A 112662-nucleotide genomic window follows, 5' to 3' on the forward strand; every position below is an offset into this window, starting at 1 on the left:
CGCCGGGACCGCGGGCGCGGCCGTGAGCAAGGGCTTCCTCGCCACCGCCGCCGGCAAGGGCGCGCTGGCCGCCGCCGGCGCCGCCGTGGTCGCCGCGACGGCGGGCGGCGTCGTCTACGCGGTGCGGGACGAGAAGCCCCCGCCGACGCCCGCGCCCGCGCCCGCCGCCGTCGTGGCGCTGGTCGCCGACAACCAGCGGCTCGCGAACCCGGCGATCGTGGTTCAGAACGCGCAGTACCCGAAGGTCACCGGCCTGAAGGACCCTGCGCTCGAACGCCGGGTCAACACCGAGCTCCGCGGGCCGCTGGACCGGCTCATCGCGGCGTCCAAGAAGCAGGCCGCCTCGATCGACTGCAAGGGCAAGCCCGTGAAGCTGGGCACCGAGACGAGGCTCGGGATGCGCGGTCCCCGCCTGGTCTCCGTCCGCTACTTCATGCTGTCGGACAACTGCCAGCAGGCGGACGGCTCCCCGGGCGGCGAGGTCGTCACCGTCGACCTGCGCACCGGCCGCCGGCTCACCGCCGCCGACGTCTTCCAGCCCTCGACGCTCACCGCCGGCGGGGTACGGCGTCTCCAGGGGCTCGTCCGGCAGAAGCCGGGCTCCACGGAGCGCCGATGGGAGGACTGCAGCACCGCGGACGGCGCGTTCAAGGTCGCCGACTTCTCGCCGCAGACGCTCCCGGGCTCGACGAGCGGCGAGCCCGACCCGCCGGCCCTGAGCGCGTTCTTCACCCCCGCCGGGTTCGAGCTCTCCTACCTCCACGGCGGCAGCGACGGCTGCGGCAACCTCAACTTCGCCGCCCCCTACGCGAGCGTCCGCGGCCTGCTGAAGCCCGGGATCGCCGCGCTGCTGCCCGGTGGCCCCTCCCCGTCGAAGTCCTGAGCCGGACCGGGCGCCACCTGGCGACACTCGGGAGGAGAACGGGAGGGTAGGGTCTGGTAAAGGGGCGACGCGGTCCCGGAGAACGGTGGTCCGCCCGCGGGGCGGCGGAGTGCACCGTTCCGAACATCCGAGACGCAGGGCGGCGAACCGATGCTGACAGAGCTGCTGGCGGCCAGCCATCTGATGTCGATGGAGCAGCTGCCGGGCGCGGTGGCCCGGCACGCCGCCGACCACGGCCTCCACGACGCGCGCATCTACGTCGTGGACCTCCAGCAGACGGTGCTGCGCCTGCTCACCGGCAAGGGCCCGGACGCCGGGCAGGACCCCGGCTCCGAGGCCCCGGAGTTGAGGGTCGACGGCACGGTCGCGGGCCGGGCCTTCCAGACGATGGAGCCGGCGGCCGGGCAGGGCCTCGACGACGGCCGCCAGCAGTACTGGGTGCCGATCCTGGACGGGGCCGAGCGGCTCGGCGTGCTGCGCGTGACCGTCCGCCGTGACGACGCCCGGGCCCAGGAGGAGGCCGAGTCCCTGGCCGGCCTGGTCGCGCTGATCATCGTCAGCAAGGGCCCGTACAGCGACTCCTACTCCCGGCTGGTGCGGACCAGGGACATGACGGTGTCGGCGGAGATGCAGTGGCGGCTGCTGCCCCCGATGACCTTCGCCAACGACCAGGTCGTCATCGGCGCCGCGCTGGAGCCGGCCTACATGCTGGGCGGCGACACCTTCGACTACGCGCTCGCGGGCGACACCGTCCATGTCCTGATCTTCGACGCCATGGGCCACGACACCGCGGCCGGGCTGACCTCCAACCTCGCCGTCGCGGCCTGCCGCAACAGCCGCATCCAGGGGGCCGGGCTCGTCGCGACGGGCGAGGCGATCGAGACGGCGCTGCACGAGCAGGACCCGACCGGGCGCTTCGTCACCGGCGTGCTCGCCGAGCTCGACCTGCCGTCGGGACAGCTGTCGTGGGTCTCGTACGGGCACCCCGCGCCCGTCGTCATCCGCGGGTCGCGGTGGGTCACCACGCTGGAGTGCCCGCCCGGCGCCCCGCTCGGCACCGGCCTCGGCGTGCGCCCGGAGGTGTGCACCGAGCAGCTGGAACCGGGCGACCGGATCCTCTTCTACAGCGACGGAATCGTGGAGGCCCGCGACCCCGAGAAGCACGAATTCGGGCTCGACCGCTTCGTCGACTTCATCATCCGGCGAGAGGCCGACGGGCTGTCGGTCCCCGAGACGCTCCGGCGCCTCGTCCACAACATCCTGGAGCACCATGCGGGGCGCCTGGACGACGACGCCACCGTCCTGCTCCTCGAATGGCACGGGCCGCTCGGCGTGGAGGACGCCGCTGAGCGGCTCAAGAGCGGCTGAGCCCGGCGCAGGGGGCGAGCCCCAGGGCGTCCATGAGCATCGGGTACGCCTCGTGCAGGTCGCGCTGCCAGTACGGCCAGTCGTGCTGCCCGTCGAAGAAGCGGGCGGTGACCGGGATGCCGAGGCCGTGCAGCCGGTCCACGAACGAGTGCGCGTGGTCGTTCGCGGAGGCCTCCACCGGATCGGTGAACGGCAGCCCGCCGAGGGAGCCGGCCTTTCCGTTGCCGCTCGCCACCCAGAGCCGGACGCCGCGCAGCCGCCCCGCGAGGTCGGCCGGGTTGTGGGCGTGCCAGATAGCGGCCTGGTCGTCGGGATCGCCCCACACCCGCCGCCAGTCGGTTCCGGGGCAGGCCAGGGCCGGCCCCCAGCCGGTCGTGTCGTCCCCGGGCTCGTGGCCGTACAGGGTGTCCAGGTAGCCGCTGAACGCCGCCGCGGCCTCGAACATCCCGGGGAACCGGGCCGCGTACAGCATGGCGCCGAGACCGCCCATGGAATTGCCGGCGATCACGCGCCGCGGCCCGGCGCGGTAGTCCCGTTCGAGAATCCCCCGGAGTTCGGTCATGTGGAACGTCTCCCAGCGCGGCGGGCCGCCCTTCCCGTAGTTCCACCAGTCGGAGTAATTGCCGCAGCGGCCACCGTTCGGCATCACGACGATGACCCCGGTCCGGGCGGTGAGTTCCGCGACGTCGGTGTCGCGCGTCCAGGCGGTGTAGTCGTCGACGCCGCCGTGCAGCAGCCACAGCGCGGGCCAGGTGCGCTCCGCGTGCCGCGACCAGCCGGGCGGGAGCAGGAGCCGCGCCTTCTGGCGGCCGTCCATGGCGGGGGAGGCAATGGTCAGGTCGAGGGTGCGGGGCGCGACGGCCGTCTCGGCGACGACCTCGGCGCGTTCCGGCGCGGCCGCGACGGACCGATCCGCGAACACCGGGGACAGGAGGAGGACGAGGGCCCCCAGCCATGCGGCGGGGGCGGGGCGACGGAGCAACGCGGGGCCTTCCGGAAACGCCGGCCGCGGGTTGTGCCGGCCTTTGCAAAAGGAGAGATCTTTTGTGTGGGGCTTTTCTCTCCCGGGTCTCCAGGATTCCCTTGCCCCGGCCTGCCGAAGCGCAATGGGAAAAGCTTATAAAATGCATTCGCCTGGAAACGCGGAACGCGCCGGGCGCCACTCTGGCGGCGCCCGGCGCGTTCGCGGCCGGGCCTCTCAGGTCCCGGACACGGTCTTGGCGACCGGCGCGTTCACGTACCGGACGAGCCACCGCACCAGCCCGCGGGCGAAGCCGTACAGGATGAACGCCAGACCGATCAGCGGCAGGACCAGCAGGATGATCTGAAACCCCGACGTGACCAGCGTGAACGGGTCAGCCCCGCCCGCGGCGGACGACGCGAGCCTGCGCATCATCCCCCAGTCCTTGGCCACCAGGTTCGGCACCTGGGTGAGGATCAGGCCGATCTGGACCGCCAGCATGGGGATCACCGTCAGCACCCAGACCGTGACGAAGACCTGGGGCCAGCGCTTGAGGTCGTTGAGCCGGGAATCGGCCGGGCGTCGCAGCAGCGTCCGGCGCAGGATCGGCCCGATGTACCGGAACAGGTCGGGGATGCCGATGAGGTCCGACATGATGTAGTACCCGTCGAACCGCAGCGTCGGCAGCAGTTGCTGCACCATCTCCAGGTTGACGTACACGATGGCGACGAGCAGCGGCGCGAACCCCGTCTGCAGGTAGACCAGCGCCAACCCGACGACGAAGATGCCGTTGAAGTAGACGCCGGCGAGGTCGGCGCGGAGCCGTCCCGCCCTGCCGAGCCGGTACGACTCGGTGATGTCGGTGTAGAACGCGGGCCACACCAGGTAGATGCCGCAGCCCATCGCGCCGGGGCGGACGCCGCCGTACCGGCACGCGGAGGCGTGCCCGACCTCGTGGAACGCGCACGAGGCGATGCCGAGGGCCATGACGAGCAGGATGCTGACCGGGTTGAGGATCGCGAACGACAGGGCGTCGGCGATCGACCGGGACGTGAGCACCCAGACCTCACCGGCCACGAACGCGCAGAGCATGAGCGCCATGACCACGGGGCGGAAGAGCCAGGCGAACAGTCCGCCGACGAACCAGGTGACCGACTCGGGGAAGACCGCGATCTTGAAGCGGAGCGCCAGGAACGGGTCGGCCCGGACGACCGGCGGCTCGGTGCCGTCGCTGTAGGTGGTGACGCCGAGCGGCGCGAGCTTGTGGTCGGTGAGGTAGACGACCTGCTCGCCGGTGAGCCGCGCTCCGGCCGCGTCGGAGACCGTCTCGGCGACCCGGCCGAGCGCCGCCTCGGCGTCGGTGGCGCCGGCGAGGTCGCGGTGCCGGTGCAGTGCCTCCGCGACCAGGTACAGCAGCGGCGGCAGCCGGACGAGTTGCCCGTTCGGCAACCGGACGAGCTGGGGCGTGTCGCGGTAGCCGGAGTTCTTGAACTCGCCGATGAGCTCGGCGCCGTCCGCGAGTGCGGGCAGGACGAGGCTCCCCGCCGAGCCCGTAGCGCTACCGCCCGTCGCCCTGCCGCCCGCCGCGCCACCGTCCGCTGTCGCCGGGCCGCTCATTTGCCGTCAGTGAATTGGATGGGCACACAGGTCTTCGCCGTGTGCTCGGGCTGGGCGAGCAGGCCGGTGCCGAGAAGGCCGGCCGTTCCGAGGTAGTGCTCGTGCCGGCAGGCCTCCATGGTCTTGGTACCGGATCGGCCGCCGACGGTCGACAGCAGGATCCGTTCCGGCAGGAGTTCGCCCGACAACCGGTCGAGGTCGGTGTAGCGGACGGTGGGCGGGTTCGTCTGAGGCATTGGTGTGGCTTTCGCGTCGGTTCTGGAAGGGAGGAAGGGCTGGCGTGGTGCATGCCAGCCCTTCCCGTGCGGGCGTGGCCCGCGTTCACGTTCGCTCGGCTCAGTGGCCCGAGACCACGGCGGCGCCGGCGCAGGTGAAGGTCGACTGGGTGTTGGCGCCGAGCAGACCCGCCAGGCCCTCGTGGGTGCTCGCGGTGCCCTGGCACAGCGGGCTGATGGCGGTGGTGCCGCCGTGGCCGCCGCCGTGGTTGACGTTGAGGTTGCCGTTCTCGTTGCCGTTGCCGTGGCCACCGGCGAGAAGGGTGGACAGCACGGCGCGCTCCGGCAGGACCTCGCCGGTGAGCTTGTCGAGGTCGCTGTAGCTGAAGGACTTCATCTGGTTCTTTCTCCCTGTTGCGCCCGGATCTCTCAGGTGGAGACCGGATGTCCCTTCCGCACTCCCGATCGAAGTGAGGTGACTCTACGTATAGCACACGTGACTTTGAGTCGCCAAACAGGTGTTGACCGGCGGATTCTTTGTGTCGTGGGGGCGTGCGGTTCGAGATGTCCTCGGCCGGTTCTGGAAGGGAGGAAGGGCCGGCGGTGTCCGCCGGCCCTTCCCGTGCGGGCGTGGCCCGCGTTCACGTTCGCTCGGCTCAGTGGCCCGAGACCACGGCGGCGCCGGCGCAGGTGAAGGTCGACTGGGTGTTGGCGCCGAGCAGCCCCAGCAGGCCCTCGTGGGTGCTCGCGGTGCCCTGGCACAGCGGGACGATGGCGGTGCCGCCGTGGCCGCCGCCGTGGCCGCCGTTGAAGTTGAAGTTGCCGTTCTCGTTCATGTTGCCGTGGCCGTGGCCGTGGCCGCCGCCCGCGAGAAGGGTGGACAGCACGGCGCGCTCCGGCAGGACCTCGCCGGTGAGCTTGTCGAGGTCGCTGTAGCTGAAGGACTTCATCTGGTTCTTCTCCCTGTTGCGCCCGGATCTCAAGGTGGATACCGGATGTCCCTTCCTCAACCCCGGTCGGAGTGAGGTAACTCTACGTATAGCACATGTGACGATCTGTATCCAAAGGGGCTCTGACCGGTGGATTCGTCGGGCTGTGGCGGGTGGCCCGAGACGCTTCCGCGGGGATCCCGAAAAGGGGGAAGGGCCGGCGGTGTCCGCCGGCCCTTCCCGTGCGGGCGTGGCCCGCGTTCACGTTCGCTCGGCTCAGTGGCCCGAGACCACGGCGGCGCCGGCGCAGGTGAAGGTCGACTGGGTGTTGGCGCCGAGCAGACCCGCCAGGCCCTCGTGGGTGCTCGCGGTGCCCTGGCACAGCGGGCTGATGGCCGTGGTGCCGTCGTGGCCGCCGCCGAGGTTGAAGTTGGCGTTCTCGTTGCCGTTGCTGTTGCCGCCGCCGGCGAGAAGGGTGGACAGCACGGCGCGCTCCGGCAGGACCTCGCCGGTGAGCTTGTCGAGGTCGCTGTAGCTGAAGGACTTCATGTGGTTCTTTCTCCTTGTTGCGCCCGGATCTCAAGGTGGAGACCGGATGTCTCTTCCCCCCGCTCCGGATCGGAGCGATGTAGCTCTACGTGTATCACCGGTGACGTTAAGTGTCCAACGTGCACGCCGGTCAGCGGGGAGCCGTGCGTGTCGCAGGCATGAGCGGCGCCTGCTGGGTAGGGGAGCCCAGGTCCGCGCTGATCGGGAGGGGTACATGGCCGAGAGCAGTTTCAGCATCGACGTTGCGGCGATCCGCGAACGCGCCCGCGCCAAGATGGCCGACGGTCCGGTGACCGAGGGGTACGGCCGCAGCGCCGGGGAGGTCATCGGCGTCCTCAACGACGTCCTCGCCACCGAGATGGTCTGCTGGATGCGCTACGCGCAGCACGCGATCAGCGCGACGGGGATCGACCGGGCGCAGGTGTCGGCGGAGTTCAGCGAGCACGCCGACGAGGAGCGCGGGCACGCCATGCGCGCCGCGGAGCGCATCAGCCAGCTCGGCGGTCAGCCGGACTTCGACCCCAAGACCCTGGCCGAGCGCTCCCACACGACCTACGAGACGTTCGACGAGAACGACCTGAAGAGCATGCTCCAGGAGAACCTCGTCGCCGAGCGGATCGTCATCGAGTCCTACCAGGAGATCATCCGCTGGCTCGGCGACGGCGACGTGACCACCCGGAGGCTGATGGAGGACATCCTCGCCGAGGAAGAGGAACACGCCGACGACCTCACGGACCTGCTGGGGATGTGACATGGAATTCGGATACACGCTGCTCTGCGAGCAGACACCGGCCAAGCAGCTCGTCACCGACCTCGTGGAGGCCGAGGAGGCGGGCTTCGGCTACTCGGTCATCTCCGACCACTACTTCCCGTGGCTGGAGAGCCAGGGCCACTCCGCCTACGCCTGGTCGGTGCTCGGCGCGCTGGCCCAGGCCACCGACCGCATCCCGCTGATGACGTTCGTGACCTGCCCGATCATGCGCTACCACCCGGCCGTGGTGGCGCAGAAGGCCGCCACGATGGGCGTCCTGTCGGACGGCCGGTTCTCGCTCGGCCTCGGCGCGGGGGAGAACCTCAACGAGCACGTCGTCGGGCGCGGCTGGCCGTCGGTGGACGTGCGGCACGAGATGTTCGCCGAGGCCGTCGAGATCATCCGGGCGCTGTTCAGCGGCGACTACGTCAACTACCGGGGCCGGCACTTCAGCGTCGACTCCGCGAAGATCTACGACCTGCCCGACGAGCCCGTCCGGATCGGCATGGCGGCCTTCGGGCGGCGCGCGGGGCGGCTCGCCGCCGAGCACGCGGACCTGCTCATCTCCGACCAGCCCGTCCCGGAGGTCGTCGAGTTCTTCCACAACGAGGGCGGCGCGGGCAAGCCCGTCTACGGGCAGATCCCGGTGGCCTTCGGGTCCGACTACGAGGAGTGCAAGGAGCGCGCCCACCGGACGTGGAAGTTCTCCGCGCCGGGGTGGAAGGTGATGGCGGAACTGCCGGGGCCGGTGAACTTCGAGGCCGCCACGAAGACCGTCCGCCCGGAGGACGTGGTCGAGTCCGTTCCCTGCGGCGACAACGTCGACGACTACGTGGAGGCCGTCCAGCAGTGGGCGGACGCGGGCTTCACCCACATCTCGTTCTGCCAGTCCGGGCCCGAGCACCAGAAGGACTTCCGGACGTGGGCGGAGGCAGACCTCCTGCCGGCCCTCCGCGAACGGTTCGGCTGACGCGCCGGCCCGGTCCGTTGCGGGCCGCACCGGACCGGCGCGGCCGTCACGAGGCGCAGTACTGGCCCTGCTTGCCGATCGCCCGGTACGGGCAGTCCGCGTAGTCGGTCAGCCGCAGCAGCGCCTCGCGGCTGCGCTGGACCTCGCCGGCGATGGCGGACGGCGCCGGGTAGAAGCTTCCGCCGCCCAGTTCGAACGTGAACGAGAAGATGCGCTGGTTGCCCCAGGTCCAGTCGTCCGTCGTGCCGTCGGTGATGTAGAGGTCACTCGACTGCTCGGGGGTGAAGCCGTTCGTCGAGGCCAGTTCCCGCCCGATGGTGCGGTGGGCGGCCTCCTCGTCGGCGGACATCGCCCCGGGGACGGTGTTGCTGTAGGTGTACCCGAACGGCCACAGCACGAGTTCCGCTTCCGAGTGGACGTCCAGGAACATCCCGATCTGCTGCTTGCCGCCCACGACCCGGCTCCGCACGAAGTCGGCGATGACCTTCGTCTCGGGGGCCGACTCCGCACCCGTGCCCCGGTAGGTCTCGCTGCCGCCGTTGCCGGACGACCCGCCGCAGCAGCCCCACTTGTAGGCGAAGTTGCGGTTCAGGTCCGTGCCCGTGGACGTCGGGTTGGGCTGGCGGTTCTTGCGCCACCACCGCCCCGGCTGGGTGTCGCTGGTCATGTCGTAGACCTGGCCGTCAGGGTTGACCATGGGCATGACGTAGATCTCGCGCGTGTTCACCAGGTTCGTGATCCGACTGTTCGACCCGTAGCCGGTGGTGAGCTGCCCGATGTAGTCGAGCGCCTGCTCGGCGGTGAGGCGCTCCCGGGCGTGGATGTTGGCGATGATCAGCACTTCGGGCTCGTTCTCGTCGGTCGCCACGTTGTCGCTGATCTTCACGCCGACGATGTCGCGGCCCTGGTAGGACTTGCCGGCGACGAACTGGCGGGCGATCTGCGGGTGGGCGGCGACGACGGAGTCGACCTCCTGCCGCATCTCGGCGAACGTGTGGTACGAGGTCGCCGCCGTGCTCGGCGCCGCGCTCGGGTTCGCGGTCTGGACGGGAGCGGGCTTCACGGCGAAGCCGAGCCGCCGGATGGCCCGGACCTCCGAGGGGATGGCGCTGACCTCCACGGTGCCGGCCTTGATGTCGTTGATCGCCGCCCCGGTGCGGGCGACCTGGCTGCGCTGCTGGGCGGTCCGCGGACCGGTGACGACGTACTGCCCGGCGGTCTCGGAGCCCGGCGGGGACGCGGCGGCGGGCGCCGCGAGCCCGGCCAGGGCCAGGGCGAGCACCGACGGAGCGGTGAGCAGGGAACGGAGTCGGCGGGGTCTTCTCATGACGGGGTACCTGCCGTTCGGCTCTGCGCGCCCGCTCGCCGCGCCGCGAGGGTCTCCCGCGTACGCTCACGGACGCTGGGGGTCCCGTCACAATGGACCGGGAGCGCACGCCTGACAACGGCGGGCCGGGAGACCAGCCGGCCGTTCCCGGCGCCCGGAGCCCGGCGCGAAACTCCAGATCAGAGCTGCCGGGGCGGCGACGCGCGACCGGGTTTTCAATGACGATCAGAACGAATGTGAAATTTCACAACCGTCCCGAATTTCCCTCGTGCGCTCGGTGCCGCACTGCGCTCTGTAACGGGTTCTCGCTGACTTTGGCCTCCCTCTCTCCGTCCCCCGCGGAAGGAAGTAGAGGAGCGGTCGGGCGAGGGAAGCCGCTGTCCAATATGTCTGCATCCTGCATGGGTATGGACTTACGGACACGCGAAACACCATTTTATGAACCGGGTCATCTTCAGATAAGGACAGAGTGTCGTTCCGGGTGTTGACCACTCAACGACCCTTGTCTATGTTCTCTGTTAGAACGCGTTCTACTCCGGTCGGAGCCCGTGTCGAGGGTGACACGGCGGTTCCCCGGCCCGGTCCCTGATTCGCGGCGGCTTCCCCCACCGGCCATGGGCGGAGCCGCGCACGGGTCAGCGGACCTCCCACCCCACCCTTCGGGTGCAGGCGCGACGCCCGCAGTTCGAAATGAGGACCCCCCCTTGTCTCGCACCACGAAGACCGCCGCGGTCGCCTCCGCCGCGGCCGCAGCCACCCTCGCCCTCGGCCTGACGGCCGCCCCCGCCCTGGCCGTGACGCCCGGGACGTTCACCGCCAACCTCAACGGCACCATGACGATCAACGCGGGGGTCTCGGCCACCTGCACCAGCTCGACGCTGAAGGGCAGCGTCGCCGCGGACGGCACCACCGCGTCCTACACCTCCGCCAGCGCCGGCGGCTGCGGCGTCACCGTCACCCCCGGAGCCCTGCCCTGGAGCGGCAGCTTCAGCGGCGGCGTCGCCAAGATCAACGGCTTCTCGATGAGCGCGGTCGGCTGCACCTACGGCGGGAACCTGACCGGCACCTACACGGGCACGAACTTCCCGCTCACCGTCACGTTCGCGAACCAGACCGTCAACAAGACGAGCGGCCTCTTCTGCCCCTCCTCGGCCACCGTCACCGCCAAGTACGACTACACCCAGCCGTGACCCGGTGGGGCGGGCCCCGGTCCTGACGTCAACTGAACCCGCCCCCCGCACCGTGACCCCGGCCCTCCCGCCGGGGTCACGGCGCTGGTCACACCGCCCGTCAGTGCAGCTCGTAGGCGCGGATCGTCTCCTGCGTGATCGTGTTGCCCCGGCCGTCCTCGGCCTTGACCCGCAGGGACACCATCCCTGTCCCGTGGAGGCCGGCGACGCCGTTCCGCAGCGGAACGTCCGTCCACGTGGCGCCGTCGTCGAACGACGTCTGGAGGGACAGGCGTCGCAGCGGCGCGGACGAGCCGTCCTGGTGCGCGACCGTCAGCCTCAGCGTCCTGGAGCGGGTCCTGTTCCGTGTGTCGAGCGCCGCGTCGTAACCCACCTGGAGCAGCGGAAGGACGGTGAGGTCGGCCGTTCGCGCGGAACGGAATGTCCATGACGTCCTGGCTTGCGTGGACGACCGGGCCCAAGGGGCGCCGTTGGCGAAGTCGAATTCGACGCGGTATTCGGCGTCCTCGGGGGTCGTCGCCAGTGTGCCGTTCGCCTTGTGGGCGGTCTGCGCGATCAGTTCGCCGTCCCGGTAGACGCGGAAATCGGTGGTGAAGCCGTTCGGGAAGGAACTGGAGTAGACGTCGGCGAAATTCCGCGCCGCGTCCGCCAGGCCGACGCGGAGCCGGATCAGGTCGCCGGCGCGGACGATCGGCGACTGCGCGCTGATCCCGCCGGTGAGCGGACCCTTGTTCCAGCTGTGCGCGTCGCGCTGCCCCGCCCTGTACGAGGACCATTTCGTCTCATTGAGCACGACGTGCGGTGTCTCCGGGCGGGGGAAGGCGTAGTTGTAAGGCTGCTCCGGAGTGACGGCCATTGCGGACCATCGCGTATCCGGATCGGCTGAGACGTACTCCACGCGCGTTCGCGGAGTGCCGGTCACCGGGTAGGCGTAGGCGAGAGCGAAGTCCTCCCACGGGCGCTTGCTGTAGCGCGCGGCGGTCATGGCGCCGCCGCCGTGGTAGGCGCTGTCGATCCGCGCCAGCCCACTCGTGCGAGCGACGTAGTCCAGGTTCTTGGAGATCCGCCCCTTCTCGGGGAACACGAGGTCGTACTGGTAGGGACTGTCAACGATGCCCTTGGCCGCGACCGTCGCCCGCTCCCGCAGGAGGGCCCGTCCTTCCTCATGGGACAGGCGGACGGTGGGGACCTTCAGCAGCCTCCCGTAGTCGCCCGGGTCGTCGTTCACGCCGGGGGCGTCGTTGTAGACGGCGACCATGCGCGCTCCCGCCTTGGCGGCCCTTTCGACCTGCTCGGCGACGGGCACGCCGTCCCTGCGCTGGACGAGGGCGAGCCGGCCGCGCAGGTCGGCGCCGGGCCTGTCCCCGTCCCCGACGGCCATGCGGGCGCTGCCGTCGAGCCGCGGGAACTGGTCGGAGGTGTCGCTGAAGTAGGCCGCCGGATAGTACTGGGGATGCAGAGCCCGGCTCCCCGCCCGCATCGTGATCGCGGGCGCCTCCAGCCGCCACCGCGTGTAGGCCTCGAACGTCCCGGTGCGGACCCGCTCGGTCGGCTGGAGGAACACCCGCTCCTCCAGCATCGAGCCGTCGCCCAGGTAGACGCCCTCGTCCACGGCCGGCCCGTTCGCGGTGCCGCGCGTCCACATCAGGTGGCTCACCGCCCCCGGGCCGGGCGCGGTGGCGTGCTCGGGCGTGCGGACCGTCACCTCCCGCGCCTTGCGCGCGTCCAGGACGATCTCGGTGTCCCCGGTGATCTCGATCTCCGGGTGGCCGACGAGGCTGTAGTTGAGCGGCTTGCCGGCGTCGGTGCTCGGCGCCCACGACGGCATCGTCTTCACGACGCCCAGGACGGAGTACGTCCCCGGCGCCAGCCGGATGCAGTTCGAGTCGTTCCAGCGCTCGTCGGTGCAGGGCGCCTCCGGGTCTCCGGGCAGCGGACGGTGCGCGTTGCCGAGCGAGGCGTCCTTCACGTTCAGGAAGCCGACCGTCCCGGGGCCGGGCCGCCCGTCCCGCGCGATGCTCTTCACCCGGACGGTCACCAGATCGCCGGACGCCTTCGCCTTCGGCTTCGGCGCGGCGGGCCGCCGCTCGTGCAGCGCCGTCACGTTGTACCGTTCCGGGTCGTCGCCGAGCCGGTCGTCCGGGACGACGTACAGATCGCCTCCGCTGTGCCGGACGGAGAACGCCGGGGCGCGTCCCGGCGCGGGCGTGACGGTCGTGCCGCCCCCCGCTACGTGCACCGTGTCACCGGTGGGCAGCGTGACGTCGAATGCTCCGGCCTCCGCCCGCAACGCGGACGCGGGTCCGGAGTCCGCCGCCGCGGGCGTCGCGAACACCAGCGCGCCGAGGCCCAGGGCCGCCGCGGTCCTCAACCACATGGCCATCCCTCCCAAGAATTGGATCTTGATTGTGAGGTCGGCCGCCTGGAACGATCCAGTGCAGGCGCTGGCGGCTTCCGTCATGGCGGGAACCCGTCAAACGGGCCAGGAACCCGTAGGTTTAGGACGTGTCCGATTTGCCACTCCTGGAGGGACTCGGGGTGAGCGCCGCCGAGGAGGCGGCGTACCGAGCCCTGCTGCGGGAGGGCCCGTCGACCCTCGCCGACCTCGCGGCGCGCCACGGCGCGTCCGTCGCGGCCCTGCGCCGCCTCCTGCCGCGCCTTGAGGACCTCGGGCTCGTCACCCGCCTGGCCGGGCGCCCGCTCCGCCTCCTCGCCACCCCGCCCCATGTCGCGGTCGAGGCCCTCGTCGCAAGCCGCCAGGAGGAGATCGCCCGCAGCCGCGCCGCCATCGGCCCCCTCCTGGCCGAGGCCGCCCCGCACCCGGAGGAGCTCGTCGAGGTCGTCAGCGGCCGGGCCGCCGTGGCCCGCCGCTACCTGCAACTCCTGAACGGCGCCCGCGACGAGCTGCTCGTCCTCGTCCAGCCGCCGTTCGCGACCGACGCCGCCGTCTCGAGCGACGAGCAGGAGCGCAACATGCGCCGCGGCATCACGGTGCGCGGCATCTACGGGCCCGAGGCGCTCGACGAGCCCCACGCCCTGGACCACGTCCGGCGCGCCGTCGCGTCCGGCGAGCAGGCCCGCCTCGGCGCCGTCCCCATCAAGCTCGCCGTGGCCGACCGCCGCACCGCCATGCTGCCGCTCACCTCCGAGCACGCCAGCTCGGTCGACAGCTCCCTGATCGTCCACCCGTCCGCCCTGCTGGACGCCCTGGTCTCCCTCTTCGAGGCCCTGTGGCGCTCCGCCCTCCCGCTCCCCGGCGCGGACGCCCCGGATGACGCCGTCCTCGCCCTCCTCGCCGCGGGCCTCACCGACGAGGCCATCGCCCGCCGCCTCTCCATCAGCACCCGCACCGTCCAGCGCCGCGTCCGCGACCTCTGCGACCGCCTGGGCGCCCGCACCCGCTTCCAGGCCGGCGCCCTCTACACCCACCACCTGGACCGCTGACAGAAAAAAGGCCTCCGGCGGCCGGGGTGCGTTCACCCCGGCCGCCGAAGGCTTCATGCGCCCCTATTGGGGCCGTGCTGCGGTGGGCTCGGCTCAGCCGCCGGCCTGCCAGCGGTAGCGGCCGTTGTAGTAGCCGCGGATGTTGACGTACGGCTTGTAGGTCTTGCCGTTGCCCGTGTAGTAGAACGCGCCCTGAGCGTAGGACGTCGCGTAACTCCAGTTGCCGGCGTGGGTGGCCTTCGCCCGAACCCAGCCGCGCCACCTCCACTTGGTCTTGTTGTAGGTGTAGGCCTTGAAGTTGGCCCGGTAGGAGTTGACGTGGCGGCCGTCCCAGCACCAGGTGAGCCGGTTGGTCACCGCGATGATCCAGCGGCCGTTGGACGCCTTCCGGCCGCGGGTGCGCTGGTAGTACCCGCAGCGCTGGGCCGCCTGGATGGAGGCGGTCTCCTTGGCGGTCATCGGCTTGCCCGCGGCCCGGGCCTCGGCGATGAGGTCCTTCTTGGACAGCGCGCCCTGGCTGGTCGTGGTCACCTCCTTGCCCAGCTTGTCGGACGGCTTGGTCTGCGCCTGCGCGGCCGGGCCGACGGCCAGGAACCCGGCGGCCAGGGCGCCGGAGAGGACGGTCACGGTTGCGACACGCCGCATGTAAATCCTCCATGCCTCGAAATGGGGGGAGCACGCGAGACACCGCACGCAGCAAGGGACTGCCGGTGCCTTCGCGCCTTTCTCGGCTTTTGTGATGCGCGTGGCGACGGATCGGTTCCGAGCCGATCCGAACCGTTTCGGAAGTTCCCCCGCCGACACCCCGGCGCCGACAGCACGGCGACCCGCTCACGTCGCGACAGCCCAGTTGGAAGGCATGTCGACCGGTCACCGCTCGTGGCGACCTGACCACAACCGGACGAACGCGCCAACCACCCGAACTTCGACGCCCCGCCGTGCAAGTGCCGACAGACGAACGAGCCCCCGGCACGGTGGGAACCGAGGGCTCGTGGTGAGGCGGGGGCGTCAGGCCAGGTCGTGCTCGCTGCTCTTGACCGCCCGGGTGAACGCGGCCCAGGCGGCGACGCTGAACGTCAACTTCGGCCCCTCCGGATCCTTGGAGTCCCGCACCCCGACCACAGGCGACAGGTCCGCCACCTCAACGCACTCGCCGCCTTGGTGGTCGCTGTAGCTGCTCTTATGCCAGAAGCCGGCCACCTCGATGCAGTCGCCGCCCTCGTGCCCACTGTGGCTGCTCTTGCGCCAAAGGCTGGCCACCTCAACGCACTCGCCACCCTCATGAGCGCTACGGCTGCTCTTGCGCCACTGGACGGATGTTTCGTCGCTCATAGGCCCTCCAGCACTGTTGATATCAAGGCTCGCGACTCCTTTAGTGGAAGAGCGTAAGCCTTCAGTAACTCGTACCGTACGACATAGCTCGTCACCCGAGTGGGGTTCTCGAAAAGCATCCCCTCACCTGCTGACTCGGTGTAAGCGATATTCGTGCCATCGTTGAAGCCGAGGATGGTGAAGCTTCCCGCGAGTCCAGCATGATAGCCCGCGCTCAAGGGAACGATATTAATCATGACATTGGGGCGGTGGCTGCATTCCAGGAGATAGGCGAACTGGTCTCGCGTTATTTCTCGATTTCCGATCTCCCGGCGCAGCACGCTCTCATCGAGAGTGAGCCAGATCCGGGGCGGGTTCTCTCTGGCTACGATCTCCTGTCGTTCCAGTCGTTTGCAGATCAGGTCCTCTGCTATGACCTGGTCGACATCGCGAAACACTGAGCGAGCGTAGCCCTCGGTCTGAAATAGGCCGCTAAGCAGGAGCGCGTTGTAGATGCGAATCGAGTCGGCTCTCTGCTCGCGCTCGCTGTACTCGGCGAACCCCGCAGGGAGTACGGGCTCGATCTCGATGTCAATGGCAAGCTTCCACAATCGGTGGTAAAGCCCGCCCGTCTCGAAGTATGTGTCGAGGTCGTGGGCGCTCTGCTCGGAGACCTTGCGCCCGCTCTCCATGGTGCTGATCCACTGCGGGGTGCACCCGAGCGCATCCGCTAGTTGCTTGCCTGTCAGGCCTGCCTGCTCACGCATGCGACGGAGTTCGTTGCCGAAGAAGATGCGGGCTCGATTGTCGCTCACGAGAAGCCTCCGGAGGGTTAATCGGGGGGTGGGTTGAGTTGATCTCAGTTGGAGTTGAGCGGGGGTGCTGCGGGGTCACTACCGCACTTTTACCTGCCCTGTGAGTCTGGTCGCAAGTGTTTTCGACGCGAAAACTGGCGGGGAGGTTTCGAGATGTCCAGCTCGTCGGAATCGAATGGCTTTGCGGCCGGGCTAATACCCTTAATGTCTGATTGGTGTCCCGAATTCTCGCGGGACGGACTGGTCGCGCGGCGGCATGCCGAGCTGACCCCCTACCAGCTCCTGAACGGATGCATAGGGGAGGTCCAAGCGCGGGACGAGGGTGAACTGTGGTTGCTCTGCGACGCCCAGACACGCCTATTGGAGCGAATCGCGCTAGCGGAGTTGCTGCGGGGGCGACCGTGAACGCTCCAGAGCACGAGTCACCGGCCGTCGAGTCGTACGTGCGTCTGCAAGTCCTGGGGATGCATCTCAGGGCGCACGGGTTCACGGTCCACCACGTGGCCGGAGGTCTGGTCGTCCGCAACATGACGTCCACCGGGCGAAGCGGCTGCGGAGCCAGGGGAGCGTCCGGCGACACGATCACCTGCCGGCCGCGCGCCGAGGACGAGGGCCGTTACTGGTACTTCACGTCCTGGCGGCAGCCCATCGCCGAGTGCGAGCGCATCACCGACGCCCTGGTGTTCATCAAGGGCTACCTGGGAGCCCCGGGATGAGGCGCGCCGACGACCGGGCCCGGCGGAACGAGACGGCCGCCTACCTCGCCGCGCTGAGACGCGAGTTCCCGGCGTTCGGCATCGTCGCCGACCCGGAGCGGCCCATCTGGATGGCGGTGAGGGGCGACGACCTGTTCATCCGGGCCACCGACGGCCACGTCCTCCGCCAGCGGCTCCTGGAGATAGCAGGCCGATGAGCCCCCGGCGCCGCCTTGGTGCCGTCCGGCCCGGCGCTGCGCGTCCATTTTTCGGAACTGCACTGCAAGGTGTACTGGACGCGAAATATCCTCTGCGAGGAGACGCACATCACGTGGAGTCGCGTGGAGGTCGAACCGTACCGGGTTCCGGGCTTCGGCTTACGGCGCGCTCAGGCCATCTGGCCTGGGAAGTCGGGCGGGGTTCGTAGCGCAGCGTCACGGATCATCTCGCCTTTATTGCATTCGCTGCCAATACTTGCGGCTGTGACGGCGGGGACAGTAGTTTCGTCGGGCGAGCGGAGCGTCGGGCCGGGCGTGGCCCGAGCGGCTGGGGAGTCATGAAGAAGCGTACCGACAGGAAGATCGCCATCGCGGGCACCGCGGCGGCGGCCGTACTGCTGCCCACCGTCATGGTCGGCCTCGCGCAGGCCGGCGTGGGGGTTCCGAAGAGCAGGTCGGAGGCCAGCGGGAACTCCAAGCCGATCCCCTCGTTCGGCCCCCCGACGCAGCCCGCGGTCACCGACGGGACGACGAGCGCGTCCCCGAAGAAGTCGCCGGGCACGTCGAAGCTGCCGAGCATCCCGCTGAACAGCAACCCGTTCGGTACCGGCGGGACGTCGCCGAGCCCCAACGACCCCGACAGCAACAGCGGCAACCACGGCAAGAAGCCGCAGATGCCGTCCGGTGCCGCGTCGGGCAAGTACGCCAAGGCGCCCGACGGGGCCGCCATCACGCGCGTGACGAAGATCAACTCGCGGATCTTCGACGTCTCGATCGCCTCCCCGGCGCTGGGCGCCGAGGTGAAGACCCGCGTCATGGTCCCGAAGGGCTGGAAGGCCGGCGCCACCAAGACGTGGCCGGTCGTGTACGCCTACCACGGCGGCAACAACAACTACACGTCCTGGACCAAGGACTCCAACATCGAGCAGATCATCGGTCCGTACGACGCGATGGTCGTGATGCCCGAGGGCGGCTGGAACGGGTCCTACACCAACTGGTACAACGGCGGGAAGGGCGGCATCCCCGAGTGGGAGACGTTCCACATCGGCGAGGTCATCCCGCTGATGGAGCGCAACTTCCACGCCGGGTCGATGCGCGCCGCGATCGGCCTGTCGTCCGGCGGGCAGGGCGCCATCACCTACGCCGAGCGGCACCGCATGTTCAAGTACGCCGCCTCCTACAGCGGCGCCCTCAACATCACCGCGCCCGGCATGCCGGTCATCCTGACGTCCATGAACCGCGACGCGGGCACCGCCATCTGGGGCGACCCGATCACCGCGCGGGCGAACTGGCGGGCGCACGACGCGACCGTCATGGTGTCCAAGCTGAAGGGCATCGGCGTCTACGTGTCGTCCGGCAACGGGCAGCCCGGCCCCTACGACAACCCCGACACGCCGCCCCACGACGCGGGGCGGATCGGCGAGCAGCTCGCCGGCACGATGAACGACAACTTCGTCGCCGCCGCGCAGAAGGCGGGCGTGCCGGTCACCTCCCACCTGTACGGGCCCGGCATGCACAACTGGAAGTACTGGCGCGTCGAGCTGTCCCGCAGCTGGCCGACCATCGCCAAGTCCATCGGCGCCCGCAAGTCCTGACCGCCCGCCCGGCGGTCCCGGGAGCCGCGCCGTGAAGGGGTTCGCCCGGCGGGAGTTCCAGCTCGTCCTGCTGCGCCGGATGGCCGACTACCAGCCGGGCCTGGTCGAGGACGCGATGCGCTCGCTCGGCGCGTCCCGCACCGAGATGCGCGAGGTCAACGCCAGATGGCAGCGCATCCTGCGGTCCCGGACGTTCCCGCGCGGCCGCCGCCGCTACGAAGCCGTCCTCGGCCCGCCCGCCGCCGTCGAGGAGCGCCCGATCGGCGACGTCGCCTGCGAGGTGGCGTGGTGGCCGCCGCTCGCCCTGTGGCCCGGCCTGCGCTTCGAGATCATGATGGGCCCGGACGGCACCGTCATGCAGGAGTGGCTCGTCCGGGACGACGGCGTCCCCGTCCCGCCGCTGGAGACCCTCGACGACCTCGTCCCCTGGTCCTGCGTCGTCGGCGACGTGGACGAGCGCTTCGGCGCGGTCGCGCACCAGGACGGCGAGGTCCCGAGCCGCTGGCACGCGACGCTCGCGCGCCCGGACGGCACCGCCTACGTGGCGCACTTCGTGTGGGGGCTGCTCCAGACCGTCGAGAGCATCTGAAGCCGTTCCGAGCGTCGGGCGATTCGCGAACATTGTGGCGACTTGAACCTTTTTGTCCCTGGGGATTGCCCATCCGTCCCTAGCGTGGGGGACATGCGTGCTTCGAAGGGATTGCTATGCCTGAGGTGACCGCATACGCCCCCGGATTCCCCACTTGGGCCGAGCTGGCCACCCCGGACGTCCGCGAGTCCGAGCGGTTCTACAGGGAGCTGTTCGGCTGGTACCTCTACACCCTGACCGGTTCCCTCGCCGACTACCAGATCTTCACCCTCGGCGACGTCCAGGGTCCGGAGGTCGCCGGGATGCACCAGCTCGCGGACGACACGATGGCCCCGGAGTGGACGTGCTATTTCCGGACCGACGACATCCAGGCCACTCTCGACACCGTGCGCGCCATGGGCGGGCGCGAGCTGAGCGAGCCCACCGACATGGCCAACCTCGGGCGGATGGCCCACTGCGCCGACCCCGAGGGCGCCGACTTCGCCCTGTGGACCCCGTACGACTTCGAGGGCGCGGGCGTCAGGGACGAGCCGTCCGCGATGTGCTGGACGGAGCTGGCGAGCCGCGACATCGATGGCGCCCGCCGCTTCTACGGGGAGGTCTTCGGCTGGAAGGCCGTCGACCGCTCCTACTACGCGCCCGAGTACACCAACTGGAAGGTCGGCGACTGGTCCGTGGCGGGCATGGTGCCGCTGGAGGAGTGGTGGCCGGCCGACTTCGACCCCCACTGGATCCCCTACTTCTGGGTCTCCGACTGCGACGCCACCGCCGCGCGGGCGGCCGAGCTGGGGGCGGTCGTCCACGTGCCGCCGATCGACATCAAGCCCGGGCGCTTCGCCGTCATGACCGACCCGTGCGGGGCGCGCCTGGCCGTCCTCACCCCGGTGGCCGGCTCGCGCAGCGAGCCGTACGGGTCGGGCGATGCTGAGGTGATCTGATGCCCGAGACGAACGGGATCGCCCCCGGCTCCCCGTCGTGGGCCGAGCTCGCGAGCCCGAACCCGGAGGTGTCCAGGCGGTTCTACCGGGGGCTGTTCGGCTGGTACTCCTACACGCTGACCACCGACATCGGCGACTACGAGATCTTCACCCTGGGCGACGTGCAGGGCCCCGAGACCGCCGGTATGCAGACGCTCCTGGACGAGTCCGAGCGCGGGTCGTGGACGTGCTACTTCCGCAGCGACGACATCGAGGCCACCGTCGCCGCCGTGCGCGACGCGGGGGGCCTGGAGGTCGTGGAGCCCACCCAGGTCGCCGATCTCGGACGGATGGCCGTGTGCTCCGACCCCGAGGGCGCCGACTTCGCCCTATGGACCCCCCACAACCTCAAGGGGGCGGGGGTCGTGGACGAGCCGTCCGCGATGTGCTGGATGGAGCTGGCCTGCCACGACCCCGAGGGCGCGCAACGCTTCTACGGGGAGGTCTTCGGCTGGAGGCCCGTCGAGCGCGACTTCTACGACTCTCCCTACACGCAGTGGAAGGTCGGCGATTCGTCGGTGGCGGGCATGGTCTCGATCGACGAGCAGTGGCCGCCCGACCGCCCCGCGCGCTGGATCCCGTACTTCTGCGTCTCCGACTGCGACGCGTCCGCGGCCAGGGCCGCCGGACTGGGCGCCCGCGTCCACATCCCGCCGACCGACATCAAGGTCGGCCGCTTCGCCATCCTCAGCGACCCGACCGGCGCCTGCGTGGCCCTCTTCGCCCCCACGGTGGACTTCCAGTTCGAGCGCCTGCGCCCCTGACGGCCGCTTGCGCCTGACGGCGGGCGGTCAGGGGCCGAGGGGCTCGGGACCGAGGGAGCCGGGCGCGGGCAGGGCTTCGCCGGAGTGGAGGCGGCCGAGAAGCATCAGGACGAGTTCGTCGATGACCTCGTCGAGGGTGGCGTCGACCCAGCCGGCGCTCCAGTCGTGCAGGAGGCCGTTGATGCTGCCGATGAAGGCGGTCGCGGCGATCCGGTAGTCCCGGTCGGCGATCTCGCCGCGCTCGGCGGCGGCGGCCGCCTCGGCGCAGATGAAGTCGACCCAGCGGGCGCGGCGGGTCAGCCGCTGCCGGTCCATCCGGGGGCTGACCCCGATGATCTCGACGAACGCGATCCGGATGCGGGCCCGGTCGCCGGTGATGGCGGCGGCGTAGGCGCGGAACAGGTGGGCCGTGCGCTCGGCGAGCCGGAGCCCCTCCACGGACGGCAGCGCGGCGACCACGTCCCGCTCGGCCGCGTCGTTGACCTCCAGGTGCAGTTCGGCGAGGAGGTCCTCCAGCGTGCTGAACTCCTCGTAGAACTGGCGGGTGGACAGCCCGGCCGCCTCGCTGAGCGCCGCCACCGTGGTGCCGCGGTAGCCGGGGCCGCGGCCGAACATCTCCAGCCCGGCGTCGAGGAACCGGCGGCGCCGCTCCGCGCGCCGCTCGGCCGCCGTCCGGCCGCCGTACCTGCCGGTCGGTGTCGCGCGCCTGCCCGCCACGTGGCTCCCTCCGTCCGTTCGGACCGCATTTTCCCGCAACGCAGTCTTGTGTCACACATCACCCCCCGGTCGTCCCACTCACCGGGACGGCCGGGGTCGGCGGCGCCCCCGCCGTGCCGTCCGCCTCGGCGGTGATTCGAAGCGCGGATGGCGGGAACCGCGACCCGGTGCGATTTGGAGGGATTCGAGGGCATCTGATGCCCTTCGCGGGGCGCCGGTACTGGAGCGAGCGGGCGAAGCTGACCCTCAAGGCCGTCCTCGCGGCGGTCGTGGCGTGGGTGATCGCCAAGTACGGGATCGGCCAGTCGCAACCGTACTTCGCGCCCCTGGCCGCGCTGCTCGGGGTGTACCCGACGGTCGTACGGTCCGTGCGGGAGAGCCTGGCGTACGGGAGCGGGTTCGTGATCGGCGCGGCGCTCGCGATCCCCGTCGGGCTGCTCGTCGGCCCGAACATCGCGGGCATCGCCGCCGTCCTCGTCCTCGCCATGATGGCGTCGGGATGGCGGCGGCTGGGCGAGCAGTCGTCACAGGTCCCGTTCACGGCGCTGTTCGTGCTGCTCCTGGGCGGGCACGAGGTCGTCTCCTACACGCTGCCGCGCCTCGCCGACGTGGCGACCGGGCTCGTGGTGGGCCTCGGCATGAACGCGGTGGTCTTCCCGCCGCTGTACCTCCGCCGCGGCGAGTACGCGGTCCGCGAGCTGCGGGAGGCCCTCGCGGACGCCCTCGGGACGCTCGCCGAGGAGGTCGTCGAGCCCGCCGAGTGGCGCTCGCTGTGGGAGGAGCGCGAGTCGCGGCTGGCGAACGTCCAGGAGCAGGCGCGGTACGCGGTGGACCAGGGCGCGGCGAGCCTGCGCGCCAACCCGCGCGCGAAGCTGCTCGGCTACCGGGTGCGCTGGCGCGACGTTCCCGGGCAGTGGGCGGCGCCGCAGCTCATGACGACGCTCGACCACGCGACCGCCTACACCCGGTCGATCGCCGCGACGCTGCGCCGGCTGGGGGACGCCGACGACGAGCTGGTCCCCGGCTCGAAGTTCCGGCGCCTGTACGCGGAGGCGCTCCGCACGCTCGGCGACCTCGTCTGGGAGCTCCCCGAGATGCCGGACGACGCGGTGCTCGCGGAGGCCGACGACAAGCTGCGCGAGCTGGAGCGGCCCTACCTCGGCTCGCGGACCGACGCCCCCGGCCTCTGGGACCCGCAGAAGGAGCTGCTGCGGCTCAGCCGCCTGCTGCTCGACGACCTCCGCGCCCGCCGCCCCTAGCTCCCGCCGCCCCTAGCTCCCGCCGCCCCTAGCTCCCGCCGCCCCTAGCTCCCGCCGCCCCTAGCTCCCGCCGCCCCCAGCACCCGGCGCCCCTGGGACCCGGCGCCCCTGGGACCCGGCGCCCGCGCCCTCCCGGCGACGCGCCGGACCCGCGCGCCGGTCACCCGGACAGGCGCCGCAGCAGGTCGCGGCTCGCGGTGGCCATCGCCGGCGGGACGTCGAGCTCGTCCAGCATGGCCGCGGCGGCGTCCATCTCGGCGGCGCGGCGGGCGGCGTGCCGGTACGTCCCGGAGACGAGCCGGTCAACGGTGTGCTCGCCCGCCGCCGCGAGCTCCGCGACGATGTTCGCGCGCAGCCAGTCCTCGCAGCCCGCCGCCCGCGCGGCCTCCAGAGCCTCCACCACCGACCCGGCCAGCCCCTTGAAGAACACGCTGCGCAGCAGCTTGCGCCCGGCCGCGGCACCCGCCTCCGCGTCCATCACCTCGATCCCGGCGCCGAGCGGGGTGAGGACGGCGGCCACGTCCCCGGCGCCCTCCGCGCAGGCCAGCATCGGCGTGCGCAGCCCGCGGCCCGGCACCGGCGCCATGATCGCCACGTCGGCGAACCGGACGCCGCCGCGCCGCGCGAGCGCGTCCAGCTCCCGCTTCAGGCCGGGCGACCCGGTGTTCAGGTCGGCCCACACGGCGTTCCGCGCGGCGCCGATCCCCGCCTTGAGGGCGGGGACCGCGTCATGCGCGCTGTTGACGCTCAGCACGAGACCGGCCCCGGCGGCGGCGTCGGCCTCGCTCCCGGCCTGGACGATCCCGCCGGACGCCGGGACGGCCGGGTCGTAGCCGCGCACCACCGCCCCCGCCGCCACGAGGTCCCGCGCGATCGCGCCGCCCGCCTCACCGAGCCCGAGTACGGCGATCACCGTCATGCGCCCACCTCCGCGTCCGGGAGCCGAGCGGGTCCCGTAAGCCGCCACCCTAGTTGGTGCGGAAATTGGCGACAATCTCGGATCGTCCCTGGTCGACTCGGCGGCCGCGCCCCCCCGCCGGAAAACCCTTCGCGCCCGCGCTCCCGCGGCGGTTACGGTCGGCAGGCCGCGCGGCACGATCTTGTCCGGCGGCGGTCGTCATCAGAGAGGACAGGAGGATTCCCGATGACAATCACAGCCCTTGCTCTCACCAAGGTCCGCAACATCGGGATCATGGCGCACATCGACGCCGGCAAGACGACGACCGCCGAGCGGATCCTCTTCTACACCGGTGTGTCGCACCGGATCGGCGAGGTGCACGACGGCAACACCGCGCTGGACTTCACCAAACAGGAGCGCGACCGGGGCATCACCATCACCTCCGCGGCGACGACCTGCCGCTGGACCGTCGAGGACGCCGCGGGCGGCGCCGCCGGCGAGCACACGATCAACCTGATCGACACGCCGGGCCACGTCGACTTCACGATCGAGGTCGAACGGTGCCTGCGCGTGCTCGACGGCGCCGTGGCCGTGTTCGACGGCGTCGCGGGCGTCGAGTCCCAGTCGGAGACGGTGTGGCGCCAGGCCGACCGCTACGGCGTGCCGCGGATCTGCTTCGTCAACAAGCTCGACCGCACCGGCGCCGACTTCGCGCGCTGCGTGGAGATGATCCGCGAGCGGCTCGGCACCGTTCCGCTGGTCGTGCAGTTGCCGATCGGCGCCGAGGCCGGGTTCGCGGGCGTCGTCGACCTCGTCTCCGGGCGGGCGCACGTCTGGCCGGAGGGCCGGCACGCCGTCGTGGACGTCCCGTCCGGCATGGCCGAGGACGTCCGGCGATGGCGCGGCAGGCTCGTCGAGACGGTCGCCGAGCGCGACGAGGAGGTCATGGAGCTGTACGTGGGCGGTACGGAGCCGTCGCCGGAGCAGCTGCACGCGGCGATCCGCCGTCTCACGGTCGCCTTCGAGGCCACCCCGGTGCTGTGCGGCAGCGCGTTCCGGAACAAGGGCGTCGAGCCCCTCCTGGACGCGGTGGTGCGGTACCTGCCGTCGCCGCTCGACGTCGCGCCGCCGGAGATCGGGGACGCGCTGGCGGAGACCCCGCTCTCCGCGCTCGCGTTCAAGATCATGACTGACCGGTATCTTGGCCCGCTCACCTTCGTCCGGATCTACACCGGGCGGCTGGCGGCGGGCGCGAGCGTGCTCAACAGCGTGAAGGAGCGCAAGGAGCGGATCGGCAGGATCTACCGCATGCACGCCGACACGCGCGAGGAGATCGCGTCGGCGGGCGCGGGCGACATCGTCGCGGTGATGGGGCTGAAGCAGACCACCACCGGCGAGACGCTCTGCGACGACGCGCGCCCGGTGGTCCTGGAGTCCATGGACTTCCCGGCCCCGGTCATCGAGGTCGCGATCGAGCCGCGGTCCAAGGCCGACCGGGAGAAGCTGAGCGCCGCCATCCACCGGCTCTCGGAGGAGGACCCGTCGTTCCAGGTCCACGACGAGGAGGGGCAGACCGTCATCGGCGGCATGGGCGAACTCCACCTGGAGATCCTCATCGACCGCATGAAGGAGGAGTTCCACGTCGACGCGGGCGTCGGCAGGCCGCGCGTGGCCTACCGCGAGACGATCCGCACGGCGGTGGAGCGGGTCGACCTCACCCACCGCAAGCAGACGGGAGGCAAGGGCCAGTACGCGAAGGTGCAGATCTCCGTCGAGCCCATCGAGGACGGGTACGAGTTCGTCAACCGGGTCACCGGCGGGCGGATCCCGAAGGAGTTCATCCCGTCGGTGGACGCGGGCTGCCAGGAGGCGATGAGCTCCGGCGTCCTAGCCGGGTACGAGCTGACGGGCGTGCGGGTCACGCTGCTGGACGGCGACTACCATCCCGTCGACTCGTCCGAGCTCGCCTTCAAGATCGCCGGTTCGCTGGCGTTCGGGGAGGCGGTGCGGCGCGCGTCCCCGGTGCTGCTCGAACCGGTGATGACCGTGGAGGTCACCGCCCCCGAGGAGCACCTCGGCGCGGTGATCGGCGACCTCAACGCCCGTCGCGGCCGGATCGAGGGGACGGGGGAGCGCGCCGGCGCCCGGATCGTGCAGGCCCTCGTCCCGCTGTCGGAGATGTTCGGCTACGTCGGGGATCTGCGCGGCATGACGTCGGGCCGCGGCGTGTTCACCATGCGGTTCGCCTCCTACGCGGAGGTCCCCGCCGCGGTCGCCCGGACCCTGGTCTCGGGCTGACGTGAAGGGGGCCCGGCTCTCGCCGGGCCCCCTTTCCCGCGCGGTTTCAGGAGCGGGACGGGACCGCCGCCGGTTCGCGGCGGCGGTTCGCCAGCACCGCGTCCAGCGCCCAGGCGCCCGGCCCGAGCACCGCGATCAGCAGGAACGCCCAGCAGAACATCGTCGCGCTCTCGCCGCCGTTGCGCAGCGGCAGCAGCGCGTGCGGCTGGTGGACGGTGAAGTACGCGTAAGCCATCGAACCGGACGCGAGGACGGCCGCGGGCCGGGTGAGAAGCCCGGCCAGGACCAGCGCGCCGCAGACGAGCTGGATGAGCGCGGCCCACCAGCCCGGCCAGGCGGCGAACTCGACCGCGTGGCCGCTGCCCCGGTTGCCGCCGAGCACCCCGAACAGCGACGCCGCGCCGTGGCACAGGAACAGCAGGCCCACGACGGCGCGGAACAGCGCGAGCACGGGTTCGGCCAGTCGGTCCACGGGGATCATCCTTCGGTCACCCAGCCGTGCATGATCCCCATGACGTCCGAGAAGCCCTCGTCGGACGCCTTGTAGGACGCGGTGATCTTCAAGGTGTCGCCGAAGTTGATCCGGCCGATGGGCGAGCCGCTGCACGACGGCATGTTCGACACCTCGGTCATGCCGTGGTGGTCGATGAACTCCGGCGTGCCGCCCTCCTCCGCCTCGCTGCGGCAGAACAGGCGCCCGGTCGTGACGTCCTCGGTCTGCACGGCGACACCGCCGTGGTGCAGGTGCCCGCGGATGTGGACGAGGTCGCCCGACACGGTGGAGCGCCACGTCCTGGACTTCTCGCTCTGCTGCCCGGCCGGGACGTCCCAGGTGGAGTCGAGGCAGCCGCCCGCGTCCAGCCACAGCGGGATCACCGGCCTGATGTGCGAGCCGAGCACCGGCTGGTAGGTGAAGGTGAACTGGACGTAGACGGTCTTCTCCTCGTGCGCGTGGTTCATCAGGTCGGCGAGGAGCGTCCAGCGGTCGAGCGGGGCCATCCGGAACCCGTAGCCGGCGGGGAAGACGCTCTCCATCCGCTCGTTGCCGGACGCGAGGACGCGCCGCGACCCGCCGCAGACGGTGTCCCACGCCGCCGAATTGAAGATGACCGCGTGGTGCAGCATCGGCCCGGTGTTGATGTTGGCGTTGCTTCCGTCGGCGTAGACGAGATTCGGCTTGAACCCCGTGACGAAGCAGCTCTCGCACGGTTTCGCCACGTCCACGGCGATCTGGTTCGGCAGTTCGCCGTGCTCGCCGTTCGCCGCTTTGGGAATGGTGTAGGGGCCGTACCGGAGGGTGACGGTCTGGGCCTGCGCGACCGGCTCGGCCGGCGCGGCCTGCGCGGTGGCGGGCTGCATTGTGGCGGGCAGCACGGCGCCGGCGAGCAGCGCGAACGCGCCGAGAAGCGCGAGCAGCGTTCTTCGGGACAAGGGGGTCCTCCTTGGGGAGCCGCGCCGGGCGGGAACTCCGGCGCACTTTTCTGCATGCGGCGGCCGACCGGTGAGGAAAGGGATTCCGCGTCCTTGCGGGAAAGGCCGTCCGCGACGCCCACACAGTGAACTCCGCCACAGGTGAAGTCAATTGTGCCGGGACACAACCGCGACGGCCGGCGTGATGAGCTGTGATTTCGCCGGGCGGCCGGAATGGAGACCGGCGATTTCGCCGATACCCTTGCCGACCCTTCCGCCGAGGCGCGCCGCGCGGGTGTGGAACCCGCGAACCCGGGCATGTGGGCCGACGCCCGCACGCGGGGCCCCCGGCCCCACTAGTCTCAGCCGGGGCGGGGTGCCGGGCCCCGCCGTCCATGAGGAGGAGTACGCAGGTGTTCGAGTCGGTGCTCGTGGCGAACCGCGGCGAGATCGCAGGCCGGATCGTGCACACCGCCCGCGCGATGGGGCTCAAGGCCATCGCGGTGTACTCCGCGGCCGACGAGGGGTTGCCCTTCGTCGCCGAGGCGGACGAGGCCGTCCTGATCGGGCCCGCCGAGCCGTCCGGCAGCTACCTGAACGCCGCCGCGATCCTGGAGGCCGCGCACCGGACGAACGCGCAGGCCGTCCACCCGGGCTACGGGTTCCTCTCCGCCAGCCCCGCGTTCGCCCGGCGGGTCGCCGAGCGCGGCCTGGTCTGGGTCGGCCCCCCGCCGCTCGCCATCGCCCGGACGGGCGACAAGATCAACGCCCGGAACCTGATGAAGGAGGCGGGCGTCCCCGTCGCGCCGGGGGTCTGGGAGCCGGTCCCGGACGCGGCCACGGCGGTCGAGGAGGCCGAGCGCATCGGCTACCCGGTCATGGTGAAGCCCGCCGCGGGCGGCGGCGGCATCGGCCTGGCGGCGGCCTACGACGAGGCGTCGCTGCGCAAGGCCTACGAGGAGGCCCGCGCCGCCGCCGAGCGGCTCTTCGGCCGGGGCGACATCCTGCTGGAGCGGTACGTGGAGGGCGCCCGGCACGTCGAGGTGCAGATCCTCGGCCTCGCCAACGGCACCGTGGTGGCGCTGGGCGAGCGCGACTGCTCCGTCCAGCGCCGCTACCAGAAGGTCGTGGAGGAGTCCCCGTCCCCCGCCGTCGGCCCGGCGCTGCGCGAGCGGATGCTGGCCGCCGCCGTCCGCGCGGGCGAGGCCGTGGACTACCGGGGCGCGGGCACCGTCGAGTTCCTGGTCGACCCCGCCGCGCAGGCCTTCCACTTCCTGGAGATGGACCCCCGCCTCCAGGTCGAGCACCCGCTGACCGAGATGGTCACCGGCATCGACCTCGTCGAGCAGCAGTTCCTCATCGCCGCCGGGGAGCCGGCCTCGTTCGGCGCCACATCGTTCAGCGCCGCCTCCCCGCGCGGCCACGCCATCGAGTTCGGCGTCCACGCGGAGGACCCGCACCGCTTCCTGTCCGGCACCGGCAAGATCACGGTGTGGGAGGAGCCCGTCGGGGACGGCATCCGCATCGACGCCGGGTACGCCGAGGGCACCACGGTCACCCGCCACTACGACCCGCTGCTGGCCAAGCTGTGCGTCCACGGCGACGACCGCCGCCACGCGCTGGCCCGCGCCCGCGCCGCCCTCGACGCGCTCCGCATCGAGGGCCCGCCGACGAACCTGCCCTTCCTGCGCGAGGTGCTCGACCGCCCCGAGTTCGCGGACGGCACCTACGACACCGGGCTCGTGGTGCGCATGCGCCGCCCGCAGGCCCCCTGAGCACCGCCCCGGCGCCCGTCGTAGAGTGACGCCGTGTACTGCGACCGCTGCGGCGAGCCCGCCGAGGGCGACCACGCCACCTGCCGGACCGCCCGCCGGATGGAACCGCCCCGCTACTGCGCCCACTGCCGCCGCCGCCTGATCGTCCAGGTGACCCCGACGGGCTGGACGGCCCGCTGCTCCCAGCACGGCCCCCTCGCCCCCGCCTCCTAGAACGCCAGGGCGTAGGTGAGGAGTTCGAGGCCGGGGACCGGGGTCCAGTCGCGGTCTGGAGTGCGGACGAAGCCCATTTTCTCGTACATGCGCTGGGCGGACTCCATGTTGCGCTGCGTCGACAGGCGCAGGCCCGCCAGACCGGCCGTGCGGGCGCGCTCGACGCAGGCGCGCACCATGGCGCGGCCCGCGCCCTTGCCCCGGGCCTTCTCCAGGACGGCGAGCATGCGGATCTCGGCCTCGTCCGGTCCGGCCAGCTCCGCGTAGGGGCTGTCGGGCGGGCAGTAGGCGACGGCCCCGGCGATCTCCCCGGCGTCCTCTGCCACGAGCAGTACGGCTCTCGCCGCGCGGTCGGCGGCGTTCCGCAGCTTCGGAACGTACGTGGAGGACGGGCTGACCAGGCCGCCGCGCACGTAGACCTCCACGGTCAGCTCGCCGACGAGGTCGTACTCGTCCGGGCGCGCCGTGCGCACGATCACTTGACGTCCTGGCAGGAGGACTCGTCGGGGAGAAGGGGGCGCAGGCGGACGGAGTAGGTCTGGCCGCCGCTGCGCCACGCGGTGTCCGGGGCCATGGCCGGGACCTTACCGGTAGGGGCCTCGGTGCAGACCGCCCCGGCCACCTGGACGCCCTTGCCCAGCGGTTCCAGCGGCCACGTCTTGACGGCGCCTCCCGCCGGGGGCCCGGCGAGGACGGCGGTCTTCTCCGGTTTGTAGGGCTTTGGCGCCCCAGCCAGGTCGGACGCGGGCCAGGCGGCGGGGTCGAGCCGCTTCAGGAACCGCGCCTCCGGGCCCGCCTGCGACTCGGGCTGGACGATCCGGGTCGTCGCGCCGTCCATCGTGACGACGACCGTGATCGCGTCCGCGACGTTGCCGGCGCCGACCGTGTGCGAGCGGCCGAGACCGGCGGCGCGGGCCTCGTCGAGGAGGCGCCGCAGCGCGTCGGGCTTCAGGCGGTACTCGGTCGGCACGCCCTGGGCCGGGGCCACCGCGACGCCCGTGGAGTAGAGGGAGAAGTCGGGGAGGCTTCCAGGGCCGCCGAGACCGGCGATGCCGCCGGTCTTGCGCCAGCGCAGGACGAGCCTCTCGCCTGCGGGGGTGTCGCCCGCGGGGGACGATGACGTGGAGGGTGCGGGGGAGGACGGCGAGGGCCCGGTGGTGCCGGAGTCGTCGCCGCAGGCGGCCAGCGCGGTGCAGGCGGTCAGGGCCGCGCAGGCGAGTGCCGGCACCCGGCGGGAGCGTGTGTACGGACCGGCCATGACGGTTGGACGCTCGGCGGCCCGCCCCGGTTCCGTCCGATACAAGAATTTCCGCCGGAAGTCTGTGGGGTCCGGCCACGGGCCGGATCCGCGCCTTCGCTAGTGTGCCGAACTGTGAGTGTGCTCGTTGTGACCGGGACCTGCACGGGCGTGGGGAAGACCGTCGTCACCGCGGCGCTGGCGGCGCTCGCCGCCGCGCGCGGCGCGTCGGTCGCCGTCGTCAAGCCCGGCCAGACCGGCGTCGGCGGCGGGGAGCCCGGCGACCTCGCCGAGGTCCGCAGGCTCGCCGGGATCGACGACGTGCACGAGTGCGCGCGGTTCCCCGACCCGCTGTCCCCGGCCGCGGCGGCCCGCCGCGCCGGGATGCCGCCCGTGCGGATGCCGGACGTCGCCGAGTGCGTCCGGGAGCTGGCGGCCGACCGGCGGCTGGTGCTGGTCGAGGGGGCGGGCGGCCTGCTCGTCCGCTACGACGACGAGGGCTCCACGATCGCCGACCTCGCGCGCTGGCTCGGCGCCGCAGTCGTGGTGGTCGCCCGGCCGGACCTCGGCACGCTCAACCACACGGCGCTCACCCTGGAGGCGATGGCGCACCGCGGGGTGCAGCTCGCCGGGGTGGTGATCGGCGCGTGGCCGGACGAGCCCGACCTCGCCATGCGCAGCAACATCCGCGACCTGGAGACCATCGCGGCCCGCCCGCTGTCGGGGGCCCTGCCCGCCGGCGCCGGCGCCCTGGACCCGGCGGAGTTCCTCGTGGCCGCGCACCGCGGCCTGGCCCCCACGTTCGGCGGCGCGTTCGACGCCGCCGCCTTCCGCGCCGCCTACGGCCTCGACAAGGAGAACACGTGACGGACATCCTCGACATCGCGCGCCGCCAGGTACTGGACGAGGGCCGAGGCCTGTCGGAGCAGCAGGTCCTGGAGGTGCTGAACCTGCCGGACGACCGGCTGCAGGACCTCCTCGCGCTCGCCCACGACGTCCGGATGCGGTGGTGCGGGCCGGAGGTCGAGGTGGAGGGGATCGTCTCGCTGAAGACCGGCGGCTGCCCGGAGGACTGCCACTTCTGCTCGCAGTCCGGCAAGTTCGAGTCGCCCGTCCGGTCGGTGTGGCTGAACATCCCCGAGCTGGTCGAGGCGGCGAAGGAGACCGCCGGGACGGGCGCCACCGAGTTCTGCATCGTGGCCGCCGTGCGCGGCCCGGACGAGCGGCTGATGTCGCAGGTCCGCGAGGGCGTCAAGGCCATCAACGACGCCGTCGAGATCAACATCGCGTGCTCGCTCGGCATGCTCACCCAGGAGCAGGTGGACGAACTGGCCGCGATGGGCGTCCACCGTTACAACCACAACCTGGAGACGGCCCGCTCCCACTTCCCGAACGTGGTCACCACGCACTCGTGGGAGGAGCGCTGGGAGACCCTCCGCATGGTCAAGGACGCCGGGATGGAGGTCTGCTGCGGCGGCATCGTCGGCATGGGGGAGAGCGTCGAGCAGCGCGCCGAGTTCGCCGGGCAGCTCGCGGAGCTGGAGCCCGACGAGGTCCCGCTGAACTTCCTCGCGCCGCGCCCCGGCACCCCGTTCGCCGACTACCCGCTGGTCGAGGGCACCGAGGCGCTGAAGACGATCGCCGCGTTCCGGCTCGCCCTGCCCCGCACCATCCTGCGCTACGCCGGGGGCCGCGAGCTCACCCTCGGCGACCTCGGCACCCGTGAGGGCATGCTCGGCGGCATCAACGCCGTCATCGTCGGCAACTACCTCACCACGCTGGGCCGTCCGGCGCAGCAGGACCTGGACCTGCTCACCGAGCTCCAGATGCCGATCAAGGCCCTCGGCAAGACGCTCTGACGCGCCGCGCGGCGGGTCAGCGGCTCAGGCGGGTGATGAACTTGTACCGGTCGCCCCGGTACAGGGACTGCGCCCACTCGACCGGCTGGCCCGTCGTGTCGAACGCGTGCCGGGAGAGCAGCAGCATCGGGAGGCCGACGTCCACCCCCAGGAGCTGGGCGTCGTGCGGGGTCGCGAGGACGGTCTCGATCGTCTCCTCCGCCTCGGTCAGGTGGACGTCGTAGGCGGTGGCGAGCGTCTCGTACAGGGAGTGGTGGCGGGGCAGCTCGCGGCGCAGGCCGGGGAACCGGCGGGCCGGGAGGTGGGAGGTGTCGATCGACATCGGCTCGCCGTCGGCCAGCCGGAGGCGGTGGATCCGCAGCACCCGGCCGCCCGGGCGGATGCACAGGAGGGTGGCGAGGCGCTCGTCGGCGCTGACGTAGCCGGCCTCCAGGATGCGGGTCTCGGGGCGCAGCCCGTGGTGCCGCATGTCCTCGGTGTAGCTGACGAGCTGGAGCTCCTGGGCGACCTTCGGCTTGGCGACGAAGGTGCCCTTGCCCTGGATGCGCTGGAGGCGCCCCTCGACGACGAGTTCGGCGAGGGCCTGCCGCACGGTGGTGCGGGACGTCTCGTACTTCTCGGCGAGGGTCCGCTCGGGCGGCAGCGGGCTGCCCGCCGGAAGCGACTGGATCAGCTCGACCAGCAGCTCCTTGAGCTTGTAGTACTTCGGGATCCGGGGCGCCTGGTTGGGGTGGCGCTTACCGATGTCGCCGAGCGAGACCCGGTCGAAGCCGTGCTCGAACCCGCCCCCGTGCCGGGGCCCGCCCCTGACCTCCGTCACGGCATCTCCTCACGTTCATCACCGGTTTCCCCGATGTTATGGGTGAAGACTACGGCCGGTAGAGGATGCCGTTTCCGCCAGGGCCGCCCGCAATCGTGTGAGGTCGGACTCGTCCAGCGTGGCGCGTGCGGTGAGGCGCAGGCACGCGCGCCCCTTCGGGACCGACGGCGGACGGAAGCAGCCGACGCGGAGGCCGTGCTCAGCGCAGATCTCGGCGGCCCGCAGCGCGGCCCGCGGCTCGCCCAGGAACACCGGGACCACGGCGGCCGCGGGCTCGGCCGTTTCCAGGCCGGAACCGGCCGCCAGGTTTGAGATCGCGACGGCCCGTTCGCGGGCTCGGCCCGGCAGCCCGGGGTCGGACGCGAGCACGTCCAGCGCGGCGAGGGCGGCGCCCACGGCCGGCGGGTTCAGGCCGGTGTCGAAGATGAACGACCGCCCGGTGTCCACCAGGGCGTCGATCACCTCCGGGGCGCCGAGGACCGCCCCGCCCTGCGACGCCAGGGACTTCGACAGCGTGAGGGTGAGGACGACGTCCGGTTCGCCCGCGAGGCCGGCGGCGTGCGCGGCGCCCCGGCCCCCGTCGCCGACGACGCCGAGCGCGTGCGCCTCGTCGATCACCAGCAGCGCGCCGTGCGCCCGGACGGCGGCGTGCAGCGCGCCCAGCGGCGCCAGGTCGCCGTCCACGGAGAACACCGCGTCCGTGACGACGAGGGCGTGGTCCTCCTCGCGCTCGGCGAGGGCCTGCTCGACCGCGGCGGCGTCCCGGTGCGGGACGATCACGACGCGGGACCGCGACAGCCGGCACGCGTCCACGATCGAGGCGTGGTTGACCTGGTCGGACACCACGAGCGTGTCGGGCCCGGCGAGCGCGGTGACGGCGCCGAGGTTGGCGAGGAAGCCGGAGGAGAACACCAGGCCGGCGGCGCTGCCGGTGAACGCGGCGAGCCGCCGGTCCAGCTCGGCGTGCAGCTCCGTCGTCCCGGTGACCAGGCGCGAGCCGGTGGAGCCGGTGCCCCACTCGCGCGCCGCGGCGACGGCGCCCTCGACGAGCCGCGGGTCGCCGGACAGCCCGAGGTAGTCGTTGGAGGCCAGGTCGGTGAGCCCGTCCCGGCGGGGGCGCAGCGTCCGGCGCAGCCCGGCGGCGGCGCGCCGCCCGGCCGCGTCCCGGAGCCGCGCGAGAGGGTCTCGTCCTGCGGTCATGCCGGGCATCCTGCCAGGTGGCCCCGGAGGCGGGACCACCTGCCCCGACACCGAAAACCATCGGCGATGATGGTGGTGTGCCTACCTTGACCGATCTGGTCCGCGACCACACCGACCTCACCGACACCGATCTGGAGTGGCTCCACGCACTGGTCTCGGACTGGCAGCTGCTGGCCGACCTGTCGTTCGCGGACCTGCTGCTGTGGGTGCCGCTGCGGTCGGCGGACGCGCTGCCCGCCGACGGGCCGTCCCGCGCGGGCCGGGGCAGGGCGGGCGCGCTCGACACCGGCGCGGCCGTCCCCGGCTGGGTCGCGATCGCGCAGATGCGGCCGACGACGGGCCCGACCGCCTACCCCGAGGACCTGGTCGGCAAGGTCGTCCGGACCGGGCGGCGCGGGCTGATCGACGTGGCGTGGCGGGAGCGCCGGATCGTCCGCGAGGGCGACCCGGAGTGGGGCAGCGGCATCCCCGTCCGGGAGGAGTCGATCCCGGTGCGCCGCGGCGCCAAGATCCTCGGGGTGATCCAGCGCAGCACGAACCTGAGCTCGGCGCGCACCCCGTCCCGGCTGGAGCTGACCTACCTGCAGAGCGCCAGCGACCTCGCCACGATGATCTCCGAGGGCCGGTTCCCGGTACCGGGCGAGGAGCCGAACATGGTCCGCTCGCCGCGCGTCGGCGACGGCCTCATGCGGCTGGACCGCTCCGGCAAGGTCACCTACGCCAGCCCGAACGCCCAGTCGGCGTACCGGCGGCTCGGCTATCCCACCGACCTGGTCGGCGAGGCGCTCGGGCAGATCACCGCGGACCTGTGCGACACCGGCGAGCCGATGGAGGAGGCGCTGAGCGTCGTGCTGTCCGGCCGCGCGCCCCGCGAGGTCGAGGTCGAGTCGCGCGGGTCGATCATGCAGCTGCGGACCATCCCGCTCGTCGTCGGCGGGACCCGGATCGGCGCGATCGTGCTGTGCCGGGACGTGACCGAGCTGCGCTGGCGCGACCGCGAGCTGATGACCAAGGACGCCACCATCCGGGAGATCCACCACCGGGTGAAGAACAACCTGCAGACGGTCGCGGCGCTGCTGCGGCTCCAGGCGCGGCGGCTGCGGATCCCGGAGGGCCGGGCCGCACTGGACGAGGCCGTCCGGCGCGTCGGATCGATCGCGATCGTGCACGAGACGCTGTCGCACACCCCCGACGAGCTGATCGACTTCGACGACATCGCCGACCGGGTCATCACGATGGCGGGGGAGGTGTCCACCCCGGAGACGAAGGTCACGCCCAAGCGGACCGGCAGCTTCGGCGTCCTGCCCGCCGAGGTCGCGACGCCGCTGGCGATGGCGCTCACCGAACTGCTGCAGAACGCCCTGGAGCACGGCCTGGCGAACCGGTTCGGAACCCTGGAGGTCGTCGCGCACCGCTACGGAGAGGGCGAGGTCTCCCGCGATCCGGGCGGCGTCTCCGTCTGGGGCGAGTGGACCGCTCCCGGCGCGAACGAGCCCCGGACCCCGGGAGGCGAGGCCGAGCCCCCGTCCGGCCGCCGCCTGGTCACGGTCGTCGCGGACGACGGCGTCGGCCTGCCCCCCGACTTCGACATGGAGAGCAGCGACAGCCTCGGCCTCCAGATCGTCCGCACCCTCATCGTCGGCGAACTGGGCGGCCACCTGGACTTCCGCCCAAGAGAAGGCGGAGGCACCGAGGTGGTAGTAGACATCCCCCTAGACCACCACCGCCCGAGCCGCCCCTGATCACGGCCGTTGACTCTGGTCCGTGCGCACTGCGAGCAGCCGGCGCCTCAGCCGTCAAAAACCTGAAGGTGTGCGATCGCGTGCGAAGCCAGTTTCGAGCGAAGCAAGAAACTGATCGCGCAGCGAGCCGCTAGGCGAGCCGGAGCGATGCCAGCGATCGCAGCAGTGCCCGCAAGGAAGGCGCTCTAGCGCCTGACGCTAAGGGCGCTGCGATTAACACGCGCCCTGCGGCGCAGCGCGCGGCGCTCGTCTTCGCCCATGCCGCCCCAGACGCCCGACTCCTGGCCGGACTCCAGGGCCCAGCGCAGGCAGGCGTCGCTGACGTCGCAGCGGCGGCACACCTGCTTGGCCTCCTCGATCTGCAGGATCGCGGGGCCGGTGTTGCCGATGGGGAAGAAGAGCTCGGGGTCCACGTCACGGCAGGCTGCGCGGTGGCGCCAGTCCATGCGGTCCACTCCTTCGTCGGGTGGTGGAGTAACTCCACGTTTGTGAACGGGTTCACATGTTGCGGACGCCCGGGGTGGCGATGGCCAGATCCAGGGTCGTTGTTCGGCGGCGCCGCGAGCAGGTGACCAGCGGCGTTGGGGTCCCTGTCAGCAGGCGCACTTTGAGCGTTTCAGGCGGGTGCGGGCAGACGCAAGACCTTTGAGAAAGGATTCTCAAAGTATGGGTGTCGCATGTGTCACACCCATCGGTCGGGCGTGTTACGCGGCTCTCACGGCGGGGCCGCCCGCCCTCAAATCACGATGCGTATCGCTTTCGGGACGGAGCGGAACGTGACCGTCCGGTGTTCGCCGAGGTAGTCGCCGTCCAGCTGGAACGCCACGGGCCGGTCCGCGCGCAGTGTGACCTCGGCCTCATCGTGCAGGTTCAGCACGTGCCGCCCCTGAATGGGATGCGAGCGCGTGGTCAGCATCTGGGCCAGCGCCCCCAGCGTCGGGCCGAGTTCCAGGGAACGCATCCCGAACACGTCCAGGCCGCGCGCGAAGTTCGCCTTCGGACTCGGATTCATCGGCAGCCTCCCCATGAAAGTCCACGGGGACGTATTGGAGATGAACGCCAGGAACAGCCCCGATTTCGGTGGCCGTCCGGGCCGTTCCAAAGTGAGCGCCGGACGGCGCCGATCTGTGCCGGAGAAGAAATGCCGTATCGCGGTCCGCGCGTACAGCGACGGGTCGGCCCGGAAGCCGGCCGCGCGCCGCCGCTCCACCTCCCGGACGACCTCCGCGTCCAGCCCCACCCCGGCGCAGAACGTGAAGTAGCGCTCGGGGGCGCCGGGATGGCTCGCCGCGCCGAGCCCCACCGTCCGGTGCCGGCCCGCCCGCAGCGCCTCCAGGACGGCGCGCGTCGCGCCGATCGGGTCGTTCGGCAGGCCCAGCGCGCGGGCGAAGACGTTCGCGCTCCCGCACGGGAGCACCGCGAGCGCCGGAAGGTCGGGGGACGGCCCCTCCGCGAGCACGCCGTTGACGGCCTCGTTCACCGTGCCGTCCCCGCCCAGGGCGATCACGACGTCGTAGCCCTCGACCGCCGCCTGCCGGGCCAGCTCGGTCGCGTGGCCGCGGTGGCCCGTCTCGGCCAGGACGAGGTCGAGGTCTCCGGTGAAGGCCCGCATGAGGATGCCGCGGGCCCGCCGGGAGGTGGAGGTCGCCTTGGGGTTGGCGATGAGCATGGCGCGCACGGCGTCAGGGTATCGATCGTTCCGGACCCGTTCGCCCGCGGTTTCCCCTGAGGACGAGCCGCGGCACCGGGCGAGTAGTGTTTCGGGATGTGACCAAGCGTCCCTTCACCGTGCAGGCCGCCGCCGCCCTCGAGGCCGTGGAGGGCGCCGCCGCCGTCGGGTTCGGCGTCTTCACCGGAGTAGAGACCGCCGCCGGCGCCGCCGTCGACCCGGCCAGCGGGATCGGAGTCACCGTCCTCGCCCTCGCCGGCGGCCTCGGCATGCTCGGCTGCGCCCGCGGGCTGCTGCGCGCCGCCCAGTGGAGCCGCGCCCCCTCGGTGCTGACCCAGCTGTTCGCCCTGCCGGTCGCGTGGTCGCTGTGGCAGAGCGACCAGCCCGCGATCGCGATCCCGCTCGGCGTGGTCGCGGTCCTCGCGCTGATCGCCGTCCTGAGCCCGCCGACCACCGCCTGGCTCATCGAAGACCACGACGAGGACGGCGACGACGGCGACGAGGAGCCGCGGGAGGACGCCGAACCCGCGAAGACGGGCGGCGCCCCGCCGAGCACGGAGCCGCGCTCCCTCGGACAGCGCCTCAAAGACCGCCTCAACGAGCAGCCCACCAAGAACACCAAGAGCTGACCGGACGCCGAAAGGGCCCTGAGGAACCGTCCTCGGGGCCCTTTCGGCTCATCACGCGCTACTCGTCGGCCGTCAGGCCCTCGCGGAGCTGTGCGAGGGTCCGGGCCAGCAGCCGGGACACGTGCATCTGGGAGATCCCCAGCTCGGCGGCGATCTGCGACTGCGTCATGTTGCCGAAGAAGCGCAGCAGCAGGATCTTCTTCTCCCGCGCCGGGAGCTTCTCCAGCAGCGGCTTGAGGGACTCGCGGTACTCCACGCCCTCCAGCGACTCGTCCACCATGCCGAGCGAGTCGGCCACCGCGGGGGCGTCCTCGTCGCCGGAGTCGGGGGCGTCGAGGGACACCGTGGAGTAGGCGTTCGCCGACTCCAGGCCCTCCAGCACCTCCTCCTCGCTCATCTGCAGGTGCGCGGCCAGCTCGCTGACGGTCGGGGCCCGGCCCTCCCGCTGCGCGAGATCGCTGATCGCCTTCGTCAGCGACAGCTTCAGCTCCTGGAGCCGCCGCGGCACCCGCACCGCCCAGCCCTTGTCGCGGAAGTGCCGCTTGATCTCACCGACGATCGTCGGCGTGGCATAGGTGGAGAACTCCACCCCGCGTTCCAGGTCGAACCGGTCGATCGACTTGATCAACCCGATCGTGGCGACCTGGATCAGGTCGTCCAGCCACTCGCCGCGGTTGCGGAAGCGCCGGGCGAGATACTCCACCAGCGGCAGATGCAGCTCCACGAGCTGGTCGCGGATGCGCTGGCGCTCCGGGTCGCCCTCCGGCAGCTCGGCGAGACGCTCGAACAGCGCGCGCGCCCGGGCCCGGTCGGGTACGGCGCTCTCCGTCCGCTCGGTCGCCGCACCGGCGACCGCGGTCTGCTCCGTCGTCGTCTTCTCCGTCACGGCGCCCCCGCCGCACCGCGCCGCTTCTGCAGCGTCACGATGACCCGGTCGTCGGCGCCCACCCGGGCGTCCACCTCGCCCGCCAGGGACGACAGGACCGTCCAGGCGAACGTGTCGCGGCTCGGCTCCTCGCCGTCCACCGTCAGGACCGAAACGGAGATGCGCATGGCGTCTCCCGTCAGCTCGAACTCGCACGTCAGGTCGGTGCCGGGCACGGCCTGGGCGAGCAGCATCGCGCACGCCTCGTCAACGGCGATGCGCAGGTCTTCTATCTCGTCCAGCGTGAAGTCCAACCTGGCCGCCAGACCCGCGGTGGCGGTCCGCAGCACGGACAGGTAGGCACTCGCGGCAGGCAGCTTCACCGTGACCACGTCACGGACGGACAACTTCGTACTGGTCGGCATTGCAGCGGTTTCCTCGGTCACGTCACTCCCTCGCAGGATGGTCCCGCTGACATCGAAACTACCGCCTGTGAGCCGTGCTGCGAGACTTCGGCGCGCTGTGTTTATTTGCGTTGCGTTGGGCTGGGGCGCCTGGGGCGCCCCAGCCCAACGCAACGCGTGCGATCGCTGGCATCGCTCCGTCTCGCCTTGCGGCTCGCTGCGCGATCAGTTTCTTGCTTCGCTCGAAACTGCCTTCGGACGCGATCGCGGTGCTTGAGCCCGGCGCGTGGTTGCTGTGGTGGCGGGTGATGTGTGCGGAGCGGGGGGTGCGGTCGGTGCGTTGGTGCGGGGGTCTACCGCGGCTTGTGGGGGGTTGCTCTGGCGCTCCGAGTCGCCTAGCGGCTCCCTGCGCGACTGGCCCTCGCTTCGCTCGTGCCGTGCGTGGGGGTGGGGTGCGGGTTTGTGGGGGTGCGGGGGGCTTCGGCTCGCCTTGCGGCTCGCTTCGCGGTTGGCCCTCGCTGCGCTCGTGCCGTGCGTGGGGGTCGGGTGCGGGTTTGTGGGGGTTGCTCTGGCGCTTCGGCTCGCCTGGCGGCTCGCTTCGCGGACTGGCCCTCGCTTCGCTCGTGCCGTGCGGGAGGTCGGGTGCGGGTTTGTGGGGGCGCTGGTGGTTTCGGCTCGCCTGGTGGCTCGTTTCGCTGGTCTTGCCTTGCTCCGGCCTTGAGGCGGGGAGTTCAGGTTCTTGCTGGGTGGGGTGGGGGGAGTAGGGCGCCTCGGTGGGTTATTACCTCGGCGGCCAGGGTCGTGGCTGTTTCGGCTGCTTGCTTTTGGGGTGTGCCTGTTAGGCGGGAGGCCAGGTAGGCGCCGTTGAAGGCGTCGCCGGCGGCTGTGGTGTCTCTCACTTGTACGTGGGGGACGGCGGGGATTGGGATCTGGGTCCTGGTGTCGGAGATCACGCAGCCCTGGGCGCCCTGTTTTACGGCGATCTCGGGGACTCCTGCCTTTCTTAGGCGTCTGATCGTGTCTGTGGGGGTTCTGTCGCCGAAGACGGCCTGGTCGTCGGTGTGGGTGGGGAGGGCTATGTCGGTCCGGGTCAGGACGGCGGACATGGCTTCGGCGGCGGCCTTGGGGGAGGGCCAGCCGGCGGGGCGGTAGTTGCCGTCGAAGGCGACCATGCCGCCGCGGCGGCGGGTCTCGTCCAGGACGTCCAGGAGCCTTGCGCGGGCGGCGGGGGTGAGGATCGACAGGGTGATGCCCGATAGGTAGACGAGGTCGTGGGCCGCTATCGCGTCGTCGATCTCCCGGGGGTGGGTCGGGCCGAACAGGGCGCGGGCGGCTGATTGGGATCTGTAGTAGTGGAACGTTCGCTCGCCCGCTTCGTCCGTGCGGATCAGGTAGAGGCCCGCTTGGCCGCCGGGGACGGTGCGGGTGAGGTCTGAGTTGACGCCGTGGGCGGTCCAGGATTCGCGCATCTGGGTGCTGTAGGGGTCGTCGCCTACGAGGGTGACGAACTGGACGTCGGCGGTGGGGGCGGTGCGGGCCAGGTAGGCGGCGGTGTTGAAGACGTCGCCGGCGTAGCCGAGGGCGAGGCGGTCGGGGGCGAGGTGGCTCAGTTCGATCATGCATTCGCCGATCAGGGCGACGGTCGGCATGGCGCTTCCTCTCTCGGGCGGCAGAGGCGACGATACATCTAGACAGCAAGTGATCTGATGACTCACACTTCGGGGTGTCGCGCCTGAGTGAGAAGGGACGCCCATGCCGCTGCGGGGTTATGACGAGGACGGGTACGCGATCTTCCGGAACGTGCTGGATCCGGAGCTGGTCGCCGAGGCGGATCAGCACGTCCGCTGGTTGCAGGAGCGGTATCCCGACCGGACCGGAGAGGACCTCTCCACGGAGCTGGTCGCCAAGGACCCCTTCTGGGTACGGCTGGTCTCCGACGACCGGCTGCTCGATGTCGCGGAGCAGTTCATCGGGCCCGATATCGCGCTGTTCGCGTCCGCCTACATCTCCAAGCCGCCCTACATGGGGAAGGCCGTGCTGTGGCACCAGGACGGGGCGTTCTGGCCGCTCGACCCGATGCGCGTGGTGACGCTGTGGCTCGCCATCGACCGGTCCACGCCGGAGAACGGGTGCCTGCGGGTGATCCCAGGCACCCATAGGGAGGGCCTGCACGAGGTGCGGGAGCGGGACGACGCCGACGCGGTGTTCGGAGTGGAGAGCGCCGTGGGCGTGGACGAGTCCCGCGCGGTGGATCTCGTCCTGGAGCCCGGGGACGTCGAGGTCCACCACCCGAACATCATGCACGGCAGCAACGCGAACGAGTCGCCCTATCGGCGGTGCGGGCTGACCATCCGGTACATCCCGACCTCGACCCGGATCACGGCGGAGCCGCTGCCGTTCCCCTCTGCGCTGCTGCTGCGCGGCGATCCGGGGGTGAACGTGTACCAGCCGCGGCCCCGGTACGTGGCGGGGGAGCACTTCCCGTTCAGCGGTGCGGAGGACTGGGGCTGATGGGGCGGCACCGGCCGTCCCGCAATTGGGGCGCTCGCGTCCACGAGATCACCTGGGCCGGGCTGGAAGCCGTGGTCCTGGAGAACGAGCTGCTGCGGGTGACGGTTCTGGTGGGCAAGGGCGGTGACATCGCGGAGTTCTGCTACAAGCCGCGCGACATGGACTTCGTGTGGCTGTCGCCTGGTGGGCTGCGTGATCCGCGAGACGTGGCCGGGGGAGCGGGCGACGACGTCGCCCTGTTCCTCGACGGTTATGAGGGCGGCTGGCAGGAGGTGCTGCCGAACGGGGGTGCGCCGAGCACGTACCGGGGGGCGGCGTTCGCGCAGCACGGGGAGGTGGCCGGGCTGCCGTGGGACGCCGAGATCGTGGTCGACGAGGCTCGGGAGGTCGCCGTCCGGCTCACCGTGCGGGGGCGGCGGATGCCGCTTCGGGTCGCCAAGACGCTGCGGCTCAGGGGCGGTGAGGCTGAGCTCGCCATCGAGGAGGAGCTGGTCAACGAGTCGGGGGTGGCGCTGGAGGCGATGTGGGGGCACCACGTCGTGTTCGGGGCGCCCTTCCTGCGGCCGGGGCACCGGATCAGGCTGGCCGAGGGCGCGCGGGTCGTGCCGCACGAGACGGCGATCGGCCCCGGCGGGCGGCGGGTGCGGGCCGGTGGGCCGCATGAGTGGCCGCGCGTTCCGGCTGACGGCGGTGGGGTCGTCGATCTCGACGTGGTGCCCGAGGCGGGGGTGCCGAGTGAGATCGTCTACCTCACCGGGCTGGACGAGGGGCGCTACGAGGTCGTCGATCCGGCCGGTTTCGGGATGCGGGTGCGCTGGGACGCGGACGTCCTGCCGCACCTGTGGCTGTGGCAGGAGTTCGGGGCGACCACGGGGCATCCGTGGTGGGGCCGCGCCTACGTGATGGGTCTGGAGCCGTTCGCCGGCTACCCGACGGACGGGCTGGCCGCCGCCGTCGCGAACGGCACCGCGTTGAGGCTGGGGCCGCACGCGCGGCGGAGCCTGTGGCTGCGCGCGGCGGTCATCGAGGAGGGCATGTGAGGGAGTTCGAGGGCAGGGTCGCCGTGGTGACCGGTGGGTCGCTGGGGATCGGCCGGGCCGTGGTGGAGCGGCTCGCGCGCGACGGCGCCGCCGTGGTGTTCTGCGGCATCGGCGAGGACGAGGTCCGCCGGGCGGAGGACGAGCTGCGGGGTGAGGGGCTTGACGTCACCGGCGCCGTGGCCGACGTGACGGACGCCGTGCGGATGGAGTGGCTTGTCGGGGAGGCGGTGTCCAGGCACGGCGGCCTGGACGTCCTGGTGACGTGTGCGGGCGTGCAGCGGTACGGGACGGTCGAGGAGACGTCCGAGGAGCTGTGGGACGAGGTGATCGGCGTCAACGCCAAGGGGGTGTTCCTCGCCTGCCGCGCCGCCGTGCCCGAGCTGCGGCGGAGGGGCGGCGGGGCGATCGTCACGGTGTCGTCGGTGCAGGCGTTCGTCTCGCAGGACCGGGTCGCCGCGTACAGCGCCAGCAAGGCCGCGATCAACGCGCTGACGCGGTCGGTGGCGCTCGACCACGCGGCGGACGGCATCCGCGCGAACGCGGTGTGTCCGGGGTCGGTCGACACGCCGATGCTGCGCTGGGCCGCCGACCTGTTCCGCGGTGAGAAGGACCAGGACGCGCAGGTCGCCGAGTGGGGGCGGACGCATCCGCTCGGCCGCGTCGCGGCCCCGGCCGAGGTCGCGGAGGTCGTGGCGTTCCTCGCCGGGCCCCGCTCGTCGTTCGTGACCGGTGCCGAATACCGGGTCGACGGGGGGCTGCTGGCGCGCAATCCGGCGGCGCTTCCGGAAATCTGAGTAAAGATCTAGACACCAAGTCATTTGATGACTCATGATGTGGGGCGCACGAGCGTGCGGCAGCGACCTCGCGGAGGTTTCCCATGCAGGAGTCCGTCCCTCCTCGTCTCTTCTCTCCCGATCGGCCCTCTTCCGTTCACGCGTGGCGCCGCCGTGCCGGCGTCGTCGCGTCCGCCCTGCTGCTCGCGGTCGCGCCCGCCGTCCCGGCGGGCGCCGACGCGCACGGCCGCGGCCACGCCGCCGCCGGACCCACGTGCTCCGGGCAGACCGCGCCCAGCTTCGGCACGGCTTCGCCGAACACCGCTCTCAACGGCAAGTTCACGGCCTACGGCAACAGCAACACGCTGCTGGACGACTGGACCGGCGCGGACACGACGTACTCGCTGAAGCTCTCGGACGGACGCATCGTCTACGCCTACTCCGACACCTTCCTCGGGCAGGTCAACGCGGACGGATCACGGCCGGTGGTCGTCGAGGAGGGCGGGACGACGCCGTTCATCAACAACTCGTTCGTCGTCCAGGGGACGGGCGGCGGCCTCACCACCGTGCACGGCGGGACGGCCGCCGCCCCCAAGGCGGTCATGCCGCCCGCGCAGCCCGCCCACTGGTACTGGGCGGGCGACCTCACCCAGAGCGGCTCGGAGGTCCAGCAGCTCTACCGCGAGTACTACGACCCCGACCCGAACAACGGCACCGGGTGGGACATGAAGTTCAAGGACAACGTCCTCGCCCGCTTCTCCACCGGGAACCTGGCCGCGCCGACCGTCCAGGCGATGCCCTCGGCCTCGGGCGTGCAGTGGGGGTCCGCCCTCCTCAAGGACGGCGGCTACACCTACGTCTACGGCACCGAGGACTACACCGACCCCCAGACGCAGGCGAACACCAAGTACCTGCACATCGCGCGGGTCGCCGGCACGGACCTGCGCGGCGCCTGGCAGTACCGCACGGCGAGCGGCTGGTCGTCCGCCGAGGCGGACTCGGCGCGGCTGATGAGCGGCGTCTCGAACGAGTTCAGCGTCACCAGGCGCGGGACGCACTACATCATGGTCAACCAGGATTCGAGCATCGCGTTCGGCGGCGAGATCGACGTCCTGCTGTCGTGCTCGGCGGCCGGGCCGTTCAGCGGTGAGCAGACCGTCTACCAGACGCCCGAGACCGGGCCGTACGGCTCCTACGGCGACCCGGACATCTTCACCTACAACGCCCACCAGCACGCGGCGCTCTCGTCCAGCGGCAGCCTGGTGATCTCCTACAACGTCAACAGCCTGGACGCCACCAAGGGCCCGGCCAATGACAACTACCGGGACGTCAGCATCTACCGGGCGCGCTACGTCAACCTCCCCGTCTCCGGCTGATCCCCCTAGCCGCGGCGCCGCCGTTCCGTCCACGGCGGTACCGCTCCCCGCGCCCCCGGGTGACCTCCCGCCCGGGGGCGCGTCCCCTTTCCCACTCCCTGGAGGTCCGGCCCATGCACCTCGACCCCGAACTCGCCGCCGCGCTCGACGGCATGCCCTACGTCGGCCTCGCGGACCCCATCCGGGCCCGCGCCGCCATGAAGGACCTGGTCCGCGCGCTGGCCCGGCCCGCCTCCGACGGGAGGGCCGAGGTGGAGGACCGGGCGATCCCCGGGCCGCCCGGCGCGCCGCCGGTCCCGGTGCGGATCTACCGGCCGCGCGCGACGCCCGCTCCCGTGCTCGTGTACTTCCACGGCGGCGGCTTCGTGACCGGCGGGCTGGAGAACGAGCACGAGCGGTGCCTGGAGTTCGCCGGGGAGGACGGGATCGCGGTCGTGTCGGTCGACTACCGGCTCGCGCCGGAGCATCCCTTCCCGGCCGGGTTCGAGGACTGCTGCGCCGCGACCGCCTGGGCCCACGAGCACGCGGAGGAGTTCGGCGGGGACCCCGGGCGGGTCGCGGTCGGAGGCGGGAGCGCGGGCGGGGCGCTGGCCGCCGCCGTGGCGCTGCGGGCGCGGGACGAGGGCGGTCCGCCGCTGGTGTTCCAGATGCTCCTGTACCCCGTCCTGGACGACCGGATGGCGATGCCGTCCATGCGGACGTTCACCGAGCCGCCCCTGTTCAACAGCGGCGATGTCCGGCACATGTGGCGCCACTACCTCGGCGGGCGGACGGACGTCCCCGCCTACGCGGCCCCCGCGCGCGCCGGCGACCTGAGCGGGCTCCCGCGCGCCTACGTGCTCCTGCCCCAGCTCGACCCGCTCCGGGACGAGGGGTTCGCCTACGCTCACCGGTTGATCGTCTCCGGGGTTCCCACGGAGCTTCACCATGTGCCGGGCGCATGCCACGGTTTCGACGGCATCATGTCGGCGCGGCCGGGGCGGCTCGCGTTCGAGGAGCAGCGCGCCGTCCTGCGGCGATGTCTTTTCGGGAGGCTGGACAGCGCAGTCGCTAAGTGATTAGATGACTTTACTTCTTGGGAACGAGGTGGCGATGTCACAGGATGTGGCCCGGCCGAGCCTGGCGGACGCCCTCACCGAGCGCATGCTGGAGCTGATCAGGGCCGGCGGCCTGCGCGCCGGCGACCGGCTGCCGTCCGCGCGGGAGCTGTCCCAGCGCTTCGCGGTGACCACGCCGACGCTGCGCGAGGCGCTGCGCCGGCTGGAGGCCACCGGGGCGATCCAGCTCCGGCACGGCTCGGGCATCTACGTGGGCGCCGACCTCGAACGCGTGGTCATCCCCAACCCCAACGTCCGGGAGCTGGAGGCCGACCGGCTGCTCCAGCTGCTGGACGCGCGGCTGCTCATCGAGCCGCCGCTGGCCGGCCGCGCCGCCCGGCGGTCGCGGCCCGCCGACATCGAGCTGCTCCGCGCCATCCTCGACCAGGCGGGCGCGGACCTCGGCGGCGCCGGGCAGGAGGCGGAGACCCGCCTGCACAAGGCCAACATGGCCTTCCACCGGGAGGTCGCCGGCGTCGCGGGCAACTCCGTGCTCTGCGAGGTCATCGACTCCCTGCTGTCGGTGCACGCCTCCGAGCAGCGGGCGATACAGCGGATCTTCGACGACCGCGTCCGCGACTTCGACGAGCACACCGCGATCCTCGCCGCCATCGAGGCGGGCGAGGAGCGGGAGGCGGAGTCCCTCATGCGGTCCCACCTCGCCGACATCAAGCACGTGATCGAGCAGCGGCTCGCCTGAGCGGCCGCCCCACTGCCGCCGGCGCCCGCGCCGTGCGGCCGGTTCACCCTTCCCTGATTCCATCCTTCGACCACCCCGATCGGGCATCGCCGCCCGATGAAGGAGGCTCACCATGGTGCCGTCCAAGCGACTCCAGGTGACCGCGCTCGCCGCGGGCGCGCTGCTACTCGCCGTCGGCTGCGGGTCCGGCGACTCGGGCGGGAGCAAGTCCGAGCTCAAGCTCTACAACGACAAGGGCGCGTGGAAGCCCTTCTTCGAGCAGATGGGCGCCCTCGGCAAGCAGCAGACCGGCCTCGGCATGACGCCGGTCGGCTACACCGACGAGCCGACCTACACGGCGTTCATCAAGACCTCGTTCCGCACCAACGTCAAGCCCGACCTGTTCACCTGGACGACCGGCGGGCGCCTCGAAGAGATCGTCAAGCAGAACCAGGTCGCCGAGACCACGAAGATCTGGCAGGACGCCATCGGCAGTGGCGACCTCACCGAGGACCTGAAGAAGTACTACACCGTCGACGGCAAGCAGTACTGCGTCCCGCTGAACACCGCCTACTGGGGCATGTTCTACAACAAGAAGGTCTTCGCGAAGTACGACCTGAAGCCGCCGACGACGTGGGCGGAGCTGGAGAAGACCGCGCAGACGCTCAAGTCGAAGGGGCAGGTGCCCTTCAACCAGACCACCCCCACGTCGCTGTTCTCCTTCGCCTGGTTCGAGCAGATCCTCGCCGGCACCGACCCCGACCTGTACGAGCGGCTGTCGAAGGGCCAGGCGTCCTACACCGACCCCGGCGTCGTGAAGGCGATGGAGCGCTGGAAGTCGATGATCGACGCCGGGTGGTTCAGCAAGCCCGGCGACAAGGCCGACCCCGCCGACCACTTCAAGTCCGGCGACGCGGCCATGGTCATCAACGGGACGTGGTTCAACACGAGCATGACCCAGCGCGGCCTCAAGCAGGGGACGGACTACGGGTTCTTCTTCATCCCGAACGTGGACCCGGCGCTGCCGAAGCGGTCGCTGGTGTTCGAGAGCGGCCCGCTGTGCTCGCTGCGCAAGGCCCCCGACCCCGCCGCGAGCACCAAGTACCTCAAGTGGTGGATCACTCCCGCCGCGCAGGAGAAGTGGGCGAACGCGCGCGGCGACGTGTCCGGCAACCCGAAGGTCAAGGTCGCCGACCCCGAGCTGGACAAGGTCACCAAGGAGGCCGCCTCCGACGGCAACCGGCTGGTCCTGCGCTACTTCGAGGCCGCGCCCGCCCCCGTGCTCACCGAGGCGCTCAGCGGCTTCGACAAGTTCCTCAACAAGCCGGAGACCTACATGGACGTCCTCAAGAGCATCCAGAAGGTGAACGAGGACTACTGGAAGTCGCACTGATCCATGAGCACGAATAAGGCCACCGCCGACCGTCCCGGGCCGGCGGTGGCGCCCCCCGCGGGCGGCGGCCCCCGCAAGGCGTCCGGCGCCCGCCCCGGCAAGGGGTTCGCGCTGCACGGCCGGTTCCGGCACGTCTACATCTCGCCCGCCGTACTGTTCGTCGCCGTCCTGCTCTACCTGCCGTTCCTGTGGACGGCGTACCTGAGCTTCACCAGCTACGACGGCCTCGCCTCACCCGAGTTCACCGGCCTGGACAACTACAAGCGGCTCCTTGAGGACGATGCGCTCGTCACGTCGATCCGCAACACGCTGCTGTGGGTCGTCGGAACCGTCGTCCTGCCGGTGGGGCTCGGACTGCTCGTCGCCGTCCTCTCCTACGACCTCAAGCGCGGCGCGTGGTTCCGGCTGCCGTTCCTGCTGCCGTACGCGATGTCCGGCGCCGGTCTCGGCGTGATCTGGGGATTCATCCTGCAGCCGGACGGGATGGCGAACCAGATCCTGACCCTGCTCGGCATGCCGGGCGGCGACACCGCGTTCCTGCAGGACGGCCCCCGCAACACCATCGCGATGATCGTGGTGTGGACGTGGCAGCAGCTCGGCGTCAACATGCTGCTGTTCGTCGTCGGCCTCCAGTCGATCCCGAAGGGGCCGATCGAGGCCGCCCGCATCGACGGCGCGTCCGGATGGTCGATGTTCCGGCACGTCGTCTGGCCGCTGATGCGCCCGATCACCACCGTCGTGTTCGGCCTCGCGCTCGTCGCCGGGCTGAAGAACTTCGACATCGTGTGGGTGATGACGCAGGGCGGGCCCGGACGCTCGTCCGAGACCCTCGCCGTGACCATGTACCGGGACGTGTTCGTCGCCAACGAGTACGGCTACGGGTCCGCGGTCGCGGTGCTGCTCACCACCGTCACGGGACTCGCCTCGTACGTGTACCTGCGCCGCCAGGCGAGCAGGGAGGAGACGCCGCGATGAACGGAGCGAAACTGGTCCACGTGCGCCGGGCCGTGCTGGCGGTGCTGGGCCTGGTGTGGCTCTTCCCCACCTACCTGATCGTCGCGAACGCGCTCCGGCCCGCCCGCGACTACGACCCGTCGGACGCGGTGAGGCCGCCGTCCTCCATCGGCCTGCTCGACAACATCGCGCAGGCCTGGGACCGGACCGCCGTGGGCGACACCCTGCTCAGCACCCTGCTGTACAGCGTCGTCTCGCCCGCGCTGGCCGTCCTGATGGGGGCGCTCGCCGGATACGCGATCGTGGTGCTGCGACTCAGGCACGGCTTCGCCTGGTTCGTGGTGATCTTCGCCGGGACGGTCGTGCCGTTCCAGATGCTCCTGGTGCCGCTGTTCGTCGGCTACAGCAAGGTGGCGCTGTACGACGGCCACCTCGGGCTGATCATCATCTACTCGGCGGTCAACGTGCCGCTGGCCGCCCTGGTGATGCGCAACTTCTTCGGCAACGTCGCCGTGTCGATCTTCGAGGCGGCCCGGCTGGACGGCGCGTCCACCTTCCGGATCTTCTGGCGGATCTACCTGCCGCTGTCGGCGGCGGCCCTCGCCGCCGTGTTCATCCTGGAGTTCACCTTCGTCTGGAACGACCTGCTGTTCGGCCTGACGCTCTCGCAGTCGGAGACCGTCCGGCCCGTGTGGGCCGAACTGTCCGCGCTGACCACCGACGTCTACGCCGGCACCCCCGTGCCGATCGCGCTGGCCGCCGGCCTGGTGGTCTCCCTACCGACCGTCGTGCTCTTCCTGGCGACCCAACGCCTCTTCACCCGCGGCCTAACGCTCGCCCAGTTCTGAAGGCTCCCGAAAGAGAGATTGACGCATAACGATGACGAGTCGTCTACTTCAGGCGAGTCTTGGCTCGCCCGACTATGACGGGATCCGTGACGCGCTGCGCCAGGACACCTCCACTGAGGTGCTCGCCGTGCGCGGGCTGTCGGTGCGCGCTGCGGTGCTGCCGCTGTTCAGGCGGGACGAGGGCGGTGCGCTCCTCCAGGCCGTCCGGCTGACGCTGTCCGGGGGCGGCCCTGTGAAGGTGGCCCTCAAGGACGGTGACGCCGAGGTCGCCTCGGCGGCGGTCGAGGGTGGGGTCGTCACGCTGCTCGTCCCCGAGGTGGACGGGCCCCGCCGGCTGACCCTGGAGGTGCGCGACTCCGGCGGGCTTGTCGGGGCGGCGCCGCTCGACGTCACCCCGCAGCGCAAGTGGAACGTCTTCGTCGTCCACCACTCGCATCTCGACATCGGCTACACCGACACGCAGGGCACCGTCCTGCGGCATCACCTCGACTACCTCGACGCGGCGCTGCGGCTGGCGCGGGAGACCGACGGGCGCCCGGACGACGCGCGGTTCCGCTGGTCGGTCGAGTCGTCCATGCCCGCCCTGCGTTGGCTCGCCACCCGTCCCGAGGACCAGGTGGCCGAGTTCGCCGAGCGGGCCCGCGCGGGCCACATCGAGGTCACCGCGTTCCCGATGCAGCTGCACACGGAGGCCTGCTCGACGGAGGAGCTGTACCGGCAGCTCCGCTTCGTGGAGCAGTTGCGGCGCGAGTACGGCATCGAGGTCCGGTCGGCGATGCACACCGACATCCCGGGCGCGGTCGTCGGGACGGTGGACGCCCTGAACGCGGCGGGCGTCCGGTACCTCGCCGCCGCGCACAACTGGGCCGGGCGCTCCGTCCCGTACATCACGGGCGGCGACCGGCTCGCCCGCCCGTTCCGGTGGCGGTCGCCGGGCGGCGGCGAGCTGATCGTCTGGTTCACCGACACCCCGCACGGCATGGCCTACATGGAGGGCAACACGGTCGGGCTCGTCGACGGCTACGACCTCGCCGAGGACCTGCTGCCCCGCTACCTCGGCTCCCTCGCCGACCGGCCCTACCCCTACGGGCCCGGGACGTTCGGCTGGTACGCCGCGCCCGGCCAGGTCGGCGCCGCCAAGGACCCCGACTTCCTGGACGCCGTCCACCTGCGCGTCCAGGGCGCGCACGCCGACAACGCCGGGCCGTCGATCGTCCCCGCCGACATCGCGCACCGCTGGAACGAGACCTGGGCGTACCCGCGGCTGCGGATGGCGACCAACGCCGACTTCTTCGAGTACGTCGAGGAGCACCACGGCGACCGGCTCCAGACCCACGAGGGCGACTGGACGGACTGGTGGGCCGACGGCCTCGGCTCCGGCGCCCGGCCGCTCGGCTACGTCCGGCGGGCGCAGAACGTCCTGCGGGCCGCCGAGACGCTGCACGCCCTCGCCGACGAGCGCAGCGGCGAGCGCACCGGCGCCTCCCTCACGGCCACCAGGGCGATCGACGAGGCCTACGACCGGGCCGCGCTGTTCGACGAGCACACCTGGGGCGCCGCCAACCCGTGGGAGGACGCCGAGGAGGGCGGCGACTCAGGCGGCCTCCAGTGGACCCGCAAGTCCCAGGTCGGCTACCAGGCCCACGACGACGCGCTCGACCTCCTCCAGGCCGGCGCGCGGCGGATCGGCGCGACGTTCGGCGCCTCGCCCGGCGCGCTCGCCTCGTTCCTCGTCGTCAACCCCGGCACCGCCGCCCGCACCGACGCGGCCCGCGCGTTCCTGCCCCGCGACATCGTCGCCGTGGACGTGCCCATCGCGCTCGTGGACGCCCGCACCGGCGAACCCGTCCCGCACCGCGAGGAGGAGGTCGACCCGGACGAGTGGCCCACCCGCCCCATCGGCCGCCACCTGGAGGCGGTGGTCCCGGACGTCCCCGGCCACGGGTACGTCCGCGTGGACGTCGTCCGGGCCGAGGCGGCGGCGCCGGAGCCGGCCGACCTCGGCCTCGGCGGGACGATCGAGAACGAGTTCTACCGGGTGTCCTACGACGTCCGCGAAGGGCACATCGGCTCCGTCTTCGACAAGACCGCGGGCAGGGAGCTGGTGAACGCCGACTCCGTCGCCGGGTTCGGGCAGTACGTCTACGACCGGTACGCGACCGCGCCGCACTTCAACCACATGTCCGGGCACATGCTCGTGCACGACAAGACGATGCTCGGCGACCGGGCCGTCGCCACCCACGCCACCGTCACCGAGTGCACCCGCACCCCTGCCGGGGAGCGGCTCGTCGTGGAGCTGCACGGAAAGGGCGTCGACTGGCTGCGCACGACCATCGACCTGTACGCCGGGGTGCCGCGCGTGGACGTCCGCTACCAGCTCGGCAAGCAGCCCACCGCGGCCAAGGAGGCGGTCTTCTTCGCCTTCCCCTTCGCCGTGGACGGCCCGCCCGCCGCCTGGGAGTTGACCGGCGGCGTCGGCGGCACCGGCGTCCCGAGCGTCCCGGGATCGGCGGAGCACATGCGCCCGATCCGGCACTGGGTCGCGTTCGAGGACCCCGACCTGACCGTCGCGTGGGCCACGCTGGAGGCGCCGCTCGTCCAGTTCGGCTCCATCCACATGCCCTACGCGCCGTTCCCGCCCACGCTCGACAACGAGGACGGCACCGTCTACTCGTGGGCGCTGAACAACATCTGGGACACCAACTTCCCGTCCCAGCAGCAGGGCGAGACCACCTTCCGGTACGCGTTCGCGTCCGGCGCGGCGGGTTCGGGCCGCCGGCTCGGCGCCCGCACGGCCGCCGGGATCACCGACCCGTTCGTCGCCACCCTCGCCACCGGCGACATGCCCGCGGCCGACTCGGGAACCTTCCTGCGCGTGGACGACCCGGACGTGCTCGTCACCTCCGTCGGCCGCGCGCGCGACGGCGACGGCCTGGCCGTCCGGCTCCAGTCGCTCGCCGCCGGCCCGGTCGAGACGGGCCTGCACGTGCCGGGCGCCGCGAGCGCCCTGCTGAGCGGCGGTCTGGAGCGTGACCCGGCGGAGCTGCCCGTCCGGGACGGCACCATGACGGTGCGGCTGCCCGCCTGCGGCGTCGCCACCGTCACGGTTCGGCGTTGAGTACGGATCGGGGACACATGAAGATCACAGGCATCCGCGCCACCACGGTCACCGTGCCGCTGGAGGCGCCCCTCCTGCACAGCAACGGCGCCCACTGGGGCCGCTTCGTCCGGACGATCGTCGAGGTCGAGGCCGACAACGGACTGGTCGGGCTCGGCGAGATGGGCGGCGGCGGGCAGAGCGCCGAGGCCGCGTTCCAGGCCCTCGCCCCGCACCTGGAGGGCCACGACCCGTTCGAGCTGGAGACGCTCCGCTTCAAGATCGCGAACCCGACGGCGAGCCTCTACAACAACCGCACCCAGATGCTCGCCGCCATCGAGTTCGCCTGCCTCGACCTCGTCGGCAAGCACCTCGGCGTCCCGGTGCACGACCTGCTCGGCGGCCGCATCCGCGACTCCGTCCCGTTCGCGTCCTACCTGTTCTACCGCTACCCGGGCGCCGGGGGCTCGCCGGAGGTCCGCACCCCCGAGCAGCTCGTCGAGCACGCCCGCGCGCTCAAGGAGGCGCACGGCTTCACCGTCCACAAGCTGAAGGGCGGCGTGTTCCCGCCGGGCCACGAGCTGGAGTGCTACAAGGCGCTCGCCGAGGCGTTCCCGGGCGACCGCTTCCGCTACGACCCGAACTCCGTGCTGAGCCTGGAGGAGGGCCTCCGCTTCGGCAAGGCCATCGAGGACCTCCCCAACGACTACCTGGAGGACCCCGTCCTCGGGCTGGAGGGGCTGCGGCTCGTCCGCGAGCGCGTGAACGTCCCGCTCGCCACCAACACCGTCGTCGTCAACTTCGAGCAGCTCGCCGCGAACGTGCTGCGCCGCAGCGCGGACGTCGTCCTGCTCGACACCACGTTCTGGGGCGGCATCCGGCCGTGCGTGAAGGCCGCCGGCGTGTGCGAGACGTTCCAGATCGGCGTCGCCGTGCACTCCTCCGGCGAGCTCGGCATCCAGCTCGCCACCATGCTGCACCTCGGCGCCGTCCTGCCCAACCTCACCTACGCCGCCGACGCGCACTACCACCACCTCGCCGACGACGTGATCGAGGGCGGCCCGATGCGCTACGAGGGCGGCAGGATCCCGGTCCCGTCGGGCCCCGGCCTCGGCGTCGGCCTGGACCGCGACAAGCTGGCCGAGTACGCGGAGCTGTACAGGGAGCTCGGCGGCTACGCCTACGACCGCGACCCCGGGCGCCCGGGCTGGTACCCGCTCGTCCCGAACGACCGGTGGGCCGACCCCGCCGCCGCACTGCCGCCGCTCGAATAGCCTGCCCCTGTGATTCGTTACGCGACACCCGCCGACGTCCCGGACATCCTGCGGCTGATCCGCGAGCTGGCGGACTACGAACGGGCCCTCCACGAGGTGAAGGCGACCGAGGAGCAGCTGCACGACCGCCTGTTCGGCGACGACCCCAAGGTCTTCGCCCACGTCGCCGAGCATGACGGCCGGGTCGTCGGGTTCGCCGTGTGGTTCCTCACGTTCTCCACGTGGAACGGCACGCACGGCATCTACCTGGAAGACCTGTTCGTCGAGCCGGAGTACCGCGGCCACGGCTACGGCAAGACGCTCCTCACCGAGCTGGCCCGCATCGCCGACGACCGCGGCTACGGTCGCGTCGAATGGTCCGTCCTGAACTGGAACGAGCCGGCGATCGGGTTCTACGAGGCCCTCGGCGCCACCCCCCAGGGCGAGTGGACGGTCTACCGGCTCACCGGCGACGCCCTCACCCGCGCCGCCCGCCCCTCCGCCGGCTGAGGGGCGGCGCCCGGGCCGGGGTTGCATCCGGTACCGAGGTACGGGCTTACGTTCGGGCCATGGAACTTCAGCAGGTACCGGCCTTGCCGGACGACCAGGGATGGGCTCCGCAGGCGTGCGCGCTGCCGACCGCCGAGCGGCCGCTGCGGGTGACCGAGTTCGACGCGCTGTTCGCCGAGGCGGTGACCGCCGTGCGGCCCGCCGGGCCGAGCAGGGTGCGGATGGAGCTGCGCCCCGAACCGCGCCTGGCCGCGCGGGCCGCCGAACTCGCCGCCCGGGAGACGGGCTGCTGCTCGTTCTTCACCTTCGCCGTGACCGCCGCCGGCGGCGCGCTCACCATGGAGATCAGCGTCGACGCCCGGCACACCGAGGTCCTGGACGCCCTGGCGGCCCGCGCCGCCCACATGACGGCCTCCTGAACACTGCCGCGGCCCTGGCATGCCGCGAGGGCCGTCCGGAGGCGGACGGCCCTCGCGATGACCTGGAGGCGGTCAGGCCTGCTTGGTCTCCCAGAAGATCTTGTCGATCTCGGCGATCTTCGCGAGCAGGTCGTCGGCCGCCTTGGCGTCCATGCTGCCCTTGGTGCCCGAGGCGCCGGCGAGCTTGGTGGCCTCGTTGAACAGCTGGTGCAGCTGCGGGTACTTCTCGAAGTGCGGCGGCTTGAAGTAGTCGGTCCACAGCACCCAGAGGTGCTCCTTGACCAGCTGCGAGCGCTGCTCCTTGATCAGGATCGCCCGGGCGCGGAACTCCGGGTCCTCGTTGGCGGCGTACTTCTCAATGATCGCCTTCACGGACTCGGCCTCGATCCGGGCCTGCGCCGGGTCGTAGACGCCGCACGGCAGGTCGCAGTGCGCAGACACCGTGGTCTTCGGGCGCAGAAGCTTGAGCAACACCTGCGATTCCCTTCCCTCGTTGCGGATCATGCTCAGGTCACCGACATTACCCTTGTGCCCCGGGGCCCGTCCGGGCAGGGCGCTCGGTAATTCGGCCTAAGACCCGGGCCGTCCGGCCCGGAACCTCTCCAGCAGTGTTGTGACCGCCGCCCGCCGAAGTATGCGGGCCGACGAGGAGGACCATGCGGCTCCGGACCCCCCGCCACCGTTCGCTGTGCGCCCTCGCCGGAGCCGCGGCGCTCGCGGTGGCCGCCGCGCGCAGGCTGGCGACCGTGGAGGTCACCGGCGACTCGATGCTCCCGGGCCTGCGCCCGGGGGACTGGCTCGTCGTCCGGACCGGTGCCCGCCCAGCCCCGGGCGACGTGGTCGTGGCGGAGCACCCGGAACGGCGCGAACTGCTCATCGTCAAACGCGTCTCGCACCGCTCCGGGGACGGATGGTGGCTGGAGAGCGACAACCAGCGCGCCCGCGGCCGCCGCGACAGCTGGGACTTCGGCCCCGTCCCCGACGACCTCGTCGTGGGGCGGGTCGTGGGCCGCTACTGGCCCCGCCCGCGCGTGCGCCCGGCCCGGCGGCCGGCGGGGTGACCGGACCCCCGTTCCGCTGAGCCACGGCGTCGAACCGGCCGAAAGTACGACCGCCGCGGGCGTGAACCGTGCTTTGGGCCGGTGATCCGAGGCGGCGCCGTCGCCGACGATTCCGGCATGCCAATCGAAGATCCGGTCCCGATGCTGCACGCCGAGGGACTGACGAAGAGATACGGACGCAGGGCGGCGCTGAGCGGCGTCGACCTGCGCGTTCCGGCCGGTCGCGTCGTGGGCCTGGTGGGCCCGAACGGGGCCGGCAAGTCGACGCTGCTGAACCTGGCCTGCGGGCTGCTGGAGCCGACGTCGGGCTCGCTGCGCGTCCTCGGGTCCAGGCCGGCGGCGAGCGCCGCGCATCTGGCCAGGGTCGGGTTCGTGGCCCAGAACACCCCGGTGTACCCGTCGTTCAGCGTGGCCGACCACCTGCGCATGGGGGCGCGCCTGAACCCGTCCTGGGACCGGGGGCTGGCCGAACGGCGCATCGGGCAGGTCGGGCTGAACCCGGAGCAGAAGGCGGGACGGCTGTCGGGCGGACAGCGCGCGCAGCTGGCGCTGACCGTCGCCGCCGCCAAGCGGCCCGAACTGCTGATCTTCGACGAGCCGGCCGCGGCGCTCGACCCGCTGGCGCGGCAGGGGTTCCTGGCGAACCTGATGGAGTTCGTCGCGGAGCTGGGCGCGAGCGCCGTGCTGTCGTCGCACCTGCTCGGCGACATCGAGCAGGTCTGCGACTACCTCATCGTGCTGTGCGACTCGCGGGTCCAGGTGGCCGGCGACGTCCGGGACCTGCTGGCCGGCCACCACCGGCTGGTCGCGCCCGGCGGCGACCTCGGCCCGCTGCCCGCGGGCGTCGAGGTCGTCCGGGCCGAGCACGGCGGCGCGATCGTGCGCACCGGCCTCCCGCCCGCGGGGCTGCCGCTCCGGGCCGAGCCCGTCAGGCTCGAAGAGCTGGTGCTCGCGTACATGTCGCGGGCGAACGCGCCCGCCGGTCGGGAACGGGAGGGAGCACGATGATCTGGTTGAACTGGCGGCAGTTCCGCCTCCAGGCGATCGCCGGTGCGGCCGGGCTCGTCCTGATCGCCGCCTATCTGCTCTACCTGGGCGTGGACATCCGGGACGCGCACGACGCCTACCGGTCCCGGTGCACCGACCCGGCCGGCTGCGCGCAGGCCGCCGTCCAGTTCCAGGGGGCCTACCGGAACACGCTGCTGTTCCTCGCCGCCGGACTCCAGTTGATCGCCGTCGTCATCGGCGCGTTCTGGGGAGCGCCGCTGGTCGCCCGGGAACTGGAACTCGGCACCCACCGGCTGGTGTGGAACCAGAGCGTGACGCGCCGCCGCTGGCTGATCGCCAGGATGGCGTTCGTCGGCCTGGCCGCGGTGGTCGTGGCCGGCCTGGCCGCCCTGCTGCTCACCTGGGCCGCCGCCCCCTACGACGAGGTCGCCGCCGACCGGTTCGGGACGATCGAGTTCGGCGCCCGCAACATCGCCCCGGTCGGCTACGCCCTCCTCTCCTTCGCTCTCGGCACCACCATCGGCCTGCTCGTCCGCCGGACGCTCCCGGCGATGGCCATCACGGGCGTCGTCTTCATCGCCGTCCAGTTCGCCGTGCCGAACCTGGTGCGCCCGCACCTCATGCCGTCCGAGAAGACGGCCCTGCCGATGACCGCGCAGGCCATCAACCAGGCCAAGAACCTGGGCAGCATCACCGGCGCCCCCGTCATCGGCGGCCTCCAGGTGCCCGGCGCCCCGGACGCGTGGATCAGCGAGACCAGCCCGCTGCGCACCGCGGACGGGCGGACGCTCAGCGGGAGCAAGTTCAACGCGTGCCTCGACACCCCGCCGAAGACCGGCGCCGGCGGCACGTTCGGCGACGCCGCCGTGTGCCTGGCCGCACTCGACCTGCACGTCGACGTCGAGTACCAGCCCAGCGACCGCTACTGGGGCTTCCAACTGGCCGAGACCGGGCTGTACCTGGTGCTCGGCGCGCTCCTCACCGCGGTCGCTCTGCGGCGCGTCCGGCGCGCGTGAAGCGACCGATCCCCGACAGCGAAACCAGGTCTCCCATGTCGCATGCGAACGGTCATCAGGATGGTGCCGGCGGGTCTCCGGCGAAAACGGACGTGCTGGTCAACGCGGGGCTGGGTGTGGTGTTCGCCCTGGGCGCCGCCTTCACCGCGTACATGCTCATCCGCAGCTGGGGCGGTGCCTACTGGCTATACACCACCGCCGTCTCCGCGGTGGTGTGCGGGCTGGCGCTGCTGCGCGGGCGGCGAAGGGCGTGGCCCCCGGTCGCGGGCCTGGTCGTGGCGGCCGGTGCCGTGGCGGGGTCCCTGGCGGCCGACCTGCCGCGGGAGCCGTCGCCCACGACGGCCCTGGCCCTCGCCGTGCTCATCGGCTCCTCGCTCAGGTCGCTGCCGGTGCCATCGGCGGTCGCCGTCGCCGCGGGCGGTGCCGCGGTCACCGCTTTCGGCTGGTCCGCCGGGCCCACCGCCCCGATGGCCCTGGCCACGCTGCTGGTGGTCGGCGGGTTCGTCGCGGGGTCGGCGCTCCGCGCGGTCGACCTCGTCCGGCGGTCCGGGGCGCCGGGGGCCGGGTCGCCGCCGACCGGCCGGCCGCGGTGGTAGGGGCGGGCCGCGCCCGGGACGCCCCCGGCGGCGATCCGTCCGCATGCGGCGCCGGTCGGAGCGGGGATAGCCTCGTCGGCGTGACCGTTCCGGGTGGATGGGGCCGGGGCGCCTCCGTGGCAGGGCTCGCCGCCGTGTTCCTCGCGGCGATCGCCGTGCAGGCCGCCGCCATCGCGCAGACCTGGGGCGGCTGGTACTGGGTGCCGGGCGCCGTCTCCGCGGCGGTGGTGTGCGTCCCCGCGCTGCTGGGGCTGCGCAGGCCGCTCTGGCCGGCGGTCGCCGGGTTCGGCCTCGCGGCGGCGGCCGTCCTCGTCCGCCTGGCCGGCCCCGACCTTCCCGCCGAGCCCAGCCCGGCGATGACCCTGGGGCTGGCGGTGCTGACCGGCTCCGCCCTCCGGACCCTCGCGCCGGTGCGGGCCGCCGCCGTCGCGGCCGCCGGACCCGTGCTGATCATCGCCGGTCAGCTCGCCGCCGGCACCCCGTCCGGCGGCCTCGCGGCGCTGACGGCGCTGGACGGCCTGGTCTGGCTGGCCGCCGTCGGCGCCGGGCTCCCGCTGCGGCTCCTGGACGCGCGGGCGCGCCGGGTGGCCGAGGAGGTCCGCCGGGACGAGCGGCTGGAGCTGGCCCGGGAGCTGCACGACGTCGTGGCCCACCACATCACGGGCATGGTGGTCCAGGCGCAGGGCGCCCAGGTGGTCGCGCGACGGAACCCGGAGCAGGTGGGCGAGTACCTCGGCGAGATGGAGGCGGCGGGCACCGAGGCCCTGGCCGCGATGCGGCGGGTCGTCGGTCTGCTGCGCGATGCCGACGACGCGGCGCCGGCGTCCCCGGGGACGGAGCGCCTGGGCGCGCTGGTGGAGCGCTTCCGCCGGCAGGGCCCGGAGGTGCGGCTGAGCATGCCGGACGGGGCCGCGGACGCCCAGTGGCCGCCTGAGGTGACCACCACCGTGTACCGCGTCGCCCGGGAGGCGCTGACGAACGTGCTGCGGCACGCGCCCGGGGCCCGGTCCGTCACGGTCACCGTCGAGCAGGCCCCGGGCGGCGTCACCGTCGAGGTCGCCGACGACGCCCCGGCGGCCCCGGCCCGGCACCCGCATCGCGGCGGTTACGGATTGATCGGCATGCGTGAACGCGTCGAATCGCTCGGCGGCTCGCTGCGCGCCGGACCGCGGCCCGGCGGCGGCTGGTCCGTGCGGGCGGAGCTTCCCGTCCCCGCGGGGGAGCCCAAATGACGATCTCGGTCCTGCTCGCCGACGACCAGGCGATGATCCGCCGAGGGCTGCGGCTGATCCTGGAGGACCAGCCCGACATCAGCGTCGTCGCGGAGGCGGCCGACGGGGCCGAGGCGGTCGACCTGGCGCGTCGGCTGCGCCCGGACGTGTGCCTGGTCGACATCAGGATGCCCCGGCTCGACGGCATCGCGGTGACCCGGGCGCTGGCCGGCCCGCGGGTGCCCGACCCGATGCGGGTCGTCGTGGTCACCACCTTCGACCTGGACGAGTACGTGTACGGGGCGCTGCGCGGCGGCGCGGTCGGCTTCGTCCTCAAGGACGCCGGACCCGCGCTGCTCGTCGAGGCGGTCCGCGCCGCCCACAACGGCGAGGCGCTGGTCTCGCCCGCCGTCACCGTCCGGCTGCTGCGGCACCTGGCGGCCGCCTCGGCCCCGCCGCGCGCCGTGCGGCCCCCGCCCCTGTCGGACCGCGAACTCGAAGTCGTCCGGGCCCTGGCGCGAGGCCGGACCAATCAGGAGATCGCCGCCGAGCTGTTCATCTCGCTCAGTACCGTCAAGAGCCACCTGTCGGGCATCCAGACCAAACTGGGGGTGCGCAACCGGGTCGGCATCGTCACCTGGGCGTGGGAGAACAACCACGTCGAACCGTCCTGAACGGCCCGTGTCCCGGGCGGGACACGGGCCGTCGGAAGGTCAGATGCGGGCGACGCCCTCTTCGCGGGCCTTCGCGGCGACCGCGGCCGTGACGGCGGGGGCCACCCGGTCGTCGAAGGGGCCGGGGATGACGTAGTCGGCGGTCAGGTCGTCGCCGACGATGTCGGCCAGGGCGTTCGCCGCGGCCAGCTTCATCCCCTCGGTGATGGTGTGGGCCCGGACGTCCAGCGCGCCGCGGAAGATGCCCGGGAACGCCAGCACGTTGTTGATCTGGTTCGGGAAGTCGCTGCGGCCGGTCGCGACGACCTTGGCGTGCCGCCGGGCGACCTCCGGGTGGACCTCCGGAGTGGGGTTGGAGAGCGCGAAGACGATCGCGTTCTCCGACATCGTGGCGACGCACGACTCGTGGACGGTGCTGCCGGACAGGCCGATGAACACGTCGGCGCCGCGCAGCGCCTCCTCCGTGGAGCCCTTCAGGTGCGAGCGGTTGGTGATCGCCGCGATGCGCTCCTTGACGGGGTTCAGCCCGTCGCGCCCCTCGTGGATGATGCCCTTGCTGTCGGACAGGGCGATGTCGCCGATGCCCGCCTCGATCAGGATCTGCGAGACCGCGATGCCGGACGCGCCCGCGCCCGCCACGACCGCGCGCAGCTCCGACAGCGGCTTGCCGACGTAGCGCGCCGCGTTGGTGAGGGCGGCGAGCGCGACGATGGCGGTGCCGTGCTGGTCGTCGTGGAAGACGGGGATGTCGAGGGCGGCGCGCAACCGGTCCTCGATCTCGAAGCAGCGGGGGGCGCTGATGTCCTCCAGGTTGATGCCGCCGAAGCTCGGGGCCATCCGGATCACGGTGTCGACGATCTCGTCGACGCCGGTGCAGCTCAGCGCGATCGGCACGGAGTCGACGTTCGCGAACTCCTTGAACAGCAGGGACTTGCCCTCCATGACCGGCATGGACGCGGCCGGGCCGATGTCGCCGAGGCCGAGCACGGCGGTGCCGTCGGTCACGACCGCGACGACCTTGGAGGTCCAGGTGTAGTCGTAGGCCAGTTCGGGGTTGTCTGCGATCGCGGTGCACACGCGGGCGACGCCCGGCGTGTAGGCCAGCGAGAGGTCGTCCTTGTTGCGGACGGGGATGGTCGAGCGCATCTCGAGCTTGCCGCCGCGGTGCAGCGGGAACGCCGGATCGTCGTCCAGTGAGGGCGGTTCGGTGGGAATGGGCTCAGCAGCCACAGCGACCCCTGTCAGTGAAAGTTGGCTTTCTTGCGATGCCGCCGCGGGTGGTGGTGTGGTGTGGTGGCCGGTCACCCGGTGGTATCTCGCGACGCACGGGGGTCACCCGTTGTCTGATTGTGCCACACGGGGTGGTGCCCCTCCCGTGGCCGGGGTGGGTGGTGACCGTCACGTGACCGTGCCCACACCGTGTCCGGTCCGTCGCGTTGCGTGGGGCATACCCCGGTGAACGCATATTGATCTGGGGCTGCCTCGTTGCGTGATTGTTTCGCACCCTTTATCCAGATCAGGGACGTTGTACGCCAAACTGTGCACCTGACCTTCGGATCTACGCGGATCCGACGAAACCACCTGGAGGGGGACCAGTGATCACCGGTTCTCTGCGCCGCCGCGCCGTCGCGGCGAGCGCGCTCGTACTGACGGGCGCGCTCGCGCTGTCCGCATGCGGCGACAGCAACGACTCGGGCGACTCGGGCTCCGCGGCCTCGAACACGAGCGTGGACAGCAAGCTCGCGGCGATGGTCCCGGCCGCCATCAAGAGCGACGGGAAGATCTCGATCGGCACCGACGCCTCGTACCCGCCCAACGAGTCCGTCGACCCGGCGTCGCAGAAGATCGTCGGCTGGGACGTCGACCTCTTCAACGCCGTCGCGGCCAAGCTCGGCCTGAAGACCGAGTACAGCAACGCGGGCTTCGACACGATCATCCCGGGCGTCCAGTCCGGCAAGTACGAGGTCGGCGTCTCGTCCTTCACCGACACCAAGGAGCGGGAGGGGGCCGTCGACTTCGTCACCTACTACTCGGCCGGGACCACCTGGGCCGTGCTGAAGGGCAACCCGAAGGGCGTCAACCCCGACGACGCCTGCGGCAAGTCCATCGGCGTCCAGCAGGGCACCGTTCAGGTCGACGACCTCAAGGCGCGCAGCAAGAAGTGCACCGACGCGGGCAAGCCGGCCATCAAGCCCGTCGTGCGCAAGCAGCAGACCGAGGTCAACAACGACCTGGTGGCGGGCAAGGTCGACGGCATGGCCGCCGACTCGCCCATCGTCGGCGACGCGGTGAAGAAGACCGGCGGCAAGCTGCAGATCATCGGCCAGACCTACGACACCGCCCCCTACGGCTATGCGATCGGCAAGAACTCCGGCCAGTTCAAGGAGGCCATCCAGGCCGCGCTGAAGGCGCTGATCGCGGACGGCACCTACAAGAAGATCCTCACCGATGCCGGTGTGGAGACCGGCGCGATCACCGACCCGAAGATCAACGGGGCGCAGAGCTGATCGCATGACGGTCGACAACGACGTCGAGAAGGGACGGCCTGAGGCGATCAAGGCCGTCCCGGTCCGGCATCCGGGCCGCTGGCTCGGGGCGGCGGTCGTCCTCGTGCTGGTCGCCATGTTCATCCACTTCCTGCTGACCAGCAAGGCGCTGGACTGGGCGGAGCAGTGGAAGTACCTGTTCTCGGATCCGGTGCTCAAGGGCGTCCGGAACACCGTCTGGCTCACCCTGGCCGCCATGGTCGGCGGCGTCGTGCTCGGCATCGTGCTCGCGCTGATGCGGCTGTCGGCCAACCCCCTGCTCAGCGGCGCGGCCTGGGTGTACCTGTGGTTCTTCCGCGGCACGCCGCTCTACACGCAGCTGCTCATCTGGGGTGCGATCGGCTCGCTGTTCCCGACGGTCGGGATCGGCATCCCGTTCGGACCCGAGTTCGAAACGTGGAAGACGCAGGAGCTGGTCAACGCCGCGATCGCGGCGTCGCTGGGGCTGATCCTCAACGAGGCCGCCTACATGGCCGAGATCGTCCGGGCCGGCATCCTGTCGGTGGACGAGGGCCAGCAGGAGGCCGCGAGCGCGCTCGGCATGTCCCGGATGCAGACGATGCGGCGGATCGTGCTGCCGCAGTCGATGCGCGTCATCGTCCCGCCGACGGGCAACGAGGCGATCTCGATGCTGAAGAACACCTCGCTCGTCGTGGCCATCCCGTACTCGGAGCTGACCTTCACGGCGCAGACCATCTACGCCAGCACCTACAAGATCATTCCAATGCTGGTGATGGCCTGCCTGTGGTACCTGCTCATCTCCTCGCTCATGATGATCGGGCAGCACTACCTGGAGCGGCACTACAGCAGGGGCACCAGCAAGGGGGCGGACGCCAGGCAGCGGTTCCGCTTCCGCGGCGGAGGAGGCGGCCAGTGAGCGGAGGCGAGGACATCGTGGGCGACGCCCCCGGCGTCCCGGAGCCGGCGGTCGAGAGCGGCGGGCTGATGGTCAAGGCCGAGGCGGTGCACAAGTCGTTCGGCCGCCTGGAGGTGCTCAAGGGCATCAACCTGGAGGTCAAGCCCGGCGAGGTGATGTGCGTCGTCGGGCCGTCCGGGTCCGGCAAGTCGACGTTCCTGCGCTGCATCAACCACCTGGAGAAGATCAACGCGGGACGGCTGTGGGTGAACGGCCACCTCGTCGGCTACCGGGAGAAGGGCGGCAAGCTCTACGAGCTGCGCGACCGGGAGGTCGCCGCCCAGCGCCGCGAGATCGGCATGGTGTTCCAGCGGTTCAACCTCTTCCCCCACATGACGGCGCTGGAGAACGTCATGGAGGCGCCCTGCCGGGTGAAGAGGCAGCCGAAGGCGCAGGTCCGGGAACGGGCCGTCGCCCTGCTGACCCGGGTCGGGCTCGGCGACAAGGTGAGCAGCTACCCGGCGCAGCTGTCCGGCGGGCAGCAGCAGCGGGTCGCGATCGCGCGGGCCCTCGCCATGGAGCCCGCGCTGATGCTGTTCGACGAGCCGACCTCCGCCCTGGACCCCGAGCTCGTCGGCGAGGTCCTGGAGGTCATGAAGCAGCTCGCCCTCGACGGCATGACCATGGTCGTGGTCACCCACGAGATGGGCTTCGCCCGCGAGGTCGGCGACTCCCTGGTCTTCATGGACGGCGGCGTCGTGGTCGAGGAGGGCACCCCCCGGGAGGTCCTGACCAACCCGAAACACCCCCGAACCCAGGACTTCCTCTCCAAGGTCCTGTGACGTCCGAGCACGCGGCCCGTCCCCGACAAGCGGGGGCGGGCCGTTTGCGCGGGCGGCCGGCGGTTAGTGTCGGTTCATGTTCGCTGTCACGGCCACACAGATCGACGCAGACAATCCGCTGAACGGGCTCACGCTGGGGGAGCGGCCCGATCCCGAGGCACCGGACGGGTGGACGACCGTCACGGTGAAGGCCGCCGCGCTCAACCACCACGACCTGTGGTCGCTGAAGGGCGTCGGGCTGTCCGCCGACCGGCTCCCCATGATCCTCGGCTGCGACGCGGCCGGGGTGGACGAGGACGGCAACGAGGTCATCGTCCACTCGGTGATCGGCGACCCGGCCCGGGGCGGCGGCGACGAGACCCTCGACCCGAAGCGGTCGCTGCTGTCGGAGACCCACCCGGGGACGCTCGCGGAGAAGGTCGCGGTGCCGCGCCGCAACCTCGTCCCCAAGCCCGCGGAGCTGTCGTTCGAGGAGGCGGCCTGCCTGCCGACCGCGTGGCTCACCGCGTACCGCATGCTGTTCGACAAGGCCGGGCTCCAGCCCGGCGCGTCCGTGCTGGTGCAGGGCGCGGGCGGCGGCGTCGCGACCGCGGCGATCGCGCTGGCGGCCGCCGCCGGCTACCGCGTCTACGCCACCAGCCGCAGCGAGGCCAAGCGCAAGCGGGCCGAGGAGCTCGGGGCGGACGCCGCCTTCGAGACGGGCGCGCGGCTGCCCGAGCGCGTCGACGCCGTGATCGAGACGGTCGGGCAGGCGACCTGGTCGCACTCGCTGAAGTCGCTGCGGCCCGGCGGCCGGATCGTGGTGTCGGGCGCGACCAGCGGGCAGGTGCCGCCCGCCGAGCTGAACCGGGTGTTCTTCCTCCAGCTCCAGATCGTCGGCTCCACCATGGGCACCCGCGACCAGCTGGAGCGGCTCGCCCGCTTCCTGGTCAAGACCGGCGTGCGGCCGCACGTCGACCGGGCGCTGCCGCTGAGCCGGGCGAAGGAGGGCTTCGCCGCGATGGCGGAGGGCGACCTCTTCGGCAAGATCGTCTTCACGCCGTGAGGACGTGACGCCGTGACGCCGTAGGGCGGGCCGTGGCCGGGAGGCCGGTCACGGCCTCCGGTCGAAGATCTCGTTCCGCAGCCGCTCGCGGGTCTCGTCGAGGAGGGCCTGCGCGGCGGCGAGGTCGTCGTCGTCCAGCCGGGCCTTCTTCGCCGACTTGCGGACGTCCTCGACGAACCGGCGGAGCAGGCGCTCCAGCTTGAGGCGGGCGACGTCCTCGCGGGTACCGGTCGCCGTCTTCCAGGCGTCGTCCCAGTTCTGCCGCCACTCCTCCTTCCACGCCTGCTTCTGCTCCCGCCAGTACTCCTTCTGCCGGCGCCACTCGTCCTTCTGGCGCTCGGTGGTCTCCTTCCACGCGTCCTTGGACGTGGTCTTGCCCTGGTCGCGCATCGTCCGGGCGGCCTGGGTCAGCTCCTCGCGCAGCGTCCGGACGGTCTGCCGGACGTCCTCCTGCACGCCGCGGGCGAACTCCTGCGCGGAGGCGGCGATCTCCTCCTCCAGCTCGGCCAGCTCGTCCATCCGGCGCTCCAGCTCCTCGCGGCCCTTGTCGGTCAGCGAGTACACCTTCTTGCCCTTGACCACCTCGTGGGTGACCAGGCCCTCGGCCTCCAGCCGGGCCAGCCGCGGATAGATCGTGCCGGGGGAGGGGGAGTAGACCCCGAGGAACCGGTCCTGCAGGAGCCGGATCACCTCGTAGCCGTGCCGGGGGCTCTCCTCCAGCAGCTTGAGCAGGTACAGCCGCAGGCGACCGTGGCCGAAGACGGGGCTCACGTCGTCACTTCTCCATTCGGGGTGTGGTGATCTCCGGCGCGTCGTCGTCGCGGCCGAGGAGGGCGATCGCGCCGGACACCGTGTTGACCGAGATCCGGCCCGAGCCGTCCCCCGTCTTGCCGGTGACGGCGCGCGAGACGGTGCGCTCCTGCCGGTCGAGCGCGAAGGACGTCTCGATCCGCCCGGCGGCCGAGTTGAGCGCGACCTGCGCGCCGGTGGACGCGGGGACGCGCAGCGCCACCTCGCCCGAGACCGTGTTGACCTCGACGGCGCCGTCCCGGGCCAGGTCGACGTCGGCGGCGATGCGGCCGCTCACCGTGCGGGCCGCCAGCCGCTCGACGGACGCGCCGGCCAGGGTCAGGTCGCCGGACACGGACGTGAACGACATCGTCCCGTCGAGCCCCTGAGCCTCGATCGCGCCGGAGACCGTGTTGGCGTCGATCGCGCCCGCAACCCCGTCGAGCGTCACATCGCCGGAGGCGCTCTTGATGGACGTGCGTGCCGTCGTGCCGGTCACCACCGCGTCCGCCGACACCAGGTTGAGGTTGACGGGGCAGTCGCGCGGGACGGTCACGGTGATCGACGCGCGGACCTTCTGGTTGCGCAGCCAGCCGAGCACGCCCTCCCAGAGCTTCTCGTGGGTGACGGTCAGCATCCCCGCCTCGTGCGTGACCACCAGCGGCGGGCCCTCGACGCTCCCGACCATGATGGAGGGGCGCTCGTCGGAGGCGAGCACCGACACGCTGCCCGCGATCAGCGTCACCCGCAGCGCGACCACGCCGTCGAAGTCGAGGGTGGTCGGTTCGTCGATCGTCCAGCGCGACATCGCGATGTGCCCTTCGTCCGAGGCCTGCATCCAGTAAACACGATATGTCGCGTTCGCCGGAAGTCAAGACATATCGCGTTAGTCCTCCTCGTCGTCCAACCGCGCCAGCCAGGTGGCGAGGCGGTCGACGGGGGTCTCGAACTCGGGGTTCAGGTCGACGAACTCGCGCAGCCGGCCGGCCAGCCACTCCAGGCTGACCTCCTCCGCGCCGCGCCGGTCGACCAGTTCCTCGATGCCCCGGTCGGTGAAGTACATGCCGTCTCTCCCCATGGAAGCCCGAGGGCCCCGGCGCGGTGCACCGGAGCCCTCGGGTCGAATCCGTACCGCTACTTCTGCTCGCCGAACAGGCGCGCGAGCAGCGCGTCCTGCTCCGCCTGGTGCAGCTTCGCCGACCCCACCGCGGGGGACGAGGACGCCGGGCGCGACACCCGCGACATCTTCAGCCCCTCGATGTGGTGCGGCAGCTTCAGCGCCATGAACGGCCAGGCGCCCATGTTGGCGGGCTCGTCCTGCACGAAGACGATCTCGACGCCGGCCGGGTACTTGGCCAGCTCCGCCTTGATCTCGTCGACCGGCGGCGGGTAGAGCCGCTCGACCCGCACGACCGCGGTGTCGTTCGCGCCGGCCGCCTGGCGGGCCTTCACCACGTCGTAGTAGATCTTGCCGGTGGTGAGCAGCACCCGCCGCACGCCCGCCGGGTCGATCGCCGGGTCGCTCTCGGGGATGACCGGCTGGAACGCGCCGGCGGTGATCTGCTCGACCGGGGACGTGGCCGCCTTCAGCCGCAGCAGCGACTTCGGCGTGAACACGACCAGCGGCTTGTGCCGGTTCGACAGGACCTGCCAGCGCAGCAGGTGGAAGTAGTTCGCCGGCGTCGTCGGGTAGACGACCGTCATGTTGTCCTGCGCGCACAGCTGCAGGTACCGCTCGATCCGCGCGGACGAGTGGTCGGGCCCCTGGCCCTCGTAGCCGTGCGGCAGCAGCAGCACGACGCCCGAATGCTGGCCCCACTTCTGCTCGCCGGAGGAGATGTACTCGTCGACGATCGACTGGGCGCCGTTGGCGAAGTCGCCGAACTGGGCCTCCCAGCAGACGAGCGCGTCGGGGCGGGTCATCGAGTAGCCGTACTCGAAGCCCATCGCCGCGTACTCGCTGAGCAGCGAGTCGTGCACGTAGAACTTCGACACGCCCTGCCCGAACTGCTTGAGCGGCGTGTACTCCTCGCCCGTCCTGCGGTCGACGAGCACCGCGTGCCGCTGGCCGAACGTGCCGCGCCGGGTGTCCTGCCCGACGAGCCGCACCGGGTGGCCGTCGATCAGCAGCGAGCCCATCGCCAGCAGCTCGCCGGTCGCCCAGTCGATCGCGTCGTCCTCGATCATCTGGGCGCGGCGCTGCAGGATCGGCTGGAGCCGCGGGTGCGGGGTGAAGCCCTCCGGCAGGCTGACCTGCGACTCGATGATCCGCTTCACGGTCTCCTGCGGGATCGCCGAGCCGGCCTTGCCGTGGTCGATCGGGATGCGCTCCTCGACGTCCGGCTTCACGACCGAGCCGGGTTCGAGGGGCTTCTTCACGGCCTCGCGGGTCTCGGTGAAGGCCCGCTCCAGCTGCTCCTGGTAGTCGCGGAGGGCCTGCTCGGCCTCCTCCACCGTGATGTCGCCGCGGCCGATCAGCGCCTCGGTGTAGAGCTTGCGCACGGACCGCTTGGCGTCGATCAGGTCGTACATGAGCGGCTGCGTGAACGAGGGGTTCTCGCCCTCGTTGTGGCCGCGCCGCCGGTAGCAGACCATGTCGATGACGACGTCCTTCTTGAACGTCTGCCGGTACTCGAACGCGAGCCGCGCCACCCGCGCGCACATCTCGGGGTCGTCGCCGTTGACGTGGAAGATCGGCGCCTGGATCATCCGCGCGACGTCGGTGGCGTAGACGCTGGAGCGCGAGTACTCCGGCGCCGTGGTGAAGCCCACCTGGTTGTTGATGATCACGTGCACGGAGCCGCCGGTGCGGTAGCCGCGCAGCTGCGACAGGTTCAGCGTCTCGGCCACCACGCCCTGCCCGGCGAACGCCGCGTCGCCGTGGATCAGGATCGGCAGGACGGTGAAGCCGGCCTCGCCGACGTCCAGGAGGTCCTGCTTGGCGCGGACGACGCCCTCCAGCACCGGGTCGACCGTCTCCAGATGGGAGGGGTTGGCGACCAGCTCGGTGTGGATCTTGGAGCCGTCGCTCGCGACGAAGTCGCCGGACGCCCCGAGGTGGTACTTCACGTCGCCCGAGCCCTGCGCGCTGCGCGGGTCGAGATTGCCCTCGAACTCGCCGAAGATCTGCCCGTAGGACTTGCCGACGATGTTGGCGAGGACGTTCAGCCGGCCGCGGTGCGCCATGCCGATCACGACCTCGTCCAGGCTGGCCTTCGCCGCCGCCGAGATCACCGAGTCGAGCAGCGGGATGACCGACTCGCCGCCCTCCAGGGAGAACCGCTTCTGCCCGACGAACTTCGTCTGCAGGAACGTCTCGAAGGCCTCGGCGCTGTTCAGCCGCCGCAGCACGTGCAGCTGCTCCTCGCGCGAGGGCTTCTCGTGCGGGACCTCCACGCGCTCCTGGATCCAGGCGCGCTCCTCCGGGTCCTGGATGTGCATGTACTCGATGCCGACCGTCCGGCAGTACGCCATCCGCAGCACGCCGAGGATCTCGCGCAGCCTCATCGTCGGCTTGCCGCCGAACCCGCCGGTCGCGAACTCGCGCTCCAGGTCCCACAGGGTGAGGCCGTGCTTGAGGATGTCGAGGTCGGGGTGGCGGCGCTGCTTGTACTCCAGCGGGTCGGTGTCGGCCATCAGGTGGCCGCGGACCCTGTAGGCGTGGATCAGCTCGTGCACGCGGGCGACCTTGGCGACGTCGTCCTCGTGGGTGGCGGAGATGTCCTTGACCCAGCGCACCGGCTCGTACGGGATGCGCAGCGCCTCGAAGATCTCGTCGTAGAAGCCGTCCTCGCCGAGCAGCAGCTGGTGGATGCGGCGCAGGAAGTCGCCGGACTGCGCGCCCTGGATGATCCGGTGGTCGTAGGTGGAGGTCAGCGTCATCACCTTGCTGATCCCCATGCGGGCCAGGGTGTCGCTGGACGCGCCCGCGAACTCGGCCGGGTACTCCATGGCGCCGACGCCGATGATCGTGCCCTGGCCGGGCATCAGCCGCGGCACCGAGTGGACGGTGCCGATCGTGCCCGGGTTCGTCAGGCTGATCGTGGTGCCCTGGAAGTCCTCGAGGGTGAGCTTGCCGCCGCGGGCCTTGCGGACGATCTCCTCGTAGGAGGCCCAGAACTGGCGGAAGTCCAGCGTCTCGGCGGCCTTGATGCTCGGCACGACCAGCTGCCGCGAACCGTCGTCCTTCTGCAGGTCGATGGCCAGCCCGAAGTTGACGTGTTCGGGCCTGATCAGCACCGGCTTGCCGTCCACCTCGGTGAACGCGGCGTTCATCTCGGGCATCGCGGTCAGCGCCCTGACGATCGCGTACCCGATGAGGTGCGTGAAGGAGACCTTGCCGCCGCGCCCGCGCTTGAGGTGGTTGTTGATGACGATGCGGTTGTCGATCAGCAGCTTGGCCGGGACGGCGCGCACGCTCGTCGCCGTCGGCACCGCGAGGCTGGCCTCCATGTTGGTGGCCGTCCGGGCGGCGACGCCGCGCAGCCGGACCTCCTCGGCGCCCGCCGGCACCGGCGGGGGGGCCGGCTTCTCGGCCTTGGGGGCCGGCGCCTTGGCGGCCTGCTTGGCCGGGGCCTTCGGCGGCGCGGCCGGCGGCTGCGGTGTCGGCGGAGCGGCCGCGGTGCCGTTCGCGGCCCTCGGGGCCGCGCCGTCGGCGGGGGCCTGGGGGGTGGCGGACGCGGGCCGGCTGTCCGGCTGGTAGTCCGCGAAGAAGTTCCACCAGGCTTCGTCAACGGAGTTCGGGTCGTCGAGGTACTTCTGGTACAGCTCGTCGACCAGCCACTCGTTGGCGCCGAAATCGGTCATCTTCGGGTCGGCACTTGTTTGCGACGACTCTGTCGACACGGCGGAGATCGCCCTCTTCCGCAGCTCGCAGGTAAGTTCTGAGACGCAACAAGGCTACTCGCACTTGCCCCCGAACCATGCCAGCGTGTCGCAAGCCCGCCCCCGCCGTCCCCCCGCGTTGGCCGAACCCGCCGAAGGCAGGGCCGTGCCTTCGGCAAGATCTACCAGGCGATCTCTTGAGGGTCAGTGAGTGTGCGGGGCGACCGTCGGGCCCTCGGAAGCCTGGATGAGGACGAAGCCCTGGCCCTGGTAGGCGAGCTGCATCGCCTCGCCGCTGCCGCGGCCGATGAGGGCGCCGGCCTTGAAGGTGCGGTTCACACCGACCTGGAGGCTGGTGCTCCACGCGACGGCGGACTGGCCGTCGGCGAACGTGGGGGCGCGGCCGCAGTCGAGCATCACGGGCGTCCCGTGCGTGGTCAGCGCCACCCAGCCGGTGCCCTGGAGGGTGGTGTTGAACAGGCCGCCCGCGGCGATGCCGGCGCCCTGGACGCGCTGGATGTCGGACTGCAGGTGCGAGTCGTAGGCGAGGATGTTCTTGCCGTTGACGGTGATCCCCTCGTTCTCCAGGTAGAACAGGTGGATGTCGTCGGCGTCGTTGGCGACGAACAGCAGTCCCTGGCCCTTGACGCGCATGAGGGGGACGCCCTCGCCGGTCAGGGCCTTCTTCATGAACTTGCCGATGCCGCCCGCGCCCTCGTAGTCGAACTCCATCTGGCCCTGGAAGGCGACCATGGACCCCTGCCGGGCGAGGACGTCGCCGTTCAGGTGGATCCGGAGCATCTTGGAGTTCTGGAGGGCGAAGTGGCCGGGGAGTTGCTGGCCCTGCTCGAGGTTGCCGAAGAACTGGCTGCGCATGGTCGGGTCGTGCCTCTCGTGCGGATTACTGGAGGTGCGCCAGCATAACGAGGCAGAGGCCGTCAACGTCCCCGGTCGTGCGGGGACGTCCAGTCCACGAGCGGGCCCTTGGCGACGACGCCGGACGGGTTGATGTTGCGCTGCGTCACGTAGTAGTGCCGCTTGATGTGGTCGAAGTTAGTGGTCTCGCCGAACGCCGGGATCGAGTACAGGTCGCGGGCGTAGCCCCAGAGGTTGCCGTAGTCGGCCAGGCGCCGCAGGTTGCACTTGAAGTGGCCGTGGTAGACGGCGTCGAAGCGGGCGAGCGTCGGGTAGAGCCGGACGTCGGCCTCGGTGATCTCGTCTCCGAAGAGGTAGCGGCGGGTGCCCAGGCGCTCCTCCAGCCGGTCCAGGGTGTCGAAGAGGGCGTCGAAGGCCTCCTCGTAGGCGCCCTGCGAGGTGGCGAAGCCGGCCTTGTAAACGCCGTTGTTCACGGTGTGGTAGACGAGGTCGTTCAGCTCGTCGATCTCGGGGCGCAGCGCCTCGGGGTACAGGTCGGGCGCGCCGGGGCGGTGGTGGGCGGTGAACTCGGTCTCGAACATCGTGGTGATGTTCGGGAAGTCGTTGGTGACGAGGCGCTCGGTCTCGGTGTCCCAGATGCAGGGCACGGTGTAGCGGCCCTGGAACGCGGGGTCCGTGGACAGGTACAGCTCCGAAAGGAAGACGGCGCCGGTCACGGGGTCGCGGTCGGGGAACCGCCAGCCCTTCTCGTCCCGGATGGGGTCGACGACCCCGACGCCGATGACGTCCTCCAGGCCCAGCAGCCGCCGCACGATGAGCGTCCGGTGGGCCCACGGGCAGGCGTAGGAGACGAAGAGCCGGTACCTGCCGGGCTCGGAGGGCAGACCGCTCGACCCGTCCGCGGTGATCCGCTCGGTGAACCGGTTCGCCTGCCGGACGAAACGGCCTCCCTCGACCTCCTGCACGCTCATGCCCGTCTCCCTCTCAAGTAGGTGAGGACGACCCGGAGACCGACCCCTGCGGGCGATCCGGGTCCGGGAACCCCGCGGCTACCATAACCGTCGGTATCCAGTGTGAAACGGCCGCGAGGCCGGCCCGGCGGATCGACGAGGTGGCGGGGGTCCATGCTCGAGCAATTCAACGCCCTGGTGGACGGCCTGCCGCCCGCGATGATCTACCTGATCATCGCGGCGCTGGTGTTCGCCGAGGCAGCGCTGTTCGTCGGGTTCGTGTTCCCCGGCGAGACGGCGATCGTGGTCGGCGGCGTCCTCGCCAGCCAGCACGTCCTCTCGCTGCCGCTGCTGCTGGTCATCGCGGTCTTCGCCGCCGTGACGGGCGACTCGGTCGGCTACGAGATCGGCCGCAAGTACGGGCCGCGGCTGCTGGACGTCAAGATGATGCGAAGACACCGCGCGAAGGTCGCGGCCGCGCAGGACCTGATCCGCCGGCGCGGCGCGTTCGCGGTGTTCATCGGACGGTTCACGGCGCTGCTGCGGGCGCTCATGCCGGCCCTCGCGGGCAGTTCGCGGCTGCCGTATCCGAAGTTCCTGCTCTTCAACGTCATCGGCGGCGTCGTCTGGGTCGTGACGTTCACGCTCGGCGGCTTCTTCGCGGGCACGGCGTTCGAGCACGCGGCCAAGCTCGCGGGGCGGGGCCTGGCGATCGGGCTGGCGGCCGCGGCCGTCGTCGCGCTGGTGGTCTGGAGCGTCCGCAAGCACCGCCGGGAGGCGCGCGAGGAGGCCGAGGCGCAGGCCGCCGAGGAGGCCGCCGAGGACGAGGAAGAGGAAGCGGACGAGTCGGCGTCGACGCTGCCGTCCTGACCGGCCGTCCCGATGCCGGGAGCGCTCAGAGGTGCATCCGGCCGGTGATCATCGGCAGGTCGAGGTAGGTGCGGATGCCGGGGTCGGCGGCGCACACGGCCGGGACCGAGTTCAGCGCGTGCGCGGACGCCGCGGAGACCGCGTCGGAGACCCACTCCTCGCCGGCCGACAGCGTGAGCGAGGGCCGGCCGTCCACGCGCAGCGAGTACCCGGGCCGGCCCCACTCGTCGGGCATCCGCGCGGCGTCGGCCTTGTGCACGACCTCGACGGTGATGACGGGGCGGCCGGCGGCGATGCCGCTGAACGTCCAGCGGGCGGCGGCGACCGTGCCGCGCGGGATCGGCCCGGCGGCGGTGGAGAGGTCGGCGCCGGCCAGCCGGTGGTCGACGTCAACGTCGATCTCGTCCAGCTCGACGCCGAGCCCGGCGGCGATCAGGTGCAGGCTCTCGGAGAACAGCATGCGCATCGCGGCGCGGGTGGGCCGCAGCGCGCGCAGGTACGCCTCCTCGTCCTTGCCGAACCCGAGCACGCGGTGGACCATCCGCCAGGAGGGGTGCCGGGCGAAGTCGGTGCACTCGCGGGCGTAGACGTGGGTGATCCGGCGGGACAGCCGCGACAGCACCAGCGGCATCACGTCGGCCATGAAGCCGTGGCTGACGCCGCTGCCGTGCACCGACACCCCGCCGCGCTTGCAGGCCTGCTCCAGCTCGTTCACGAAGAACGGGCCGTGCGCCTGCGGGTAGACCAGCCCGCTGAGGGAGATCAGGTTCTTGCCGGACGCCAGCAGCGCGCAGATCGTCTCCAGTTCGGCGAACCGGTCGCGCGCGGGGCTCGGGGCGTAGACGACGCAGTCGGCCTCCAGGTCGAGGATCTCGCCGAGGTCGCCGGTCGCGGTGACGCCGACCGGGTCGCGGCCCGCCAGCGTCCCGGCGTCGGCGCCCACCTTGGCCGGGGTGTGCACCCACACGCCGGCGAGCTCCATGTCGTCGCGGTCGAGGACCCCCCGGATCGCGCTGCGGCCGAGCGCGCCCGTCGCCCACTGGACCACGCGGTGGCGGCGGCCGGACGGGGACGCGTCGGCGAGGCTCATCGAGACGGGACCTCCGTTGCTCCTGGCGGCGTCGACGAGTGAGGAGACTACGCGGCAGGCACGGGAGAATTGCGGCGATCTCCGCAACTTCCTCTCTCGTCCCACCCTACGCGGGACTGATCCGGCGCACGGCCGGGAAGGAACCCCGGGGGTCGCGGCCGAGCGCGATTCGGTTCAGTGGTACCACTGGTAACCCCCCGATGATTACCTGGGGGCGTAGTCGGTGCGATGTGAGGAGACACGAGATGTCGGAACTGCGCTACGACGGCCGCGTGGCGGTCGTGACCGGGGCTGGCCACGGCCTCGGCCGCCAGCACGCGCTGGAGCTCGCCGCGCGCGGCGCCAAGGTCGTCGTCAACGACCTCGGCGGTGACCGGACCGGTACCGGCGCCTCCGCCGGCCCCGCCCAGGAGGTCGTGGACGAGATCAAGAAGAACGGCGGCGAGGCCGTCGCGAACCCCGACAACGTCGCCACCCCCGAGGGCGCCCAGGCGATCGTCAAGACCGCGCTGGACGCGTTCGGCAAGGTCGACATCGTGGTCAACAACGCGGGCATCCTGCGCGACAAGTCGTTCAAGAACATGTCGGTCGAGGAGTTCGACGCGGTCATCGCCGTCCACCTGCGCGGCTCGTTCCTGGTCTCCAGCGCCGCCTGGCCGCACCTGCGCGAGCAGGGCTACGGCCGGATCGTGAACACCTCGTCGCCCGCGGGCCTGTTCGGCAACTTCGGCCAGGCCAACTACTCCACGGCCAAGATGGGCCTCGTCGGGTTCACCAAGACCCTCGCCCAGGAGGGCGCGAAGTACAACATCAAGGCCAACGCGATCGCCCCGGTGGCCTGGACCCGCATGACCGAGGACCTGCTGCCCGCCGACTTCGCCGACAAGCTCGGCGTCGAGCAGGTGACGCCGCTCGTCGCCTACCTCGTCCACGACTCGGTCGAGGACTCCGGCCAGGTCTACACGGTCGGCGGCGGCCGGATCGCGAAGATCTTCGTGGCGGAGGGCCCCGGCTACGGGCAGAATGCGACGCTGTCGGTCGAGGACGTCCGGGACAACTGGGCGGCCATCAGCGCCAACGAGCCGCTGACCGTGTTCGGGAACGTGGGCGAGCAGATGGGCCCGCTGATCCAGCAGCTCACGTCCTGAGCCGTTGGCCGGGATCGAGCTCGACCGGCGGGACGGGGTGCTCACGATCACCCTGTCCCGCCCGGAGCGCCTGAACGCGGTCGACGGCGCGCTGACCGAGGAGATGCTGGACGTCCTCCACGGGCTGGCGCGCGACCCCTCCACCCGCGTGGTCGTGCTCACCGGCGCGGGCCGCGGGTTCTGCTCGGGGATGGACATCCAGGGCGGCGACCCGGGCGAGCCGGCCGGGGAGGGGCGCGTCCAGCGGCTCTACCGGGGCATCGCCCGCGGCGGCGAGGTCACCGCGCGGCTGCGGGAGATCCCGCAGCCGGTGATCGCGGCGCTGCACGGCCCCGTCGCGGGCATGGGCGTGTCCTGGGCGCTGGCCTGCGACCTGCGGGTCGCCGACCCGACGACCCGCTTCGTCGTCCCGTTCGTCGACCTCGGGCTGTCGGCCGGCGACTGCGGCCTGTCCTGGCTGCTGCCGCGCCTCGTGGGCCCGGCGAAGGCCGCCGAGATCACCTACCGGGCGCAGCGCCTGGACGCGGCCCGCGCCGACGCCCTCGGCCTCATCACCGAGATCGCCCCCGAGGGCGGGGACCTGGCGGCCGCCCAGGCCCTCGCCGACGAGCTGCTCACCAGGTCCCCCTACGGCCTGAGCCGCACGAAGGAACTGCTCAACGCGTCCCTGGACGTCCCGGGCCTGCGCCGGCAGCTCATGGCGGAGACGGCCGTCCAGACCCTCGCCTTCTTCAGCGAGGACCTCGCCGAAGGCATGACGGCCACCCTGGAGAAACGCCGCCCCGAGTTCAAGAACCGCTGAGAATCCCCGCGTCGACTTGCGGCGTGTTGCCCTTACCGCCGCCGCCATAAGGGCAACATGCCGCAGGTCGACGCACCCGGTGGCGACGGCGCTAGTCGGCCAGTGCGGTCGAGAGTGCTTCGACGTAGCGGAGTGCGGCCAGGCGGGCCAGGGCCGGGTGCGCGCCGAGGGGCGCGGAGTGGGCGGAGCCCACGGAGGCGGCGGCGGCCGGGACCAGCGCGGCCTCCGGCTCGGGCCCGATCAGGTGCGGGGCGACGGCGATGGACGCGGCGCCGGCCGCGCGCAGCTGCTCGTAGGCGGCCTTCACCGACGCCTCGTCGTTCAGCGAGGCGGTGAAGACGGGGGCCGCGAGCCGGGAGGCGAGGAGCACGCCGGTGACCTCGGCCTGCCGGACGGCGGCCGCGTCGCCCGGGGTGGCGACGATCACACCGGACGCGGCCGTCACCATCGTCATGAGCCTGATGCGGTCGGCGCGGGCGAGCCCCGCGTCGGCGAGCCGGTCGTGCAGCGCCTCGGCGATGAGCGGGTGCGGGCCGAGCGGCTCGGCGGCGACGGTGCGCACGGGCGCGGCCGCCACGGCGGCGCGCACGGCGGCGTCCAGCGCCGGGTCGGGACCGGTGGACAGCGGTACGACCACGGCCGCGAGCTCGTCGTCCCGCTGCCGGAGTCCGGCGAGCACGGCGTGCAGGCTCGCCTCGTCGCCCTCCAGGTGCCCGACATGGGCCGGCTGCCCGGTGTGCTCGATCTCGACGAGCCGGGCGAGCTCGGCGCCGATGTCGGTGCCGGCCCGCCTGGCGGGTCCGGGGACGGCGAGGACGAGCGTGGGGGATCCGGGGGGCAGCAGGAAGGACTCGTCGCCGCGGTGCCGGCCGCCGCGGGGTGTGCGGCGCCGTCGCGACGGCAATGCCTCGGATGCCTGGCTTTCGGGACTCACGGCGGGCATCGTAACGCCCTCCGGCCCGGGAGCCGTCCTCCCGGCCCGGCCGTCGTCGTTGCCTGTAGGAATCGTGGGTCTCCTTCCCGGACCGGCCGCGGTGCGGGCGGTGGATGAAGAAGCAGAGTATGGCGCAATCTTGCGGAGCAACAGGGGGAAATGAAGCAAATTGTCCGGATTTGCCGCTATCCTCTTCCCGCGAGGCTCGCCAAGATCGTCTTGCCTCCGCGCATTGCCGCAGGTAGCAATGAATGGCAGCAAATGCGGCCGAATGCCGTCAAGGGGTTGCGGGGGCGTCGCGGGCGGCCTTTATGATCCAGGGACCCTCCGTGCCGGAACGTTCGAGGTCACATGAAATCCCCCCGTAGGCGGTCGATCCGCTCGAAGGTCACCGCGCTGCTGCTCGTGCCGCTGCTCTCACTCGTCGCGCTCTGGGGATACGCCGCGATCGTCACCGGCCGCGACGCGCTCGCCCAGCGCCGGTACCACACGCTCGACCGCAAGTTCGCGCCGAGCGGCCAGGGCGTCCTGGTCGAGCTGGGCAAGGAGCGCCTGGCCTCGGCCGTGTTCCTCAGCACCCCGCGCTCCGCCGCGGGCGCCACCCCCGCCGCCCTGGTGTCGCAGCGCTCGCGCGTCGACGCGGCCGTCGAGCACTTCCGCCGCGAGGCCACCTCCGCCGCCGCGCGCAGCGCCACCAACGCCCAGATGGAGTCCCGCGTCGACGACGTCCTGCGGGCGCTCGGCGGGCTCGGCGGGCTGCGCGCCGCGGTCGACGCCCGGTCCGTCGACCGGTTGGCCGCGGTCAACGGCTACGGCACGATGGTCGACGACATGCACCGGCTCTACGACAGCCTCGTGGTCATCGACGACTCCGGGCTCTACAACTGGACGCTCTCCACCCGGCACGCCGGTCGCGCCATGGAGCTGCTCCAGCGCGAGAACGCGCTGGTCGCGGGCGCCTTCATCACCCGGGGCCGGATGACCGCCGCCGAGCACCGGCTGTTCGTGGAAATGGTCGGCGAGCAGCGCTGGCAATGGTCCAAGCAGCGCTCGATGCTCGACCCCGCGGTCTACCGGACCGGCACCGCGCAGGTCTTCGCGTCCCCGCAGTACCAGGCGTTCAAGGCGATGGAGGACCGGATCGCCGACGCCGACCCGCGCAGGCCGCTGCCCGTCCAGGCCGCCGAGTGGCAGCGGACCGCGCAGCCGCTCGTGCTGTCGGTCAACGCGATGGTGCTCGGCAACTCCAAGCGCGCCGGGGAGCACGCCGACGACCTCGGCCGCGAGGCCTACCTCAGGCTCGCCGCCGTCGGCGGCCTCGGCCTGCTGGCGATCCTGCTCTCGGTGCTGCTGTCGCTGCGGTTCGCGCGCGGGTTCGTCCGCGAGCTGGTCGGGCTGCGCGGGTCCGCCGAGGAGCTCGCCGAGCAGCGGCTGCCCGGCATCGTCCGGCGGCTCAGCCGCAACGAGAGCGTCGACGTCGCCGCGGAGGCCCCGCCGCTGAGCGCCGGGCGCACCGCCGAGGTCGCCCGGCTCGCCGAGGCCTTCGCCAAGGTGCAGCGGACCGCCGTCGACGCCGCCGTGGGCCAGGCCGAGCTGCGCGCCGGCGTCAGCCGCATCTTCCTCAACATCGCCCGCCGCAACCAGTCGCTCCTGCACCGCCAGCTGACGCTGCTGGACGGCCTGGAGAGCCGCGCCGAGGCCGACGACCTGGAAGACCTGTTCCGCATCGACCACCTCACCACCCGCATGCGGCGGCACGCCGAGAGCCTCATCATCCTGTCCGGCGCCACGCCGGGGCGCGGGTGGCGGCGGCCGGTGCGCTTCGCCGACGTGCTGCGCGCGGCCGTCTCGGAGATCGAGGACTACACACGCGCGACCGTGCTGACCGACGCCGAGGACGGCCTGGTCGGCGCGGCCGTCACCGACGTCGTGCACCTGCTGGCCGAGCTGATCGAGAACGCGGCGTCGTTCTCCCCGCCCAACACCGAGGTGCGGGTGATGGCCGAGCGGGTCGGCACCGGGTTCGCGGTCGAGATCGAGGACCGCGGCCTCGGCGTGAAGCCCGAACTGCTCGCCGAGGCCAACCGGCGGCTGGCCGAGCCGCCCGAGTACGACCTGGTCGACACCGACCAGCTCGGGCTGTTCGTCGTCGCGCGGCTGGCCGCCCGCCACGACGTCTCCGTGACCCTGCAGCGCTCCCCGTACGGCGGCGTCACCGCGATCGTCCTGTTCCCGCACGAGCTCGTGGTGCCGGCCGAGCAGATGGCCGCCGGGATGCTGCCGCCCGGGGAGGGGCCCGACGAGGACGCCGCGGCCGAGACCGCCGGCGGCGGTGCGCAGGGGTGGGCGCCGGCGCTCCTGCCCGCGCCCGTCCCCGACGCGGTCGTCCCGCTGCACGACTCCGCGGCCTCCGGGGAGTTCACCGCGCTCCCCGTGGAGGAGCCGCACCTGCGCCGCCGGCGGAACGCTCCAGGGCAGGCGGAGGGCGCCGGCGGCCCGCTGGAGCCGCCGCCCGCGCTGCCCGAGCTCACCGCGCCCCCCGGACCCGCCGCGCACCCGGCGCCCGCCGCGCCCACCACGCCCACCACGCCCACCACACCGTGGGGCGTCCCGGACCGGCCGGCGCCCACCCCGCCGCCGCGTCCCGCCCCGAACCCCTGGTCGGACGACGCGGTGCCGCCGCCGGACGAGCGGCCCGCCGACCCCGGAGCTCCGGTGGCCGGCGAGGACGCCGCCTACCCCGCGGACGGCGCCGCGGACGAGGCCGCCGAGGACTGGGAGCCCGCGGGCACCTACGCCGGGCTGCCCCGCCGCGTCCGGCAGAAGAACCTGGCCCCGCAACTGCGCAAGAGGCCCCCGTCGCCGCCAGGGGCCGGCGAAGTCACGACCGGGGCCGTCGCACGCTCGCCCGAGGAGGCACGCTCGCTGATGGCATCGATACAGCAGGGATGGCGGCGCGGACGCGCGTCCGACATGGGGGATGAGGGGACCCGATGATGCACAACACCGTGACCGGTGAGCTGAACTGGCTGCTCAACGACTTCGCCCAGCGGGTCACGACGGTGCGGCAGGCGGTGATCCTTTCGCGCGACGGGCTGGCCGTGGCCGCCTCCAACGAGCTCGCCCGGGAGGACGCCGAGCACCTGTCGGCGCTGGCGTCCGGCGTGCAGAGCCTCGCGCGCGGCGCCGGCCGGCACTTCGCGGGCGGCAACGTCCGGCAGACCATCATCGAGATGGACGCGCTGCTGCTGTTCGTGACGGCCGCGGGCGACGGCACGTGCCTCGCGGTGCTGGCCGAGGCGGACGCCGACGCCGGACTCGTCGCCTACGAGATGGCGGTGCTGGTCAAGCGGGTCGGCCAGCACCTGCAGGCGAGCCCGAGATTCGGGGCGGAGCAGGGCGGCCAGGGCTTCGGAGGCGCCGGGGGGTCCGCGCCGCGGGGCTTCTGACCGATGACCCCGCCGGGAGAGCGCTGGCTGGACCGCGAGGCCGGTCCGCTCGTGCGCCCCTACGCGCTGACCCGCGGACGGACCCGTCCCGAGGGCGCGGGCTTCGCGCTGATCGCGGTGGTCGCGGCCACCGGCGTCCCGCCGGGCGACCGGCTGCGCTACAGCCCCGACCACGCGCGGGTGCTGCGCGGCTGCGCGCGGCCGGTCGCGGTCGTCGACCTCGCGGCCGACCTCGGCCTGCCCCTCGGCGTCGTGCGAGTGCTGCTCGGCGACCTGCGGGACGAGGGCCTGGTCGCGGTGGTCGACGAGGCGCACCCGGCCGCGGGCCGCCGGCCCCCGTCCGGCGTGCTGAGGGAGGTGCTCAATGGACTCCGCGCGCTTTGAGGGCGCGGCCGCCGGGCCGGGCTCGGCGGCCGGGCGGCTCGTCACCACCAAGATCCTCATCGCGGGCGGTTTCGGCGCGGGCAAGACCACCATGGTCGGCTCGGTCAGCGAGATCCGCCCGCTGCACACCGAGGAGCCGCTGACCGACCGCGGCGTCGGGGTGGACGACGTGTCCGGCGTCGCCGCGAAGTCGACCACGACCGTCGCCATGGACTTCGGCCGCATCACGCTGTCGGACCAGCTGCTGCTCTACCTGTTCGGCACGCCCGGCCAGGAGCGGTTCTGGTTCATGTGGGACGAGCTGGCGACCGGCGCGATCGGCGCCGTCGTGCTCGCCGACACGCGCCGGCTGACCGGCTGCTTCCCGGCGATCGACTACTTCGAGCGCCGCGGCCTGCCGTTCGTGGTGGCCGTGAACTGCTTCGACGGCGAGCGCACGCACCGGCCGCGCGACATCGCCATCGCGCTCGACCTGGACCCCGGCGTCCCGGTGGTGCTGTGCGACGCGCGCCGCCGAGAGTCGTCCAAGGAGGTGCTCATCGCGCTGATGGAGCACGTCCTGACCTGGCCCGACGAGCGGGAGGAGGCGCCCGGCGGCCCGATGGCCGATCATCGAGAACCCGCGACGTAGTAGGCTCCCGCACACCCCCGTACTCCACGCATCGGGAGGTTTCCCCCGCATGTTCCGCCCCCCAATGCCGATCGCGACACACGTGAGCAGGGTCCGCCAGCCGTGATGGGCCCCCGCTTCTCCTCCATCCGGGCGAGGATCAGCCTGCTGGTGCTGGTGCCTCTGCTGGCGCTCGCCTCGCTGTGGGCGTTCCTCACCGGCTTCACCTACGGCGACGCGCACCAGCTGCTGCAGAGCCGCCAGTTCCAGGAGAAGACCGTGCTGCCCACGCAGCGCCTCATCGACGCGCTGCAGAAGGAGCGGCGGCTGTCGATGGCCGAGCTCGGCGGCGCCCGGGCCGAGCCCGGCGTGATGCGGACGCAGCGGCAGAGCACCGACGAGGCGGGCGAGGAGGTCCGGGCGGGCGCCCGCGACCAGGGGCTGCGGGGCTCGATCCAGCCCCAGGTCGTCGACCGGCTGGACACGCTCGTGGACCGGATCGGCACGCTGCGCTCCGTCCGCCACGGCGTGGACCAGCGCGTCGCCGACCGCGCGCAGGTGCTGCGGGAGTACAGCGACATCATCGACGCGGGCTTCGCCATCTACAACGCGACCACGCCGGGCGACGGGTCCATCACCGCGCACGCCCGCACGCTCACCTCGTTCGGCCGCGCCCGCGAGTTCATGTCGCGCGAGGACGCCCTGCTGACCGGCGCCCTGGCGGCCGGGCGCATCACCGCCGCCGAGCGCGGCCAGTTCGCGCAGCTCGTCGGCGCCCAGCGGCTGCTGTACGCCGACAACGCGCCCAACCTGCACCACGACTACGAACGCTACGAGCGGCTCGCCGCGTCGGCGCCGTTCGTCCAGCTGCGGACGCTGGAGGACCGGGTCATCCGCGGTGCCGAGCCGCCCCGCGCCGCCGTGCGCAAGACCCGTGAGGCGAGCGCTCGGCCCGCCGAGGGCGCCCGCACCGGGCAGCCCGCCGCCCGCGCCCCGCACACGCCGGTCATCGAGCCCGCCATCTGGCGGTCCCTCGCCGACACCGTCAACGGGCAGCTGTTCCAGCTGGAGAACCGGGTCCTCGACGACGTCACCGCCCACGCGCAGCACATCGCGATCGGCGCCTTCACGCGGCTGGCCCTCGCCGGCGGCGCCGGCCTGCTCGCGATCGTGCTGACCGCGCTGATCGCGATCCGGGTGTCCCGGCGGCTGCTGCAGGAGTGCCGCACCCTCGCCTCCGGCGTCATGGACTTCACGCGCAAGCGGCTGCCGCTGCTGGCCGAGCAGGTCCGCGCCGGCAGCCCCGTCGAACCCGAGCCCGACCCCGAGGTCGACTACCGCATCACCGAGATCCGGCAGATCGCCGAGTCCTTCGACCGCGCCCGCGAGGCCGTGCTCGTCGCCGCCGAGGGCGAGGTCGCGGCCCGGCGCGGCATCAGCGAGGTGTTCGTCAACCTCGCCCGCCGCAACCAGGCGCTGCTGCACCGGCAGCTCAGCCTGCTCGACACCATGGAGCGCCGCACCGAGGACCCGTCGGAGCTGTCGGACCTGTTCCGCCTCGACCACCTCGCGACGCGCATGCGCCGGCACGCCGAGGGCCTGGTCATCCTGGCCGGCAAGACCGCCGGGCGCGGCTGGCGCCGTCCCGTCCCGCTGGTGGACGTGGTGCGCGGCGCCGTCGCCGAGGTCGAGGACTACCCGCGCGTCCGGGTGCAGCCGCTGCCGCGCGTCGCGCTGCTCGGCTCCGCCGTCGCCGACGTCATCCACCTGCTCGCCGAGGTGGTGGAGAACGCCACCACGTTCTCGCCGCCGCAGTCGCCGGTGCGGGTCAGCGGCCACGCGGTCGCCAGCGGGTTCGCGATCGAGGTCGAGGACCGCGGGCTCGGGATGACCGAGGAGGCGCTGCGCAGGGCCAACGAGCGGCTCGCGCACCCGCCCGAGTTCGACCCGTCCGACAGCGCGCAGCTCGGGCTGTTCGTCGTCGCCCGGCTGGCCGAGCGGCACGACATCACCGTCACCCTGCGCCCGTCCCCGTACGGGGGGACGACGGCGATCGCGCTGATCCCGAGCTCGCTCATCGTGGAGAGCTCGGAGCCGGAGCCGTCCGCGGTGCGCCGTTCCACCGGGCCGATGCAGGCGCTGCCGAACCCGGCCGCCGCGCTCCCCGCCGCCGCCCGCCCCGCGTCCGAGCCCGGACGCGGCGAGTCCGGCGGGTTCGTCCGGCTGGTCGCCGAGGCCGAGCCCCTTCCGCCCGCGCCGCTCCCGCCCGCGCCGCCCCGTCCCGTCGAAGAGCCCGAGCCCGCGGCCCCTCCGCGAGCCGAGACGCCGCCCGCGCCTGCGCAGGCCGAGGCGCCGCCGGAGCCCGCCCAGCCCCTGCGCGAGGGCGAGCTGCCCAAGCGCAGGCGGCAGACGCACCTGGCGCCCCAGCTCAAGGAGCGGGTGGACGCGCACCTCGCCGCGCAGGGGCAGGCCCCGCCGCCCGCTCCGGAGCCGGCCGCGCCCCCGGCGCCTCCGGACCCGGCGCCGGCCGGGATGCCGCTCGCCGCGCCCGTCCCCATGGACGTCCCCGCGGACGGGACCGGGCGCGACCCGGCCGGGACCGTTCCCACGGGAGAGGAACCGGACGACGGCGCAGCCCGCTCGCCCGAGACGATGCGATCGATGATGTCCGCGATGCAGCGCGGCTGGCAGCGCGGCCGGCAGGACGCGGCCGACGCGGAGGCCGCGGGCGACGAACGTGACCAGGAGGACGACGCCACATGACACAGCCCCAGCACTCCGGCGCGGAGGTCCCGGGCGGAGCCGGAGGTGAGCTCAACTGGCTGCTGGACAGTCTCGTCCAGCGGGTCGCCCCGGTGCAGAACGCGGTGGTGCTGTCCAGCGACGGCCTCCGGATCGCCGCCTCCAGCGGGCTGGCGCGCGAGGAGTCCGACCACCTGGCCGCCGTGGCCGCCAGCTTCCAGAGCCTGGCGCGCGGGGCCGGGGAGTCGTTCGGCGGCGGGCCCGTCCGGCAGACGATCGTGGAGATGGAGTCGTCGTTCCTGTTCGTCACCGCCGCCGGCAGGGGCGCCTGCCTCGCCGTCCTCGCCGACGCCGAGGCCGACCTCGGGATCATCGCCTACGAGATGGCGATGCTGGTCACCCGGGTCGGCCAGCACCTGTCGGCGAACCCGCGGGTCGCCGCGGCCGACTCCGGCGGCGCGTGAGATGGGCGGCACGGCCTGGTACGACGACGCGGCGGGCCCCGTCGTCCGCCCGTACGCGCTGACCCGAGGCCGGACGCACTACGACGGCGTCGAGTTCGACCTGGTCGCACTGATCGTCGCGGCCGACCCGCCGGAGCCCGCGGACGACCACGCACTTCCGGCGGCCCCATGGGCACCGGAGCCGGAACATGACATGATCCTGGAGCTTTGCCGCACCCCGTTGTCGGTCGCCGAGATAGCGTCGGATCTGGAACTTCCCCTCGGGGTCGTCCGTGTCCTGCTCGGCGACCTGCTCGACCACTCGCTGATTCAGGTCCGGCGCCCCGCGCCGGTGGCGCAGTTCCCCAGCGAGCGCGTACTCAAGGAAGTGATCGATGGAATCCGTGCGCTCTGACGCGGTCGCCCAGCAGGGCGACTCGGCGCTGACGGTCAAGATCCTCGTGGCCGGCGGCTTCGGCGTCGGCAAGACCACCCTGGTCAGCGCGGTCAGCGAGATCCGCCCGCTGCGGACCGAGGAGGCGCTGACCGAGAAGAGCATCGGGATCGACGACACCACGGCCGTCGCGTCCAAGACCACGACCACCGTGGCGATGGACTTCGGGCGCATCACCCTGCCCAACGGCCTGGTGCTGTTCGTGTTCGGTACCCCCGGCCAGGACCGGTTCTGGTTCATGTGGGACGAACTGGCCAAGGGCGCGCTCGGGGCGGTCGTCCTCGTCGACACCCGCCGCCTCGCCGACTGCTTCGCCTCGGTCGACTACTTCGAACGCCGCGGCGTCCCGTTCATCATCGGGGTCAACCGCTTCGACGGGGCCGGCCAGCACTCGGCCGACCAGGTCCGCGACGCCCTCGACCTGTCCCCGGAGATCCCCGTGATCTCCTGCGACGTCCGCGACCGCGAGGACGCCAAGCGCGTCCTCATCACTCTGGTCGAACACATCATGCGAACGATGAGCTCAGGCCGCCAGACGGTGTCCTACTAGCCAGACGCAGAGGGCCACGGCCCCGCTCGGTGCGCGCATGCGTACCGGGCGGGGTCGTTGCTTGTGTGCGGCTTTGTCCTCTGAGTGGGGAAAGTTTAGATGATCTGGTGAAAAGGTCTTCTCAAAGCGGCGAAAGCGGGTTACGGTCTCGGCCATGAGACCGGCGTCACATGGCGCCGGGCCCGTGATTCCCGAGAGGACGGCGTGATGCGCATGTCGGCTCGTCCGCAGAACGTGCATCAGGCACGCCTGCTGCGGCTGCTGCGTGACGAGGGGCCGCGCTCGCGCGCCGAGCTGGGCGACGTGGTCCGGCTGTCGCGGTCGAAGCTCGCCGTCGAGCTGGACCGGCTCGTCGAGCTGGGCCTCGTGGAGGGGGCCGGGCTGGCCGCGTCGCGCGGCGGGCGGCGGTCCGGGATCGTCCGGCTGTCGCCGAGCCTGCGGTTCGTCGCCTTCGACATCGGCGCGACCTCGATCGACGTCGCGGTGACCGACGGCGAGCTGGAGGTCCTCGGCCACGTGAGCGAGCGGTGCGACGTCCGGCAGGGCGCGACCGTCGTGCTGGACCGGGCCCTGGACCTGCTCGGCAAGCTGCGCGACGAGGGGCTGATCCCGCAGGTGCACGGGACGGGCATCGGGGTGCCCGGGCCGGTCAGCTTCCGGGACGGCATGCCGGTCGTCCCGCCGATCATGCCGGGCTGGGACCGGTTCCCGGTGCGGGACGCGATTGGCCAGGAGCTCGGCTGCCCGGTGCTCGTCGACAACGACGTGAACCTCATGGCGCTGGGCGAGCTGCACGCCGGGCTCGCCCGGTCGGTGGACGACTTCCTGCTCGTGAAGATCGGCACCGGGATCGGCTGCGGCATCGTGGTCGACGGCGCCATCTACCGCGGCGTGTCCGGCAGCGCGGGCGACATCGGCCACATCCGGGTCGATGACGACGGCCCGATCTGCGCCTGCGGCAACGCCGGGTGCCTGGAGGCGTTCTTCGGCGGCGCGGCGCTCGCGCGGGACGCGGAGGCGGCGGCGCGGTCCGGGCGCTCGCCCGCGCTCGCGGCGCTGCTGGAGGCCCACGGGGAGCTGGCCGCCGAGCACGTCGGCGAGGCGGCCGCCGCCGGCGACCCGGCCGCCGTGCAGATCATCCGGGAGGGCGGCCGGCACGTCGGCCAGGTCCTCGCCGGGCTCGTCAGCTTCTTCAACCCCGGCCTCGTCATCATCGCGGGCGGCGTCGCGGGCCTCGGCCACGCGCTGCTCGCCGAGATCCGCAGCGTCGTGTACCGGCGGTCCGCGCCGCTCGCGACCGGCAACCTGCCGATCGTGCTGTCCGAACTCGCCGGCGCCGCCGGAGTGGTCGGCGGCGCCCGGCTCATCAGCGACCACGTCTTCTCCGCGTCCTGACCCCCTGCCCGGCCCCCGAGGAGGCCCGATGGGCTCGACCGAACCCGAACCGCTGCTGCGGATGCGCGGCATCGTGAAGCAGTTCCCCGGCGTCCGCGCCCTGGACGGCGTCGACCTCGACGTCCGCCCCGGCGAGGTGCACTGCCTGCTCGGCCAGAACGGCGCCGGCAAGTCCACGCTCATCAAGGTGCTCGCCGGTGCGCACCAGCCCGACCAGGGCGAGATCGTGTTCGGCGGGGCGCCGGTGCGGCTCGCCGGACCCACCGCCGCCATGCGGGCCGGGATCGCCACCATCTACCAGGAGCTGGACCTCGTGGACGGCCTCTCGGTCGCCGAGAACATCTTCCTCGGGCACGAGAAGGCCCGGCTGGGCTTCACGCGCCGGGGCGAGGCCGAGGGGGCGGCGCGGGAGCTGCTCGGCCGGCTCGGGCACGGGGAGATCCCGCCGCGCCGCGAGGTCGGCCGGCTGCCGGCGGCGGGCAAGCAGGTCGTCAGCATGGCCCGCGCCCTGTCGCACGACGCCCGGCTCATCGTGATGGACGAGCCGTCCGCCGCGCTCGCCCACGACGAGGTCGCCAACCTGTTCCGCATCATCCGGGAGCTGACCGCCGCCGGCGTCGCCGTCGTCTACATCTCGCACCGGCTGGAGGAGATCCGCGAGATCGGCGACCGGGTGACCGTGCTCAAGGACGGCCGGTCCGTCGCGGGCGGGCTGCCCGCGCGGACCACCTCCACCGACGAGATCGTGTCGCTGATGACCGGGCGCGACGTGGAGTACGTGTTCCCGGAGCGGCCCGAGCCCGAGGACGGCCGCCCCGAGGTGCTGCGGGTCGAGGGCCTCACGCTCCCCGGGGCGTTCGAGGACGTGTCGCTCACCGTCCGCGCGGGCGAGATCGTCGGGCTGGCCGGACTCGTCGGGTCCGGGCGCTCGGAGATCCTGGAGACGGTCTACGGGGCCCGGCGCCCCGCGCGGGGACGGGTGCTCGTGGACGGCCGCCCGGTCCGTCCCGGCGACACGGGCGCGGCGGTGCGGCGCGGCATGGGCATGGCGCCCGAGGAGCGCAAGAGCCAGGCGCTGCTGCTGAACGAGACCGTCGCCGCGAACGTCACCGTCGCCTCGCTGCCGCGCTACGCCTCGTTCGGCTGGCTCATCCGCCGCCGCGAGCTCGCCGACGTGCGGCGCCAGATCGAGGCGCTCGACATCCGGCCGCCCGACCCGCGCCGCCCGGTGGTGACGCTGTCGGGCGGCAACCAGCAGAAGGTCGTGCTGGCCCGCTGGCTGCTCGGCACGACCGGCCTGCGGCTGCTGATCCTCGACGAGCCCACCCGCGGCGTGGACGTCGGCGCCCGCGCCGAGCTGTACGCGGTGATCCGCGAGCTGGCCGGGCGGGGGATCGGGGTGCTGCTGGTGTCCAGCGAGGTGCCCGAGGTGCTCGGGCTCGCCGACCGCGTCCTCGTCGTCCGGGAGGGGCGCGTCGTGCACACCGGCGACGCCCGCGACCTCGACGAGGGCGCCGTGCTCAACATGATCATGGAGGGGAGTGCCCTGTGACGGACACCTTTCACTCCGGAGGGTCGGCCCCCCGGACCGAGAAGGACGCTGGCGGGCACGGCGGGGCACCGACCCGGCCGGCCGGCAAGAGCGGGAGCGGCGGGCCGTGGCGGCCGTTGCGCCGGGGCGGCGCCGCGGAGGGCCGCGAGATCCACCACCTCGGGCTCGTCGCCGCGCTCGTGCTGCTGTGCGCGGTCGGCGTGGCGACCAAGCCGGACAACTTCGCGACGTCGGGGAACGCCGTCGGCATCCTCGCGCTCGCCGCCACCATCGGCGTGATCACCGTCGGCCAGACCTTCGTGATCATCGGCGGCGGGATCGACCTGTCCGTCGGGTCGGTGATGGCGCTGGCGTCGGTGTGGGCGACGACCGTGGCGACGCAGTCCTACGGCCCGGCGGTGATGGCGCTGTGCGCGATCCTCGTCGGGACCGGCGCGGGCGTCGCCAGCGGGCTGCTGATCTCCTACGGGCGGCTGGTCCCGTTCATCGCCACCCTCGCGATGCTCGTCGCGGCGCGCGGGCTCGCGCAGCGCATGTCGGACCGCAGGACCCAGCTCGTCCGGCCGGAGAACGACGCGATCGAGGCGCTGTCCACCACCAAGGTGCTCGGGCTGCCGCTCGTCGTGTACATCTTCGCCGCGGTCGCCGCCGCCGGATGGCTGCTGCTCAACCGCACCACGTTCGGCCGCCGGACGTTCGCGGTGGGCGGCAACCCCGAGGCGGCGCGCCTGGCCGGCATCGACGTCCGCCGGCACACCCTGCTGCTGTACGCGCTGTCCGGGTTCTGCTGCGGCATCGCCGCGATCATCATCATGGCGCGGACCACCACCGGCTCCAGCACCCACGGAGACCTCTACGAGCTGGACGCGATCGCCGCCGTCATCATCGGCGGCACGCTGCTCACCGGCGGGCGCGGCACCGTCATCGGGTCGATCCTCGGCGTGCTGGTGTTCACGCTCATCACCAACCTGTTCATCCTGAACGGCCTGGACACCAGCGACCAGCTGATCGCCAAGGGCGCGATCATCGTGATCGCCGTGCTGCTGCAGCGCCGCGGCCTCCGCTCGCCCACCTGACCCGCACGCCCACCCGGCCCTTTCGCCCGCGGCCGTCCGGCACCGTCCGGCGGCGACCGACACCCCACCCCCCACGTCCGGCGCCGCGCGTCCCGGGGAGCGCGCGGCGCGGGACGACCCATCCCTTGATCAGGAGCACGTCATGCGTGATCAGAGCCCTCGTCCCACCCGCAGAGGCGTCCTGTTCGGCGGCGCCGTCGTCGCGGCGGGCAGCCTCGCCGCGGCCTGCACCAGCAACAACGAGAAGGACGACCCGAGCCCGGCGGCGCAGGCCGGGTCGCTCGGCGGCGACAACGACAAGCCGGGCAAGCAGGTCACCATCGGGTTCTCCGCGCCCGCCGCGGACCACGGCTGGATCGCGGCGATCGCCAAGAACGCCGAGGGCCAGGCCAAGAAGTACAAGGACGTGACGTTCAAGCCGGTCGAGCCGACCAACGACATCAACCAGCAGATCTCCGCCGTCGAGTCGCTGATCCGGGCGAAGGTCGACGTGCTCGTCATCCTGCCGAACGACGGGGAGCAGCTGAACCAGGTCGCCCGCAAGGCGATGGACGCCGGGATCCCCGTCGTCAACCTCGACCGCGTCTTCCCCGACAAGCTGTCGTACCGGACGTGGGTCGGCGGCGACAACTACGGCATGGGCGTCTCCGCGGGCCACTACATCGGCAAGAAGCTGAAGGACAAGGGCGTCGCCAGCCCGGTCATCCTGGAGATCCAGGGCATCGCGACGCTGCCGCTGACGCAGGAGCGCAGCAAGGGCTTCGCGGACGCGCTGAAGTCCTACGGCTTCTCCGTCACCGCCAAGCAGGACGCGAAGTTCACGGTGGAGTCCGGCAACCAGGTCGCGAGCAACCTGCTCCAGGCGCACAAGAAGATCGACGCGCTGTGGAACCACGACGACGACCAGGGCGTCGGCGTGCTCGCCGCGATCAAGCAGTCCGGCCGCAAGGAGTTCTTCATGGTCGGCGGCGCGGGCTCGGCCAACGCGATGCGCGACATCAAGTCGGGCGGCGGCGTGCTGGAGGCGACCGTCACCTACCCGCCGACGATGGCCGCGTCCGCGATCAAGCTCGGCCGGCTCATCGCGCAGGGCAAGGGCATGGCCGACCTGGTCGAGCTCCAGGTGCCCCAGTCGATCACGCTGGCCTCCGAGACGGTCGCCAAGAACAACGTCGACACGTACATGCCGCTCGGCTTCGAGTCCTGAGCGACGGGGGCGCCGGCGCGTCCGCCCGCGGGCGGGCGCGCCGGCCCGGGGGTCCGGGGCCCGCTCCCGGAAGACGACACAGAGAGGTGAGCTGACATGACGACCGTCGGAGTCGGGATGGTCGGGCACGCGTTCATGGGACGCGCCCACTCCCAGGCGTGGCGCAGCGTCGGGCCGTTCTTCGGGCCGCCGCTGACGCCCGTCATGACCGCCCTGGCAGGACGTTCCGCCGAGCGCGCCCGCGCCGCCGCCGAGGCGCTCGGCTGGGCCTCGGTGGAGACCGACTGGAAGGAGCTGCTCCGCCGCGACGACGTCCAGCTCGTCGACATCTGCACGCCGGGCGACAGCCACGCCGAGATCGCGGTCGCCGCGCTCGACGCGGGCAAGCACGTACTGTGCGAGAAGCCGCTCGCGAACTCCGTCGCCGAGGCGGAGGCGATGGCCGCCGCCGCGGAGCGGGCGCGCGGGCGCGGCGTCCGGTCGATGGTCGGGTTCAACTACCGGCGCGTCCCGGCCGTCACCCTCGCCCGCAGGCTGGTGGGCGAGGGGCGGATCGGCGCCGTCCGGCACGTCCGGGCCCAGTACCTGCAGGACTGGCTGGCCGACCCGCAGGCCCCGTTCACCTGGCGGATGGACCGCGACAGGGCCGGGACGGGCGCGCTCGGCGACATCGGCGCGCACATCATCGACACCGCGCAGTTCGTCACCGGGCAGTCGCTCGTCGGGGTGTCGGCGGTGATGGACACGTTCGTCCCGGAGCGCCCGCTGCCGGGCGGCGGCACGGCGCAGGTCACCGTGGACGACGCGGCCCTGTTCGTCGGCCGCACCGACGGCGGCGCGCTCGCGTCGTTCGAGGCCACCCGGTTCGCCACCGGCCGCAAGAACGCGCTGCGGATCGAGGTCAGCGGCTCCTCCGGCGCCCTGGCGTTCGACCTGGAGTCGCTGAACGAGCTGTGGTTCTACGACCGCGAGGAGGACGGCGCGACCGCCGGCTTCCGGCGGATCGTCGTCACCGAGCCCGTCCACCCGTACGTCGACCGGTGGTGGCCGCCCGGTCACATGCTCGGCTACGAGCACACGTTCACCCATCAGGCCGCCGACCTGCTCACCGCGATCGCGGAGGGCGTCGACCCGCGCCCGTCGTTCGCCGACGGGCTGCAGGTGCAGCGCGTCCTCGCCGCGGTCGCCGCCAGCGCGGCCTCCCGATGCTGGGCCGAAGTCGAAGGGAGCGAATGATGACACGACCGGTCACGCTGTTCACCGGCCAGTGGGCTGACCTGCCGTTCGAGGAGGTCTGCCGGCTGGCGTCCGGCTGGGGCTACGAGGGCCTGGAGATCGCCTGCTGGGGCGACCACTTCGAGGTCGACAAGGCCCTCGCGGACGACGACTACGTCCCGCGCAAGCTGGAGACGCTCGCCAAGCACGACCTCAAGGTGTGGGCGATCTCCAACCACCTCGTCGGGCAGGCCGTCTGCGACAACCCCGACGAGCGGCACAAGGCGATCCTGCCGGAGCGGATCTGGGGCGACGGGGAGCCCGAGGGCGTCCGGCGGCGCGCCGCGGACGAGATCAAGGACACCGCGCAGGCCGCCGCGCGGCTCGGCGTCGACACGGTGATCGGGTTCACCGGCTCCTCGATCTGGCACACGGTCGCGATGTTCCCGCCCACCCCGGAGGCGATGGTCGAGCGCGGCTACGCCGACTTCGCCGAGCGCTGGAACCCGATCCTGGACGTGTTCGACGAGGTGGGCGTCCGGTTCGCGCACGAGGTGCACCCGAGCGAGATCGCCTACGACTACTGGACGACCGTCCGGACGCTGGAGGCGATCGGGCACCGCCCCGCGTTCGGGCTGAACTTCGACCCGTCGCACTTCGTGTGGCAGGAGCTCGACCCGGTCGGCTTCCTGTTCGACTTCCGCGACCGGATCTACCACGTCGACTGCAAGGACACGAAGGTCCGCACGGGCGACGGCCGCCGCGGCCGCCTGTCGTCCCACCTGCCGTGGGCGGACCTGCGGCGCGGCTGGGACTTCATCTCCACCGGCCGCGGCGACGTCCCGTGGGAGGACGTCTTCCGCGCCCTCAATGCGATCGGCTACGCCGGGCCGATCTCCGTCGAGTGGGAGGACGCCGGGATGGACCGCCTCCAAGGCGCCCCTGAGGCCCTGGAGTTCGTCCGCGGCCTCAACTCCATGGAGATCCCGACGGCGTCGTTCGACTCCGCGTTCTCCTCCGACTGACCCCGCGGTGCGCCGTCCCGGCGAGGCCACGCGCCGGGACGGCGCACCGCCCCCTCAGGATGCGGGCCGCGCGCCGAGCCTGTGCGGGGCGTGGTCGGTGACGAACCGCTCCAACTCGGACGCCGGGACGCCCATGGGCGGGACGATGATGAGCCGGTCCACTCCCAGCTCGCCATACTCCCGGACGAACCCGGCGTCCGGGGGACGGGGCGGGCTGATCGAGACGTGCAGGGGATCGCGGCCCGCCTCGTCGGTGAGGGCCCGCAGCCGTCCGATCGTCTCCGCGGCGGCACGGCGCCCGAGCATCCACCCGTACCAGCCGTCCGCGTGCCGGGCGGCCCGGCGCAGCGCGGCGGGGCTGTGGCCGCCCGCCACGACGGGGATCGGCCGCTGCACGGGGCGCGGGTGGGCGTCCACGCCCCCGAAGTCGACATGGCGGCCGTGGAAGGTCGGCTCGTCGTCGTACCAGAGGGAGCGCATCGCCGCGAGGTGCTCGTCGGCGCGGGCGCCGCGCCCTTCGGGGGAGACGCCGACCGCGCGCATCTCCGGCTCCAGGTACCCGGCGGCCATGCCGAAGACGAGCCTGCCCCCGCTGAGCACGTCGAGGCTGGCGAGCTGCTTGGCGAGGACGAGCGGGTTGCGCTGCGGCAGGACGACGACCCCGGTGCCGAGCGCGATCCGCTCCGTGCGTCCCGCCAGGTGGGCGAGGGCGACCAGCGGGTCCAGGAACGGCGCGTCCGGCTCCGCGGGGGACGGCTCGACGCGCGGGCGCGGCAGCACGACGTGGTCGCCGGCCCATACCGAGTCGTATCCGAGGTCCTCGGCCAGGGCGGCGATGCGGGCGGCGACCTGCGGCTCCGCGCAGGCGTACATGTTGACGGCGAAGAGTCCGAGAGTAGGTGCCATCCGTAGATAATCGAACTTTTCTATGATCGAGTCAACCGATGATCGAACGGATATACCCTGCTGCCATGGCGGAGGGTTCCATGCGCGACGGGCTGCCGGAGGGGCTCGCGTCCCTGGCCGGCTTCCAGCTGTCCAAGTGCGGATGGTGGCTGGAGCAGCGGCTGGAGGAGGAACTGGAGCCGCTCGGGATCCGGGTGCGGCACTTCCTGGTGCTGGCGATGCTCAGCACGTCCGAGACGCTGTCGCAGCAGGAGATGGCCGACTGCCTGCTGCTCGACCCCACGCTGATGGTCGGGCTCGTGGACGACCTGGAGGCGCGCGGCCTCTGCGAACGCACCCGGGACCCGCGCGACCGCCGGCGGTACCGCGTCCGCGCCACCGAGGACGGCCGCGCCCTGCACCGCCGCGCGCGTACCCTCGCCGACGAGGTGGGCGCCGAGGTCTTCGGCCCGCTCTCGGACGACGAGCTGAGCACCGTGGTCCGAGCGATCGGCCGCGTCATGGAACCCTTCTGGGCCGAGCAAGCGCTCCACCCCCGCCGCAAGCGCTGAGGGCCAGGACGGCGTACCGTGACGGCAGCATCCATCGCCGCAACCACGCAACAACCTCAATGGTTGCGATCGCGTCCGAAGGCAGATTCGAGCGAAGCGAGAATCTGATCGCGCAGTGAGCCGCCAGGCGAGCCGGAGCGATGCCAGCGATCGCCCGCGTTTTTCGACGATGGAGGGCCTTCAAGGCCCGAAGGAGGAGAAAGACGCCGTGAAGTCCGCGAAATCGAAGCCCGGGGAGACTACACAGCTGACCAGGACCTCCTGGTCAGCCGCCGGGCGGGCGGCCTGCCAGACGCCGGGCGGGACGACGGCCTGCGGCACCTGGCCGCCCGCCACGTCCGCGCCGAGCGCGATCGGTTCGGGCGTCTCCTCGGGGCGGTCGCCGTCCCCGCCGAGGAGCAGGGTCAGCGGGCCGCCGCTGTGCCACAGCCACAGCTCGGCGGACCGGACGGTGTGCCAGATCGACTCCTCGCCGGGCGGCAGCAGGAAGTAGATGGCGGTGGCGGAGGCCCGCTCGCCCGGGTAGCCGTCCGGCGTGAACGCCGCGTCCGAGCGCCACGTCTCGCGGTACCAGCCGCCCTCGGGATGCGGCAGCAGGTCGAGCGCCTCGGCGGTGGCCGGGCGGTCCAGGGCGGCGACGTGCCGGCCGGCGGGGTCGCGCCGCAGGTAGCGGACGCGGGACGCGGTCGTGCGGTCGATCACGCCGCGGGCCGGCACCGCGCCGGGCGCGGGGTCCAGCGTGACGGCGACGAGCTGGCCGCCGGTGAACACGTCGTCGGCGACCGCCAGCAGCCCGGGTTCGTCGTTCGGCGCCCAGACGGCCCCCGCCTCTCGCAGGACGAAGCGGGGACCGGGCTGGGCGCGCCAGCCGTCGAGCGTCGTGAGGAGCAGCACGCTCCGAGCCTAGACGGTCAGGACGATCTTGCCCGTCACCCGGCCGGTCTCGCCGCGCTCGTGCGCCTTCGCCGCCTCCTCCAGCGGGAACACCGAGTCGATCTCGGCGCGCAGCCTCCCGGCCTCGGCGAGCGCGGCGATCTGCGCCAGCGCGTGGTGGTCGGGCTCCACGAGCAGGGTCTCCGAGCGGACGCCGCTGGTGTCCATGTCGTCGAGATTGCTGAGCACCACCGACACCAGCGTCCCGCCCGGCCGCAGCACCCGCAGCGAGCGCGGCCCGTAGTCGCCGCCGATGGTGTCGAGGACGACGTCCACGTCCTTGACGACGTCCGCGAAGTCGACGCCGCGGTAGTCGACCGGCTCGTCCACGCCGATGCCGCGCAGGAAGGCGTGCTTGCCCTCGCTCGCCGTGCCGATCACGTAGGCGCCGCGCGCCTTGGCGATCTGCACGGCCAGATGCCCGACCCCGCCCGCCGCCGCATGGATCAGCACCCGGTGGCCCTCCCGCACGTCGGCGGTGTCGACCAGCGCCTGCCACGCGGTCAGCGCGGCCAACGGCAGGGCCCCCGCCTGCACGTGGTCGATGGCGGACGGCTTGGCGACGAACGTCCGGGACGGCGCCGCGACGTACTCGGCATGGGAACCGGCCCCGAACGGGTAGCGGAGCATCCCGAAGACCTCGTCGCCCGGCTTGTGCAGCGTCACGCCCACGCCGGCCTTCTCCACCACGCCGGAGACGTCCCAGCCCAAGGTGAACGGGGGCTTGCCGAGGAAGCCGCCGCGGGCGCGGTGCTTCCAGTCGGTCGGGTTCACCCCCGCCGCCCGCACCCGGACGAGCACCTCCGTGGGTCCCGGCTCCGGCCGCTCGGCCTCGACCACCTCGAGCACCTCGGGCCCGCCGAGGACTTCCTGCCGTATCGCGCGCATCTTTTCCGTCATGGGACTAAGAACCGCGCGGCGGGCTAGTCCATTTCGGAGAGGCGCGCGGGATCGAAGGCGATGGGGTAGGGGCGGTCCAGGGCGATGGTCTCCCCGGAGCGCGCCTTGCCGGCCATCTCGTAGCGGCCGTCCCGCAGTTCCAGCAGGGTGACGGCGGGCCGCGGCTCCAGGTCGACGAGCCAGTAGTGCGGGATGCCGGTCGCGGCGTACTCGTCCACCTTGCGGACGCGGTCGATCTGCTCGTTGACCGTGCGCGGCGTGACGACCTCGGCGACGAGGAGGAGGTCGGGGCCGTAGTAGGTGCGGGTCCGGCGTTCGAGCGCCGCGCGGGCCACGTCGCGCGCGACGACGAACACGTCCGGCTTGCGGACGCCCGCCGGGGTCGTGACGTCCTGCGGGGCGCCGGCGACGTGCACGTCGGCGTCCGCCTGCCGCGCCGCCTCCTTCAGGACGGTCTTGAGCTGTTCGGCCGCGTGGTCGTGCCAGAGGTCGCCGGGCAGCTCGTTGAGCCAGCCGTCGGCGAGCTCGTACCGGCGGCCCTCCTCGGGCAGCGCGTCGAGGTCGTACAGCGTGTACGGACCGTGCGCGCGGCCGAGCGTCCCGCCCATGGATCGTCCCCCCTCACCTCGATGAACGGGCTGATCCGAATCTACTGGACGGGCGTCCGCAAAGGTCGCAGCCATGATCGCGCGTCGGGATGCGGTCGAATGTCTCGAAAGCCGAGCGGCGGCGAGTTACGATACATCGCGTCTTGACCCTCCACCCGCTGGAGGGCGCAGGCTGCGGAGGCGGAAAGCCCCGAAGGAGAGATGCGATGAGCGTCGAGCAAGACCGGGCCGCGCCCGCCGTGCGCGCCTCGGACCGCGACCGCGACGAGATGCTCGTCCGGCTCCACACGGCCTTCGCCGAGGGTCGGCTGAGCGAGTCGGAGCTGGACGAGCGCAGCGACCTGGCCCTCGCCGCCCGCACCCACGACGACCTGAACGCGCTGGCCGCCGACCTGCCGTCCGGGCGGAGCGCCCGGGAAGAGGCCGGGAACGCGCCCGCGGGCCGGTTCCAGGTCGCATACAAGGGCTCGGTCACCCGGGCCGGGCGGTGGCGGCTGCCCGAGCGGTTCACGACCGTCGTCTACAAGGGGACGGGCCTGCTGGACCTCCGCGACGCCGACCTGGACGGGGAGGTCACGACCCTGTGGGTGCTCGCCTACAAGTCCACCGTGCAGATCGTGGTGCCGCCGGGCGTCCGCGTGGAGGCCGACGGTCTGGGCGTGTCCGCGGAGGTCCGCGGCGACCCGGGAGCCGGGGCGCCGGTCCTGCGCGTCCGGGGCTATGCCTACAAGGGGGCGATCGAAGCGAAAGATCGGATATCTCGGGCGTGAGGTGATAGAACGCTCCCGCGGCCCCCATCGGCCGCCGTTCACGTGATGTCAGTACAAGGGCACCCGTGGCGCGATTTGATGGTGACTCGACTGGGACCGTGAAGGAGCGCGTGTGGCGGCGAGGACCCCGGAGCAGCACGAGGCCCGGCGGACGGCCGAGGAGGGCCCGGCGGACTCACGCCACGTGCGGCGGCGCCTCACCTTCGGCGTCGCGGGCGACCTCGCCGACATGCCCGCCACGCTGTCGCCCTGGCAGCGCGCCTACGAGGCGTGGCGGGCGGCCGGGCTGGAGTGGGGCCACGGCGCCCCGTCCCGGAGCGTCGAGCAGCGCCCCGCGAGCCGCAACGCCGTCCGCGCCGATCCCGAACGCAGCGGCGCCGCCGCCCCTGAGACGCCTTCGGCGAAGGCACCCGCCCGGTCGAAGCCAGGAGTGGCGGTGGCCGCGAGCGCCCCGCCCGCGCCCCCGGAACCGAAGGCCACGCAGCCGAATCCCTCGCAGGTCCCCGCGCGACCGAAGCCCCCGCAGCCGAACGCGGTCCGGCCGCGCCCGGTGAAGCCAGACCCGCACGACGTCCTGGTGGCCGGTCCGCCGCGGCCCCTGCCCCGCCCGGTGATGAGGTCGGGGCCGACGCGGCGGCTGCGCGCGCGTGCGGCGGTCGCGGCCGGGCTCGCCGTGGTCGCCGGCGGTGTCATCTTCGCCGTGTCCCGGGGCGACGACAGGCCGGACGGGACGGGCGTCTCCGCGCCGATCGCGGCGGGCGAGCTCTTCGCCTCCGATCCGGCGGCCACGAGCGACGGCCTCGTCCAGGACCTCACGACCATCGCCTCGGCGGGCGCGACCGTCGTCGCGGCGGGCACCGAGGGCGACGGCGTCCCGGGCCGCGAACAGACCCGCTTCCTCGTCTCCGCCGACGCGGGGCACGCCTGGTCGCTCGCCCGGCTGCGCACCGCGGACGGCTCCGCCGTCCCTCCCGGCGACACCCCGCGCCTCGTCGACGGCGGCGCCGGCCGCTGGGCGGCGCTCGGCCGGACGTCCGCGGGCGGCGTCGTGGCATGGACGAGCGAGGACGCCGCGACCTGGACGCGCCGCCCGCCCGCCGCGGGCTTCACGCCGTCCGACCAGGTGAACGATCTGGCGCGCACCGGCCAGGGCTTCCTCGCCGTGGGCGCGTCCGGCGGCCGCGCGGTCGCCTGGAGCTCGGCGGACGGGCGGGCGTGGCAGCGCGTCGACGCCGCGGGGATCACCGCCTTCGACCGCGTGGCGGCGTCCGGCAACGTGGTCGTCGCCCACGGCACGTATGGCAAGAGGGTCATCCAGAAGCGCGGCAAGAGGAAGGTCACGCGGACCGTGCGCGCCGACGGCCTCTGGCGGTCCACCGACGGCGGCCGGACGTGGACGCTCGCCGGCGTCCCGCAGGCGCAGGGCTCGTACGGACCGACGAAGGGCCTGGCGGTCGGGCCCGGCGGGTTCGCGACCGTCCGCGAGGGCAGGCAGACCACCGGCCGCAAGAAGCACCGCAGGACCAAGCGCTTCGGCGTCCTGTTCACCTCGGCGGACGGCGCCCGGTGGCAGGCCGTGAGCCGGTTCGGCGGCACGGGCGTCGACCGCTTCGACGGCACGCCCTCCGGCCTCGCCGTCATCGTCGAGGGCGCGAAGGGCGCGCACACCGTCCTGCGCAGCACCGACGGCCGCACCTGGCAGCCGGGCGGCACCGTCCCGGCGCCGGTGCGCGGCAGCGGGCTGACGGTCGCGAACGGGAAGGTCGCCGTCTCCGGGCGCCAGGGCGACGACGGCTACCTGCTAGGCGTGGACCTCCGCACCGTCCCGGGCGCCGTCCACCCGGAGCGCTCGGTCAGGTCGCTCGCCGCGGCGCCGGGCCTCTCCGTCGCGGTGGGCAGCACCAACGGCAACGCGGCGATCTGGACGGCCCCGGACGGCCGCGCGTGGAAGCGCGCCGGGTTCCCCGCCACGGCCGGCGGGCTGTCGGACGCCGTCCACGGCGGGCGCGGCTGGCTGGCGGTCGGCCGCGTGGCGGGCGCGTCCTCCGGCCCTCTCGCGATGACCTCGCAGGACGGGCTCACCTGGCAGAAGCCCGAGTTCCCGGCGGGCCCGCCGCCCGTCGCCGCCGCCGCCGGCCCGGCCGGCTACGTCGCGGTCGGGACCGGCGCGGCCTGGCGCTCGGCCGATCTACGCGCCTGGACCCGCGCGGGCCTGGACGGCGCCGCGTCCGACGTGGCCGCGACGAGCAGGGCCTACGTCGCGGTCGGCGGCCGCGGCAAGGAGCCCGCGGCGTGGACGTCGCCGGACGGCCTCAAGTGGACGGCCGCCAAGCTCCCGCCCGGCCTCACCGTGCCTCTCACCCATGTCGCCGCCAAGGGCGACACCCTGGTCGCGATCGCCGGCGACGCTGCCGCGCTGGTGTCCACCGACGCGGGCGCGACCTGGACGCGGCGCGATCTGGGAGCGGGCCTGGCCGCCACCGCCATCGCGGCGACTCCCGCCGGCTTCGTCGCGGCGGCCTCCGCGAAGGACGACGCGGTGGTCCTGGCGTCCCGCGACGGAACGGGATGGCGGCGCCTCGCCGTGCCCGGGCTCGCCGGACCCGGCGACCAGCGCCTCACCGCCCTGACCGCCATGGGGTCCACGGTCCTGGCCACCGGAACCGAGACCGACTCCCCGATCCTCTGGCGCGCCCCCGCACCCGGGTGAGGCCGGGGCGCCCTTCGGGATCCGCGGGCAGGACGGCGCGACGGTCAGCCGTTGCAGCCGCAGGAGCAGCCCTTCGCGCACGAGCATCCGCTGCCGTGTCCGCAACTACAGTCCTTTTTCGTCATGAGCGGAAAGTAACGTTCGCCGCACTGTGCGGTCTATGACCGGAGCGGCGACGTGCACCTGTCGCGCGGGAGACGGACCGCTCTTCAGGACACGGGCCGCCCCGCGGCGGGGGTGCGGGGCGGCCCGTGCCCGGTTCCGGGGGATCAGAACTCGATGTGGAAGTCCACGCCGAGCAGTACGAGGACCCACAGGAAGATCGCCAGCAGCGCGCTGATGATCTTCGCGACCAGGCCCTCGTTGATGTAGCCGCGGTCCCAGGCGATGAACACGCCGATGACCAGGTAGATGAGGCCGAACAGACCGATGTGCGGCCGATATCGGGTCGCCATGGAAGGCGTCTCCTCCCGGTGGGGGGTTGTGCCGATCGGTCGCTGCCCCACCGGCCGGGAAGAAAACCTCGGAGGCGTTCCGGACGTTACCGTTCCGTACTTTTTGGCAGCCCCCAAAATCGGGGAGCGTTATCTTCCGGCCAGCGCGATGCGGACGACCGTGGGGTCGCGGTCGCCGGCGCGGTCGGCGAACTCCGCGTTGCGGTGCACCACGTCGTACTCGTGCCGGCTCCCGCGCAGCGCCCGGCTCAGCAGGATGTGGTCGAGGTCCTCGGCGTTGCCGCCGGTGATCGCCGTGTAGCGGTCGCCCGCGGGCAGTTCCGCGGGCAGGTCGGCGAGCCCCGCGCCCGCGGCGAGGGTGCGGACCGGCGGGGACGTCCCGCGGTCGCCGAGGTCGCCCGCCACGATCACGCTGGCGCGCGCGTCCACCCTCCGGACGGAGTTCACGAAGCCCGCGACCACGCGGGCCTGCGCGTCCCGGCGCCACTGGGTGGGCTGGGCGGGCGGCTGGCGGCGGCCGAACAGCGGCTGGTCGTCGCCGGTGCGGGGGAACCACTGGTTCGCGACGACGATGATGCGGCGGCCCCGCCAGGTCAGCTCCCCGGCGATCGGCTTGCGGGTGCCGGCCCACGCGGCGTCGCCCGGCGCGATCCGCCCGGGGCTCAGCGTGAGCCCGGCCGTGCCGCCGCGCGGGACGGCCCTGACCGGGGTGACGGCCGGGTCGGGCCGCGCGGGCGGGTCGTCCGGGACGGGCTCCGACAGCGACGGCCGGTCGACGAACGCGAGCCCGCGGTCGGTGCGGAACAGGAACCCCACCCGCTCGTTGGCGCCCTTGCGGCCGTCGGCGTTGTCGCGCGGGTCGACCGACCGCCAGTCGTAGGCGGGGCCGCCCGCCGCGCTGATCGCCGTGATCAGCTGCGCGACGCTCTGGTCGTCGGCGACGGTGCCGTCGTCGTCCGCGCCGCTGTTGTCGCCGAGGCCGCTCACCGCGACGAGGTCGGGGGAGCGCAGGCCGTCCACGATGTCGCGCGCCGCGGCGTCGAACCGCGCGGCCGGGGCGTCGGGGCTCAGCCCGTCGAGCCCGACGGTGGCGACCGCGAGCTCGCCGGGGCGCTGCGCCCGGGTCGACTCGCGGGCGAGCCCGCCCGGGGCGCGCTGCGGCGTCGCGGTGAGGAGCAGCTTGTAGTCGCCGTAGGAGTAGTCGAGGACGCCGCGGTTCGCGCCGGGCAGCCGGTCGCCGACGTCCATGCCGGGGAGTGCGGCGAGCGCGTCGTCGAGGATGACCCGCTCGGGGTTGGCGTCGCCGTCGCGCAGGAGGACGCCGCCGCGGGCCGTCCGCGGCCCGGCGCCCGCGCCGCGCGAGGGCAGCACGGGCAGCTCGCCGTAGCGGGACGGACCGGCCGCGACGGCGTCGCGCAGTTCGATCCGCATGCCTTCGAGGGCCTCGTAGAAGTCGAGGGCGTCGCGGCGCGGGTCGAACGCGCCGCCGCGCTCGACGTCCCCGACTCCGCGGTCGATGACGCCCGGCGCCCTGCGTCCGCCCGGGCCGAGCGGGGTGGCGGGCGGCAGCGGCGTCCCGTGCGCGTCGACCTTGGCGGCGGTCGCGTCGATCTCGGTCCGGGTGAGCCCGCCCGACGAGCCGCCGTCCGGCCGGAACTCGCTGACCCTGCCGTCGACCCGGACCGCGTCGCCGACCGCCGCCTCCGGCCGGGTGCGGGTGAAGACGAAGACGCCCTCGGACGTCGCCGGGCTCCTGTCGGGGCGCGGGTCCTGCATCCAGAAGCCGTTGGTGGTCACCGCCGTCACGACGCCCGGCACCCCGGCGACCGCCGAGCCCTTCAGGGGGGAGAGGTGCGCGGCGCCCTGGATGTCATGGATCCGGACGGCCCGCGGCGCCGCCTGTGCCGCGGCGACCGGGACGAGCGGGCCCAAGAGCCCCATCGCGATCGCCGCCGTGGCCGGGAGCCTCAGCAGACCGTGCACCACCCGCGCTCCAAGCCCGACTCGCAGCCCGACAGAACAGACATGGATGATACGCGTCCGCGAAACATGCGGCGCGCCGTCCCGGGATGGGCGCGGTTGCGGGACGGCGCGCCGCAGATCTTGGGACTCAGTCGAACAGGACGACCTGGCGGATCACTTCGCCGTTGGTCAGGGCGCGGACGGCGTCGTTCAGGTCCTCGAAGCCGATCCGGCGGCTGATGAGGCCGTCGATGTCGAGCTTCCCGGCGCGCCAGAGGTCGACGAACAGCGGGATGTCGCGCTTGAGGTCGCAGCCGCCGTACAGGGACGCCTTCAGGCTCTTGCCGTCGAACAGCAGCGCGAACGCGGTCTGGCTCCAGTTGTCGTCGAAGGCGCCGGCGCCCACCACGATGACGTCGCCGCCGCGCCGGGTCGCGTTCCACGCCGTGGTGATCGCCGCCGACTTGCCGACGACCTCGAAGGTGTAGTCGAAGCCGGCGCCGCCGGTGAGCAGCCCCTTGGCCTCCTCCAGGCCGTCCAGCGTTGCGGTGTGCGTCGCGCCGAACTGCTTGGCGATGGAGTGCTTGGCCTCGTTCGGGTCGATCGCGAGGATGGTGGACGCGCCCGCGATCCTGGCGCCCTGGATGACCGAGAGCCCGACGCCGCCCGCGCCGACCACCGCGACCTTGGAGCCCGGCGTCACCTTCGCCGTGTTGATCACCGCGCCGACGCCGGTGGGGATGCCGCAGCCGAGCAGGGCCGCGTACTCGAACGGGATGTCCTCCGCGATCTTGATCACGCCGCGGCGGGGCAGCACGATCTCCTCCGCCCAGGTGCCGGTGCCCGCCATGCCGAACGCGGGGCTGCCGTCACCGAGCTTGAACCCCGGCTCGGAGAAGGACTGCGCGAGGTAGGTCATGCACAGGTACGGCTCGCCGCGCAGGCACTCGGCGCACTCCCCGCAGTCGGGGGTCCAGTTGACGACGACGTGGTCGCCGGGCTGGACGCCGGTCACCCGGTCGCCCACCTCCGCCACGACCCCGGCGCCCTCGTGTCCGATGACCGTCGGCAGCGCCGAGGGCAGCACGCCCGTCATGGTGGACAGGTCGGAGTGGCAGACCCCGGTCGCCTTGATCCTGACCTTCACCTGGTCGGGGCCCGGATCGATCGTCGAGACGTCGTCGCGCAGGTCGAGTTCCTTGTCGCCGACCGCATGCAGTACCGCGGCGCGTGCCATGGCTGCCTCCACTGTGCCTGAGCTGTTACCGGGGGTCTGGGGTGGGTGAACGGGGGGGGGGGGGCGGGCAGCCGTCCGGCTACTCCTCCAGCGTCAGCGCGGCCTTCGGGCACGACCGCACCGCGTGCCGCACGCGGTCCTGCTCCTCGGCCGGGACGTCCGGCTGCAGGATCTGCAGCTCGTCGTCGTCGTTGAGGTCGAACACCTCGGGGGCGAGCCCGACGCACACGGCGTTCGCCTCGCACACCAGCGGGTCGACTCGTACTCTCATCGTCTGCTCCGTTCGAGAGGACACACCCGTCAACCTACCGAATATCGTTCGGAAACGGGTGGTTCACCTCGAAAGTAGAACACGTTCCAGCTCGGTCCGGCAAGACTCGGGGTGAGACTCGGGTCTCATCCCGGCGATGTCGGATATGGTGCCCCGACGGAGGAGATCGATGACCCACACCAAGGCGTCCACCGGACCGGGGACGACCAGCGACGACGCACCGTCGGCGGGAACGCCGATGCCCGCCGAGCTGCTGCGCGCCGCGCGCGGCGCCAAGGGCTTCATGCCGGACGGTGAGGGCCTCGCCCTGTACGAGACGGGCCTGGAGTACGGCGCCCGCCTAGCCGCGACCGGGCCGATGCTGGAGGTCGGCACCTACTGCGGCAAGTCCGCCGTGTACCTGGGGACGGCCGCCAGGCTGGCGGGCACCGTCCTGGTCACCGTCGACCACCACCACGGCTCGGAGGAGAACCAGGCGGGCTGGGAGCACCACGACCCGTCCCTGGTCGACCCGAGCACCGGCCGGATGGACACCCTGCCCAAGTTCCGCAAGACGATCCTCGCGGCCGGGCTGGAGGACGAGGTCGTCGCCGTCGTCGGGCAGTCCCGTACCGTCTCGGCGTTCTGGCGGACGCCGCTGGCGCTGCTGTTCATCGACGGCGGCCACGCCGAGGAGCACGCGCGGGGCGACTACGAGGGCTGGGCTCCGCACGTCGCCGTCGGCGGGGCCCTCGTGATCCACGACGTCTTCCCCGACCCCGCGGACGGGGGTCAGGCCCCCTACCGCCTCTACCAGCGGGCGCTGGCGAGCGGCGCCTTCGAGGAGCGCCGTGCGGAAGGCTCGCTGCGCGTCCTGGAACGCGTCAGCGACGCCGACCCGCTCACCCCCGCCCACAACGAACCCGCCTGAGCCCGGACCGCCTGACCCGTGCCCCGTCCGGGGAGCGGGTCAGGCGCGGTTGGCGGCCGCGACGAGCGCGCAGCCGCACGCCAGCGGGTCGGACGCCTCGGACGGCCCGAGCGGCCGTCCCGCGATCTCCTTGAACAGCCGGGCGCCGGGGGAGGCGTCCGCCAGCGCGTCCGCCGCCAGGACCACCGCCGCCGCCGTGTAGGTGGAGCGGTCCCCGGGGAAGTGGCGCTCGTTCTCGAACTGCCAGCCCGTCCAGTACGAGCCGTCCTCGTGCCGGAGGTGCTGGATGGTGGCGAACAGCTCCAGCGCGCGGTCGCGGTCGCCCGCGGCGTCCAGCGCCAGCACCAGCTCGCAGCTCTCCGCCGCGGTCACCCACGGCTGGTCCGACACGCAGCGGCAGCCGAGGCCCGGCACCACGAACGTGTCCCAGCCCTCGGCGAAGCGGCGCGCCGCGTCCGCGCCCCGGACGGGCCCGCCGAGCACCGGGTAGTACCAGTCCATCGACCAGCGGCTCTTGTCGGCGAACGCCTCCGGATGCGCGGCCACCACGTGCCCGAGCTGGTCGGCGGCCAGTTCCCAGTCCGGCTGGTGCTCGCCGAGCCGCTCGGCCAGCGCGACCGCGCAGCGCAGCGACTGGTAGATGGACGAGCAGCCGGTCAGCAGGGCGTGGTCGGACGGCTCGCCGTCCTCGTGCCGGATCCAGATGATCTCGCCGCGCCCGGTCTGCAGCCCGAGCGTGAAGTCGATCGCCCGCCGGACCGCCGGCCACATGTGCCGCGCGAAGTCCTCGTCCCCGGTGGTCAGCAGCTCGTGCCAGACGCCCACCGCGACGTAGGCGGCGTGGTTGGACTCGCCGCCCGGCTCGGTGACCTCGCCCAGCACCCACTTCGCGGGCCACGACCCGTCCGGGCGCTGGACGCCGCGCAGCCACTCGTAGGCCCGCCGGGCCTCCGCGCCGAGCCCGGCGACCGACAGCGCCATCGCGGCCTCGACGTGGTTCCAGGCGTCCACGTGCCCGGGGACGCCGTGCGTCGGCGAGAACCACGGGATCGCGCCGGACGGCTCCTGCTGGGCCGCGATGCTCCGCGCGGTGGCGACGACGTCGTCCGCCGTCAGGACTCCGGGGACCGAGGGCGGCGCGGTCTCAGACCGCATCCGCCGTCTCCTTGGCCGGGGCCGCCGGCGCGTCCGGCGCCGCGGGCTTGGCGAAGTAGACGACGACGCTCTTGCCGATCAGCGGGTTCATCACGCGCTCGGCCAGCCGGGTCGCGAGCGGCCGCTTCATGATGTCCCAGACGAGGATCTGGTGGTAGGCCTTGGCGAGCGGGTTGCCGTCGTTGTCCACCCCCACCGCGCACTTGATCCACCAGTACGGGGCGTGCAGCCCGTGCGCGTGGTGGTGGCCGCCGACCCGGAAGCCGACCGACTTCAGCTTGGCCTCCAGCTCGGCGCGGGTGTAGATCCGCACGTGCCCGCCGGGGGCGGTGTGGTAGTCCTCCGAGAGGGCCCAGCAGACGCGCTCGGGCAGCCAGCTCGGCACCGTCACCGCCAGCCTGCCGCCCGGCTTGAGGACGCGCAGCAGCTCCCGCATCGCCCGCATGTCGTCGGGGATGTGCTCCAGCACCTCGGACGCGATGATCGCGTCGAAGTGGTCGTCGGGGAACGGCAGGTCCAGCGCGTCGCCCTGCACGGTCTCGGCGGTCGCGTCCTCGGGCACCTGGCCTTCGAGGCGCATCGCCCCGAACATCTTGTCGACGCCGGACAGCTCCCCGGCGTCCTGGTCGAAGGCCACGACGTGCGCACCCCGCCGGTACAGCTCGAAGGCGTGCCGTCCGGCGCCGCATCCCATGTCGAGGACGCGGTCTCCGGGGGAGATGCGGAACCGCTGGAAATCCACGGTCAGCAGGGTCGTGCTCCTTCCGTACAGGGACGCGTCTGCGGACGCTCCCTCACTTGCCCTTGCGCGCGGCTAGACGCCGGTAGTTCTGCTGGATGATGGCGGCGCGGTAGTGCTCCACGGTGGCCTGCGCCACGGCGGGCCAGGCGAACCGCTCCTGGACGCGCGCGAGGCCGGCGGCTCCCACCCGCGCACGCTCCTCGGCGGAGTCGTGCAGGCGGTGCAGGGTCGCGGCCAGTTCCTCCACGTCGCCCGGGGCGACCAGGACGCCGGCGTCGCCGACGACCTCGGGCAGCGCGCCGGCGCGGCTCGCCACCAGCGGCGTCCCGGACGCCATGTGCTCCACGGCCGGGAGGGAGAACCCCTCGTAGCGCGAGGGCACGACGGCGATCTCCGCGGACGCCAGCAGCTCGCCCAGCTCGTCGTCGCTGATGCCGCTGACGAACCGGACCCGCTCGCCGAGCGCCAGCTCGCGCACGAGCCGCTCGGTCGGGCCGTCCTTCTGCGGCCGGCTGACCACGATCACGTGGACGTCCCGCTCGGTGGCGACCTTGGCGACCGCGCGCAGCAGCACGTCCACGCCCTTGATCGGCGCGTCGGCGCTGGCCATCGCGACGATCCGGCCGGGGACGCGCTCGCCGCGCGGGTGGAAGATCCGGGTGTCGACGCCGAGCGGCAGGATCTCGATGTCGCGCGGGTCGACCTTGAAGTCCTTGACGATGTCGACCTTGGACGACTCCGACACCGTCAGCACGGGCCCGATCCGCCGCGACACCTGCGACTGCATCCCGACGAACCCGTACCAGCGGCGCTTGCCGAGCTTCTGCTTGAGGCCGCGGGCGGCCTCGATGTCGATCCGCCGGTCGACGCTGATCGGGTGGTGGATGCTCGTCACCAGCGGCAGCCCGAGCCGGGCGATGCCGAGGTTGCCGAGGCCGAGCACCTGGTTGTCGTGCACGACGTCGAAGTCGCGGCGGCGCCCGCGCAGCAGCCGCAGGGCGCGCAGGCTGAACGTCAGCGGCTCGGGGAAGCCGCCGGTCTTCATGTGCGCGAACTCCAGGACGTCCAGCCAGTCGCGGAACTCGCCGAGGGCAGGGGTGCGGAAGGGGTCCTCGTCCCGGTACAGGTCAAGGCTCGGCAGCTTGGTGAGGGTGATCTCCTCGCGGTCGAGCTCCGGATACGGCTGCCCGGAGATGACCTCCACCTGGTGCCCGAGATCGACCAGCTCCCTGCTCAGGTGCCGGAGGTAGACGCCCTGCCCGCCGCAGTGCGGCTTGCTGCGGTACGAGAGCAGGGCCACCCGCAACGGACCGCCCGCCTCGCCTGCCTCACCCACGCCATCCCCTGCCCACGCACCACTCCCGTCAGTCGAGGGACGCCGGACGCACCCGTACCGGCATCTCCTTTACCCCATTGATGAAACTAGACCTTAGCCTGCGAACGTTACCGCTGAGTTCAATATTGGGCATGGCGTCCAAGAGTGTTTCGAAGAGCACACTCAGCTCAAGCCGGGCGAGATGGGACCCCAGGCAGAAGTGCGGGCCGCCGCCGCCGAAGCCGATGTGCGGGTTCGGGTCCCGTCCCACGTCGAAGCGGTACGGGTCGGCGAACACGGCCTCGTCGCGGTTGGCGGAGGAGTAGAACACCACGACCTTGTCGCCCTCGGCGATCTTCCGGCCGCGGATCTCGGTGTCCCGGGCGGCCGTCCGCCGGAACAGGTTGACCGGGGTGACCCAGCGGACGATCTCGTCCACCGCCGTCCGGACGAGGGACGGGTCGGCCTTCAGCCGCTCCCACTCGAGCGGATGCTCCAGCAGCGCGTGCATGCCGCCGGAGGCCGCGTTCCGGGTCGTCTCGTTCCCGGCGACCGACAGCAGCAGCACGAACAGCTCGAACTCGTCCCCGGTCAGCACCTCCCCGCCGGCGTCCGGCTGGAGCAGCCGGGTGACGATGTCCTCGCGCGGGTTCTCCTTCCGCGCCGCCGCCAGCTCGTTGGCGTAGGCGTACAGCTCGGTCGCCGCCTCCTGGCCCTCCTCCGGCGTCCGCTGGAACTCCGGGTCGTCCCCGCCGATCAGCGTGTTCGACCAGTGGAAGATCTTCTCCCGGTCCTCGGGCGGCGCCCCGAGCAGCTCGCAGATCACGTAGAGCGGCAGCGGCGCCGCCAGGTCGCGGACGAAGTCGGCCTCCTCCCCGCGCTCGGCGGTCTCGGCCACGAGCAGCCGGCAGATGTCGCGGATGTGCTGCTCCAGCGCCCCGATCGCGCGCGGGGTGAAGCCCCGGTTGACGATGCTCCGCTTGCGCGTGTGCTCCGGCGGGTCCTGGTTGAGCATCATCATCCGCTGCAGGACGAGGTGCTCCTCCGGGGGCTCGTCGAACAGCGCGAGCCGCCGCCAGGACGAGAAGAGCTCCGGATGCCGCGACACGTGCACGACGTCCTCGTGCCGGGTGATCGCCCAGAACGGGGGGTAGCCCCGCTCCGGGTCGCCGTGGTGGCGGAACACCGGCTCGTGCTCGCGCAGCCAGGCCAGCTGCCCGTGCGGGACGCCGCTGTGCTCGTACGCGCCGGGGTCGACCAGTTCGATGTCGGGGGTGGTGGTCATCGCCTCGAACCTCCTCGTCCGGAGTGATGGGCGCCGTCAACCTCCCAGGGGGGCCGAGGGCGTGAAGCGCACCGGGATCTCCTTGTAGCCGTTGACGAAGTTGGACCGCAAGCGGCGCGGCTCCCCGGCGAGCTCGATGTCGGGCATGCGCTCCAGGATCGTCTCGAAGATGATCCGCAGGTTCATGCGCGCGAGGTGCGTGCCGAGGCAGTAGTGCGGGCCGCCGCCGCCGAAGCCGATGTGCGGGTTCGGGTCGCGCGCCACGTCGAAGGCGAACGGGTTCTCGAACACGCGCTCGTCGCGGTTCGCCGACCCGTAGAACATCACGACCTTGTCCCCGGCCTTGATCTGCTGCCCGCCGATCTCCGTGTCGACCAGGGCCGTCCGGCGGAACTGGTTGATCGGGCTGACCCAGCGGACGATCTCCTCGACCGCCTTCGGCAGCAGGCTCCGGTCCTCCCGCAGCCGGGCCCACTGGTCCGGCCGCTCGAAGAAGGCGATCATGCCGCCCGCGGTGGCGGTCCGGGTGGTCTCGTTCCCGGCGATCGACAGCATGATCACGAACAGCTGGAACTCCTCCAGCGTGATCCTGCCGCCGT

111 protein-coding genes (1 of these 111 only partly in view) are annotated in these 112662 nt (G+C 72.3%); 64 read left to right on the forward strand and 47 right to left on the reverse strand.

The genetic code is table 11. From position 1 onward, the window contains the following. Together ABWI07_RS32130 and ABWI07_RS32135 are read left to right on the forward strand one after the other, a co-directional pair. Positions 1-883, forward strand: an 883-nt coding sequence (locus tag ABWI07_RS32130) for a hypothetical protein (protein ID WP_353820870.1), incomplete at its 5' end; no start/stop codon positions are given. 150 nt (positions 884-1033) lie between these two features. After that, the gene (locus ABWI07_RS32135) at positions 1034-2251 is read left to right on the forward strand and encodes a PP2C family protein-serine/threonine phosphatase (RefSeq protein WP_353820871.1); all 1218 of its coding nucleotides are present in this window, start codon (positions 1034-1036) and stop codon (positions 2249-2251) included. Here ABWI07_RS32135 and ABWI07_RS32140 read toward each other — a convergent pair. The 6 genes from ABWI07_RS32140 to ABWI07_RS32165 all read right to left on the reverse strand — a co-directional run bounded on the left by ABWI07_RS32140 (position 2238) and on the right by ABWI07_RS32165 (position 6522). Beyond that, entirely contained in the window at positions 2238-3233 is a 996-nt protein-coding gene (locus ABWI07_RS32140; RefSeq protein ID WP_353820872.1) for an alpha/beta hydrolase, read from the reverse strand. The two genes, ABWI07_RS32135 and ABWI07_RS32140, sit on opposite strands and share 14 nt — an antisense overlap. A 216-nt stretch (positions 3234-3449) precedes the next feature. Beyond that, a complete protein-coding gene (locus ABWI07_RS32145) occupies positions 3450-4829 on the reverse strand; it encodes a hypothetical protein (protein ID WP_353820873.1) in 1380 nt (459 codons plus the stop codon). Continuing rightward, the gene (locus tag ABWI07_RS32150) at positions 4826-5065 is read right to left on the reverse strand and encodes a hypothetical protein (protein WP_353820874.1); all 240 of its coding nucleotides are present in this window, start codon (positions 5063-5065) and stop codon (positions 4826-4828) included. Before ABWI07_RS32150 ends, ABWI07_RS32145 begins: the two co-directional genes overlap by 4 nt. Positions 5066-5165: 100 nt before the next feature. After that, positions 5166-5441, reverse strand: coding sequence for a hypothetical protein (locus ABWI07_RS32155; RefSeq protein WP_353820875.1), 276 nt, complete (start codon positions 5439-5441; stop codon positions 5166-5168). 259 nt (positions 5442-5700) lie between these two features. Continuing rightward, entirely contained in the window at positions 5701-5994 is a 294-nt protein-coding gene (locus ABWI07_RS32160) for a hypothetical protein (RefSeq protein ID WP_353820876.1), read from the reverse strand. A gap of 255 nt (positions 5995-6249) precedes the next feature. After that, a complete protein-coding gene (locus tag ABWI07_RS32165) occupies positions 6250-6522 on the reverse strand; it encodes a hypothetical protein (RefSeq protein ID WP_353820878.1) in 273 nt (90 codons plus the stop codon). Positions 6523-6736: 214 nt separating this feature from the next. On the opposite strand from ABWI07_RS32165, the gene ABWI07_RS32170 reads away from it, so the two are divergent. Both ABWI07_RS32170 and ABWI07_RS32175 read left to right on the forward strand, forming a co-directional pair. Beyond that, positions 6737-7273 carry a ferritin-like domain-containing protein gene (locus ABWI07_RS32170; protein ID WP_149264923.1) on the forward strand — a complete coding sequence of 179 codons (537 nt, stop codon included), beginning with the start codon at positions 6737-6739 and terminating at the stop codon, positions 7271-7273. Between the two features lies 1 nt (position 7274). Further along, on the forward strand, positions 7275-8243 hold the full coding sequence (locus ABWI07_RS32175; protein WP_353820880.1) for a TIGR03557 family F420-dependent LLM class oxidoreductase: 969 nt from the start codon (positions 7275-7277) through the stop codon (positions 8241-8243). 46 nt (positions 8244-8289) lie between these two features. Here ABWI07_RS32175 and ABWI07_RS32180 read toward each other — a convergent pair whose 3' ends face one another. Beyond that, positions 8290-9570 carry a M14 family metallopeptidase gene (locus ABWI07_RS32180; protein WP_149264921.1) on the reverse strand — a complete coding sequence of 427 codons (1281 nt, stop codon included), beginning with the start codon at positions 9568-9570 and terminating at the stop codon, positions 8290-8292. A 704-nt stretch (positions 9571-10274) separates the two neighbouring features. Between ABWI07_RS32180 and ABWI07_RS32185 the strand changes: the two genes are divergently transcribed. Continuing rightward, the gene (locus ABWI07_RS32185; protein ID WP_149264920.1) at positions 10275-10760 is read left to right on the forward strand and encodes a PraA/PraB family alkane oxidation protein activator; all 486 of its coding nucleotides are present in this window, start codon (positions 10275-10277) and stop codon (positions 10758-10760) included. A gap of 100 nt (positions 10761-10860) precedes the next feature. Here ABWI07_RS32185 and ABWI07_RS32190 read toward each other — a convergent pair whose 3' ends face one another. After that, entirely contained in the window at positions 10861-13137 is a 2277-nt protein-coding gene (locus ABWI07_RS32190; RefSeq protein WP_353820882.1) for a PA domain-containing protein, read from the reverse strand. A 128-nt stretch (positions 13138-13265) separates the two neighbouring features. Between ABWI07_RS32190 and ABWI07_RS32195 the strand changes: the two genes are divergently transcribed. Beyond that, complete coding sequence (locus ABWI07_RS32195; RefSeq protein WP_353820883.1) at positions 13266-14204, forward strand: helix-turn-helix domain-containing protein; 939 nt, start codon at positions 13266-13268, stop codon at positions 14202-14204. Positions 14205-14297: 93 nt separating this feature from the next. On the opposite strand, the gene ABWI07_RS32200 is transcribed toward ABWI07_RS32195, so the two are convergent. The 3 genes from ABWI07_RS32200 to ABWI07_RS32210 form a co-directional block, all read right to left on the reverse strand. Beyond that, positions 14298-14849 carry a hypothetical protein gene (locus ABWI07_RS32200; RefSeq protein ID WP_149264917.1) on the reverse strand — a complete coding sequence of 184 codons (552 nt, stop codon included), beginning with the start codon at positions 14847-14849 and terminating at the stop codon, positions 14298-14300. 363 nt (positions 14850-15212) lie between these two features. After that, positions 15213-15536: a DUF397 domain-containing protein gene (locus ABWI07_RS32205; protein WP_149264916.1), complete on the reverse strand. Its 324-nt coding sequence runs from the start codon at positions 15534-15536 to the stop codon at positions 15213-15215. Beyond that, complete coding sequence (locus ABWI07_RS32210; RefSeq protein WP_353820885.1) at positions 15533-16330, reverse strand: helix-turn-helix domain-containing protein; 798 nt, start codon at positions 16328-16330, stop codon at positions 15533-15535. Before ABWI07_RS32210 ends, ABWI07_RS32205 begins: the two co-directional genes overlap by 4 nt. 500 nt (positions 16331-16830) lie before the next feature. On the opposite strand from ABWI07_RS32210, the gene ABWI07_RS32215 reads away from it, so the two are divergent. The 6 genes from ABWI07_RS32215 to ABWI07_RS32240 all read left to right on the forward strand — a co-directional run bounded on the left by ABWI07_RS32215 (position 16831) and on the right by ABWI07_RS32240 (position 21168). Then, positions 16831-17046 (forward strand): hypothetical protein, encoded by a 216-nt coding sequence (locus ABWI07_RS32215; protein WP_353820886.1) that lies wholly within the window; start codon positions 16831-16833, stop codon positions 17044-17046. Next, the gene (locus ABWI07_RS32220) at positions 17043-17243 is read left to right on the forward strand and encodes a hypothetical protein (protein WP_149264913.1); all 201 of its coding nucleotides are present in this window, start codon (positions 17043-17045) and stop codon (positions 17241-17243) included. Before ABWI07_RS32215 ends, ABWI07_RS32220 begins: the two co-directional genes overlap by 4 nt. A 338-nt stretch (positions 17244-17581) precedes the next feature. Next, complete coding sequence (locus ABWI07_RS32225; protein ID WP_353820887.1) at positions 17582-18838, forward strand: alpha/beta hydrolase; 1257 nt, start codon at positions 17582-17584, stop codon at positions 18836-18838. A 31-nt stretch (positions 18839-18869) separates the two neighbouring features. Further along, positions 18870-19427, forward strand: coding sequence for a hypothetical protein (locus tag ABWI07_RS32230; RefSeq protein WP_353820888.1), 558 nt, complete (start codon positions 18870-18872; stop codon positions 19425-19427). A 125-nt stretch (positions 19428-19552) separates the two neighbouring features. Then, entirely contained in the window at positions 19553-20365 is an 813-nt protein-coding gene (locus ABWI07_RS32235) for a VOC family protein (RefSeq protein ID WP_353820889.1), read from the forward strand. Further along, entirely contained in the window at positions 20365-21168 is an 804-nt protein-coding gene (locus tag ABWI07_RS32240; protein WP_149264910.1) for a VOC family protein, read from the forward strand. Before ABWI07_RS32235 ends, ABWI07_RS32240 begins: the two co-directional genes overlap by 1 nt. 27 nt (positions 21169-21195) lie before the next feature. Here the strand turns inward: ABWI07_RS32240 and ABWI07_RS32245 are convergent, their stop codons facing one another. Continuing rightward, positions 21196-21885: a TetR/AcrR family transcriptional regulator gene (locus ABWI07_RS32245; RefSeq protein ID WP_149264909.1), complete on the reverse strand. Its 690-nt coding sequence runs from the start codon at positions 21883-21885 to the stop codon at positions 21196-21198. 197 nt (positions 21886-22082) lie between these two features. Between ABWI07_RS32245 and ABWI07_RS32250 the strand changes: the two genes are divergently transcribed. After that, positions 22083-23144, forward strand: a complete 1062-nt coding sequence (locus ABWI07_RS32250) for an FUSC family protein (protein WP_353820890.1) — start codon at positions 22083-22085, stop codon at positions 23142-23144. A 160-nt stretch (positions 23145-23304) separates the two neighbouring features. Here ABWI07_RS32250 and ABWI07_RS32255 read toward each other — a convergent pair whose 3' ends face one another. Further along, complete coding sequence (locus ABWI07_RS32255; protein ID WP_353820891.1) at positions 23305-24063, reverse strand: DUF1932 domain-containing protein; 759 nt, start codon at positions 24061-24063, stop codon at positions 23305-23307. A 225-nt stretch (positions 24064-24288) separates the two neighbouring features. Here ABWI07_RS32255 and fusA point away from each other — a divergent pair, with 225 nt between their 5' ends. Beyond that, on the forward strand, positions 24289-26340 hold the full coding sequence (gene fusA, locus ABWI07_RS32260; RefSeq protein ID WP_353820892.1) for an elongation factor G: 2052 nt from the start codon (positions 24289-24291) through the stop codon (positions 26338-26340). A 46-nt stretch (positions 26341-26386) separates the two neighbouring features. On the opposite strand, the gene ABWI07_RS32265 is transcribed toward fusA, so the two are convergent. Both ABWI07_RS32265 and ABWI07_RS32270 read right to left on the reverse strand, forming a co-directional pair. Then, positions 26387-26821 (reverse strand): DoxX family protein, encoded by a 435-nt coding sequence (locus ABWI07_RS32265; RefSeq protein ID WP_353820893.1) that lies wholly within the window; start codon positions 26819-26821, stop codon positions 26387-26389. Beyond that, complete coding sequence (locus ABWI07_RS32270) at positions 26818-27771, reverse strand: hypothetical protein (RefSeq protein WP_149264905.1); 954 nt, start codon at positions 27769-27771, stop codon at positions 26818-26820. The genes ABWI07_RS32265 and ABWI07_RS32270 overlap by 4 nt, the downstream gene beginning before the upstream one ends. Before the next feature lie 392 nt (positions 27772-28163). Between ABWI07_RS32270 and ABWI07_RS32275 the strand changes: the two genes are divergently transcribed. Continuing rightward, positions 28164-29525, forward strand: coding sequence for an acetyl-CoA carboxylase biotin carboxylase subunit (locus ABWI07_RS32275; RefSeq protein WP_353820894.1), 1362 nt, complete (start codon positions 28164-28166; stop codon positions 29523-29525). 33 nt (positions 29526-29558) lie between these two features. Further along, positions 29559-29738: a biotin synthase auxiliary protein BsaP gene (bsaP, locus tag ABWI07_RS32280; protein WP_149264903.1), complete on the forward strand. Its 180-nt coding sequence runs from the start codon at positions 29559-29561 to the stop codon at positions 29736-29738. On the opposite strand, the gene ABWI07_RS32285 is transcribed toward bsaP, so the two are convergent. Together ABWI07_RS32285 and ABWI07_RS32290 are read right to left on the reverse strand one after the other, a co-directional pair. Next, positions 29735-30217 carry a GNAT family N-acetyltransferase gene (locus ABWI07_RS32285; RefSeq protein WP_353820896.1) on the reverse strand — a complete coding sequence of 161 codons (483 nt, stop codon included), beginning with the start codon at positions 30215-30217 and terminating at the stop codon, positions 29735-29737. The genes bsaP and ABWI07_RS32285 overlap by 4 nt on opposite strands. Beyond that, positions 30214-30966, reverse strand: a complete 753-nt coding sequence (locus ABWI07_RS32290; RefSeq protein WP_149264901.1) for a hypothetical protein — start codon at positions 30964-30966, stop codon at positions 30214-30216. The genes ABWI07_RS32285 and ABWI07_RS32290 overlap by 4 nt, the downstream gene beginning before the upstream one ends. Positions 30967-31110: 144 nt before the next feature. Here ABWI07_RS32290 and bioD point away from each other — a divergent pair, with 144 nt between their 5' ends. After that, positions 31111-31842: a dethiobiotin synthase gene (gene bioD / locus ABWI07_RS32295; protein ID WP_149264900.1), complete on the forward strand. Its 732-nt coding sequence runs from the start codon at positions 31111-31113 to the stop codon at positions 31840-31842. Further along, positions 31839-32834: a biotin synthase BioB gene (gene bioB, locus ABWI07_RS32300; protein WP_353820897.1), complete on the forward strand. Its 996-nt coding sequence runs from the start codon at positions 31839-31841 to the stop codon at positions 32832-32834. Before bioD ends, bioB begins: the two co-directional genes overlap by 4 nt. Positions 32835-32850: 16 nt before the next feature. On the opposite strand, the gene ABWI07_RS32305 is transcribed toward bioB, so the two are convergent. Further along, entirely contained in the window at positions 32851-33579 is a 729-nt protein-coding gene (locus ABWI07_RS32305) for a GntR family transcriptional regulator (protein WP_089314517.1), read from the reverse strand. Between the two features lie 111 nt (positions 33580-33690). Beyond that, entirely contained in the window at positions 33691-34863 is a 1173-nt protein-coding gene (locus ABWI07_RS32310) for an 8-amino-7-oxononanoate synthase (RefSeq protein WP_502912873.1), read from the reverse strand. A 68-nt stretch (positions 34864-34931) separates the two neighbouring features. Here ABWI07_RS32310 and ABWI07_RS32315 point away from each other — a divergent pair, with 68 nt between their 5' ends. Continuing rightward, entirely contained in the window at positions 34932-36596 is a 1665-nt protein-coding gene (locus ABWI07_RS32315; RefSeq protein ID WP_149264897.1) for a GAF domain-containing sensor histidine kinase, read from the forward strand. A gap of 185 nt (positions 36597-36781) precedes the next feature. On the opposite strand, the gene ABWI07_RS32320 is transcribed toward ABWI07_RS32315, so the two are convergent. Further along, positions 36782-37042, reverse strand: coding sequence for a WhiB family transcriptional regulator (locus ABWI07_RS32320; RefSeq protein ID WP_149264896.1), 261 nt, complete (start codon positions 37040-37042; stop codon positions 36782-36784). A gap of 290 nt (positions 37043-37332) precedes the next feature. After that, on the reverse strand, positions 37333-38274 hold the full coding sequence (locus ABWI07_RS32325; RefSeq protein WP_149264895.1) for a diacylglycerol/lipid kinase family protein: 942 nt from the start codon (positions 38272-38274) through the stop codon (positions 37333-37335). Between the two features lie 89 nt (positions 38275-38363). On the opposite strand from ABWI07_RS32325, the gene ABWI07_RS32330 reads away from it, so the two are divergent. After that, positions 38364-38894, forward strand: a complete 531-nt coding sequence (locus ABWI07_RS32330; RefSeq protein ID WP_353820899.1) for a hypothetical protein — start codon at positions 38364-38366, stop codon at positions 38892-38894. Between the two features lie 58 nt (positions 38895-38952). Here ABWI07_RS32330 and ABWI07_RS32335 read toward each other — a convergent pair whose 3' ends face one another. The 3 genes from ABWI07_RS32335 to ABWI07_RS32345 all read right to left on the reverse strand — a co-directional run bounded on the left by ABWI07_RS32335 (position 38953) and on the right by ABWI07_RS32345 (position 41812). Then, positions 38953-39780: an RNA polymerase sigma factor SigF gene (locus ABWI07_RS32335; RefSeq protein WP_200842459.1), complete on the reverse strand. Its 828-nt coding sequence runs from the start codon at positions 39778-39780 to the stop codon at positions 38953-38955. Beyond that, positions 39777-40205 (reverse strand): ATP-binding protein, encoded by a 429-nt coding sequence (locus ABWI07_RS32340; RefSeq protein ID WP_149264894.1) that lies wholly within the window; start codon positions 40203-40205, stop codon positions 39777-39779. Before ABWI07_RS32340 ends, ABWI07_RS32335 begins: the two co-directional genes overlap by 4 nt. A gap of 689 nt (positions 40206-40894) precedes the next feature. Beyond that, the gene (locus tag ABWI07_RS32345; RefSeq protein ID WP_353820900.1) at positions 40895-41812 is read right to left on the reverse strand and encodes a sugar kinase; all 918 of its coding nucleotides are present in this window, start codon (positions 41810-41812) and stop codon (positions 40895-40897) included. Positions 41813-41915: 103 nt separating this feature from the next. Here ABWI07_RS32345 and ABWI07_RS32350 point away from each other — a divergent pair, with 103 nt between their 5' ends. The 13 genes from ABWI07_RS32350 (at position 41916) to ABWI07_RS32410 (ending at position 56113) form a co-directional block, all read left to right on the forward strand. Continuing rightward, positions 41916-42674, forward strand: coding sequence for a phytanoyl-CoA dioxygenase family protein (locus ABWI07_RS32350; protein ID WP_353820901.1), 759 nt, complete (start codon positions 41916-41918; stop codon positions 42672-42674). After that, positions 42674-43714: a DUF4432 family protein gene (locus ABWI07_RS32355; protein ID WP_353820902.1), complete on the forward strand. Its 1041-nt coding sequence runs from the start codon at positions 42674-42676 to the stop codon at positions 43712-43714. The genes ABWI07_RS32350 and ABWI07_RS32355 overlap by 1 nt, the downstream gene beginning before the upstream one ends. Beyond that, positions 43711-44508 (forward strand): SDR family NAD(P)-dependent oxidoreductase, encoded by a 798-nt coding sequence (locus tag ABWI07_RS32360; protein WP_149264197.1) that lies wholly within the window; start codon positions 43711-43713, stop codon positions 44506-44508. The genes ABWI07_RS32355 and ABWI07_RS32360 overlap by 4 nt, the downstream gene beginning before the upstream one ends. Positions 44509-44591: 83 nt before the next feature. Then, complete coding sequence (locus tag ABWI07_RS32365) at positions 44592-45863, forward strand: DUF5005 domain-containing protein (RefSeq protein WP_353820903.1); 1272 nt, start codon at positions 44592-44594, stop codon at positions 45861-45863. Positions 45864-45976: 113 nt separating this feature from the next. Further along, positions 45977-46921, forward strand: a complete 945-nt coding sequence (locus ABWI07_RS32370) for an alpha/beta hydrolase (RefSeq protein ID WP_353820904.1) — start codon at positions 45977-45979, stop codon at positions 46919-46921. A gap of 34 nt (positions 46922-46955) precedes the next feature. Further along, positions 46956-47660: a FadR/GntR family transcriptional regulator gene (locus ABWI07_RS32375; protein WP_149264194.1), complete on the forward strand. Its 705-nt coding sequence runs from the start codon at positions 46956-46958 to the stop codon at positions 47658-47660. Positions 47661-47772: 112 nt separating this feature from the next. After that, entirely contained in the window at positions 47773-49032 is a 1260-nt protein-coding gene (locus tag ABWI07_RS32380) for an ABC transporter substrate-binding protein (protein ID WP_149264193.1), read from the forward strand. A 3-nt stretch (positions 49033-49035) separates the two neighbouring features. Next, positions 49036-50007, forward strand: a complete 972-nt coding sequence (locus ABWI07_RS32385) for a carbohydrate ABC transporter permease (RefSeq protein WP_149264192.1) — start codon at positions 49036-49038, stop codon at positions 50005-50007. Continuing rightward, a complete protein-coding gene (locus ABWI07_RS32390) occupies positions 50004-50834 on the forward strand; it encodes a carbohydrate ABC transporter permease (protein ID WP_353820905.1) in 831 nt (276 codons plus the stop codon). The genes ABWI07_RS32385 and ABWI07_RS32390 overlap by 4 nt, the downstream gene beginning before the upstream one ends. A 31-nt stretch (positions 50835-50865) precedes the next feature. Beyond that, positions 50866-53952, forward strand: coding sequence for a glycoside hydrolase family 38 N-terminal domain-containing protein (locus ABWI07_RS32395; RefSeq protein ID WP_353820906.1), 3087 nt, complete (start codon positions 50866-50868; stop codon positions 53950-53952). 17 nt (positions 53953-53969) lie between these two features. Next, the gene (locus ABWI07_RS32400; RefSeq protein WP_353820907.1) at positions 53970-55205 is read left to right on the forward strand and encodes an enolase C-terminal domain-like protein; all 1236 of its coding nucleotides are present in this window, start codon (positions 53970-53972) and stop codon (positions 55203-55205) included. A 9-nt stretch (positions 55206-55214) separates the two neighbouring features. Beyond that, positions 55215-55694, forward strand: coding sequence for a GNAT family N-acetyltransferase (locus ABWI07_RS32405; RefSeq protein WP_149264188.1), 480 nt, complete (start codon positions 55215-55217; stop codon positions 55692-55694). 59 nt (positions 55695-55753) lie between these two features. Further along, complete coding sequence (locus ABWI07_RS32410) at positions 55754-56113, forward strand: hypothetical protein (RefSeq protein ID WP_353820908.1); 360 nt, start codon at positions 55754-55756, stop codon at positions 56111-56113. 72 nt (positions 56114-56185) lie between these two features. On the opposite strand, the gene sodN is transcribed toward ABWI07_RS32410, so the two are convergent. Beyond that, positions 56186-56587: a superoxide dismutase, Ni gene (gene sodN, locus ABWI07_RS32415; protein WP_353820909.1), complete on the reverse strand. Its 402-nt coding sequence runs from the start codon at positions 56585-56587 to the stop codon at positions 56186-56188. Between the two features lie 182 nt (positions 56588-56769). Here sodN and sodX point away from each other — a divergent pair, with 182 nt between their 5' ends. From sodX to ABWI07_RS32445, 6 genes are all read left to right on the forward strand, one after another. Beyond that, positions 56770-57174 (forward strand): nickel-type superoxide dismutase maturation protease, encoded by a 405-nt coding sequence (sodX, locus tag ABWI07_RS32420; RefSeq protein ID WP_353820910.1) that lies wholly within the window; start codon positions 56770-56772, stop codon positions 57172-57174. Between the two features lie 117 nt (positions 57175-57291). Next, on the forward strand, positions 57292-58182 hold the full coding sequence (locus ABWI07_RS32425) for an ABC transporter ATP-binding protein (protein ID WP_353820911.1): 891 nt from the start codon (positions 57292-57294) through the stop codon (positions 58180-58182). Then, positions 58179-59198 carry an ABC-2 membrane transporter-related protein gene (locus tag ABWI07_RS32430; RefSeq protein WP_149264183.1) on the forward strand — a complete coding sequence of 340 codons (1020 nt, stop codon included), beginning with the start codon at positions 58179-58181 and terminating at the stop codon, positions 59196-59198. The genes ABWI07_RS32425 and ABWI07_RS32430 overlap by 4 nt, the downstream gene beginning before the upstream one ends. Before the next feature lie 92 nt (positions 59199-59290). Continuing rightward, on the forward strand, positions 59291-59794 hold the full coding sequence (locus ABWI07_RS32435) for a hypothetical protein (protein WP_200842377.1): 504 nt from the start codon (positions 59291-59293) through the stop codon (positions 59792-59794). Between the two features lie 80 nt (positions 59795-59874). Further along, positions 59875-61026 (forward strand): sensor histidine kinase, encoded by a 1152-nt coding sequence (locus ABWI07_RS32440; protein WP_353820912.1) that lies wholly within the window; start codon positions 59875-59877, stop codon positions 61024-61026. After that, the gene (locus tag ABWI07_RS32445) at positions 61023-61679 is read left to right on the forward strand and encodes a response regulator transcription factor (RefSeq protein WP_149264181.1); all 657 of its coding nucleotides are present in this window, start codon (positions 61023-61025) and stop codon (positions 61677-61679) included. Before ABWI07_RS32440 ends, ABWI07_RS32445 begins: the two co-directional genes overlap by 4 nt. A 39-nt stretch (positions 61680-61718) precedes the next feature. Here ABWI07_RS32445 and ABWI07_RS32450 read toward each other — a convergent pair whose 3' ends face one another. After that, complete coding sequence (locus ABWI07_RS32450; protein ID WP_149264180.1) at positions 61719-62909, reverse strand: NAD(P)-dependent malic enzyme; 1191 nt, start codon at positions 62907-62909, stop codon at positions 61719-61721. Positions 62910-63274: 365 nt separating this feature from the next. Here ABWI07_RS32450 and ABWI07_RS32455 point away from each other — a divergent pair, with 365 nt between their 5' ends. The 4 genes from ABWI07_RS32455 (at position 63275) to ABWI07_RS32470 (ending at position 66968) form a co-directional block, all read left to right on the forward strand. Continuing rightward, positions 63275-64186 carry an ABC transporter substrate-binding protein gene (locus ABWI07_RS32455; protein WP_149264179.1) on the forward strand — a complete coding sequence of 304 codons (912 nt, stop codon included), beginning with the start codon at positions 63275-63277 and terminating at the stop codon, positions 64184-64186. Positions 64187-64190: 4 nt separating this feature from the next. Further along, positions 64191-65102, forward strand: a complete 912-nt coding sequence (locus tag ABWI07_RS32460) for an amino acid ABC transporter permease (RefSeq protein WP_353820913.1) — start codon at positions 64191-64193, stop codon at positions 65100-65102. A gap of 68 nt (positions 65103-65170) precedes the next feature. After that, a complete protein-coding gene (locus tag ABWI07_RS32465) occupies positions 65171-65923 on the forward strand; it encodes an amino acid ABC transporter ATP-binding protein (RefSeq protein ID WP_149264224.1) in 753 nt (250 codons plus the stop codon). A gap of 76 nt (positions 65924-65999) precedes the next feature. Beyond that, entirely contained in the window at positions 66000-66968 is a 969-nt protein-coding gene (locus tag ABWI07_RS32470) for a zinc-binding dehydrogenase (protein ID WP_149264177.1), read from the forward strand. A gap of 48 nt (positions 66969-67016) precedes the next feature. Here the strand turns inward: ABWI07_RS32470 and ABWI07_RS32475 are convergent, their stop codons facing one another. The 6 genes from ABWI07_RS32475 to ABWI07_RS32500 form a co-directional block, all read right to left on the reverse strand. Further along, positions 67017-67739: a PadR family transcriptional regulator gene (locus ABWI07_RS32475; protein WP_149264176.1), complete on the reverse strand. Its 723-nt coding sequence runs from the start codon at positions 67737-67739 to the stop codon at positions 67017-67019. Between the two features lie 4 nt (positions 67740-67743). Next, a complete protein-coding gene (locus tag ABWI07_RS32480; protein WP_235037377.1) occupies positions 67744-68595 on the reverse strand; it encodes a DUF4097 family beta strand repeat-containing protein in 852 nt (283 codons plus the stop codon). Between the two features lie 48 nt (positions 68596-68643). Then, positions 68644-68820, reverse strand: a complete 177-nt coding sequence (locus ABWI07_RS32485) for a DUF6104 family protein (RefSeq protein ID WP_168221026.1) — start codon at positions 68818-68820, stop codon at positions 68644-68646. Positions 68821-68891: 71 nt separating this feature from the next. Next, positions 68892-72602 carry a multifunctional oxoglutarate decarboxylase/oxoglutarate dehydrogenase thiamine pyrophosphate-binding subunit/dihydrolipoyllysine-residue succinyltransferase subunit gene (locus tag ABWI07_RS32490; protein WP_149264175.1) on the reverse strand — a complete coding sequence of 1237 codons (3711 nt, stop codon included), beginning with the start codon at positions 72600-72602 and terminating at the stop codon, positions 68892-68894. A gap of 183 nt (positions 72603-72785) precedes the next feature. Then, positions 72786-73457 carry an AIM24 family protein gene (locus tag ABWI07_RS32495; protein ID WP_149264174.1) on the reverse strand — a complete coding sequence of 224 codons (672 nt, stop codon included), beginning with the start codon at positions 73455-73457 and terminating at the stop codon, positions 72786-72788. 62 nt (positions 73458-73519) lie between these two features. Continuing rightward, positions 73520-74428 carry a glutathione S-transferase family protein gene (locus tag ABWI07_RS32500; RefSeq protein WP_353820914.1) on the reverse strand — a complete coding sequence of 303 codons (909 nt, stop codon included), beginning with the start codon at positions 74426-74428 and terminating at the stop codon, positions 73520-73522. Positions 74429-74581: 153 nt separating this feature from the next. Between ABWI07_RS32500 and ABWI07_RS32505 the strand changes: the two genes are divergently transcribed. Continuing rightward, on the forward strand, positions 74582-75277 hold the full coding sequence (locus ABWI07_RS32505) for a DedA family protein (RefSeq protein ID WP_149264172.1): 696 nt from the start codon (positions 74582-74584) through the stop codon (positions 75275-75277). Between the two features lie 25 nt (positions 75278-75302). Here the strand turns inward: ABWI07_RS32505 and ABWI07_RS32510 are convergent, their stop codons facing one another. Further along, complete coding sequence (locus ABWI07_RS32510; RefSeq protein ID WP_353820915.1) at positions 75303-76367, reverse strand: NAD(P)H-dependent amine dehydrogenase family protein; 1065 nt, start codon at positions 76365-76367, stop codon at positions 75303-75305. 245 nt (positions 76368-76612) lie between these two features. Here ABWI07_RS32510 and ABWI07_RS32515 point away from each other — a divergent pair, with 245 nt between their 5' ends. Both ABWI07_RS32515 and ABWI07_RS32520 read left to right on the forward strand, forming a co-directional pair. Continuing rightward, positions 76613-77515: an SDR family oxidoreductase gene (locus ABWI07_RS32515; protein WP_149264170.1), complete on the forward strand. Its 903-nt coding sequence runs from the start codon at positions 76613-76615 to the stop codon at positions 77513-77515. 4 nt (positions 77516-77519) lie between these two features. Beyond that, positions 77520-78317: an enoyl-CoA hydratase/isomerase family protein gene (locus ABWI07_RS32520; RefSeq protein WP_149264169.1), complete on the forward strand. Its 798-nt coding sequence runs from the start codon at positions 77520-77522 to the stop codon at positions 78315-78317. A 91-nt stretch (positions 78318-78408) separates the two neighbouring features. Here the strand turns inward: ABWI07_RS32520 and ABWI07_RS32525 are convergent, their stop codons facing one another. After that, on the reverse strand, positions 78409-79251 hold the full coding sequence (locus ABWI07_RS32525) for a sirohydrochlorin chelatase (RefSeq protein WP_149264168.1): 843 nt from the start codon (positions 79249-79251) through the stop codon (positions 78409-78411). 351 nt (positions 79252-79602) lie between these two features. On the opposite strand from ABWI07_RS32525, the gene ABWI07_RS32530 reads away from it, so the two are divergent. The 14 genes from ABWI07_RS32530 to ABWI07_RS32595 all read left to right on the forward strand — a co-directional run bounded on the left by ABWI07_RS32530 (position 79603) and on the right by ABWI07_RS32595 (position 95353). Then, on the forward strand, positions 79603-82248 hold the full coding sequence (locus ABWI07_RS32530) for a sensor histidine kinase (protein WP_353820916.1): 2646 nt from the start codon (positions 79603-79605) through the stop codon (positions 82246-82248). Then, positions 82245-82700, forward strand: a complete 456-nt coding sequence (locus ABWI07_RS32535; RefSeq protein WP_500210325.1) for a roadblock/LC7 domain-containing protein — start codon at positions 82245-82247, stop codon at positions 82698-82700. The genes ABWI07_RS32530 and ABWI07_RS32535 overlap by 4 nt, the downstream gene beginning before the upstream one ends. Before the next feature lie 3 nt (positions 82701-82703). Beyond that, complete coding sequence (locus tag ABWI07_RS32540; protein WP_149264166.1) at positions 82704-83084, forward strand: DUF742 domain-containing protein; 381 nt, start codon at positions 82704-82706, stop codon at positions 83082-83084. Then, positions 83065-83715 (forward strand): GTP-binding protein, encoded by a 651-nt coding sequence (locus tag ABWI07_RS32545; protein WP_353820917.1) that lies wholly within the window; start codon positions 83065-83067, stop codon positions 83713-83715. Before ABWI07_RS32540 ends, ABWI07_RS32545 begins: the two co-directional genes overlap by 20 nt. A gap of 105 nt (positions 83716-83820) precedes the next feature. Further along, positions 83821-86457 carry a sensor histidine kinase gene (locus ABWI07_RS32550; protein WP_353820928.1) on the forward strand — a complete coding sequence of 879 codons (2637 nt, stop codon included), beginning with the start codon at positions 83821-83823 and terminating at the stop codon, positions 86455-86457. Then, positions 86454-86900, forward strand: coding sequence for a roadblock/LC7 domain-containing protein (locus ABWI07_RS32555; protein ID WP_200842376.1), 447 nt, complete (start codon positions 86454-86456; stop codon positions 86898-86900). The genes ABWI07_RS32550 and ABWI07_RS32555 overlap by 4 nt, the downstream gene beginning before the upstream one ends. A 1-nt stretch (position 86901) precedes the next feature. After that, positions 86902-87294 (forward strand): DUF742 domain-containing protein, encoded by a 393-nt coding sequence (locus ABWI07_RS32560; RefSeq protein WP_200842375.1) that lies wholly within the window; start codon positions 86902-86904, stop codon positions 87292-87294. After that, the gene (locus ABWI07_RS32565; protein WP_149264163.1) at positions 87275-87883 is read left to right on the forward strand and encodes a GTP-binding protein; all 609 of its coding nucleotides are present in this window, start codon (positions 87275-87277) and stop codon (positions 87881-87883) included. Before ABWI07_RS32560 ends, ABWI07_RS32565 begins: the two co-directional genes overlap by 20 nt. Before the next feature lie 207 nt (positions 87884-88090). Next, positions 88091-89278, forward strand: coding sequence for an ROK family transcriptional regulator (locus tag ABWI07_RS32570; protein ID WP_353820918.1), 1188 nt, complete (start codon positions 88091-88093; stop codon positions 89276-89278). A 28-nt stretch (positions 89279-89306) separates the two neighbouring features. Continuing rightward, positions 89307-90830, forward strand: a complete 1524-nt coding sequence (locus ABWI07_RS32575; protein WP_353820919.1) for a sugar ABC transporter ATP-binding protein — start codon at positions 89307-89309, stop codon at positions 90828-90830. Then, positions 90827-91906, forward strand: a complete 1080-nt coding sequence (locus ABWI07_RS32580; RefSeq protein WP_235037376.1) for an ABC transporter permease — start codon at positions 90827-90829, stop codon at positions 91904-91906. The genes ABWI07_RS32575 and ABWI07_RS32580 overlap by 4 nt, the downstream gene beginning before the upstream one ends. Before the next feature lie 142 nt (positions 91907-92048). Continuing rightward, on the forward strand, positions 92049-93113 hold the full coding sequence (locus tag ABWI07_RS32585) for an ABC transporter substrate-binding protein (protein ID WP_149264161.1): 1065 nt from the start codon (positions 92049-92051) through the stop codon (positions 93111-93113). Positions 93114-93209: 96 nt separating this feature from the next. Next, positions 93210-94349, forward strand: coding sequence for a Gfo/Idh/MocA family protein (locus ABWI07_RS32590; RefSeq protein ID WP_149264160.1), 1140 nt, complete (start codon positions 93210-93212; stop codon positions 94347-94349). Then, entirely contained in the window at positions 94349-95353 is a 1005-nt protein-coding gene (locus tag ABWI07_RS32595) for a sugar phosphate isomerase/epimerase family protein (protein ID WP_353820920.1), read from the forward strand. Before ABWI07_RS32590 ends, ABWI07_RS32595 begins: the two co-directional genes overlap by 1 nt. Before the next feature lie 54 nt (positions 95354-95407). Here the strand turns inward: ABWI07_RS32595 and ABWI07_RS32600 are convergent, their stop codons facing one another. Beyond that, complete coding sequence (locus ABWI07_RS32600; protein WP_353820921.1) at positions 95408-96259, reverse strand: LLM class F420-dependent oxidoreductase; 852 nt, start codon at positions 96257-96259, stop codon at positions 95408-95410. A 65-nt stretch (positions 96260-96324) separates the two neighbouring features. On the opposite strand from ABWI07_RS32600, the gene ABWI07_RS32605 reads away from it, so the two are divergent. Next, positions 96325-96810, forward strand: a complete 486-nt coding sequence (locus ABWI07_RS32605; protein WP_160161175.1) for a MarR family winged helix-turn-helix transcriptional regulator — start codon at positions 96325-96327, stop codon at positions 96808-96810. 180 nt (positions 96811-96990) lie between these two features. Here ABWI07_RS32605 and ABWI07_RS32610 read toward each other — a convergent pair whose 3' ends face one another. From ABWI07_RS32610 to ABWI07_RS32620, 3 genes are read right to left on the reverse strand one after another with little or no spacing between them, the layout of a single operon-like run. Continuing rightward, the gene (locus ABWI07_RS32610) at positions 96991-97704 is read right to left on the reverse strand and encodes a cupin domain-containing protein (RefSeq protein ID WP_235037375.1); all 714 of its coding nucleotides are present in this window, start codon (positions 97702-97704) and stop codon (positions 96991-96993) included. A 9-nt stretch (positions 97705-97713) separates the two neighbouring features. After that, on the reverse strand, positions 97714-98643 hold the full coding sequence (locus tag ABWI07_RS32615; protein ID WP_353820922.1) for an NADP-dependent oxidoreductase: 930 nt from the start codon (positions 98641-98643) through the stop codon (positions 97714-97716). Positions 98644-98666: 23 nt separating this feature from the next. Further along, positions 98667-99251, reverse strand: coding sequence for a Uma2 family endonuclease (locus ABWI07_RS32620; RefSeq protein WP_149264155.1), 585 nt, complete (start codon positions 99249-99251; stop codon positions 98667-98669). A 206-nt stretch (positions 99252-99457) separates the two neighbouring features. Between ABWI07_RS32620 and ABWI07_RS32625 the strand changes: the two genes are divergently transcribed. Beyond that, positions 99458-100021 carry a DUF1707 SHOCT-like domain-containing protein gene (locus ABWI07_RS32625; RefSeq protein ID WP_149264154.1) on the forward strand — a complete coding sequence of 188 codons (564 nt, stop codon included), beginning with the start codon at positions 99458-99460 and terminating at the stop codon, positions 100019-100021. A gap of 112 nt (positions 100022-100133) precedes the next feature. Continuing rightward, the gene (locus ABWI07_RS32630) at positions 100134-102731 is read left to right on the forward strand and encodes a hypothetical protein (protein ID WP_353820924.1); all 2598 of its coding nucleotides are present in this window, start codon (positions 100134-100136) and stop codon (positions 102729-102731) included. Between the two features lie 269 nt (positions 102732-103000). Here ABWI07_RS32630 and ABWI07_RS32635 read toward each other — a convergent pair whose 3' ends face one another. From ABWI07_RS32635 to ABWI07_RS32650, 4 genes are all read right to left on the reverse strand, one after another. Next, positions 103001-103186: a hypothetical protein gene (locus ABWI07_RS32635; protein WP_149264152.1), complete on the reverse strand. Its 186-nt coding sequence runs from the start codon at positions 103184-103186 to the stop codon at positions 103001-103003. A 129-nt stretch (positions 103187-103315) separates the two neighbouring features. Next, positions 103316-105172: a DUF8508 domain-containing protein gene (locus ABWI07_RS32640; protein ID WP_353820925.1), complete on the reverse strand. Its 1857-nt coding sequence runs from the start codon at positions 105170-105172 to the stop codon at positions 103316-103318. A 124-nt stretch (positions 105173-105296) separates the two neighbouring features. After that, entirely contained in the window at positions 105297-106385 is a 1089-nt protein-coding gene (locus ABWI07_RS32645; RefSeq protein ID WP_353820926.1) for a Zn-dependent alcohol dehydrogenase, read from the reverse strand. 79 nt (positions 106386-106464) lie between these two features. Then, positions 106465-106656 (reverse strand): ferredoxin, encoded by a 192-nt coding sequence (locus ABWI07_RS32650; protein WP_149264150.1) that lies wholly within the window; start codon positions 106654-106656, stop codon positions 106465-106467. A 238-nt stretch (positions 106657-106894) separates the two neighbouring features. On the opposite strand from ABWI07_RS32650, the gene ABWI07_RS32655 reads away from it, so the two are divergent. Next, positions 106895-107566 (forward strand): class I SAM-dependent methyltransferase, encoded by a 672-nt coding sequence (locus ABWI07_RS32655; protein ID WP_353820929.1) that lies wholly within the window; start codon positions 106895-106897, stop codon positions 107564-107566. A 39-nt stretch (positions 107567-107605) separates the two neighbouring features. Here the strand turns inward: ABWI07_RS32655 and ABWI07_RS32660 are convergent, their stop codons facing one another. The 5 genes in view from ABWI07_RS32660 to ABWI07_RS32680 are tightly spaced (at most 43 nt apart) and all read right to left on the reverse strand, a layout consistent with a single transcriptional unit that may run on beyond the window. Then, the gene (locus ABWI07_RS32660) at positions 107606-108721 is read right to left on the reverse strand and encodes a glycoside hydrolase family 15 protein (RefSeq protein WP_149264149.1); all 1116 of its coding nucleotides are present in this window, start codon (positions 108719-108721) and stop codon (positions 107606-107608) included. Beyond that, positions 108711-109472 (reverse strand): class I SAM-dependent methyltransferase, encoded by a 762-nt coding sequence (locus ABWI07_RS32665; RefSeq protein WP_200842383.1) that lies wholly within the window; start codon positions 109470-109472, stop codon positions 108711-108713. Before ABWI07_RS32665 ends, ABWI07_RS32660 begins: the two co-directional genes overlap by 11 nt. A gap of 43 nt (positions 109473-109515) precedes the next feature. Continuing rightward, positions 109516-110799 (reverse strand): glycosyltransferase family 4 protein, encoded by a 1284-nt coding sequence (locus ABWI07_RS32670; RefSeq protein WP_353820927.1) that lies wholly within the window; start codon positions 110797-110799, stop codon positions 109516-109518. 28 nt (positions 110800-110827) lie between these two features. Next, positions 110828-112063, reverse strand: a complete 1236-nt coding sequence (locus ABWI07_RS32675) for a cytochrome P450 (protein ID WP_149264146.1) — start codon at positions 112061-112063, stop codon at positions 110828-110830. 36 nt (positions 112064-112099) lie between these two features. Continuing rightward, on the reverse strand, positions 112100-112662 hold the end of the coding sequence (locus tag ABWI07_RS32680; RefSeq protein ID WP_149264145.1) for a cytochrome P450. It continues 709 nt past the right edge of the window; the window shows 563 of its 1272 coding nt (coding positions 710-1272); its start codon lies off the right edge, out of view; the stop codon is at positions 112100-112102.

Source organism: Actinomadura sp. NPDC000600, assembly GCF_040492135.1.
Classification (GTDB): Bacteria; Actinomycetota; Actinomycetes; order Streptosporangiales; family Streptosporangiaceae; genus Spirillospora.

Coding starts and splice junctions, on each gene's coding strand:
- ABWI07_RS32225 (WP_353820887.1), top strand. CDS start 17,582: ATGAAGAAGCGTACCGACAGGAAGATCGCCATCGCGGGCACCGCGGCG.
- ABWI07_RS32655 (WP_353820929.1), top strand. CDS start 106,895: ATGCCCGCCGAGCTGCTGCGCGCCGCGCGCGGCGCCAAGGGCTTCATG.
- ABWI07_RS32650 (WP_149264150.1), bottom strand. CDS start 106,656: ATGAGAGTACGAGTCGACCCGCTGGTGTGCGAGGCGAACGCCGTGTGC.
- ABWI07_RS32600 (WP_353820921.1), bottom strand. CDS start 96,259: ATGGCACCTACTCTCGGACTCTTCGCCGTCAACATGTACGCCTGCGCG.
- ABWI07_RS32250 (WP_353820890.1), top strand. CDS start 22,083: ATGCCCTTCGCGGGGCGCCGGTACTGGAGCGAGCGGGCGAAGCTGACC.
- ABWI07_RS32145 (WP_353820873.1), bottom strand. CDS start 4,829: ATGAGCGGCCCGGCGACAGCGGACGGTGGCGCGGCGGGCGGCAGGGCG.
- ABWI07_RS32495 (WP_149264174.1), bottom strand. CDS start 73,457: ATGCGCAGCCAGTTCTTCGGCAACCTCGAGCAGGGCCAGCAACTCCCC.
- ABWI07_RS32355 (WP_353820902.1), top strand. CDS start 42,674: ATGGGGCGGCACCGGCCGTCCCGCAATTGGGGCGCTCGCGTCCACGAG.
- ABWI07_RS32635 (WP_149264152.1), bottom strand. CDS start 103,186: ATGGCGACCCGATATCGGCCGCACATCGGTCTGTTCGGCCTCATCTAC.
- ABWI07_RS32540 (WP_149264166.1), top strand. CDS start 82,704: ATGACCCCGCCGGGAGAGCGCTGGCTGGACCGCGAGGCCGGTCCGCTC.
- ABWI07_RS32350 (WP_353820901.1), top strand. CDS start 41,916: ATGCCGCTGCGGGGTTATGACGAGGACGGGTACGCGATCTTCCGGAAC.
- ABWI07_RS32175 (WP_353820880.1), top strand. CDS start 7,275: ATGGAATTCGGATACACGCTGCTCTGCGAGCAGACACCGGCCAAGCAG.
- ABWI07_RS32565 (WP_149264163.1), top strand. CDS start 87,275: ATGGAATCCGTGCGCTCTGACGCGGTCGCCCAGCAGGGCGACTCGGCG.
- ABWI07_RS32380 (WP_149264193.1), top strand. CDS start 47,773: ATGGTGCCGTCCAAGCGACTCCAGGTGACCGCGCTCGCCGCGGGCGCG.
- ABWI07_RS32555 (WP_200842376.1), top strand. CDS start 86,454: ATGACACAGCCCCAGCACTCCGGCGCGGAGGTCCCGGGCGGAGCCGGA.
- ABWI07_RS32485 (WP_168221026.1), bottom strand. CDS start 68,820: ATGTACTTCACCGACCGGGGCATCGAGGAACTGGTCGACCGGCGCGGC.
- ABWI07_RS32560 (WP_200842375.1), top strand. CDS start 86,902: ATGGGCGGCACGGCCTGGTACGACGACGCGGCGGGCCCCGTCGTCCGC.
- ABWI07_RS32200 (WP_149264917.1), bottom strand. CDS start 14,849: ATGCGGCGTGTCGCAACCGTGACCGTCCTCTCCGGCGCCCTGGCCGCC.
- ABWI07_RS32575 (WP_353820919.1), top strand. CDS start 89,307: ATGGGCTCGACCGAACCCGAACCGCTGCTGCGGATGCGCGGCATCGTG.
- ABWI07_RS32345 (WP_353820900.1), bottom strand. CDS start 41,812: ATGCCGACCGTCGCCCTGATCGGCGAATGCATGATCGAACTGAGCCAC.
- ABWI07_RS32620 (WP_149264155.1), bottom strand. CDS start 99,251: ATGGGCGGGACGCTCGGCCGCGCGCACGGTCCGTACACGCTGTACGAC.
- ABWI07_RS32615 (WP_353820922.1), bottom strand. CDS start 98,643: ATGACGGAAAAGATGCGCGCGATACGGCAGGAAGTCCTCGGCGGGCCC.
- ABWI07_RS32515 (WP_149264170.1), top strand. CDS start 76,613: ATGTCGGAACTGCGCTACGACGGCCGCGTGGCGGTCGTGACCGGGGCT.
- ABWI07_RS32165 (WP_353820878.1), bottom strand. CDS start 6,522: ATGAAGTCCTTCAGCTACAGCGACCTCGACAAGCTCACCGGCGAGGTC.
- ABWI07_RS32150 (WP_353820874.1), bottom strand. CDS start 5,065: ATGCCTCAGACGAACCCGCCCACCGTCCGCTACACCGACCTCGACCGG.
- ABWI07_RS32675 (WP_149264146.1), bottom strand. CDS start 112,063: ATGACCACCACCCCCGACATCGAACTGGTCGACCCCGGCGCGTACGAG.
- ABWI07_RS32645 (WP_353820926.1), bottom strand. CDS start 106,385: ATGGCACGCGCCGCGGTACTGCATGCGGTCGGCGACAAGGAACTCGAC.
- ABWI07_RS32460 (WP_353820913.1), top strand. CDS start 64,191: ATGACGGTCGACAACGACGTCGAGAAGGGACGGCCTGAGGCGATCAAG.
- ABWI07_RS32320 (WP_149264896.1), bottom strand. CDS start 37,042: ATGGACTGGCGCCACCGCGCAGCCTGCCGTGACGTGGACCCCGAGCTC.
- ABWI07_RS32510 (WP_353820915.1), bottom strand. CDS start 76,367: ATGAGCCTCGCCGACGCGTCCCCGTCCGGCCGCCGCCACCGCGTGGTC.
- ABWI07_RS32155 (WP_353820875.1), bottom strand. CDS start 5,441: ATGAAGTCCTTCAGCTACAGCGACCTCGACAAGCTCACCGGCGAGGTC.
- ABWI07_RS32535 (WP_500210325.1), top strand. CDS start 82,245: ATGATGCACAACACCGTGACCGGTGAGCTGAACTGGCTGCTCAACGAC.
- ABWI07_RS32375 (WP_149264194.1), top strand. CDS start 46,956: ATGTCACAGGATGTGGCCCGGCCGAGCCTGGCGGACGCCCTCACCGAG.
- ABWI07_RS32465 (WP_149264224.1), top strand. CDS start 65,171: ATGGTCAAGGCCGAGGCGGTGCACAAGTCGTTCGGCCGCCTGGAGGTG.
- ABWI07_RS32135 (WP_353820871.1), top strand. CDS start 1,034: ATGCTGACAGAGCTGCTGGCGGCCAGCCATCTGATGTCGATGGAGCAG.
- ABWI07_RS32505 (WP_149264172.1), top strand. CDS start 74,582: ATGCTCGAGCAATTCAACGCCCTGGTGGACGGCCTGCCGCCCGCGATG.
- ABWI07_RS32585 (WP_149264161.1), top strand. CDS start 92,049: ATGCGTGATCAGAGCCCTCGTCCCACCCGCAGAGGCGTCCTGTTCGGC.
- ABWI07_RS32160 (WP_353820876.1), bottom strand. CDS start 5,994: ATGAAGTCCTTCAGCTACAGCGACCTCGACAAGCTCACCGGCGAGGTC.
- ABWI07_RS32445 (WP_149264181.1), top strand. CDS start 61,023: ATGACGATCTCGGTCCTGCTCGCCGACGACCAGGCGATGATCCGCCGA.
- ABWI07_RS32395 (WP_353820906.1), top strand. CDS start 50,866: ATGACGAGTCGTCTACTTCAGGCGAGTCTTGGCTCGCCCGACTATGAC.
- ABWI07_RS32170 (WP_149264923.1), top strand. CDS start 6,737: ATGGCCGAGAGCAGTTTCAGCATCGACGTTGCGGCGATCCGCGAACGC.
- ABWI07_RS32595 (WP_353820920.1), top strand. CDS start 94,349: ATGACACGACCGGTCACGCTGTTCACCGGCCAGTGGGCTGACCTGCCG.
- ABWI07_RS32310 (WP_502912873.1), bottom strand. CDS start 34,863: ATGCCCGGCATGACCGCAGGACGAGACCCTCTCGCGCGGCTCCGGGAC.
- ABWI07_RS32550 (WP_353820928.1), top strand. CDS start 83,821: ATGGGCCCCCGCTTCTCCTCCATCCGGGCGAGGATCAGCCTGCTGGTG.
- ABWI07_RS32390 (WP_353820905.1), top strand. CDS start 50,004: ATGAACGGAGCGAAACTGGTCCACGTGCGCCGGGCCGTGCTGGCGGTG.
- ABWI07_RS32410 (WP_353820908.1), top strand. CDS start 55,754: ATGGAACTTCAGCAGGTACCGGCCTTGCCGGACGACCAGGGATGGGCT.
- ABWI07_RS32660 (WP_149264149.1), bottom strand. CDS start 108,721: ATGCGGTCTGAGACCGCGCCGCCCTCGGTCCCCGGAGTCCTGACGGCG.
- ABWI07_RS32590 (WP_149264160.1), top strand. CDS start 93,210: ATGACGACCGTCGGAGTCGGGATGGTCGGGCACGCGTTCATGGGACGC.
- ABWI07_RS32530 (WP_353820916.1), top strand. CDS start 79,603: ATGAAATCCCCCCGTAGGCGGTCGATCCGCTCGAAGGTCACCGCGCTG.
- ABWI07_RS32255 (WP_353820891.1), bottom strand. CDS start 24,063: ATGACGGTGATCGCCGTACTCGGGCTCGGTGAGGCGGGCGGCGCGATC.
- ABWI07_RS32385 (WP_149264192.1), top strand. CDS start 49,036: ATGAGCACGAATAAGGCCACCGCCGACCGTCCCGGGCCGGCGGTGGCG.
- ABWI07_RS32545 (WP_353820917.1), top strand. CDS start 83,065: ATGGACTCCGCGCGCTTTGAGGGCGCGGCCGCCGGGCCGGGCTCGGCG.
- ABWI07_RS32470 (WP_149264177.1), top strand. CDS start 66,000: ATGTTCGCTGTCACGGCCACACAGATCGACGCAGACAATCCGCTGAAC.
- ABWI07_RS32220 (WP_149264913.1), top strand. CDS start 17,043: ATGAGGCGCGCCGACGACCGGGCCCGGCGGAACGAGACGGCCGCCTAC.
- ABWI07_RS32625 (WP_149264154.1), top strand. CDS start 99,458: ATGAGCGTCGAGCAAGACCGGGCCGCGCCCGCCGTGCGCGCCTCGGAC.
- ABWI07_RS32265 (WP_353820893.1), bottom strand. CDS start 26,821: ATGATCCCCGTGGACCGACTGGCCGAACCCGTGCTCGCGCTGTTCCGC.
- ABWI07_RS32190 (WP_353820882.1), bottom strand. CDS start 13,137: ATGTGGTTGAGGACCGCGGCGGCCCTGGGCCTCGGCGCGCTGGTGTTC.
- ABWI07_RS32240 (WP_149264910.1), top strand. CDS start 20,365: ATGCCCGAGACGAACGGGATCGCCCCCGGCTCCCCGTCGTGGGCCGAG.
- sodX (WP_353820910.1), top strand. CDS start 56,770: ATGCGGCTCCGGACCCCCCGCCACCGTTCGCTGTGCGCCCTCGCCGGA.
- fusA (WP_353820892.1), top strand. CDS start 24,289: ATGACAATCACAGCCCTTGCTCTCACCAAGGTCCGCAACATCGGGATC.
- ABWI07_RS32180 (WP_149264921.1), bottom strand. CDS start 9,570: ATGAGAAGACCCCGCCGACTCCGTTCCCTGCTCACCGCTCCGTCGGTG.
- ABWI07_RS32205 (WP_149264916.1), bottom strand. CDS start 15,536: ATGAGCGACGAAACATCCGTCCAGTGGCGCAAGAGCAGCCGTAGCGCT.
- ABWI07_RS32500 (WP_353820914.1), bottom strand. CDS start 74,428: ATGAGCGTGCAGGAGGTCGAGGGAGGCCGTTTCGTCCGGCAGGCGAAC.
- ABWI07_RS32365 (WP_353820903.1), top strand. CDS start 44,592: ATGCAGGAGTCCGTCCCTCCTCGTCTCTTCTCTCCCGATCGGCCCTCT.
- ABWI07_RS32430 (WP_149264183.1), top strand. CDS start 58,179: ATGATCTGGTTGAACTGGCGGCAGTTCCGCCTCCAGGCGATCGCCGGT.
- ABWI07_RS32370 (WP_353820904.1), top strand. CDS start 45,977: ATGCACCTCGACCCCGAACTCGCCGCCGCGCTCGACGGCATGCCCTAC.
- ABWI07_RS32570 (WP_353820918.1), top strand. CDS start 88,091: ATGCGCATGTCGGCTCGTCCGCAGAACGTGCATCAGGCACGCCTGCTG.
- ABWI07_RS32425 (WP_353820911.1), top strand. CDS start 57,292: ATGCCAATCGAAGATCCGGTCCCGATGCTGCACGCCGAGGGACTGACG.
- ABWI07_RS32605 (WP_160161175.1), top strand. CDS start 96,325: ATGGCGGAGGGTTCCATGCGCGACGGGCTGCCGGAGGGGCTCGCGTCC.
- ABWI07_RS32480 (WP_235037377.1), bottom strand. CDS start 68,595: ATGCAGGCCTCGGACGAAGGGCACATCGCGATGTCGCGCTGGACGATC.
- ABWI07_RS32400 (WP_353820907.1), top strand. CDS start 53,970: ATGAAGATCACAGGCATCCGCGCCACCACGGTCACCGTGCCGCTGGAG.